Origin of the sequence: Thermoflavimicrobium dichotomicum (genome assembly GCF_900114055.1) — a bacterium.
Classification (GTDB): domain Bacteria; phylum Bacillota; class Bacilli; order Thermoactinomycetales; family Thermoactinomycetaceae; genus Thermoflavimicrobium; species Thermoflavimicrobium dichotomicum.
The window spans coordinates 115,344-230,686 of record NZ_FORR01000002.1; the positions used below are offsets into that span (position 1 = coordinate 115,344).

A 115,343-nucleotide genomic window follows, 5' to 3' on the forward strand; every position below is an offset into this window, starting at 1 on the left:
AAAAAATCTCACTAAAATGAAGCTCTAAAAATAAAACCGACTCCGTAACGTACAGAGAGTCGGTTCAATTCATCTAAAAGGTGCCTGAACGTACCCTTTTCCCGAAAGGATCCAGTACTCTTTAGGAGTTGTTATATTCCATCTGACTGCTTTTCTTTCTTCATTAGCTTCGTTCCTTTCATCTTCCAGAAGGCATAGACAAAACTGATGGTCCATACGAGTACAATTGCTCCATAAAAGATCGTGGACATTGTCATGTTTAATCCCCACGTTTTTTGCAACACGTTGGCATTGGTCAACAAAATGACTCCACCTACAGCTACGCCAAGAAGACTCGTTGGAAACACTTTTACAATCCATGCAGCCAATGGAGCAGCAAATAGTCCCCCCAGCATTAACGTAAAAACCCAGAGCCAATCGATCTGTGTCCAATCCAATGAGATAAAAAATCCCACGGAAGCAGATAGCGAAATGGCAAATTCACTGGTATCAACTGAGCCAATGACCTTACGAGGTTCCAAGCGATTTTGGCTAAGTAGAACGGGAGTACTGATTGGCCCCCATCCTCCTCCGCCTGTTGCATCCAAAAAACCGGCTACCAAACCTAACGGGACGAGAAATCTTCCTTTCTTTTTCGTATTATCTGATTTATAATAATTTTTGTTAAATAAAAAGCGCCATAACACATAAACGCCTAAGCAAAAGAGAATCATCGAAACAAAGGGTTTTACTTCGTTACCTGGTAAATGGCTTAAAAAACATGCTCCGATAAACGCACCGATCGAGCCAGGGATGATCAATCGCCAAACTGTTTCTTTATCTACATTGCCAAATCGAAGGTGGGAAATCCCGGAGGCCGCTGTAGTCACCACTTCTGCAAAATGAACCGAAGCAGAGGCAAGCGCTGGGGTAATCCCATACAGGAGCAAAAGTGAGGAAGAGGTCACGCCATATCCCATTCCCAGTGAACCATCCACAAGCTGAGCTACAAAGCCAATTAAAGATAAAATAATCAGCTTACGCACATCTTCACTTCTCCTCTCATGAGCCAAAGACTGTCGACATCCCATTGTATGCGGAAAATAAAAAAAGCTGTACTTGTTCTTGATTTTCGTACAGCGAACAATACAGCTTCCCATTAATTCAAATCCACATATTTACCTGTCTCTATATAGATCACACTCTCCGCAATATTGGTTACGTGATCACCAATCCTCTCTAAATAATGGGCAACAAAACAGAGAAGAAAATAGGATTCTGGATATTCCTGATTATGAATCGCTTTGGTGGTTTCCTTGATCATGTGATAGTTCATTTGGTCTACTTCATCGTCTTGCTTCGCTATTTTCTTCGCTAATTGAATATTCCCTGTAATGAAACTGTTAATGCCATCATGCACCATATTTTGCACTTTTTTCGCCATCTCCGGAATCCCGTGTGCCTCTTTGAACATCGTCAGTTTTTGCTCACGCATTTGAATCGTAACTTCAGCGATATCCACTGCCAAATCGCCCATTCGTTCCAAATCATTCACAATTTTCAGAGCGGCTACCAGTTTGCGCATGTTTTTCGCCACAGGCTGTTGGGTAGCGATCAGCTTGGCTACGTATTCATCGATTTCTTCTTCCAATAGATCGATCTCGGTATCTTTTTCGATGACTTCCTGAGCCAAAAATGTTTCTTGATTCATCAAGGATCGTACTGACTTATTGATCGCTACCTCTACTTTTTCTCCCATTAACAATAGTTTCTGTTTCAATTTCGCTAACGATTCCTCAAAAACACGAGACATCTTTGTCGCTCCCCTTTAACCAAAACGTCCGCTAATGTAATCTTCTGTACGCGAATCGCTCGGATTCGTAAATAGCCTGTTCGTCTCGCTATACTCGATAATTTCCCCATTCAGGAAGAAAGCGGTCATATCGGATACACGTGCTGCTTGCTGCATGTTGTGCGTAACAATCACAATGGTATATTCTTCTTTGAGCTGGATAATAAGTTCTTCCAAGCGTTCGGTTGAAATCGGATCCAGGGCTGACGCAGGTTCATCCATCAAAATCACATCGGGCTGTACAGCCAATACACGGGCAATGACCAAACGCTGTTGTTGTCCACCTGACAAGCCCAAGGCCGAGCTATGCAGACGATCCTTCACTTCATCCCACAAGTTGGCTTGTGTTAACGTGCGCTCAACAATTTCATCCAACTTTTTGCGATCCTTGATTCCATGAATGCGTGGACCGTAAGCGATATTGTCATAAATGGACAAAGGGAACGGGTTGGGCTGTTGGAAAACCATTCCTACATGTTTACGGAGCAAAACCAAATCCTGTTCTTCACTGTATACATTTTTTCCATCGATTTTGATCGATCCTGTTGTTCGTACACCTGGAATCAAGTCGTTCATGCGATTAATGCTCCGTAAAAAGGTGGACTTGCCACAGCCTGACGGACCGATTAAAGCCGTCACTTTTTTTTCTTCTATGTTCAGTTCAATATCTTTCAGTGCCTGATTCTCTCCATAATACAGGTTAAAGTCGTGAACCACGATTTTGTCCGCCACACACCAACAACTCCTCTCGGGTCAAATTAACCAAATCGTCCAGTTAAATAATCTTCCGTTTCCTTCCGTTTTGGTCTAGTAAATAATTGTTCGGTCGGGCTCCATTCAATCAGATCACCCATATAGAAATAGGCGGTATAATCTGAAATCCGTGCTGCTTGCTGCATATTGTGCGTAACGATGACAATGGTAAACTCCTCTTTTAGCTCCTGAACCAGCTCCTCAATCTTGGCCGTAGAAATGGGATCCAAGGCTGAGGTTGGTTCGTCCAGAAGCAGAATTTTCGGCTTCATTGCAATCGCCCGGGCAATGCAAAGACGTTGCTGTTGTCCACCGGAAAGAGCTAATGCCGACTGATGCAAACGATCCTTGACCTCATCCCATAATCCCACTTTTTTCAAACTCTCTTCGACCATCTGTTCCTGATCTTGCTTGGATGCACCATAGAGCCGGGGAGCCAATGTGATATTATCAAAAATTGATTTGGCAAACGGGTTGGGACGTTGAAACACCATCCCCACATGGCGTCTGAGGTTAATTGCATTAATGGCCGGATCATTGATATTGACGTCTTCAATTAAAATCTCACCGGTTACTCTGGCTCCCGGAACCGTATCATTCATACGATTGAAACAACGTAATACCGTTGATTTCCCACAACCTGACGGACCGATAAATGCGGTCACGGTATTTTTATAAAATGGTAAACTCACATCTTTGACCGCATGTTTATCTCCGTAATAAACATTTAACTTTTTGGTCTCCAATTGAACGAAAGAAGACTCAGAGTTTATCCGTACTTTGCTCTTTTGCGTTTGAACCTTGAATTTCGTTGGAACCATAAGAAATCTCTCCCTTTTTATGCTTTGGAGCTCGAGGTCAAACGGGCATGAATAAAACGTCCCAACCAACGCGCAAACAGGTTAAAGATCAGCACAGCAATCACAAGTAAAGCAGATGCGCCACTTGCTACCTCTTTCGCATCAGCTACAATGCTTTCTGCATTTACCTTCCAAATATGAACAGCCAATGTAGAAGCAGGACGGAACGGATTGAGTGGTGATGTAGGCGAAGCTGGATTCCAGTCCGTAAAGTCGATCATGGGCGAAGTCATCCCTGCTGTGAACATCAATGCCGCCGCTTCTCCAAATACACGACCTGCAGCCAAAATCGTACCTGTCACAATCCCTGGTAATGCTGCGGGCAGCAAAACCCGTAAAATCGTTTGCCAATGGGTAATTCCCAAAGCCAAAGCCGCTTCTTTTTGTTCACGTGGCACTGCGGTTAATGCCTGTTCTACAATCCGAACCATAAGCGGCAAGTTAAATACCGTTAAAGCCAACGCTCCGGCAATGAGTGAAAATCCCCATCCGGTATACTGAACAAAAACCAATAAACCAAACAAACCCACAACAATAGAGGGCAAAGAAGACAAGACTTCGATACTGGTCCGGATCATTTGTGTAATACGTCCTGGCTTTGCATACTCTGCCATATAGATCCCGCCGCCAAGTCCAAGCGGAATGGTAATCAGCATCGTTAAAACCAGCAGATAAAAGGAGTTAAACAGCTGCGGACCGACGCCACCGCCACCGGTTAACAACGATCCGGGTGCCTCCGTAATAAACTCCCAATCGATCACCTGAACACCACGATATAAAATAAAGCCAATGAGGCCAATTAATATTCCTACAATCAAAAAGGTAATCAGGTAAAAAACAACCGTCGCAATCCGATCTACTAATTTCGCATTCATTGCAGTTGGTCTCTCCTTTTCGTCATCCAACGAATCAGTACGATAAAGAGCAAGGTCATGATCAATAGGATAAGAGCCATTGACCAGAGGACGCTATTATAAGTAGAACCCTGTACGGTATTTCCCATATTGAGGGTAATGATACTGGTTAATGTACTGATTGGTGTGAACAGATCAAAAGGTAAATTTGTCGAGTTTCCAATCACCATTTGGACAGCCAATGCTTCTCCAAAAGCTCTGGCCATTCCCAAAACGACGCCTGTCATCAAGCCAGGTAGCGAAGTGCGAATTAACAAACGGGAAATGGTCTGCCATCGGGTTGCACCCAAAGCATAAGAACCCTCTCGAATATGACGGGGAATGGATTGAAAGGTATCGACACTAATACTGACAATGGTAGGTAAAATCATAATTGAAAGAACAATCACGCCAGCAAGCAGTCCAAATCCCAAACCGCCAAATTGTTCACGAATAAAAGGAACAATAACGGTTAATCCCACAAATCCATAAACAACGGACGGAATTCCAACTAGAATTTCTGTGGTTGGCTGGAGAATTTTTCGTCCCCAGTTCGGAGCAATTTCGGTCATAAAGATGGCCGCTCCAATACCAAGTGGTGCACTGACAAGCGCTGCACAAACACTGACGATCAGAGAACCTAAAATAAAAGATAAAGATCCATAAGCATTTGCGCTTGGATTCCAAGTCGTTGAGAAAAAGTTGGAAAAACTGACTTCTCCTTTGATAAATGGGGCAATTCCCTTGGAAGTGATAAAAATAAGCAGAGAAAAGAGAATCACAATCAATACCCAACTGCTAACAAATGTGAGAATCCTTCCTCTTCTTTCGGTTTGCAATATCTTGGGCAATGGTTTTCGAAGTTCCTCTGATAGAGATGGTTTTGATTCCACCGTTTCATTGGATAATGGCTGTGCCATTTTTTCACCCCTCAATTAAGAAGGGGACTTAGCGTCCCCATCCCTTATTTTTGAGTGATATTTCCTTTTGCATCACGTTCTACTTTCATATCCGTTACTGGGATATAACCCAATTTGGTAACCAATCCTTTTTGAACATCAGGTGACATGATAAAGTTAATGAAAGCATCTTCCAATTCTTTGTTTTTACCATTTTTGTTGGTATACATATGTTGATAAGCCCAAACTTTCCATTTATTCGTATAAACATTCTGGTTCGTTGGTTCGACACCATCCAATTTGAGTGGTTTAATGGATTTATCGAAGTAAGAGAAAGCAAGATAACCAATTGCTCCTGGTGTTTCTGCTACAATCTTGCGAACTGTACCCGATGATTCTTCTTCCAAACCGCCTTGACCACGGAATTCCTTATTTCCTTTTAAAGCCCATTTAGCAAATGTTGCACGGGTTCCGGAGCTTTCAGGACGGTTTACAAGTACGATTTTTTGATCTTTACCGCCGACTTCTTTCCAGTTTTTAATTTTTCCTGTGAAAATATCGATCAATTGTTGTTGGGTTAGGTTATCGACTCCTACTTCTGGATGAGCTACTGGAGCCATTCCCACAACGAATACTTTATGATCAACCACTTTTTGTGGATCAATTTTATCTTTCTCTTCCGCAAATACGTCAGAGTTACCGATATCAGCTGTGTCATTCATCGCAGCGGTCAAACCTTGCCCGCTACCGCCACCTTGAACGGTTACTTGAACACCAGGGTTTTTAGCCATAAATTCTTTCGCTGCCTCTTCGATCACAGGCTGCATTGCACTTGAACCTACAGCGGTTAGAGTCCCGGAAAGTTTTTTCTGTTCACTTCCGCTGCCATTGCTTTGTTTGGTTGCTGAACCGCATCCTGTCAATGCGGTGAATACTAGAGCTACTACCCCACTGAGCAGCATTCCCTTTTTAAACATAATGAACCCCCTAGTTTATAAAAATCAATGAATCCCTCAACACTTAGTACTATAAACTCTTTTTTTTGTATCTTAATGAATCTATTGTAAAGATTACGTTAAGCTTAAATGATTACAGAAAAACAAACCAAAATATATTATTCATCTTCGTTAATGAAATAAAAAAAGAGCTTGGTTTCAAACACCAAGCCCAGCTTGTTGGCGAAGTTTTCGTTATATGCCGATTTTCCTTTTCCGTTTAGCCCTCATTTTTCTTCCGTTTCTGGCTGTTTTCTCTCAAATGTAAGGGTAAATGTCGTTCCTTTGCCCACTTCACTCTCCACATGAATTTTTCCATCGTGAACTTCAACCAAATGTTTGACAATGGCCAGTCCCAATCCCGTGCCGCCTGATGCCCGTGCTCTGGCTTTATCCACCCGATAGAAGCGTTCAAAGATCCGCGGCAAATCCTCAGGTGGAATCCCGATTCCTGTATCTGCTACTTTTAAAACCCAATGATCCTGTTTATTCCATGCAGCTACCATCACCTTGCCACCAGGCGAAGTATACGTAATGGCATTGGAAAGTAAATTGATGAAAATCTGGCGGAAACGGTCGGGATCCACTTCGATCTGGAAATCCTCCGGAATATTGAGATCCAAAGTCATTTCCTTTTCCCGGATCTGATCTTCCATCGTTTTTATTACGGATTGAATGAGCGATTGAACCGAAACCCATTTTTTATTCAGATGCAGTTTCTTCGACTCAATTCGTGAAAGATCAAGCAAATCACTGATCAAACGCTGTAGGCGAATGCTCTCATCCAAAATAATTTCCAGAAACTCCCGACAAACAGCTGGATCCTGATGGGCTCCATCCAATAAGGTTTCAGCAAATCCACGAATTGATGTAATCGGTGTTTTTAGCTCATGGGAAACATTGGCTACAAAATCTTTTCGTAACTGCTCCAAACGGCGAATCGCCGTCAGATCATGGAAAACAGCAACAACACCACAGCCGCTCGTTTCCATCCACATCGGTGTAAAACTCGCTTCCAGAATCCGTTCTTCCGGATAATACAGATGCAATTGACGGCGCAGTTTGATTCCTTTTTCAGCTACTTCCGAAATGAATGAAGAAAGATCATAAGTGGACGACAGGTCTTTATAGGAAGATCCAATCAGATCCGCTGCTGGAAGGCCAAACATGATTTCAAATGCCCGGTTGGCCAAATTAATTTTTCCCTCTGCATCAATCATCAGCAAGCCGCTCTCCATCGACTCGATGACACTTAAGAGACGTCTTTTATTTTTCCGCACTTTTTCCATTTGCCGCTGTAAACTGTATGCCATCCGATTGATCGCTTGACCCAGGCGAACAACCTCCGCGCTTCCTTCTGGTCGTACACGATGATGCCAACCTTTTTTAGCAATATCTACGGCTACCTGGGTCATTTCTTCCAACGGGCGTGAAACGCTTTTGGCGATCCGGGAGCTGGCGAATCCCGCTAAAACAAGGGATATGGCCAGCCCACCAATTAACGAAATCCACACTTCTTTCATCGATTGATTCACATCATCCAAATCGATCGCCAAACGAACAACTCCCAGCACCTGTCCGTCCCGTATGATGGGTTGAGCTACATATATATCATCATCTCTTCGTTCAACCAATGTTTTCCCCTTTTTTTTCAATGCGTCACTTACTTCCGATACTTTTTGCAGGTTTCCTTTTTTCCCTTTCGGTACCTCATCATCTCCTGATTCCCCAACCACTCGCCCCTGCGCATCGATCAAGGTTACCCGCGCATCTAACGACTTTTTATAAAGCTCGGACTGTACCTGAAACTGGTTCAGATTTTTTTCATACTCTTCCCACGGGATCAGTTTGGCTATTAATTGTGCTTCTTTTACCAAACGATTGGTTAATGAATCGATATATGAGGACTTGAGTAAAATCGCCACATAGATTCCCGTTCCAACTACTGAACACCCAATGAGTAGCCAGCACATGGAAATAATTTTCGAACGTAACGACCTCATTTATCCTTCCGACCTTCAAATTTATACCCGATCCCTCTTACTGTTTTAATATATGCTGGGTTTCGGGAATCTTCTTCGATTTTATCCCGAAGGTGGCTAACATGAACATCGACAATCCTGGAATCACCAATATAATCATAATTCCACACAGCATTTAATAACTGATCCCGAGATAACACTTTTCCTCGATGATTGACCATATAAAGCAAAAGCTCAAATTCTTTCGGGGTCAAATCAATCACTTTTCCATGTTTCATCACTTCATATCCTTCTGGATCAATGATCAAATCTCCCACACGTAACTCTGTTTTTGTCTCCTCCGATTCTTCTCTTTCTTTAAGGGCTTCCATTCTCCGCAATATTGCTTTCACTCTGGCAGTCAATTCACGCGGACTAAATGGTTTTGTCAAATAATCATCTGCACCTAACTCCAGGCCAAGCACTTTATCAAATTCATCAGATTTAGCTGTTAACATTAAAATCGGGATATGTTTCTGTTTATTCCGGACTCGTCGACATACTTCCAATCCATCCACTTTCGGAAGCATCAGATCCAAAATGATCAAGTCAGGCACTTGATTTTCGATCATGTTTAAAGCCATTTCTCCATCAAAAGCACTTTCTACCGAAAAACCCTCTTTTTCCAAGTTAAATTGTACTAATTTCACAATCGTAAGTTCATCATCTACAACCAACACTTTTTTTGCCATGCAAGGTAACCTCACTTTTCATTATTCAATCTATGTTGAGGGAATGGTTTTCCCAGGGGGTTCATTTTTATACTTTCATCATAACATATCACAGCCATTTCAAAACCCGTTCCCGTCTATCGATCCTGTGCTGATTCATCCCCATCCTGATCATAAAAAAAAACCCAGCAACCATTTGATTGCTGGGATCCATTTCATTATTGTTTATCCAATACTTTCATGACTTTGCGAACCGACTCAGCCGAACGATCCAGTGCCGCTTTTTCTTCTTCTGTTAACTCGAGTTCGATGACTTTTTCCAAACCGTTACCACCTAAAATGGTTGGAACGCCTAAATACATATCATGATATCCGTATTCCCCTTCAAGATAAGCAATCGCTGGGAGGATACGTTTTTTGTCTTTTAAGATCGCTTCAGCCATTTGAACGAGCGAAGCTGCCGGAGCATAATAAGCACTTCCATTTCCTAGCAGGTTAACGATCTCACCGCCACCTTTGCGGGTGCGTTCGACGATCGCATCCAGACGATCTTTTGGAATCAGTTTTTCCAGTGGAATTCCACCTGCATAAGAATAACGTACTAGCGGAACCATATCGTCTCCATGTCCACCCAAGACAAAACCGGTTACATCTTCAACAGACACGTTTAGCTCTTGGGCTACGAAAGTACGGAAACGGGCGGTATCCAGTACACCGGATTGACCAATAACTCGATTTTTTGGGAAACCAGAAGTACGGAACACTTCATAGGTCATGGCATCAACCGGGTTGGTCAGTACAATAATGATACTGTTTGGTGAGTATTTCACCACTTGTTCCGTTACTGCACGCATGACTTTGGCATTGGTAGATACCAGGTCATCACGGCTCATACCTGGTTTACGGGCAATACCTGCTGTAATGATCACCAGATCAGAATCAGCTGTATCTTCATAGTTACTGGTTCCAATAATGTTCACATCGAAACCTTGCACTGGACTTGCTTCCAGCATGTCTAAAGCTTTACCTTTTGTTGGGTTTTCTGCTTGTGGGATATCAACCAACACGATATCTCCCAATTCTTTTTGCGCCAACATCAATGCAGTGGTTGCACCCGTAAAACCTGCACCAATTACAGAAATTTTACGACGGCGAATCGTCATTCCCTTTTCCTCCTGTCCAATTTCTTTGTTTGATCGATCACAAATTTTTAATGAGATGATCAGCGAACTCCGAACATTTCACTTCTGTTGCACCTTCCATGAGGCGTGCGAAGTCATAAGTTACTGTTTTTTGGGAGATGGTTTTGCCCATCGCTTCATAAATCAGATCAGCCGCTTCTTGCCAGCCCAGGTGCTCAAGCATCAAGACACCGGATAAAATCACTGATCCAGGGTTTACTTTATCTAAACCGGCATATTTTGGTGCTGTTCCATGGGTTGCTTCAAAAATGGCATGTCCGGTCTTATAGTTGATATTGGCGCCTGGGGCAATACCGATTCCACCCACTTGTGCCGCTAAAGCGTCGGAAATATAGTCACCATTGAGGTTCATGGTTGCAATCACATCATATTCTCTTGGGCGGGTAAGGATTTGTTGCAAGAAAGCATCAGCAATGACATCTTTGACAATCACTTTACCGGCAGCTTCCGCTTCAGCCTGTGCACGGTTTGCTGCTTCGGTTCCTTGCTCTGCCTTGATTCGATCATACTGGGCCCAAGTAAATACACGATCTCCATACTCACGTTCAGCCAGTTCATAACCCCAGTTTTTAAAAGCTCCTTCTGTAAACTTCATGATATTTCCTTTATGCACCAGGGTTACACTCTTACGGCCATGACGAAGCGCATACTCAATCGCTGCACGAACCAAACGTTCCGTACCTTCCTGGGATACAGGCTTAATGCCGATACCGGATGTTTCTGGGAAGCGAATCTTCTTGACACCCATTTCTTCTTGCAAGAAGCGAACCACTTTTTTTACTTCCTCAGAACCAGCTTCCCATTCGATCCCTGCATAGATATCTTCAGAGTTTTCCCTGAAGATGACCATATCCACATCTTGCGGGCGTTTCACAGGGCTTGGTACTCCTTCAAAATAACGAACAGGGCGCAAACATACATACAGATCCAATTCTTGACGCAAGGCAACATTTAAAGAACGAATACCGCCTCCAACCGGAGTGGTCAATGGTCCTTTGATGGCCACCAAATACTCACGAACTGCTTCGAGTGTATCTTCTGGCAACCATTCGCCCAATTTATTATAGGCTTTTTCTCCAGCATACACTTCAAACCAAACAATTTTCTTATTACCTTTATAAGCTTTTTCTACAGCAGCATCCAAAACACGTTGGGCAGCTGCCCAAATATCCGGACCGGTTCCATCTCCTTCGATAAAAGGAATAATCGGACGATCTGGTACACGTAATGTTCCGTTTTCAACGGTAATTTTTTCACCATCTGCTGGCGGTTGCAAATGTTGGAATTTGGACATAAACACACCCCATCTTTTTGTTTCTAGTTTGAACTTGTGAGCGGTTTTTTCTCTAAAAAATTTTTGTGTGAGCGGGCAAAAATTAATTATGTAGAACTCGATAATAATTATACATAACTTAACCATCAACCGCCATGACTAAATCGATCTCCCACATCAGCCATTTTTATGATTGGCTATGGCAAAGCCGTCTTGGCCACTGCAATCTTTGTAGACAAGACGGCTATAAACCAGCGCTTAGCGCTTATCAATTGGAACATATGACTGATTGGTCAATCCAGTGTATTCAGCACGTGGACGAATCAATCGATTATCTGCATACTGTTCCATCACATGTGCAGTCCAACCCGTAACCCGGCTCATGGCAAAAATAGGGGTAAACAAGTCCTTGTCAATGCCAAGATAGGTGTATACAGAAGCAGAGTAGAAATCCACATTGGGTTTCAGGCCTTTTTTCTCATAAACAAGACTTTCGATTTGTTTGGACATCTCGAACCATTTGGTATTTCCAACTTGTTCACCAAGCTGACGAGACATCTCTTTCAAGTGCTTCGCACGTGGATCACCATCTTTATACACACGATGACCAAATCCCATGATTTTTTCTTTGCGTTCCAGTTTTCCGTTAATATAGGATTCGATCCGTTCAGGGGTTTGAATTTCTTCCAACATTCTCATTACCGCTTCGTTAGCCCCACCATGTAATGGTCCTTTCAATGCGCCTATAGCTGCTGTAATAGCCGAATACATATCAGCAAGAGTACCAGCTGCTACACGTGCAGTGAACGTAGAAGCATTTAACTCATGATCTGCATGTAATGTCAACGCTTTGTCAAATGCTCTTTTTGCAACTTCCGTTGGCTCTTTTCCAGTAAGCATATAGAGGAAGTTTCCTGCAAAGCCTAGACCTGCTTTTGGTGCAACAGGTTCCAATCCTTTACGCAAACGATCAAAAGCGGTAATAATTGTTGGAATTTTAGCTGTTAGTTTAACCGCTTTCAAATAGTTGACTTCCGGGTCATTTTTATCGGCATCTGGATCAAACATCGCCAGAGCAGAAACAGTCGTACGCAATACAGCCATTGGATGCGCATCTTTGGGATACTGTCGCAATTGTTCCAATAATACATCAGGTATAGAAGCATGCTCATCCAATGTCCGTTTTAACTCATCCAGTTCTGCTTGCTTGGGAAGACGGCCTTTCCAAAGCAAAAAAATAACTTCTTCAAATTGCGCATGGTCTGCCAAATCATCAATATTAAATCCGCGATAAGTAAGAACTCCATCAACAATGGAACTGATTTTGGACTCTAGTGCTACTACTCCTTCTAAACCTTTTGCTACGGTCATACGATCACTCCTTCACAAAGTGTGGGATCTCTATTGGGCAGTTGCGCCATAGACGGACTCTAAATGATGATAAAGTCTCTGCCCTTGTCTAGTTGTTTTTAGTTTATCATAAAATAGTTTTATTATCATCTTATGTGTTTTATGAGAAAATGGTCAACGTTCTATCAGAAAGAAAAAAATGGTATAATAGAGTTTGGTTTGATTGATATCGGAGGTAGGTTCATGTCCCAAACATACTGGTTTCAAATTTGCATGAGAACTTTGCTCGTTTTATTGATTGCTACTGCCATTTTTTTCGCATTGTATTTTATTCTGCCTCTTGTCTATCCATTTATCATTGCATGGGTTATCGCTATGTTACTCGATCCCATGGTCAATTGGCTGGAAAAAAAAGCCAGATTTCCCCGTTGGTTAGCCGTCACCCTGGTATTGTTGGTTTTACTTAGTCTGATCAGTATCTTCCTGATTTTCTTGATCAGTGAACTTGTTGTTGCCTTGGCTCGATTAGCCGATGAACTACCTGACTTTTTCAAAAAGATGACACAATTGTTCATGGACACTTTCCAAGACAACCAGAATATCAGAAAAATTGTGGAAACCGTACAAAACTATTTGACGCATAACCCGCAACACCAGCAAAATATAGTCAATAGTATCTCCAACAACATCGAGCTCATGGCCAAAAAAGTGAGTGAGCTCATTACGGAGCTTTTAGCTGGCATTGGCACATTCTTAAGCAATTTACCTTATTTTATCACCGTGCTAATCTTTATCATTTTAGCCACCTTTTTTATAAGCTTGGACTGGCCAAGAATCAAACAAAAGTTGTATCATATCACTCCCAAACCTTTGAAGAAAACGGGTGGCATGGTTTTTTATGGCTTGAAAAAAGCGCTGTTTGGTTTCATTCGTGCCCAACTTGTCCTGATCACCATCACTGGCTTGATCATGTTAGTCGGGCTTGTCATCCTTCAAATCGAACATGCGGTAAGTATTGCCTTTTTTATCGCCATTATCGACTTGCTCCCTTATTTAGGAGTAGGTGCTGCCATCGTTCCCTGGAGTCTTTATCTATTTTTGACGGATCAGTTTAGCCTGGCGTTTGGACTGTTAATTATCTATGCGGTCATCATTGTTGTACGTCAATTTTTGGAACCCAAACTGGTAGCCAACAATGTGGGGCTAGATCCCCTGATCGTCTTGATCGCTTTATTTGTGGGACTTAATCTGTTTGGTGTATTGGGGCTTATTATCGGGCCTGTAATCACTGTCGTTTTATTGACCTTAAACCAGGCAAATGTTTTTAGAGATATTTGGACCTTTATTGTAGGCAAAACAAAACATTCATAAACAACAATGGGGCTCCTTTTCCGTTTCGTTCTCATTCAACATTCACCAAAGGAAAAGGAGCCCTGACATCCAAAAGGAGACTTTCTAAACAAGCCAAGTCTATGTCAAGATGCAAGCTTTACATCGCAGTCCAAATTATGGACGATATATACGATACTCCATTTTTTTCTGTAACCATTTTACGACCAAACGCTTGATCACCTTTCGCGTATACGGAAAAACTAAAAGAAAACCTGTAATATCGGTTAAAAAACCGGGAGTAAGCAGCATGACTCCACCAACTAATATACATGCTCCATCCAAAATCGCTTCACCAGGTGGCTCTCCTCGATAGATCTGCTCGCGAGCAGCCCGGATTGTTTTAAAGCCTTCACGCTTGGCCAAATAGACACCTAGCACACCTGTCAGGATCACTAATAAAATGGTAGGGATTGTACCAATCATTTGTCCAACAGAAATGAGACCCCACAGTTCAATAATTGGCACTAAAATAAAGATGAAAACCCCAATCCAAAACATCCCACTCAACTTCTTTCGACTAAGGTTTGTGTCAACTGTTCATATATATGCGGAAAGTCTATATCCAACCTGACCCGTTTCATTTCCCGATTGACCCATAAATGCTTGGTTGAACCTGTGGCTAATAATTTATGATCTGCTTTCCGCAATATTTCATACTGGAAAATGATTTTTGAACCATTCATCTCTTCCACCTGCGTTCGTACAATTACCTCATCATCATAACGAGCGGGAGAGCGATATACACAATTCACTTCCACCAATGGGAGAAGCAATCCCAGTTTTTCCAAATCCTTATATGAGATCCCCAGTTTACGAACCCAATCTGTTCTGCCCACTTCAAACCAAACGATATAATTTGTATGATAAACAACACCCATCTGATCTGTTTCCTGATAACGAACACGTATCGTTGATTCTGAAATCATTTTTCCCTTTTCCATTCCCAACAGTTGTACCTCCCCTATTTTGCCTTCAAATAGGTATTATATCAAAAGAAAGCAAATAAAAAAAAATCCATCATTGACATGATCAGATGGATACACATATTTCACGTATATATCTCACATAATGAGAATAGCCAAACTTACTTTATCCGGTTAGAATATAAGCAAAAAGCCAATAACAAACCTTTCGATATGAAAAGCCAGAGGGAAGGAGGTATTTTTATGAAACTTCGGAAGAGAAAGCAAAGAAGGAAAAAACTTCGTTGGTGGATCTATCCGCGGTTACGGTTGATATAAATATTCATAATTTACCATGAACAGGTCATATAAAAGCGCTGGATTTATAGCCAGCGCTTTTTCCATTTACAATACATTGGCTCGTCCCGAATAAATGTGTCCTCGCTCTGCATCTACTGTAATTTCCGTTTCATTTTTCAAGAGATTCATTGCATCCTGAACACCAACCACCACAGGAATTCCCAAACTGACTCCCACTACTGCCGCATGAGAAGTCAACCCACCTTCCTCTGTAATAACGGCTCCAGCTCGCACAAAAGAATCCATCATATCTTTATCGGTCGAGCGAGTCACTATAATGGCTCCATCTACCATCTGTTTGCGAATCTCTTCAGCGGTTTCTCCGATCACTACTTTCCCATAGACCACTTGCTTTCCAATACCCTGTCCCTGAGCCAATACTCCACCGATGACATGCACTTTCATCAAATTCGTCGTACCAGGTTGTCCTACGGGCACTCCTGCTGTAATGACAACCAAGTCGCCCTGGCTCACATACTTTGTTGTCAATGAAGCAGCAATTGCTGTCTTGAACATATCGTCTGTTGTTTCACAGCTAGGTCCGAGAACAGCATGAACTCCCCAAACCAATGACAATTTTCTCATCACCGCATCATTGGGTGTAACAGCAATAATCGGTGCTTTTGGACGATATTTCGATACCATCCGTGCCGTATAACCACTTTCTGTAGCGGTAATAATCGCCGCACAATCCAAATGGGTTGCAGTATGTACAACTGCCTGACTAATGGATTCGGTAATTCCCGGATGAAATTCTCTCGTTCCTGAATAAAACCGCTCTTTATACTCCAAGGCAGCTTCTGTTCGTTCAGCAATCCGAGCCATCATTTGCACCGATTCTACTGGATACTTACCTGCAGCTGTTTCTCCTGAAAGCATAATCGCATCGCTTCCATCAAATATGGCATTCGCCACATCGCTGGCTTCTGCCCTTGTAGGCCGTGGATTCTTTTGCATTGAATCCAGCATCTGTGTCGCGGTAATAACAGGCTTACCCAATCGATTACACTTGCGAATCGCTTCTTTTTGAACCAACGGAACCTCTTCGGCAGCAATTTCTACCCCTAAATCTCCCCGAGCAATCATCAGACCATCTGACACTTCCAAAATGGCATCCAGATTATGGACCCCTTCTTGATTTTCTATTTTTGCGATAATATGAATATCTGCTCCATTCTCTTCTAAAATGCGACGAATCTCCAACACATCTTCAGGTTTTCGGACAAAAGAAGCGGCAATAAAATCGACCTGGTGCTCAATGCCAAATAAAATGTCATCTGCATCTTTTTGTGTGATACTGGGCAGATTTACTTTTATCCCTGGAAGATTAACCCCTTTTCTACTTTTCAGAACTCCACCATTTTCGACGGTACAGTAAATTTCTGTCCCTTCGACTTTATCGACAGTTAAACCAATTAAACCATCATCAATTAAAATTTTTGATCCCGGCTTCACATCTTCCGCTAGGCCTTCATAGGAAACAGATACACGCTTTTCATCACCTAGAACCGGTTCCGTTGTCAAGATAAACTTGGATCCGGCCAGCAATTCGACTTGTGGAACACTCAAATCCCCTGTGCGGATCTCTGGACCTTTTGTATCCAATAAGATCGCCACGGTTTTCCCTTCTTCTTTTGCTGCTTGGCGAATATGTTGAATCCGTTTTGCATGTTCCTCATGCGTACCATGTGAAAAATTTAAACGGGCAACATTCATCCCGCTGGCGATTAATTTGCGTAGTACATCAATTTGTTCACTGGCTGGGCCGATAGTGCAAACGATTTTTGTTTTCCGTACCATGTTGTATCCGCCCCTTTAAATCGACAGTATTTTAGACAAATCATAGAGTGACATAATTGGCTCATGTTTTTGCTGCAATGCCTTTTCAAAGTCTACACTAATCACCTCATTATTGCGAATCGCAATCATTTGCCCCGACTTTCCTTGCATTAAACATTCAACAGCTTTTGCACCCATACGACTTGCAAGCACACGATCAAAAGCGGTAGGCTTTCCTCCGCGTTGAACATGCCCTAACACCGTCAGTCTGGTATCCAAACCTCTTTCTTTCAACTCCCTGGCAATATCAACGGCACTACCTACACCTTCAGCCACCAGGATAATACTATGTTTTTTCCCACGCGCTATACTTTGTTCCAACCTAGTAACCAATTCATCCAATTGCATAGGAGATTCAGGGATGATAATTGATTCTGCTCCACCGGCCAAACCTGCCCATAAAGCGATATCTCCTGCATCTCTACCCATTACTTCTACCACAAAGATCCGCTCATGAGAAGATGCAGAATCCCGAATTTTATCCAATGAGTCCAAAACTGTATTGATCGCTGTATCAAAACCGATCGTAAAATCGGTTCCGGCAATATCATTATCAATCGTTCCTGGTACTCCAATCGTTGGAACTCCTAACCTTGCCAATTGTCTTGCTCCACGAAATGTTCCATCCCCACCGATCGTAATCAAACCATCAATTTGATGCTTCTTCAACTGATCGACTGCCTTTTTTTGCCCTTCTTCAGTACGAAATTCATCACTGCGTGCACTATACAAAATCGTGCCACCTCGATGAATAATATCTCCTACCGCACGCAATGAAAGAGGTTTTATATCTCCCTGAATAAGCCCACTATAACCCCTGTATACACCATATACTTCCAAACCATAATAAATCCCACTACGTACGATGGCCCGAATCGCCGCATTCATGCCAGGTGCATCTCCACCACTTGTTAGTACACCAATCCGCTTCATTGTCAAATCAACTCCTTGATACTAAAATATCCTGTCCCACAGGGACAAAAAACGACCAACGAATAGTAAAAAAGAGAAACCGACTAGCGGCTTCCTTTCGATGCTGGCTCCAAATACCTTCCAATTCGAGCATATTTCTGATAGCGATCTTCTACTAACTCTTCAGGCGTCAACTTTAGCAACGAGTTCAGGTGTTTGACAATGGCCTTCTTGATATAGGCAGCTTGCTGATCTGGATTCCGATGTGCTCCTCCTTTAGGCTCAGGGACTATTTCGTCGATGACGCCCAAGGATTTCAAATCGGCGGAAGTAATTTTGAGGGCTTCTGCTGCTTGCTGCGCTTTACTTGCATCTCTCCATAAGATCGCAGCAGCACCTTCTGGAGAAATCACTGAGTAATAGGCATGTTCAAGCATCAGTAATCGATTGCCCACACCGATTCCGAGTGCACCTCCACTTCCACCTTCACCTGTCACAACACAAATGATCGGTACGGAAAATCCAGCCATCTCTCTCAAGTTTCGAGCAATTGCTTCACTTTGTCCACGTTCCTCTGCTTCAATTCCAGGATAAGCTCCTTGCGTGTCTATAAAGGTAATAATCGGACGTCCAAATTTATTTGCCTGTTGCATTAAACGCAACGCTTTCCGGTAACCTTCTGGATGTGGCAAGCCAAAGTTACGGGCAATCTTGTCTTTGGTATCAGTCCCCCGCTCATGGCCGATCACAGTAACCGGACGCCCATCTAACTTGGCAATTCCTCCAATAATCGCTGGATCATCCCCATACAAGCGATCCCCATGCATTTCCATAAAATCGGTAAAAATCGAGCGAATATAAAAAAGGGTAGTCGGTCGGCTCGTATGACGAGCGATTTGGACCTTTTGCCAGGTAGTGAGATTGCCATAAATTTCCTTCTCTAACTTCTCCGCTTTTTTTTCCAGGGTAGCAATCTCTTCACTTAAATCAATGGCTTTTTCTTCGGTAAATTTTTTTAGCTCCACAATTTTATCTCTTAACTCTATAAGCGGTTTCTCAAAAGGTAAATAACCATTTGTCATGAGTTCTCTTAAATCCTCCCTTATGCGTGGAACTCCAAAATTTTGATTAACGTATCACGCAATTCGAGACGTGAAACAACCATATCCAGCTGACCATGCTTTAACAAAAACTCTGCTGTTTGGAAATCATCAGGTAGTTTTTGCCTTACAGTCTGTTCAATTACACGCCTACCTGCAAACCCAATCAACGCACCTGGTTCAGCGATATTAATATCACCCAGTGAAGCAAAGCTCGCCGAAACTCCACCTGTAGTCGGATTCGTCAAAACGGATACAAACAAAACCTTTTCCCGGTTCATTTTCTCGAGGGCTGCACTGGTTTTCGCCATTTGCATCAGCGATAACACACCCTCTTGCATCCGTGCCCCTCCTGAAGCACAGAACAAGATAAATGGATAACGCTTCGTTGTCGCTCTTTCTGCAGCCCGAGCAATTTTCTCGCCTACAACGGAACCCATACTTCCCATACGGAACCGAGAGTCCATTACACCGATCACCGCAGGGTATCCACCAATCGTTCCTTCACCTGTAACAACAGCTTCATTGAGCTTTGTCTTTTCCTGATCCTGCTTCAGCTTTTTCGTATAGTCTGGAAAAGAAAGAGGATCTTCAGACAACAACTCTGCATCATACTCAAAAAAACGCCCCACATCTACAATCGAACCAATTCTTTCTGGAGCAGACATAGGAAAATGATAACCACATGACTTACATACTTTTAAGTTCTTCTCTAATTCCTTCGCAATCAAAATGGTTCCACAGCTCGGGCATTTCTGCATAATACCCTCTGGGATCTCTTTTTTTGCCTGTTCAGACGGAATGGTTGCATATTTACGCTGTTTGCGAAATAACTCCTTAAACAAGTGTAACACCTCATCTGAGTGAAACTTTCCTTATTAGTATTCTTGTCACCAACGAAAACAGGTTGCATCATTCTCTCGCCATCATAGTCCAGCTTTAGACGAAAAGAAAAGTGGTAGGTTTATCCTGTAAAAAAGCGTTTAACTTTCAAAATTAAGGGTACAAAAATAAGCACATAGTGTTTTGAAGAAAACTCCAAACTTCTTTTGGATAGAAACTCAATCAAACATTTTCTTCCACATTTTCATCAGCCAAAAACAAATTTTGCGGTTTCCCATCATCTGTAAAAGTGACAAATCTTGACCACATTCTCAAAAGAAAAGACAACAAATTTTATTGGAAAATAATTGCCTCATCCCTTAGTACCCGAGCTTCATGCATTCATGAAACAGGATGCCTCATCAAAACTTTTTACGATATAAAGAGGAGCTAGAATTAGTTTATACCATTTTCAATTGTCGGACAAGTGAACAGGTCTTTCCTGATCAACAGTTTTCTACTTTATTCCATTTTGCTTACAGTAATAAAGCGCATTATATCCAATGATCCGTCATTCATCAACCAGGAGCAACTTCTCACTGACAAGAAAGGAATGATCTCTCTTTAATTTTTTTAAATTTTACACTCACTTTTATGATCCATTCTTATTTTATCGTAAAAAAGGCATTATCTACAATTCATAGAATTATATTTTTAAAAAAGGTAAATTTAAGAAAAATGGTTAGGAGGCTTTTTCCCCTTTCATGTTTGGATAGCTTGTTGACAATGATTCTTTCTTTATGGATCTTTCTTTTCCGGCTTGTCCTTTTGTCTTTTATATTCAAAAGTCATGCAACTGGAAAAGAAATCCCTTCACTTGTCAACAGCTTTGCTGAAAGGATGGGGAAAAAGCCTCCTTCTTGATTACCCGACAGCCGTTCTTGTCAGACGCAATGTTTTTTCATAGATTTCATTCGGATCTACATGAATGCCTGCTTCTCCTGTCTCCATAGCCGTTGTTGCCACTGCTTTCGCCACAGTTGGCGCCACTCTCGGATCAAATGGAGCCGGAATGACATAATCAGGCCGAAGTTCTCTTTCGCTAATGAGGCTCGCAATCGCATAAGCTGCCGCCACTTTCATTTCCTCATTGATTTTATGTGCTTGAACATCCAAGGCTCCACGGAAAATTCCAGGGAAAGCCAATACATTGTTTACCTGGTTTGGAAAATCTGAGCGCCCTGTGCCCACAACTTTTGCTCCAGCTGCATATGCTTCTTCAGGCATAATTTCCGGAACGGGATTGGCCATCGCAAAGATAATCGGATCACGATTCATGGAGCGAACCATTTCTTTCGTTACTGCTCCTGCCACTGATACTCCAATAAATACATCGGCTCCCTTTATCGCCTTGGCCAAGTCCCCTTCAATACGATCACGGTTGGTAAATTTCGCAATCTCTTCTTTCACCGCATTCATGCCATAAGGACGTCCTTCATAAATGGTTCCCCGACTGTCACACATAATGATATCTTGTACACCTAAACGAAGTAACAGTTTTACAATCGCAATTCCAGCAGCACCAGCTCCATTCAACACCACACGGATTTGATCCATTTTTTTGTTTACTACTTTTAACGCATTGATCAGTCCCGCCAGTGTAACAATCGCCGTCCCATGCTGGTCATCATGGAAAACGGGGATATCCAATTCCTGTTTCAAGCGCTCTTCTATGATAAAACAGTTGGGAGCTGCAATATCCTCCAAATTGATTCCGCCAAACGTTGGCGATAACAATTTGATCGTTTCTACAATTTTGTCTACATCTGTCGTATCCAGGCAGAGCGGAAAGGCATCAACCCCAGCAAAAGCCTTGAACAAAACCGCTTTTCCTTCCATCACAGGCATAGCAGCGTGCGGACCAATATTCCCAAGTCCCAGTACAGCTGTTCCATCTGAAATAACAGCTACCAAATTCCCCTTGATGGTATATTCATAAACAGATTCTGGGCGATTATAGATTTCACGACACGGTTCGGCTACTCCTGGAGAATAAGCTAAACTCAAATCATGTGCATTATCTACAGGTACTTTGGATTGAACGGACAACTTTCCGCGATGCGCTCGATGTATATGCAAAGCTTGTTCACGCAAGTTCGCCAATTTCATCGCTCCTTTTTCTACTTCCAGCTATTGACCAACATTATAGCAGAACAGTCACTGGAATAAAATAAGCTCGTTGCCATTTTATACATATCTTTTTATATTATCTCATTTTGATAAATGTCGAATTTTTAGAAATATATGTGAATTGTAGATAGAGAGGGATCAGTATAGAATATACGGAATTATTGATTCTTTACTACTACATTTCATGATAATCACCTCCTTTTTAAATATAAAACTTAAATTAATCTGATTAAATTTTACTTAAAAAGCAAAGGAATACTGAGCAGTATTAGTCAAATATTTTTTAAAAGAGTGATAACTAGAGATGTATGATTATTCAATTTACCCATTTTCTATATGTAAGAATAAATATATCACATTTAAGCATCAAAATAAACATACTATTTGATAAATATTGCATAATAATTCATGTTGATTTCATAAAGGTGTTGTAATAAAATGAATATTAGAAAATATTAGACATATAAAGATCGACCAACATGTGTGAAAATGCCGTTTTGTTTCGATGCCCCAGCCACTCAATCAAAAGTAAAGTGAGAGAGATTCTCATGATCTTTTCGTTTCCCATGTTCCCAGAAGCTTGGGCCAAGCCTAAAGCCATCAAAATATTGCATGACGAGATTCGCCACCGCACGGTTTCGGACTTTAAAGGCAGTAACCAGAACATCCTGATCAAACAACAAGCAGAACAAGCAAAGCTAACCATTCGTGATCCAAAAGAAAAAGCGATTTACACATCTCCCATCCTTTCTTCCAGGATTTCTTTTACCGATGTGGGTGCTCACTGGCTAACAAAGTGGAACAAGTATAAATACAGCCATCCAAGTACAAATCCGCGCTTCCAAAGACCAACAAACCTGGACAAAATGGGAAACGGTTCAAGTCGACGAATTTCAAAAAAAAGAGAATGCCCCCAACAAGCGCATATTTGGCGAGCTCCTTCTCGGACTGCGTGGTAAATATATTCAGTATCAGATCTTGTTTCATGGCCAGTCACATGAGCAACCAGAGATTATGGATTTCACTCTTACCCTCATTAACTCAGAAGAGGGGAAACAGGTCGCCTATCAAGGGAATCAGAAGCGGATTTCCCTTGCAACTTTTCCCTCTACGAAATCAAACGGTGACTATAAAGCGCCTACCCATATGATTGTTCATCATACCGCTGGCCCCAATAACGACCCGGATCCTGCTGCTCGCATTCGCTCCATTTACTTTTTTCATACAGTTACACGTGGATGGGGTGATATTGGGTATAATGCCATCATTGGCAGTGATGGAAAGATTTACGAGGGACGCCATGGGAAAGATGGGGAAATTTTAACCAATGGAGTCGTTGGTGCACATGTTTATTCCTTTAATTATCACACTTTCGGCGTATCAATGATGGGAAACTACGACGAGGCCAAGCTGCCCAAACACATGAAAAAGCCGCTGGTCAATCTCCTTGCTTATGTAGCCAGCCTGAACCAGATTGATCCGCTAGCAACCAGAGATTATATTCGTCATCATTCCTATCAAGACGCCAATGTACCCAAAGTCGATCCCAATATTCCGACACTGACTGGCCACGGCCTGCTACCCCGTACTTCTACTAGCTGCCCCGGTCAGGATCTGAAAGCTCATCTTCCTGAGCTTCGCCGACAAACGGCAAAAAAATTAACCCCCAAGCAGATCATCGTCGATAACCGATCCACTAAAAACGTCCGCATCGGTCAGTGGAATACCCAGGCACAGAAGTCATCCAAATATAACGATGGTTATGAATATAGTTCGGAAGGAAAAGGAAGTCATCAATTTGTCTGGAATTTCCGCTTGCCTGTATCAGGAACATACCGTGTTTTCGTTTGGTATCCAGATGAAATCGGTCAGGCAACCAATGCACCTTATACCATTTACACAAAAAATGGGGCTGTAACCAAAGAGGTGAACCAACGGGAAAATGGGGGTACATGGGTGGAGATCGGCTCATATGAATTTGCATTTGGTTTAAACAAAATCATTCTATCCAACAACGCCAATGGTCCAGTCATAGCGGATGCCATAAAACTGGAACCAGTCTCTTCAGATGATGAAGAGGAAGTGTAATCATTTGCTAGTGTAATCTTCTGAAGATCGCCAGCTTTTTCCGACTGTAATGCACATCGATCATCAGTCGTTCTAAAAAGGTGATGGCACCCGTTACCAGCGTAAACCAAAGACCTTCCTCTGAAAAGAATCCATGAAAAGAACCCGCCAAATAGGTGTAAAACCCTTTACTCTTTATGATTGCGAGATTATTGTACTCCAGGGACAATCGGACTCCCCACCAAATGGCTGCCATATTCGCTATGATGAGCAAAATGCTTGCTAACTGAACAGAAAAAGAACGTCTGAATACAAAGATCGTAAAACGTACAAAGACCAGTCCCATCACGACGCTGAAGATAGTTTCGAGCCACAAACCACATACCAACAGAAGAAAAGCGGTCATCCCCACCCAACCCGTGATTTTTGCCCCAATAACTACCTTCCCCATAGATCCCTCCAGACTATTTCAAAACAACATACTTTTATCATACAATTATCCCAGCCTTTTAAAAATAGACGGCTGGGATAATTGTATGACAGATCTATTGCATTGTATTTCATCGCTGTTCAGTTCATGAAGGAACCCTGTTGATCTCGTGCACGATCCGTAAAATATCTTTCCACATCGGGGTAATCATGGGCAATACGAGCAGAGGCAGCAGCAGCCACACCTGCTACCAAATCATCGAGAAACACGTGGATTTGCTTGTCATGATTATTGAGTTTCCTCAAGATGCCTTGTTTATCTTTATCCAAATAGCCGAAGCTGGTTAATCCAATCGAGCCGTATACATGGATGATACTTAGCGTTAAAATTTCATCTACGCCATACAATGGTTCATCCACTTCCATAATGGTCTGCAATGGTTCAGGCAACAATCGTTGCTCAGCCAATTGATCCAATGAAATGCCTGTAATAATCGCATGCTGAACTTCTCGTTTCTTTAAGACCGATTGCACGCTCTCTATACACTCTTCCATCTCCAGCTCAGAAATGTAAGGAGCTTGGAGCTCATAGACCAACCGGGCAATCTCTTCAATTTTTACCCCACGATTTTCCAAACACTGCACCACATGCTGGTAAAACAAATGTGTCACCCTCTATTCTAAAGTCGATAATATCCCATCATATGCGATGTTTTTATACTTGTTGACAAATCTTTTTCAAGTGAACAGCTTGATATCCTAAGAGTTCCTCAATTTGACGAATACATTCCTGAGATGGTGAAATTCCATACTTTTGCATTGGAAGCTCCAATAACCTTTTCTTACTTTCATAGTACAAAAACACAGGAGCCTGACCTCGATGGGATAAGAGAATTTGTTTTAATTCTTCGAGGGTGTGAGTTTGCTCATGTTGTTTGGAGATACGAATGTAAACCTGCCATTTGTTTGCGACTGGAGCTTCTTTCGTGATGGTCTTTAAGTCCTGACACGTTTCTGCAATGATTTTGACTCCATTTTCGTGCAATTGAACTACCCCTGTAACCAACAATGGTTGATCCTCAGACAAAAACATTCGTGCCAACGTAAATACGCGTGGAAACACTACCACTTCCACGGTTCCAACCTCATCTTCCACTTCCAGGAAGGCCATAAGCTCTCCTTTTTTTGTCTGCACCTGCCGACAATGGGTAATGACACCTGCAATGGTAACGGTTTGTTGGTCACGTTCATGAGCCAGTTCACTGATCAGATGCGTTCTTCTGTTACGTATAACCGCCTGATAAGCGTCCAGTGGATGGCCAGATAGATAGAGTCCTAGCAATTCTTTTTCAAAAGCCAGTATTTCCTTGTGTGTATAGGGCTTGATATTGTCATAACGATGTTGCAAATTCGCGCTCTCTTCCATCTCTTCACGAAATAGGCTCAGTTGATCATCGGATTTTCTACGCTCAAACATCCAGCTTATTTCCATGATTTCATCCAACATCGCCAATTTTTGTGCCCGATGTCCGGGTAAACAGTCCATCGCCCCACATTGGATGAGCGATTCCAATACCCGGCGATTGCACACCCGCAAATTGACACGCCGGCAAAAGTCAATCAAATCACGAAAAGCCCCTTGTTTTCTCGCCTCTAGTATAGACTGAATCGCCAATGAGCCTACATTTTTGATCGCACCCAACCCAAAACGAATCGCCTGTTTTTCAATGGTAAATGTTTCATCGCTCGTGTGGATATCTGGCGGCAGAACCTGGATTCCCATTCGTTTGGCTTCGTGAATATACTCTGTCATCTTGTTTTGGTTACCTACCACCGTCGTTAACAGTGCTGCCATAAAAGCAAGAGGATAATTCGCTTTCAAATAGGCGGTTTGATATGCCAAAACGCCATATGCAGCTGAATGACTGCGGTTAAAGCCATAATTGGCAAAACGCAGAATTAACTCATACACTTTTTCCCCAGTTTCCTGATCATAGCCATTTTGGATACAGCCATGAATAAAGGCGTTTTTTTGTTCATCCAACAGCTCCCGCTTCTTTTTACTCACGGCTCGACGTAAAATATCGGCTTGCCCCAGGCTAAATCCAGCCATTTTGGCAGCAATTTGCATAATCTGCTCTTGATAGACAATAATGCCATAGGTATTTTTGAGAATTTCCTCCAGATCAGGATGAGGGTACTCTACTTTTTCCAAACCATGCTTGGCCCGGATAAAGCGCGGAATTTGCTCCATGGGACCTGGACGATACAACGCAAGTACGGCAATAATATCCTCAAAAGTGGATGGTTTCAGTTCCCGTAACACTTTGCGCATTCCCGCTGACTCCATTTGAAATACACCAGTGGTTTCACCGCTGGACAGGAGCTCATAAGTAGCAGGGTCATCATAATTGGAAGCCTTAAATGAAACAGTCTTTCCTGTCTGTTTTTTGATCAGCTGAATCGCCCGTTCAATCACAGTCAGATTGCGTAAACCAAGAAAATCCACTTTTAATAACCCGATATCTTCCAGTACTTCCATGGGATATTGCGTCAGTGGAATGCCATCGATTCCCTCCTGTAATGGCACATGATCCGTAAGCGGCGTCTGCGATATGACAACACCTGCCGCATGAGTAGATGCGTGACGTGGCATTCCCTCTACCTTGGCTACATGATCAAGCAATGTCGCCAGCTGTGGATGCTGGTGTAATTGCTTTAACCGCGGCTCTGCCTCATAAGCCCGTTCGAGAGTCATTCCCGGACTGGCTGGAATCATTTTGGCCACTTGATCCACTTGTTGATAAGGCAGCCCCATAACCCTCCCTACATCACGTACAGCAGCGCGCGGGGCCATGGTTCCAAAAGTGATAATCTGAGCAACTCGATCATCTCCATATTTCTCTTTTACATAACGAATGACTTCATCACGGCGTTCATAGTTAAAATCAATATCAATATCCGGCATGGTAACCCGTTCTGGATTCAAAAAACGCTCAAACAACAGGTTGTAACGAATGGGATCGACATCTGTAATCTTGAGTACGTATGAAACAAGACTGCCCGCAGCAGAACCACGTCCAGGTCCGACTGCAATTCCTCTTTCATGTGCAAATTTCACAAAATCCCATACGACCAGAAAATAATCGTTAAAGCCCATCGCATCAATGATGGCAAGTTCATAGTACAATCGTTCCTCGATTTCCTTGGTTAACGTTCCATACCGATCCTTTGCCCCTTCCAAACATTTGGCATGGAGATAGTCTTTGGCCGTCCAACCTTCTGGAACGGGATATTTCGGCAACAATCTTCCTCCCAGTGGAATGCTTACCTGACATCGCTTTGCGATCTCTACTGTATGATGCAAAGCTTCGGGTACATATGAAAAAAGCTGGGCCATCTCCTGAGGGGATTTCAGATAAAACTGATCCGATGGAAAACGAAGACGTTCTTCATCTGCCAATTTCGCTCCTGTCCCAATGCATAATAGACAGTCATGCACCTGATGATCATCCTGATCCAGGTAGTGAACATCATTGGTCGCAATCAGTGGAATGCCCATCTCCTTCGACCAAGCGATCAGTTGGCGATTGACTCTTTGTTGTTCTCTCATTTGGTGATCTTGCAGTTCAAAAAAGAAATGATCTCTCCCAAAAATATCGAGATACTCCCATACCAACTGTTTGGCAAGCTCCATTTTTCCGGCCAAAATCGCCTGTGGGATCTCTCCAGCCAGACAGGAGCTTGTCGCAATGATCCCCTTTGAATATTTGCGCAATAACGTTTTGTCAACACGTGGCTTATAATGAAAGCCATGCAGATGCGCTTCCGTTGTCAATTTGATCAAATTGCGGTATCCCTCATTCGTTTCAGCCAATAAGAGCAAATGGTAAATCTTTTGCTCACTCCGCTTTGGTTTCTCCCGATAATCACCGTTGGTCACATATACCTCACAGCCAATAATCGGATGAATACCTTCCTGTTTGCACGCCTTATAAAAAGGAACCACTCCATACATGGCTCCATGATCCGAAATCGCCAAAGCCTTCATTCCTTGCTCTTTTGCTTTTTTCACCAATTCTCCAATCCGCGCCGCACCATCTAACAAACTGTATTCGGTATGCACATGAAGATGAACAAAGTCCTTATTCATCTTGATCACCCAACCTATTCATTCACTCTTTTTACTATCTTATCATGAAATGAACAAGCATACGAACACATCTTCTCCACTATCTCATCCACATATTACCAGCAAGTCCCTCATAACTATGAACTAAATCGTACAAAAAGGTAGGTTTTGTGGAATGGAACAACAATTCTGGCAAACAACGATTCTGGACTTTTTTATCGCGTTAGGAGTGGTACTTGGTGGTGTAGCCCTGGGAGGACTTGGGGCCTTTTTGACCAATGACTATCCAACAGAACGCATGCTTCGCCTTGCTGAACAGCTGAAGATTTGGGCAATGGTAGCCGCATTGGGAGGGACCTTTGATACCATTCGAGCGATCGAAGTCAATGTGTTAGGTGGACAACTCGGCCAGGCTGGACAGCAGCTTGCTTTTATCGTGAGTTCATTTATCGGAGCTCATATCGGAGTGCTGTTCATTCGTTGGTTTTTCCAAGGTGAGATATAAAATGGTAAAAAAATCACTTTCAAATATAAAAAAACACGGTCGCTCAATCATTTTATTTCTAATTGGAAATATTGTCGGTTCGGCGAGTTTTCTTTTTTTGTATAGCCAAAAGCTGGACAGCTTATACTTGGAACGAGATGCGATATACTACGCAAACAACCAAAAATACAAACAGATTCGCAAACTGGAACAAGAGTTAGCCAAACTTTCACAGCACAGAATACCATCTCCCAATCGAGAGGAAACCATCAAAAAAATCATCGTGGAAGTAGACAGCACATATCGTTTTGGTGCTGAAATGATTAAAGCTCAAGTCGAAGCCATGCTGGAACCCTTTTTGGACAAGTCCATGCAACTCATTAGCAACAATCCTGAACTCGTTGAATCCGTTTTACAAAAAAAACCGATTCCCATTGATGCCGAACAGACCCAAAAAGTACAAGTGCACGTCAAATACTTATCCTTTTATAATGAAACATTAAAAATATGGGTAAAGGCAGAAGAAAATACTGGTGAAGATTTGACAAATTATCAAAAATAGATGAAAAAATATTCATTTTATGGTATATTTAATTTATCAATTCAAACATCGCTAATATGTTGGTTCTTCAAAAGGGCTTTTTCTTTGTAAAGGAAGTCGTGAATGTTTTCACTTTCACAAACCTATGCTTCGATCAACAGGGATGAACTGAATCTTGATTTTGTGGTATACTGTATTTTAACACTTCAGGTGTTTTAAGTCTTACACCCAAAAATAAACCAACGGAAGGGGGAACTAATGATGATCATTAGTCGTAAACAATTGGCAAGAGAAAAGCTGGAAGAACTTAAAAAAGGTTATTCAGTTTATGCTGAAACCGAAGAAGTCGCTGGCTACATTGAAAAAGAGCTTTCTTCTTTGGACATGACGGTTCACATTGACCGTACCCCGCTTGGATGTTGGTTTATCCCTGAAGCGTCAAACTGTGAGGAACACACTTACTAATGATCATGCTATTTCAGCGCCTCATCTTCAAGATGAAGGCGCTATCTATCATTTATTCCTATACATATTTAGCCTGTTGATCGTAATTGCATAGGAGGCTTTATTATGAATCTGGTTCTCATCATCATTATCACTCTGTTTATTCTAAGCACTTTTGGTACCATCTATCATAGCATCATGAAACGCAAATCCGTCAGCATCAAGCGCCAGCTCAATCAAGCCTGGATGAATATTTATATGGGAATTCTCTTTATCTCTATTGCCATCCTGCTCCTACTCGCTCCTGATTACCGAGCATGGCGCCTTGTTCTCATTTCGCTGATCTTCCTCTTGGGGATGATCAATCTGTACTATGGCATCAAAAACAAACGATTGTTAAGTCAAGAAAACAACCAGGAAACAAGTTAAAGGATGAACCTGTAGCCGTAGCCTTTTCTTTCATCGAAGCCGATGCAGACTCTTACTGACTGCTTCGATGATTCCCTCTATCCATCGGCCGCAGGTTTTCTTTTTTCTTCACTTGTCTATTACTTGATTCAAATAGAAAGGGCGAATCGGATGCGAATCAATCATATTACCTTCTCCGTTTCCGATCTCGACAAGTCCATCCGCTTTTATGAACAGGTACTGGGAGCCAAGTTGCTAGTCAAAGGCGAAAAAACCGCCTACTTTGATCTGGATGGACTTTGGTTGGCATTAAATGTGCAAAAAGAGATCCCCCGTAATGAAATCCATCACTCTTATACTCACATTGCTTTTACGGTTACCGATGAAGAAATCCCACTCTGGGAAGAAAAACTTCAAAAATATGGTGTCCCCATCCTGGAAGGCCGCAAACGGGATGATCGTGAAAAACAGTCGATTTACTTTACTGACCCAGATGGGCACAAGTTTGAAGTGCATACAGGAACACGTGAAGACCGGATTCAGTATTACAAAGATACGAAAAAGGACATGGAGTTTTATACTTAAGGCATATTACGGAAGCTTTTTCAGCAAGCTGATATTTAGATCTACTCTACACAAAAAAGACCACTGACTTTTCCCAGTCAATGGTCTTTTCTATTAACGCTCGATGGTATGGGCAGTCATCAACGCTTTGGCCACGACCTGGCCTTCATGCATGACCTCGATATCCAGCTTGGCCTGCTTGCGGCCAAGATCAAGGATTTTGGGAGCGATTTCAATTGTACTTTCCAGCTGTACCGGTTTCAGTGTATACAAGCTAAAGTTTTGCACAGACATATCGCCACGGCGGAGGCGACGCAAAACACGAAGGGAAGTTTCTGTGATGATCGAAGTTAATACACCGGTACTCAGCGTTCCAAGTGAATCCGTCATTTGTGGAGTGACCTGGCCGCGAAACATGATATTCCCTTGCCGGTCACTGATTTCCTCAAAGCCACGAAAGCTGAGATCCTGAATCGTTTCGCCCACTTGTGGTTGTTTTTGCATATATTGCAGGGACTTAATGACATCCTGGCGGCTAATGACACCAATCAAACGTTTTTGTTCATTCACTACTGGCAGCATTTCAATTCCTTCCCAAACCATTTCGTGAGCGGCAGATGCCAGTGATGTTTTGGGTGTTACCACGATGGGATTTTTCGTCATCGCTTTTTCGATGAGGTCATCAGCCGTATACCCCATCACGTCTTTGGCCGTGACAATACCAACCACCCGTTTGGAGTCATCAACCACCGGATAACGGCTGTGCCCTGTTTCTTTTACCTTTTCATGGAAACGGGCAACGCGATCATGCTCATGCAAATAGATGAGCTCTTGCTTGGTATAAAGCATATCTTCCACAAGCAAAATCTCTTTCTTGATTAATCGGTCATAGATGGCACGGTTAATCATGGACGCCACAGTAAAGGTATCATAACTGCTGGAAATCACAGGTAGTTCCAATTGATCTGCCAGTTGCTTTACCTTTTCGGTTGCATCGAAGCCGCCCGTGATGAGAACAGCCGCGCCACGTTCCAAAGAGATGCGATGGACATTATCCCGATTTCCCACAATCAACAGATTGCCGGGCTCGACATAGCGCATCATCGCTTCCAGTTTCATTGCACCGATGACAAAGCGATTCAACGTTTTATGCAGCCCGGCTTTTCCTCCCAACACATTGCCATCGACAATATTGACTACTTCAGCAAAGGTGAGGCGCTCGATATCTGAACGCTGTTTTTTTTCAATCCGTACCGTTCCTACGCGTTCAATCGTATTGACCAAGCCTTGTGCTTCAGCATCTTTAATCGCGCGATAAGCGGTTCCATCACTCACATTTAATTCCTTTGCAATTTGACGGACAGAAATTTTATGTCCCACTTCCAAGTTTTCAATATATTTAATAATCTGTTCATGTTTGGTAGTCAAACCGGTCACCTTCTCCCTTATCGGCTCTTAAGCTGTATTATATCAAGAAAGAAGGACATAAAAAAAGAGACGGTTTCCGGGGCCGTCTCTACCAAAGGGGGTTTTCATCCTGATCTTATTTTAGATTATTTACATTACAGTATAATTACAAACGCTTTACATTTTTATATCTTCTGCCTGGCAAGTATTCATGTACGATCAGAGCAAAGGAATCTTATATCTTTCCCCTATGCTATTGCTTTACCAAAAGTCGGATATAGTTCAAAGGAGAATTCGGCAGGAATTTCCTTGTCCAATTACAGAGTGATGCTATTTCCCGCTTCCATCACAATTCCTTTGATCCCCTTTTTCTCCAGCTCCTGGACAAATTGATGGGCATCCTGTTGAATCAATGGGAACGTGTTGTAATGGATGGGAACCACTTGTTTCGCATTTACCCATTCAGCTGCGAGTAATGCATCCTCTGGTCCCATGGTAAAGTTGTCTCCGATGGGTAAAAAGGCTAAATCAACGGGTTTTCTCATGCCAATTAACTTCATATCCGAGAAAAGTGCGGTATCTCCTGCATGATAAATGGTTTTGTCTCCCAGGGTGAGTAGAATTCCTGTTGGCATCCCCAAATAGATGATTTCTTTTTTGTCCCCTTCCTCAATGGTAAGACCAGTACCATGGAATGCAGGAGTTAATTTTACACGCCCAAAATCGAAGGCATAGCTACCACCAATGTGCATGGCATGAGCCTGGACACCTTGCCATCCTAACCATGTTGCCAGTTCGAAGTTGGCAATGACCGTAGCCTGATTGTTTTTGGCAATCGTGACCGTATCTCCCAGATGGTCTCCATGACCATGGGTGACCAGAACATAATCGACTTTTACTTCTTCGGGCGAAAGTTTCGCTGCAGGATTTCCACTAAGGAACGGATCAATGATCAAACGGTGGGATTCGTGTTCAATCAGTACACAAGCATGTCCCAAAAAGGTAATTTTCATCGTAGGTAGCCTCCTTATTTTTCAGCCTTGGTCTCCCATTTTTTAAAGAGATCGTTTGCAGGCTCCAAAATAATTTTTTGAATATCATTCATAAAAATACCAAAACGCTCTTCAGCCTGTAAATATTTCATAATTGCCGGAACACCCTGTACTGCCATCGTCAGTTTTTCCATATGTTCTTTTTTCTCCGGGGTTGGCTCTTTTCCTTGCATAATCAGCGATTGTACTTCCATTTGCAATTTACGGAAATTGATGAGCATCTCTTTAAACTTTGGATTATTTTCCACTTCCTGTTGAGCTTCTTGCAACTCTTTGTATACGTCGGATCGGCGAATGCTACGTGCCAAGCTATGTGCAAAATCATAAGGATTTTGCATAGAACTTCTCAACTCCTCCTCCGTATATTGCTCAATTATTTTATATCACACTTTTTCAGATTTTGACGATGTCCTGCCTGCCATTTGATCAAGGTGATGGATTTCATCAGGCAAATACCGTAGTTTGGGCAAGCCTGTTTTTTATCACCCAAATATACATGCCTACATACTATACATTAGTTATTTTTGGCGGAAGGGGATTGTCATGGGGCAATCACGAGTTCAAATTCAAATTATGCCTGAACGCCATTTTCCAGTTCACAGTAATATTACCATCAGCCGTTTTTTAGCCAGAAAATTGGGGATCAAAAGTCATATGATACCCATTGTGTTTGGATCTACTTCCGAAATGGGTTCTTTCGACTTTCACCAACGGAAAAACGCTATCATCTGTATCAGCCAACAGCTGGCATCTCAACTCAAAATAACCAATCAACCAGCTATCTATGCCCACTTTGATCCCAAAGTTCCTCGTTTAAAACTGGGTCCATTGCTTGGGATCTTGATTAACCCTCCACCTGCAGAAAATAAGGATTCTGTTTTTGGAAGCATGACTCGTTTCCTCGAAGAATGTGCTCACTATGGTTTGGCACAAGGTATTCGAGTTGCTATCTTTTTTCCCGAAAATATTTGGGTGGATAAGAATTCCATGATTGGATGGATACATGAAAAAGGGAAATGGAAACAAACGGTCTTGCCGTTACCGGATGTCATCTATAACCGAATTACCTCTCGGAAAGTAGAACAGCAAGAGAACTTACAGCAAAAATTAAAGAATTTGCGTTATATCTACCAAATCCCCATTTTTAACGAAATGTTTCTAAACAAATGGCAAGTGCATCAGATTTTGAATAAAGATGAAAAAATGCAGCAAATGTTACCGGAAACAGCTCCTTTTACTTTCTCCAAACTAAAAGAAATGTTCAGTCGTTATTCCACGCTCTATCTAAAACCTACCAATGGAAGCCTGGGTGTAGGTATTATCCGTCTGATTCGCAGTCAGGGGAAAATTATTTATCAATCAGCAACACCCAATGGTACCATCACACGGGTAACTCGTACGATCCACGGGATCATCCGTCATCTGCAGAGGAAAGTCAAGAACAGTTCCTATCTGATCCAACAAGGATTACATCTAGCTACTTATGAAGGTCGTCCCGTTGATTTTCGTGTACTCGTACAGAAAAATAGGCATGGACGTTGGACGATGACTTCTGCTGTTGGGCGGATTGCCAATAGCCAGCACATTGTCTCCAATCTTGCCAAAGGAGGTACGCTTAGAAAAGCATCTGATTTATTGAAGGAACTAAAACATATATCCAACAAACCCAGCTTATTCCACTTAAAATCCACCTCCCTGGAAGTAGCTCAAATCTTTGAAACTCTTGCAGAAGGTCATTTTGCCGAGTTAGGAATCGATCTGGCCATTGACCAAAAAGGGAAAATCTGGTTATTGGAGATTAATTCCAAGCCTTCGAAAACAGATGATTCGATCATGTCTCCCTCAACATCTACTCGACCATCCGTATATCGCTTGATCGAGTATACACATTATTTGACTGGACTGAGAGGGAACTCTTTATCCAAAGCAAGAACCAAATCAGCGACGCTCACACTTCAGAGGAGGACATCCATATGACGATCGTAGCCAGTCACAAATATACTCTCGGTGTAATCAGTTGCTTTGACTCTCCAGCTAAATCTCCTCCTTTTCAAGAAGCACTCTATTTCAAACAACTCGCTCAAGCCGGAAAACAGTTGCAAATGCATACCTTTATTTTTAACCCCAAGGAGGTCGACTGGTCCACTCGAACTGTAAAAGGATGGCATATCCTGCCTTCTGGAAAGTGGACTTCATCGGTTCAGCCTCTCCCACATCTCATCTATGATCGCTGCTTCTATGCCAATCAAAAGCAATATTTATCTTATAAGCCTTATATCCTTCGCATCACCCAAGATCCACACATTCGCTTACTTGGCCGTCCTTTGAGCGGAAAATGGCAAACATATCTCCTGCTCAAACAAAATCCGAAATTGCTTCCTTTCCTCCCACCAACATTCCCCTATCGATCCGGGTCGTCCATTTTCTCTTACCTACAGACTTGGCCCGCGATCCTACTGAAGCCGAATGGTGGTAGCCTGGGATGTGGAGTCATTGCCATCCTCAAAATTTCAAACGGATTTCTTGTCCGTGGCCGCAGTAAAACAAACCAGGTGATTCAACATATTTTTTCCAGTAAAAAACAATTGCAGACTTGGCTCCAACACTCAGTCCAAGGGACACGCTATATTATTCAGCCTTTTCTAAAATTAACAACCAGCGATCACCGCCCATTTGATGTCCGTATTCTCGTACAGAAAAACGAGAAACAACAATGGGAAACCACTGGAATGGCCGTACGCATAGGCCAACCACTTACAATTACGTCCAATCTGCATGGAGGGGGAGAAGCACTTGCTTTACAACCATTTCTCGATCAACGGTACTCCCCGAAAACGGTTCGTCACATTATAAGTCAAATGGAACAGCTTACCAAGCTGGTTCCTGCCTTTATCGAGGAAAATCACGGCTCTCTATTGGAACTTGGTCTGGATATCGGAATTGATCCTCAAGGCAAAGTATGGCTACTCGAAGTCAATTCCAAACCGGGTCGTGCGATCTTTTTGAAAACCGGAAACGTTGAGCTCAGACAACGAGCAGTTGAACTTCCTATTCGTTATGCACATTCCCTACTTACTGGAGGGAAAGCTGGATGAATTCGATGATTTGCCAAATACGTATTACCGACCAATTTGCAGCCAAAGCGGTCATTCTATCCCCTCGTCTCTTAAAAAACTGGAACTGTGAACACGGTCAATGGATCCAGATCGAACTTGGCAATAAATCAGTCCATGCTCGGGTCGTTCAAGGTAAACAACAAGGTCATATCATTACACTACCTGCTATATTAGCCCGACAGCTTTCTTTTCCTTACGCCAGTCAAACCCGGGCATACTTCCATAACCAAAAACTGCGTCTAGGTCCGGTGATTGGCATTCTAACAACAGGCTATACAGGAAATCCAGCCACACCTTTTGGAGCCAGGACTGTATTCTTTCAAAATTTTTTAACAGCAGGTGCATCTGAAAAACCCTTTATCTATGTATTTACTCCAGAGATGATCCATTGGCCAACCAAAACCGTAACCGGATTGTATTACAAGAAAGATGCAGCTGGAGTAGAACAATGGGTGCGACATGTTTCACCATTGCCTGATGTTGTTTACGAACGGGTACCTAACCGCAAAGCAGAGTCGCTGACTCGTGTTCGCTCATGCTTGCTTCGTTTAAAGGAAGAAGAAAACTGTCGTATATTTAATCAAGGCTTTTTTGACAAATGGACCATCTATGAACTCCTCAAAGATGAACAACGAACAAAAGGGTTTACGCCAGAAACACATCTCGCCCCTTCCATTGAAACCATCAAATATATGCTCGACAAATATCACATGGTTTATCTAAAACCCAGCGGCGGCAGTCTGGGGATGGGAATTCTCCGTATCACTTACCATCCGAAGCATGGCTATTTCTGCCGCTTTCATCAAGGGGAAAGAAATGTTCTCCATCGCTTTCAATCGGTAGAGAAACTGCTTCAGTATTATTTCCGCCATCAGCCTCATCGTTTTAAAAATTATCTGGTACAGCAAGGCATTCGCCTGCTAAAAGTGAATGGACGTCCGGTTGACTTTCGCGTGCATATGCATAAAGACAGTACAGGAAACTGGAAAGTGGTAGGTATCGCAGCAAAAGTGGCAGGCTCAGGCTGTATCACTACTCATGTTCGAACAGGTGGAACCGTATATACGGATGATATTCTGAATCATCTTTTTCCTGAAAAAGCAAAAAATGTAAAATCATCCTTAGTCGAAGCTGCCATAGAGATTGCCGAAGCTTTGGAAGAAAAGCTAAGTGGACCTTTAGGCGAACTGGGGATGGATATGGGCATTGATCAACAGAATCAGATCTGGCTATTTGAAGTTAATTCCAAGCCAGGACGTCATATCTTTCATCATCCAAGTTTGCGTGAAGCCGGACGCCAATCTGCCAAATATATTACTGAATATAGTCTAAAACTGGCTGAATTCGTTTAAAAGGAGGGTGTCAGTGAAAACAAACCCTAGAATCGCGATTTTTACAGCAGATGGTGGTTCCCTTTTTCGTGGTAATCGCCAAAATTTTATCGATATCATCTTGACGGGTAAAAAGATGGGATGCCAAGTATTTGTTCTGACTCCTCAAGGACTGCATGATGATCGATCATTTGTCACTGGATACATCCCAATCCAGACACAAGGAAAAAGAAAATGGAAAAAAGCACACTTCCCCATGCCTGATGTCGTATATAATCGTGTTCCCAATCGTGAACTGGAGAAAACACCAGAGGTACAACATGCATTGGAAACCTTAAAATCCATCCCACACATCCATTTATTCAACCCTCACTTTTTTGACAAATGGACATTGTACCAGCAATTGTCTTCCATCAATACACTTCACCCATTTCTACCCGAAACCGTTCTTCTTCATTTTCCAACTTCGTTAAAATCCATGTTATTTAAATACGCTCTTCTATATCTCAAACCAATTCATAGTCTAGCTGGCGTTGGTATGATCCGAATTATGATGAAAGACAAAAAATATGAAATGATTTATCAAACCAAAAAACAAAAGAAAAAATTTTATCTCTCTTCCTTTCAAGATACATGGGGGCAAGTAAAACAATTATGCGAGGACACTCCCTATCTGATCCAGCAAGGTATACCACTCGCTACCTATCAGGGAAGGCCGTTTGATATTCGCATCTTGGTGCAAAAGGATGGAACAGGAAATTGGGGTGTGACAGGGATCGGGGTTCGGGTTGCAGGTAAAGAGGCGATTTCGACTCATGTGCCAATGGGCGGAAAAATAGAGAACATTCATGTTGTTTTAAAATCTGTCTTCGGCACACTTCACAGAGCCATCTACGAAAAGTTGGAAAAACACGCTCTTTCTTTTGCCAAAGGCATTGAAAACAAGCAAAATACCATGCTTGGCGAAATATCAATGGACATTGGGATTGATCAAAAAGCAAAGCTATGGTTTTTTGAAGCGAATGCAAAACCGATGAAATTTGATGAGCCCGAAATCCGACAACGTTCTTTGAAAAGGATTATCGAATACAGCCAATTCCTGTACCAAACACAAGCGAAAACAGAGGAGGTACAAGGGTGAATCTCCATATGCTCAAGAAACAGGATCTAGAGCGCCTTCGTCCTGCCCTTCTTCGCTTGATTCGTTTCGCAGGAGATGGTCGAATTACACACCGGGCCATCCGCTGGCTCAATCGCCTTCAACTAACGGACGATAAGCCAGGGACTGTAATAGCCATCAGTTTTGATCAAAAAAAATGTACTGGATTGATCGCCTTTGGCCACTATGGACTGGAAGAATCTTTTATCGTTGTCCATCCGCAGTATCGAAAACGGGGAGTTGGCGAAGCTTTGGTCAAATTCGTTCTTTCCCATTTGGATAAGGTATACACACGTGTAGCCTGTGACAACATTCCCAGTCTGAAATTATGTTTCGCCTGTGGACTTACTGCATTCCAATTAACGAAGGGCCCTACTGGCAAACCCACTTTATGGCTTGGTGGAGGAAATTGGAAGCGTCAAGATCTCGATCTTGCAATGAAAAATCTTTCATCTATAAATAACAACCCCTCTTCTCTTTAACAAAGAGGGGTTGTCTATCTGATCTGCATAAACCACAATATTACCGTATTTTCATATTATACCAAATATTACTAAAAAAATTGCGACAGATATCGCAAACGTTTAATTCATTCATTAGTTAATGACACGCTTGGCTGTCACATACCCTTGATCAAGCCAACGAGTACTTAAGGAATCGTAACGTACACCGCCAGGTCCCCAAGTATGCAGAATCCGATTATTCCCAGCATAAATCCCTACATGCGCAATTCGCCCGCCTGATGACTTGGTACTGAAAAAGACTAAATCACCTTTTTTAAGCTCTGAACGAGAAACTGTTTTTCCTACTTTAGCTTGTTGACGGGAAGTGCGCGGAAGGGAAATGCCGTTCTCCTTAAAGACTTGTTTTACAAATAGTGAACAATCAAATAATTTCGTCTGACCAGATGGGGCTCCAAATTTATAAGGAGTTCCTAAATATTTTTCCCCTGTTTTAATAATTCTGTCAGCGAGAGTATTTGATTGTTCGCTCGTTTGTGCAGGCTGTTTTGGTTTGGATGTTGTTGGCGATTCACTGGCTGGAATTGTTGGTTTTGATATTTCATAATTTTGAGAATTATCTGGTTGCGTAATAACATTTCCGTTGGTATATTCCCATCCAAATTTTGCAAAGATACTCTCGAATGGATCGTTCTTACCTGCTGCATGACTCGTGCTAAGCGGAATACCTGCAACTACTACAAAAGAAGCTATCGAAGATATGACCAATTTTTTTACTTGTTTACGTGTAAGCATCAAATCCCCCTTACCGTTTATCTTAATTTTGGCTTATTGCCTGACTCGTTTACAATAGTAACATAAAAAAACCCGTTTGGATTATGTAAATATCGCCATTAGAAGTAATATGAGGCAATCAAGCTCATTAAATGGTTATTTTTTTCAAATCACTTTTGATGGGTTATTTTTTGTTTTATGGGTTTCCATGTCTAATATTAATGAATATACCTATATAAAGAGGCACGATGGTTTAGAAAGGGGAATGAAGATTGAAGAATAAAAGACAAACGTCATCACGCAGAAAAACAATTCGCCACGATTTTCACGATGAGCTTTTTTTAGATGAGCTAATGCATCTGGAACAACTGGAGTTTGAACAAAAACAGCAAGAGCCCTTTTTCCCACAGGTAAAAAAGGAGATACCAGTCCAAGAGGTAAAAAAGGAAATAGCAGTCCAAGAGGAAAAAAAGGACATAGCAATCCAAGAGGAAAAAGAGGAAATGGCAGTCCAAGAGGAAAAAATAAAATCTGTCATCGAGCCACCTTCTAGGCTATCCACTCTAAAAAAAGTACGAAATCCTGATGAAAAAAGAAAACCATTTATTTATACCGACGATTTACCAGATGATGTGATCACCACTGAAAAACTAGCCAATCAGTCAGTTGACACAAAAAAAATCAAAAAGGGAGCCATTCAATCCGATCATTTACAAGATGGAAGCATCCACACCAGCAAATTGGCCCCAGAAGCAGTGACCTCTTCCAAAATTGCTGAAAAAGCGATAAAAGAACATCACATAGATATAGATTCCATATCAGGTGATAAAATCAAACGCGCGGCTATCTCAGCCATACACATTAAAGAAAATGGAATTCCCGGCAATCGTCTTTTAGATCGCAGTATCGATGCCAGCAAATTGAAAGATCGGTCTGTTCAAGCCCATCATATTGGGATTGGGCATATTCAAAATGAACATCTAGCAGATCAGTCGATTAGTGGTCAAAAAATTAAAAGTGGCTCCATTAGTGGAATTCATTTGGCCAATGATATTATCGATAACGCAAAATTGTCTGATTTTTCCGTTTCCACCAGTAAAATTCAGGATCATGCCATTACCCAAGAAAAATTAGACAATGAAATCATCACCACAGAAAAGATTGCTTCTTCTGCGATCAAGTCCCATCATTTAAAAGAACAAATTATTCAATCAAAACATATCGAAGATGGAGCGATTACTCAACATAAACTGGCTCCACTATCGGTAGGCAAAGATCAACTCCAAGAACAAAGCATTGATACCAGGCATCTCAATCATGCACTGATTAAAACCCAACACCTTGCTGACGAGTGTGTTACACAAACGAAAATTGCTCCACGTTCTATTCAATCTGCCATGATTCAAGATCAATCCATTGAAACGAAACATCTGCAAAGTCACATTATTAAAGAACATCATTTACAAGAAAGATCGATTAATCATCGTCATCTACAAGATGGTATAATCTACGAGCAACACATCGCTAATCATTCGATTTCAGGCGCAAAACTCAAGGATCACTCGATTACCACTGCCAAATTGGCTCCGGAGTCTGTATCCACAGATAAGCTGATCGATTTTTCCATCACCGAAAACAAACTAACCGATGGAGTAGTCACATCAAACAAAATTGCTCTTCAAGCAATCCATCCAGAACACATTCATCCCAGAGTCATTAAGTCTCAGCACATTCAACTAGAGCAAATTCAAACAGAGCATTTGGCTCCTGAAAGTGTTACTGCTGAAAAACTGGCTCCTCAAATGATTCAGTCACACCACTTGTCTGATCAATCCATCCTGGCACACCATATCCAAAATGAACAGATTGAAACGGAACATCTTGCTGATCAGGCCATTACTACGGAAAAGTTGGCAACCAGAGCCATTACCGGTGAACACCTCAAAGAACAATCGATATCGGCTGATCACATCCAGCCTGATCAAATTACCACGGAACATTTGAGAGACGGGTCCGTCACCGAAAACAAATTGGAAAGTGCCGCCATTCAATCCAGGCACATTCAAGAAAAAGCAATCCAGTCATACCACATCCAAAATGAACAAATCGAAAACCATCACTTAAAAAATCAAGCCATCACCTCAGATAAGCTGGCACCTCAATCCATCCAAAGTGAGCATGTCGATCACCAAACCATTCACGCTTACCATATCCAAAATGAGCAAATCAAGAACCGGCACTTGTCAGATGAAGTAGTAACATCGAGCAAGCTGGCTAAAGATTCCGTACAGAATAAGCATATTTGTGATCAATCCATTCACTCTCACCATATCGAAAATCAACAGATCGAAAACCATCACCTAGCAGAAGAGTCTGTCACTGCCAGCAAACTGGCCAAAGACGCAGTACAGTCCAAACATATCGCTGAGCAAGCGATTCTGGCCTCCCATATTAAACCGGCGCAAATCGGAACCGAACATTTAGGGGAGCAAATCATTACCTCAGATAAATTGGCTCATCAATCCGTTCAGGAAGAACATCTTTCCGATCGATTGATCAGTGCCAGACATATCAAAGAGGAGCAAATTACCACAGACAAATTGGCTCCAGAGTCTGTATCCACAGATAAGCTGATCGATCTTTCCATCACCGAAAACAAGCTGGCCGATGGAGCAGTCACATCTAACAAAATTGCTCTTCAGGCAATCCAGCAAGAACACATCCAGCCAAGTGTCATTCAGTCTCAACACATCCAGCTTGAGCAAATTCAAACAGAGCATTTGGCTCCTGAAAGTATCACCGCTGAAAAATTGGCTCATCAAATGATTCAGTCACACCACTTGTCTGATCAATCAATCCAGTCACACCACATCCAAAATGAACAGATTGAAACAGAACATCTTGCTGATCAAGTCATTACTACAGAGAAGTTGGCAACCAGAGCCATTACCGGTGAACACCTCAAAGAACAATCAATATCGGCTGAGCACATCCAGCCTGATCAAATTACCACGGAACATTTGCGAGATGAGTCCGTCACCGAAAACAAATTGGAAAGTGCCGCCATTCATTCCAGACACATTCAAGAAAAAGCAATCCAGTCACACCACATCCAAAATGAACAAATCGAAAGTCATCACCTAGCAGAAGAGTCTGTCACTGCCAGCAAACTGGCCAAAGACGCAGTACAGTCCAAACATATCGCTGAGCAAGCGATTCTGGCCTCCCATATTAAACCGGCGCAAATCGGAACCGAACATTTAGGGGAGCAAATCATTACCTCAGATAAACTGGCTCATCAATCCGTTCAGGAAGAACATCTTTCCGATCAATTGATCAGTGCCAGACATATCAAAGAGGAGCAAATTACCACAGACAAATTGGCTCCAGAGTCTGTATCCACAGATAAACTGATCGATTTTTCCATCACCGAAAACAAGCTGGCCGATGGAGCAGTCACATCTAACAAAATTTCTCTTCAGGCAATCCAGCAAGAGCACATCCATCCAGGTGCCATTCAGTCCCAACACATCCAGCTTGAGCAAATTCAAACAGAGCATTTGGCTCCTGAAAGTATTACCGCTGACAAATTGGCTCATCAAATGATTCAGCCACACCACTTGTCTGATCAATCCATCCTGTCCCACCACATTCAAAATGAACAGATTGAAACGGAACATCTTGCTGATCAGGCCATTACTACGGAGAAGTTGGCAACAAGGGCCATTACCGGTGAACACATCAAAGAACAATCGATATCGGCTGATCACATCCAGCCTGATCAAATTGCCACAGAGCATTTGCGAGATGGGGCCGTTACCGAAAACAAATTGGAAAGTGCCGCCATTCATTCCAGACACATTCAGGAAAAAGCAATCAAGTCACACCACATCGAAAATGAACACATCGAAAACCATCACTTGGCAGAAGAGTCTGTCACTGCCAACAAACTGGCCAAAGACGCAGTACAGTCCAAACATATTGCTGAGCAAGCGATTCTCGCCTACCATATTAAACCGGCGCAAATCGGAACCGAACATTTGGAGGATAAAGCTATTACCACAGATAAACTGGCCCACGAAATCATTCTGGAACAGCACTTGAACCCAGAAATCATTTCTTCGAAGCACATTCAAAACGAACAAATTAGCAATCATCATCTCGCCGATGAAGCGGTTACCGCAAATAAACTTGCGCAAAACTCTGTTGAGTCACAGCACCTGATCGATGAGTCCATTCTTTCGCGTCACATTCAAGAAGGGCAGATTGAAAACAAACATTTGGCGAATCAAGTCATTACCTCAGATAAACTGGCTCATCAATCCGTTCAGGAAGAACATCTTTCCGATCAATTGATCAGTGCCAGACATATCAAAGAGGAGCAAATTACCAATCGTCACTTAGTTGAAGGAGCCATTACTTCCTATAAAATCAGTATTGATGCGATCCAAACCCATCATTTACAAAACAAATCCATTACTACAGACAAGCTCGATGATGAAGCAGTTCAGTCTAAAAAAATCGCACCAGATGCCATCGGTTCCCATCACATTCAAGAAGGGGCCATTGAAGAAAAACACATTTCAGACGGTTCCATCGGTCCCGAAAAACTCAAATTTGTACCTGTTCATTTGGCTGGGACACACCCGTTTACGCTATCAGAAACAGACACTGAACAATTGATTCACATCCCACTCAACCGAACGATTGCCCCTCCTTATATTGTCGTCGCCATGACTGATCAACCCGGCTGCATTGCCAGCCTATCCAGTCAAAATGATGAAAGCTTTACTCTTCATATTCAAAGAACAAACCATGCTCCACTTCATGTAGAAGGAAATATATTCTGGATTGCCACACAGCCTACTCCCTTCTCTGTTCCAGAAATTCCCCCCAACCACAATGAGATGAGAGAAGTCATTCAAATCTCATCCCTCCAGCACCCCAATAACATGTAAGCACATTAAAAAGCTACGGATCTTTTTCCGTAGCTTTTTTCATCTCCAACTCTTTTTACAAATAACGACGAGAACACTTTTTCCCATTATAACTAAACAACACTTTACGTGAATCGATCACTGTCTCCAGGTGAACATTTCGTCCCCATAAAGCATAAACATGTGGCAAAGTTTTCTCCAAATATTTGATGTCCAACTCGACTCCTTCAAACTGATGAATCAGATAAAGCTCACCATTTTGCAGATAATCCCCATCTTTGACAAAGATCACGGGATGTCCACCATTAATTCGACTGGTCACCAGTTGATCACGAACATTTTCCCAACTTTTATCCGTAACGCTCCAGTCATTACCACGACGTTCGAATACATACAAATCAAGCTCTTCGACCAAATCCTTGGTCAGATAGTTACGCAGAAAAGAGATATCTGAATCGATTTCTCTGACTTCAAATATTTTTTTCCTTCCCTGATTTGGAACTCTTCCCCACTCTCTCTGTTCTTCCTCAGTCGGTGAATTCCAGCGCCGCTCAATGTCTTCAAAAATCTTGAGTCCCAAATAATACGGGTTGATCGAAGTCGCAGAGGGTTGTATGACGGAAGCATTCAACCTGGCATATTCAATGGTTTCTTCTTCCGTCAAGTCCAGTTCGCGCATAATCCGGATGTGCCAGTAAGTAGCCCACCCTTCATTCATGATTTTTGTTTCAATTTGCGGCCAGAAATAAAGCATTTCATCGCGCACGATGGTCAGGATATCCTGGTGCCAATCTTCCAGTACCCGACTGTGGTTCATAATAAACAGGAGCAGATCTTTCTCTGGTTCTTCCGGAAACGTCTTCTTCTTATTCTTCTTCTTTTCTTTTTTCTCTCGCTGATCGAGTCTCCAAAGATCTTCATAGGGGTTGGAACTTTTTTTGATGTTTTTTTCTGTCTCCTCCTGTTTTCGAAATTCCAGCTTTTGATCAAAAAGACTCGGATTAATATGTTCTTGAATCGCCAGTACATGGTCCAAAAACTGTTCAACCACGTCTTTTCCATATTGCATTTCATAGCTACGAATGCGCTCTGCACTTGCCGCCATACTTTCAACCATATTACGGGATGTATTGGAAAAATGGATATTGTTCTTAAAAAAGTCACAGTGTGCGAGGACATGAGCAACAATCAATTTATTTTGAATCAAGCTGTTTCCTTTCAGCAAAAAAGCATAACACGGATTGGAGTTAATGACCAATTCATAGATTCGGCTTAGATTGAAATCATATTGAAGTTTCATTTTGTGAAAAGCTTTACCAAAGCTCCAGTGCGAAAAGCGAGTCGGCATCCCATAAGCACCAAAGGTATAGATAATATCTGCTGGACAAATTTCATACCGCATCGGATAAAAATCAAGGCCAAATCCGACTGCAATCTCCGTGATCTCATCAATCGCACGTTCTAACGCTTTGAGATCATTTGACATATGGGGCCCCCTTCCTTTTTACAAGGAAATGAAAATATAACACCCACCTAAAAACGATGCATCCTATACACCTGTGGGGAAATGATGGAGGGGAATCTGCAAAGATTAAGTTGGAAAATTTTTTGTATACAAATCATTCAGATATACTTGAACAGAACTATTTTTTTCATGATTTATATTTATATTATAACATAGATTCATGCGATTTGGGGGTTGTTGAACAATTTATAGAATGCGAGCGAAAAACCCTTGGCTTCAGCCATGGAGATGAGAGCAAGCGTTGTTAAACTTCTCGCAAGTTCGGCAATATTTTGGTATCATTAAAGCAAGTTGCAATTTCACTAGGACGAAAAACGAAAACCAAGTCTATCTTGAAAAAACTTTTTACCGCTGGTCTGGCGGGTTGAGCTTGATCAATATCCTGTCAGTAGATGGGAGTTCCCAAGAATCCCCTTCGTTTACGCATGGGGAGTGGTCAAAAGAAAAAAACTTATAAAATCTAGTTGACGGCCGAATAATCACGAGGCTATACTTTGGTTGATGCAACAATTGCATATTTGATGTCTCTGTTAGGTGAGGTTCCTGTTCGGAGATACGCTACTGCCCAAAAATGTCGAGAGACGCCAATGGGTCAGCAGGAAAGATCGGAAGGAAGGTCTTTTCTAATGTAGCTGGTCTTTTGACCTATGCCGTTCAGTGCCAAAGCTCGATGAGGGGGACATCCAAAGTCAAGCCCAAGGCTTGTATTGGGCTTATTTTGCGATGAAACCCTCTCTTCAGTAGAGAGGTTTTTTTATTGGGCATAATGTAAAAAGGAGGGGAAAGCATGGATTACACACTCGTTCAAAAGGAAATACAATTTGCACTACACAACTCAAAAGATCCACAACAGCTGTTTGATTTGGTTTATTCATTACGGCCATATGATATTTCTGAGGTAATGAAGGGTCTTAGTCCAGAGGATCAGATTGACTTGATATCCAAATTGCCTATTCCAACTGCCGCTGAAACGTTGGAATATCTGGAACCGGAAATGCAGTATCATATCTTGCGTCACCTGAAAGATTCCGTTGCTTCCCCTCTTTTGAAGCAAATATCAAGCGATGCGGTAGTTGATATGCTACTGGCCATTCATCCTCTGCAAGCACAACGTTTACTCGATCTTCTTCCAGAAGATTATCGCGATAAAATCAATCAATTGATGACTTATCCTGAATATACTGCGGGCAGCTTGATGACCGTTGACTATATATCTGCGCGAGCACATTGGAACGGGGAACAAGCCCTGCAACATATTCGTAAAGTGGGACATGAAGCTGAGATCATCTCCTATATTTATGTGACCGACATTCGCGGGGAGCTTGTAGGAATTTGCTCTCTGAAGGAAATTATCCTGGCCAGTCCCGATACCCGATTGGGCGACATCGCTACCAAAGACATTATCTCCGTTCCCGCTGACATGGAGCAAGAAGAAGTGGCCAATATTTTGTCCCGTTACGACTTCTATGCCTTGCCGGTCGTTGATCACCAAAACAGGTTGATCGGGATTATTACTGTCGATGATGTCGTTGATGTTATTCAAGAAGAAGCAACGGAAGATTTCCAAAAAATGGGTGGTAGCTCCCCGCTATCGGAACCCTACTTTAAAACTTCTATCTGGGAGCTGTTTCGCAAACGGATCCTTTGGCTACTGGTCCTATTTATCGGTGGAGCTTACACCGCTAATGTACTTGAAAAGTTTAGCGACACATTAAGCAAGATTGTGGAACTTTCCTTTTTCATTCCCCTGTTGACTGGAACAGGAGGAAACACTGCTTCCCAGATTGTAACCACTCTCGTTCGGGCACTTGGTATGGGCGAAGTCAAGTTTCAAGACCTCTTCCGTGTCATTCGCAAAGAATTGTTAACCGGTATTTTACTTGGTCTCTCACTTGGAATGATCATGTACTTACGAGCCATGATGATGGGGGTCAACACAAACATTGGCTGGGTAGTATCGATCTCCATTCTCGTCATTGTCCTGTGGTCTTCACTTGTTTCTGCTGTATTACCCCTATTACTTCACCGTCTCAGAGTCGATCCTGCCGTTGTTTCCAATCCATTGATTACCACTTTGGTTGATGGAACTGGCCTTATTATTTACTTTACCACAGCAAAACTGCTTTTGCATTTGTGAAAAGTGAGGCCTTCATGTTGGCCTCACTTTGACTCACAAGCGATTCCATCTTTATCCCGATCCAATTTGGTTACGCCATACGCTTTCATATATGCTGTTGCTTCTGCGCTTGAAGAAAAGGAAGCACACGTTACATTTGTTCCTCTATAGGGGGGGGCTTACTGCTTGATTTCTTTCCGGAGGAACTTTTGCGCGATGAAGAGACCGTTCGATGATCTGTTGATTTGTCATCCCCTTTTGCAGATGATTTCTTATCTTTTGATGGCGAATCTGTTTTCTTCTTGGTATCTTGATCTTTCACTGCACTCAACTGCTCCTGAAGCTTCTTGCTATTGGCTTCACATTGTTGTCCTTTTGCTTCCAGATTCTTTTTTTCCTGTTCCAGTTTTTTCACGTTCTCTTGTAATGTTTTGACTTTCTGCTCCAATGCATATGCTTGTCCCGCCTGCACCTGATTTTGAAACAACGCTCCCAGAAACAGGCCGATCACAATGGGGATAATGTTCCATCCACGTTTACCCAAGTCGACTGCTCCCATCACCATGACGCGATGAGCAGGTGTTGGATGAACAAAATTAAATCAATTTATTTCATTACAATATTTTTAATCGAATAAAAAAATGGGCTTGCAAATAATCACAAGCCCACAGATTGTTGACAAAATCTTCTTTTTGACACCAGGGTTCCTTTTCCGTTTCACTCCCGTTCAATAAAACGGGCAAAAGTCTCTCAACTGGAAAAGAAACCGCTTTGTTTGTTAATATATTCCGAACTTTTAAATAAACGAGCCCGTTTTTTCCGTTCGTTATTTTCTCAAAACAGCCCGAACCGGGCTCCCATCTGCCCCATCAAGAGGCAAAGGCAAAGCGATTAATTCATAATCCCCTTCTTCCACATGATTTAAAACGGCTCCTTCCAAAATATGCACTCCATGCTGATGTAAAGCATGATGAGCAGGAAGTTCCTTGCTGTCGGGCAGGTCTACGGAAGGGACATCCAGGCCTAACAATTGAATTCCTCTCTCTTGCAAAAAAGGGGCCAGATCCGGCCTGATATAGGTGAACGAAGTTGGAAACTGCAACCGATCTTTCCATGAATCCGTACGAATGATGAGCCGTTTTACACCGCCTAGGTCGAAATGGGCCAGTTCAGCTGCTCCTATACTCGGTAAATCAAGTAAATGAATGACTCGGCAAGGGCCAACATAAAGTGAAAGATCCAGCTCATGCACTTTTTTTCCCTCGTTATCAAAGTGATAAGGGGCATCAATATGTGTACCTGTATGGATACTCATCTCCATTTTTCCTACATTGACAGAACCCGTCTCTTCTTTGGTCCAGTTCAGTTGAAAGCGATAGGGTGTATCTCCTGGCCACGTAGCAACTCCTTCGCGCAAAGGTTCACTAATATCGATGATGATCATCAGGCAACAACCCCACGTTCATTTTTAAACTTTTTATAGGTTTGCTCTGTCATAATCATTTTCAAGCGTTGCACCATTTCCCACACTTCCTGGTAAGACGTATATAATGCAACTGGGGCCAGACGAATGACATTGGGTGCACGAAAATCCGGAATGACCCGTTGTTCTTTCAATGCCTTGCAAATTCTCGCTGCCTCTTCATGTTCCAAACAAACATGGCCTCCTCGCCGATGATCCTCCATGGGATTGCCGATGGCAAATCCAAACCCCCTTAACTCGCTTTCGATCAATTGCATGAGATAGCGAGTAATCGCCAATGATTTTTCACGAATCCGGTCCATTCCTGCTTCTCTAAAGATTTCCAACGAACCGATGAGTGGTGCCACGCTTAGCACATGAGGAGTTCCCATTTGGTAAGCTCCTGCCGTATCCGCATGCTCCATTTCATGATCCATATCAAATTGCTTATCCTTGCGAGAGCCAAACCATCCAGCCAGTCCTGGTGTAGTTCCAAAATGTTTTTCGTTGACATAGAGTCCTGCTACACTTCCAGGGCCGCTATTTAAATATTTATACGTACACCAAACGGCAAAATCGACACCCCATTCACTAAAACGATGTGGAACAGAACCAATGGAGTGACAAGCATCAAAACCGATGATGATTCCCCGTTGATGCGCCTCTTTGGTCAAACGCTCGATATCCAATAGCTGCCCACTTCGATACAATACGGTTGGTAAAAGAATCAGAGCCACATCCTCATCCATCGCCTGAATGATGTCGCTTTCATCGATGGTGCGGCCATCCCGGCTCTTAATGCGAATCAGGTGGGTATCTGGATCATATCCGTGTAAACGCAGCTGACTTTTTAAAGCATAAATATCTGTCGGAAAATTCAATTCATCTGCCATAATTTTCGTTTTTCTTCCTTCTGGGCGATAAAACGTGCTAACCAATTGATGAATATTCACAGTCGTTGAACCGGTAGCGATCACTTCTTCCGGCTTTGCCCCAATCAGCGGTGCCATCTTTGCTCCCAATTCTTCTGAGAGATAAAACCAGGGATACTTGCCTTCTGTCCAACCATCAATACCATAGCGCTTCCAGGATTCCAGCAACTCCAACACGGCAGCCTCAGCCCGTTTTGAACACAATCCCAGCGAATTCCCATCCATGTAAATGGTGCCAGGCTGAATATAAAATTCTTCTCTGAATGAGGCTAAAGGATCCCGTTGGTCCAATTCTTTGGCATATGCCTCAGTCGCCTGAAACGTCATAGATGATCCTCCCATCTCCTGAATTACAGTTGCGTACGTATTTTCCACAGTTCAGGGAACGAATAACGATCAATCACTTTCTTCAGATAAGTCACGCCGGATGAGCCACCGGTTCCCTGTTTATGGCCAATAATCCGTTCCACTGTTTTCATATGGCGGAAACGCCATTGTTGGAGCCAGTCTTCCAGGTCTACCAATTTTTCTGCCAACTGATATAGATTCCAATACTTGTCCACATTACGGTAAACCTCCAACCATGCTGATTCTACTGTTGAATCTTCCTGATAAGGCTCGCTCCAATCGCGATCCAAACGTGCCGGATTGATCTCAAAGCCTGCCTTTGCCAATGCTTGGATGGCTACATCATATAAACTGGGTTGGTGTAACAATTGATATAAAGTATCATGCAATTCTTTGTCATGCTTATAAATTTCTAAAATGTGTTTGCTTTTATTACCAAAAGCAAACTCGATCATCCGATATTGAAATGATTGAAATCCAGAAGCTTGTCCCAGTTTATCACGGAACTGCATATACTCGGCAGGGGTTAAGGTAGATAAAATATCCCAGGATTGAATAATTTGTGACTGGATTCTTGATACGCGTGCCAACATTTTGAATGCAGGCTGGTAATGATCCTGCGCTATCAATCGGGTAGCTGCATGAAGTTCATGCAAAATCAATTTCATCCACAATTCACTGGTTTGATGGATGATAATAAACAGCATTTCATCATGATGATTTGAAAGCGGTTTCTGCGCAGTCAAAATTTTATCCAATGCTAAATAATCCCCATACGTCATCTGATTTGAAAAATTTGTATGAATCCCTTTTTCAGGAACAAGATTATCTTTATTCATTCTTACACCCCTATTCCAACACTTATTTTTTTATAATATAACACAATTCAATTCTTGGAAGTTTATGACAAAATTTTCTTTTTATTTATGGCTGAATGAAAAAAGCGACCCGAAGGTCGCCCGGCAAAAAGTGATCCGTATTTACTTCACTTCCTGACCCGTAGTAGACTGGACAAATTGATTCCATGATTCATTGAATTGTTTAATTTCATCTTGCAATTGAGTGTGCAGTTTGTTTAGTTCGTCTAACTGAGACTGATTATCTTTGGTTTCTTTTCCATTTTTTAAATCTTTCATATACTCTTCATCAGAAGCTAACACTTTTTCAAATACTTCTATATACTTCAACTCTGTTTCTGTTGTTTTCATAAAATCATTAATAAAAGTCTCTGCCATTTTTTTTATATTTTCATCTTCCAGTCTGGCAGATTTGGATTTGAGGTCTGAGAAATGACTTTGTATTTTTTTCACTTCTTCTTTATATTGCGGAAGCAATTTTTTCGCTTCCTCTATTTTTCCAGACAGATCACTGATCTTCGATTGATCTGGCTCTTTCATTGCATTTAAGTCGTTAATCACCTGGTTACGCAAATCCGTTGCTTTGTTAATAATCGAGTCATTTTTGTTTTCTTGAGTAACCAGTTTTTCCATTTCAGCAACCAATTGATCAGCATTGTAATAATCCTTAAACAAGGAGCAACCTGATAGCAAAAACACACTGAGTAATAAGGTCAATACTTTTTTCATCAGAACACCTCTTATTTTAGTTAATAAATTAAATTCGCAAAGCAACAATATTCTACCTTAATTTAAAAATATTTCAAGCAAAAAAGGGGGACATTCTTTAAAACTTGTTAAAATAAAAAAGAGAGCGATATCGCCCTCACTTTTCCAATCTGATCATGGAAAGGAGTATTCTTTTGTTTGGAATTCGCTATCTAAAAGCAAAACCTACTCAATATGTTCTGCAATATAAAAAAGGAAAGTTAATACGCAGTGGAAAAGGCTTGTCTTTTTTCTATTTCCAACGGTCTTCCACCATCTGTATTGTTCCGATTGGGAGTGCCGATACCCCTTTTATTTTCAACGAAATGACAGCGGATTTCCAACCCCTTACCATACAAGGACAATGTATTTACCGAATTATCGATCCTGAATGTGTCGCTTCCATGCTTGACTATACCATCGGCAAAGGAAATCGCTATACCTCGGACGATCCTGAAAAACTGCCAAAACGCTTGATTAACTTGATTCAAGTGTTCATTCGCACCGAAGTACAAAAACGTCCACTCAAAGAAGCCATTCACGCTTCTAATGAAATAAGCCGGGAAGTTATGAAACAATGTGAGCAAAACATCGCCCTTTCCTCTTTGGGAGTTGAAATTCAGTCCATCACCATCACTGCGATCAAACCGACACCTGAAATGGCGCGAGCTTTGGAAGCAGAGGCGAGAGAAGAATTACTAAAAAAACAGACGAATCGATTTACGAACGACGAAATGCTGATGTCAAACAAGAACGGAAAATCAAGGAAAATGAGTTATTGATTGAGATTAAATTCGAGGAAAAGTAACGACAAATTCGTGAGGCGAAAACAGAAGCAGACCTGGGATAGACTGACCTATGTTTTTATTTGCAAGTATGAATGAAGGAGTGCAAAAGATGGACTGGTCCAGATATGGACATTTGTCAGAACAATGGATCAATGAAAGCAGAAATCATGTACAGGCGATTAATGATTATAGAGAGCGAGGAAAAAAAGAAGGTTGGGATCAGGTCGGAAACCCACCTCAAACACACATCAAGCAACTGAAAAACTTGGCGCCTTCTGTGTTGGAGATTGTACGTGAAGCGAACAATAAGAAGGAGACAGAAGCGTTAAGAAAGTGGTTTCCACCTGCATGTGAACCAGTATTTGATGAATATAGCGGGAAAGGGTTGGGAGTTGAACCTTTATTTATAGATGAAAATAGATTTCTTGTTCATATTAATGGTTTTGTACATTTGGTGGAGCAAGGAAAATGGCGTGTGCTAGAGGATGTTTTGTACGTGGGGCGGTCGCCTGATCGACGTTATTATGCTTTGGCTTATGATAATCGATGTGATTTGCTTGATGGATGGAATGGCCCAAAAGTTCGGGAATTTTATTGGCCAAAAAATCTGGAGGTTGTATTGGAATGGACAGAGTGTTCACCTTATGCATCCATTCCTTTTATCACTTCGTTGATTCCTTTTCCTGATGGTAAAAGAATTCTTCTAAACAATAGGTATGGCGTATTTGTTATCGATGAAAAGGGTACAAAACGGATTCATCCGTCAGTGGAGTGGATCCATGAAGAATGGAAATGGCATCAAGAATATAAACTGAATGATCCATTTGTTATTGATTTAAGCATGGAGCATGCGGCACTTTCACCAGATGGAAAGTTGATCGCTGTTGGGGACCAGTGCAGTCACCATCGTATTTTGGATGAGCATTACCAAGAGGTCGCAAGAATCGAACCTTATTCCGAATATCCTCATTTTGCCCTGTTTGGATCAGATGGCAGACAAATTGCTTTAAATGCCTGCCACTTTTATCATGGAGTAACGTTGGTCATTTCACTCGATAACCTTCCTCTTGGTGATTTTGATCTTTTTACACCTGATGGTCAAATGAAAGATGGTGTAGGGATCCTGGACGAAGACAGCCGCGTATATGCCGGAGTTGCTTGGGAAGATGCCTATATCTTCGGGAATGCTTATGGTTATTTGCTTTGCTATAATCAGAGAGGTGAAAACCTGTGGGAACATTTCATCGGTGGCACGATCTCTGGAATGGATATTTCTGAGAATGGAAAGCAATTGATCATTGGAACATATAACGGTACCCTGCATCTGTTAGAGCTGAATACAGGAGAGAATGATCCTTTTACCATCGGTACATCCACACATAAAGAGTTATGCAGATGGTTATTCTGGGGGGAAGATTTGGCCAGACCTTGGGTATGGTAATGAATGGTTCATGTTCAGTTAGGGCTCTGCACGTTATTCATACATGTTTTTGGTGAATTGGGGTTCCTTTTCCCTCTCGGCTATTTGGTAAAACGGAAAAGGAACCTGCCCGTTTGTACGATCTAGGCTTTTCAATCTATCTGTTACCCATCCAACCCCCATAATGGACTGGGAGTTCCATACGAAGTGACATATAGCTTGTCCCTTGCTCGTGTACTGGCAACATATAAAAGAGAGCGCTCTTTTTTTTCCAGCGCCTGTTTTTTCTCTTCATCTTTTTCCAAAAGAGTATATTTGGGCGGAATTACATCCTTATTGACCCCGACAATAAAGACAATCCGAAACTCCAGTCCTTTACTGCAATGCATCGTTCCACAATTGACTCCATTTTCTTTTTGAACAAAACGGGACGTTAAGGTCACAACTGGAATCTGGTATTTCTTTAATACATTTTTCAATTTCTCCACCATCTTGTTGGTTCTTGCCAGAACGGCAATTTCATAACTCTTGATTCCTTGTTGCAACAACTCTTGGATCTTGGTCACCACAAACTGATGCTCTTCCTGTTCTGTAGCAAAATGCAAACGTTCTGGAGGTTCCCCATAAATTAACGAAGTATCCTTTCCCCTCAATCTTCCTCCATCCAAATCATCAAACTCAAAACCCTGTAAACGTTTCATCGCTTGCTCACGAATTTGCTCGGTGGTTCGATAATTGATCCTCAATCGCTTTGAGCGCTGGCCTCGAATATTAATTCCGCATTGATGCAAAATAACTTGCCGTGAATAAATCCGTTGATGCGGATCTCCAACAATAAACAAATCATTTGCCTGGGCAGGTACTAAAGCCCGCAAAAGCTTGAACGCCTCCATATGAAAATCCTGTGCCTCATCTACTACTGCTGAACGATACACAAACTGGCCTGGATTTTGCTCCAGCCATTTACGGGCAATATGTAACAAATCAATGATGTCATACCATCCCAGCTTGTCCATCTGTTCCCGATAGAGTGTAACGACTTTCCAGATTCTCTCCCGCTCCCGATTGGAAATACGTATTCCCCGTCCTGTGCGTGAGACTTGAGCATATTCTTCCCATGTCTCAATTCCATAATTTTGAATGATTTGCTCATACTCTTGAACAACAAAAGCCAATTGTTCCTCTGGATAATGAGATAACTGACATGCTTTTAACCACAATTCTTTTGCTTCCATGGGTTCTTTCATCACTTTTTTGATCGGGATTTTTACATAGTGATCAATGATCTTGCGCACCAATTGATCAATTGCGATCACATCCATTTGCTTTAGTTCACTGTCTGAGCACATCGTTCGCAAACATTCCTGTAAATAATCGGCCAAATTGGAATTGTACGTAGTAACCAATATCTTTTCGTGAGGCTCCAAGACTTTTCGTACCAACCGCCGCGCACGATGCAATGCAACCACTGTTTTACCCGTTCCTGCTCCTCCCAATACACGAACAGGCCCATTATAATCTTTTTCTACCAATACTTTTTGGCTGGGATGAAGGAAAATCCGCCATTTTTCCAGCGGCTTGGTCAAGATTTCGTTTAGCTGCTCGTCATCCGAAATAACCACGATATGTCGGCTGGAGTGTATACTTTTGATGGCTTTTTCAAATGCGCTTGCTTCATTCGCCTGATTGGCCAACTGTTGGGCTTCCATCCGCAATTCTTCGATAAACCGTACAACCTCATCATATTCTTCACCATGGGCCAAATATTGAAGTGCCTCCCATGCATCAGAGGGCAATAAATCCTTTTTTTGCTCCAGTTCCTGAATGGATTGGATCTTGCGAACTTCAGCGACCAATGCTTCTGGCACACCCAATGCCTGAATCTGTTTATCGGTTAAATGGCTGAACAGACCATAAATAAAAAAAGATTCCTCGAAGCGCGATGATTCGGGATCTGCTTCTTCAAGTGACCACATCTGGATCACACCTGTATCAGGATTGATGGTAAACCGTTTGCGCTTCGCCCAACGGTAAGCTTCATCATGATGATCCACCCATACTAGTAGCATCACATCGCTTTTTTCTGGACGTACAACAATGGCTCGATATGTATCGTTCACGCGAATGGAATATACCCGCGGATCAGCCGCTTCTTTAAACCGTTCCAAATTCAGGCTGGAATAAAAAGAATCTTCACGCAATTTTTTGATCATTTCTTGCGTCCTTTTTTGCTCTGATTTAGGCAGTTGCGAAAAAGATTCCAAAAAGGTATCTTGAATGGCAATCGTTGGCATCTCTTTTTCCCCCTTTCTATTTCATCTATTGTAAATTATAAATCATTTTCTCCGGAAAAGGTTTCATTTCTACTTTTCTGTCAACTTTCATAACCAATGGTCGTAGCATGAGCCATTGCCACTGGACTCATCTGAGCCCACTCATTGTAAAAATGAACCTGGTGTTTGGCAAGCTCCTGGAAAAAGGGGTGATCCAGTTCGCCAGAGATCCACTCTTTCTTAACCGCTTCATAAGAAAGCAGCCATTCTTCACCAAAACTGCCGTTTTGCTTCACCATTTGTTCCCAATATGTTTTCTCTACACCACTGAGAAGGCCTGAATGAAATAAATCGAGCGAAAGTAAAGCTACCATTGAATTTTTAATCGATGAGAGAGATTGACCAATCGGTGATGGTAACTGAATCCCTAAACATTTAGCCAACCACAAAGCCCAGGCTACTTCATAATCATGGTTATAACGCAAATGTCCCGTGATCGATTGAATTAAAGTTTGACAGATACGATCCAGGTCGAGCGGCATCTTTCGCCGACGAAAGTAGGAAAATAGATGGGTCACGACTGGATATACACCCGGTTCATCCAACAATGTTCGAAGCAACCAGCTTTCATAGATTTCCCAATTAGCTGGATGCATGTGGGTTGGCACTGACTTCTTCAGTGCATACTTCATAATGGCTGGTTTTTTCACTTTTTGATACCAAGCGATGGCTTTATGAAACAAATTAAATAAATCCATTCTTTGGCTCTGAACTGAATCTGAACGAACCTGATATAAATCGAGTTCCAATTTCCATGGTTCAAAAATCATTTCAGGTAAATAAACGATTTGGGTTTTATGTGGATTGATTTCCAACTCATACTCCGCTAACAGTTCCTGAATCATCGTTAATGCTTTTTCCGCCTGCCCCATACTGTCAAAATATAAATAAAAATCATCGACATAACGCAATCCGCAAAGTTCAGGCATTTTCTCCTGTAATCGTTCATCGATCGCACACGCAATGACTTCTGCAATCACCAGTGAAGTGTCTGGGCCAATCGGAATGCCCAACGTTTGTCCCTCTTGGGTATTGCGAACACAAAAATCCAACCGGTTTCCCAGTAACTGTCGGTCCCTCCTTTTCTTTTTGCCAATCTCTTTGGTATGTAATGCCCAGGGAATAACGTGTGTATAAATCGTTGAGTAAAAACGGGAAATATCCGTAAACAGCACCACACGGGATGCTGTTGAACGAATGAATCGTTTTTCTTGCACAGACTGAAAATTCTCAGCCCGTTCAACGGCTCGCTGATCACTGGAGTCAATCACAGGATAGCTCAGTGAAAGATTTGAGCGCTGAAAAAAAGCGGATAAGGTAGACCAATGGTTAGAAATTTCCTTGGCCAATAAAAGTTGGTGCAGTGGATGTGGAATACTGACAGTTCGCCGATAATGCTTTTGCTTCGGAACAGAAAAAGTTATACTTTTACTTGGTTTTACTGTAAATTTAAGAGAGATTTTACTTAAACAGCCAGCCAATGTCTCTGTTGAAAAGACAGGCGGCAGTTCTCTCGGAAAATAACCCCAACGCATCAAACGTTCAAATAAATCCATGTCTCCATCATCCTTTTTATCGATCTGTAAAAAATAAGACAATTTACTGGAAAAACAGCAAAATCCATGGTTTTTTCCTCTGTTTTTTGATAAACTCTTTTCATGTACATGGTATTGAAATGATGTAATCCAAACTCAGACAAATTGTCTAGAATAATCAATATCTTCGATCGTTAATACATTTGAAGTAATGGATGTAGACTTAAACCAATCATTACATTTTCTTACTATTGCCCATAACTATTTATACAATATAATAAAAAGGAGTATTATTTAACATTCATTCTCGGTACAAGGTAATCAGAAGAAAGGTGATTTCAGTGAAGGGAAAAAAATTGGGTGGGAGGTACGAAATCATCCAGTTGGTCGGCGGCGGCGGAATGGCTGAAGTATACAAGGCACGCGATCTGAAAAAGAATCAATTTGTTGCGATCAAGATTTTGAGTGAATCACTCAGCCATGATAATGAATTTATCCGTCGTTTTATTTGGGAAGCCAAAGCAACTGCCAAATTATCCCACCCAAATGTCGTCAAGGTTTTCAACATTGGTCAAGAAAATAAAACGCATTATATGGTTATGGAATATATAGAGGGGCGATCACTCAAATCCCTGATCAAGCAACGTGGTTTCCTGTCTCCTCATGAATGCATCAATATTGCCATTCAAGTTTGTGACGGTTTATCCCATGCTCATCAAAATGGCATTATCCACCGGGATATTAAACCTCACAATATTTTGTGTACGCATGATGGGCAATATAAAATTACGGATTTTGGCATTTCACGTCTCGTCAAACCACAATCCACTTTTACCAAAACAGGAATGGTGATGGGATCTGTCCATTACATTTCCCCCGAGCAAGCTCGTGGTTTAAGAGTGAGTTATCCTTCTGACATTTATTCATTGGGCGTGGTTCTATACGAAATGTCTACAGGCAGACTCCCTTTTGATGGTCGTGAGAATATCGCCATCGCTTTACAACATATCCAGGAGCCCATCCCTGATCCGAAAAAGATCAATCCAATGATTCCCAATGAGTTATGTCAGATTATTTACAAGGCCTTGGAAAAAGATCCGAACCGTCGTTTTCAATCTGCATTTGAAATGAAACAGGCCCTGTTACAAGCACGATCCACCATTCCAAAAGATCCTGTACCACCTTACTCTGTCAATAAACAGACAAACAGCGTGAGACATCCCAAACCTTTATCGTCTCATTATTCCAGGTCACAAGAGAGCCTGAATCGTCAGCAGGCAAGCAAACCATTTCATCGACCACATGCAACGAAACCAGTAACCAAATCACAGGAAGTCCTTGCACAAAGATATATTCCCCAAACTTCTCCTTTAAGTCGCGCTCGATCTCAAAAACAGTCATCAGGAATATGGGAAGACTACAAAAACGCGATTGTTGCGCTTGTGATTGCATCCATTGCAGGTCTCATTCTTTCCTATTTTCTTCTTGTTGATTAAAAGGGGAGCATTATTTACAGCCACTGGGGATTAAAGGCAGCTCTGCTATTCCCATAAGGAGATTGTTAGGACAAACAAGAAGTGATAGAATATTTGCGCAAGATGTGCTTGCCTCGCTTGTAGCAGGAACAGTTCCCATGTATGTCATGGTATGGGGTTCTAGGTGGCGAACAAATCTCTTCCACTAGGTAAAACCATGCGGATGGCACACCCCTGAACTTGGGCGCTCACTATAACGGAAACGGACTGCGGACGCTAACGATCCAAGAATCCCACTGATTCAGCTGTGGGTGTGTCAACAAAGAAAGCTTTTTCATTGATTAACCGCATTTTCGTCAGTACGAAACCTTCCACTCGACAATCCTTTCTTCTGGGTATCGCTACGGGGCTGCCCCTTAACCTTTTGAGTAAGCCCCGTATTCATTCTACCTACATACCCTATATTGCATCAAATTCCCAGAGTCTTACCTCTATTTATTCCCCATTTTTTGTCAAGTCTTTGAGAAAGAAAATATGATGTACAATGAATGTTGATTCATACTAGCAGCAGGAAATTGAAAAAATGTTGAGCCTCCTGGATAAACGGCATGTAGTGGGTTACCTACATAGACAAGAGTCCAATTTCGCTCTTTTTGCATAATATAACCCATGCTTCACAATACAGCATCTGATAAATCATAGTGGGACAGAGAAGAGACTACTTATCCAGGAGGCGTACAGATGGGTTACTACATTACGGTTGAACGGAATGTAAAAATTTTCGTTGAGGATACAGATCCTGGGCATGGCAAACCCATCTTGTTCATACATGGATGGCCGCTCAATCATAAGATGTTTGAATATCAATTCGACCAACTTCCAAAAATGGGCTACCGTTGCATTGGGGTTGATTTACGCGGATTCGGGAAGTCGGATCGCCCTTGGAAAGGCTATTCGTACAACCGGTTGGCAGATGACATCCGTATCGTGATTGATACTCTAAGATTGGAGGATATCACCCTTGCTGGACACTCGATGGGTGGAGCCATTGCTATTCGGTATTTGGCTCGGCATGCAGGACATAAAGTATCCAAGCTGGCCCTTATTGGTGCTGCGGGCTTCACCAGATATCCAGAATATTCGTATGGACTGGCAAAAGAGGAAGTGAAGCGGTGGGAACGGTCATGGAATAAGTTAATTGAAGCTACCTATACGGATCGCCCGAAAATGCTGGATGGCGTTGGAGACATATTTTTCGCACGTTATGTAACGGGGAGTTTCAAAGAATGGTTCCACGGATTGGGAATAGAAGCGTCTGGCCATGCAACAGCCAAGTGTGCAGTTTCCCTTCGGGATGAAGATTTAGGATCAGATATGTCCAAAATCCATGTTCCTACTGGAATTTTCCATGGCAAACAGGACAGAGTCTGTCCATTCGTGTTTGCCGAATTGATGCACGCCAGAATCAGGGGATCAAAACTTATCCCCTTTAAGTATAGTGGTCATGGATTGTTCTACGAAGAGTTGGAAAAATTTAGTCGTGAGCTTGTACGCTTCATCGGATAATATGGAATGAAATCACATGCTGCCCCTCCAATACAGATATCACCTTTTTTCCTCAGGTAAGAACTTTTATTACTTAAATCGGCCTTGAACCCGGAAGGATTCATAACTATGTCAAAATGGCAGCATGAAATAGCGTAATAAAAAATACCTCCAGTTCTTAAAACCAGAGGTATTTTTTATATATCATTATTGGTCTTTTGCCGCCCAGTTTTTAACCGCATCGTATGCTTTTGGTGCCAGTTTTGTACCTGCATTGTATTCATCAGGGATTCCATGTGAGATGACACCCAAAGCGTAATAGCCATACTTTTTGCTATATTGGAAAACCGGACCGCCGCTTTGTCCAGCGGTTGTGTCAATATAGTATTTCATGATCCGGGAAGTTTCACTGATAACTTTGCCACTGCCTTTCCACATGGTGAAAGGTTTTTTCACGGCAGGATATCCTACAGCCGTCACGGTTTGTCCTTTTAATGTATTGGCTGGACGAAGCCCGAAATGGCCTGATTTCTTCCCTAGAGACTTATCCGTTGTAATGACACCGTAATCATAGTTGAGGTTTGCTTTTTTCCAACCTTTTGCAAAGGAAAAATCAATTCCTTTGGCAATTCCATAGGGGGCAACGAGATTTCCTCTAGAGTCTGCTGTAGCTGCCGGGATGAAGCGGATGTTTTTGGCATATTGATTGGTCTCTGGATGGTATAGGCAGTGAGCAGCAGTTAATACAGTATTCTTATCAATGTACGCACCACTGCATGTGAATGTATCTCTTCCAAATTGGGCGATAATCATTCCTGTTGCACTATAGGGGAATGTTTTGGTGTTAGTAACACGAGTACGATCGTCTTTTCCGATCACTCCAGGAACCTGACTGGCTGTAAATAGCGTTTTTGTCGTATATGATTTTGATGTTTTGCTAATCGGATCATATACTTTTACTTGATCAGGAAGACTTACCTTTTCATTGGTTAAGCCCTGCTGGGTACCTGATTCACTTTTTTCTACTTCCTGTTTTGCCTGGGCATTCACTTTGCTTGCCTGTTGCTGGAGTTGCTCTACAGACAGAACTTTTCCACTTTGGGTAACCATGGCTTCATCCTGTACATCCACACCAGCTTTGTTGGTATTGGCGAAAGCAAGCGTAGGTGTGCACAAAACTAGCAAGCTGGATACTGTGGTAATCAGTTTCTTTTTCATCAAATTCCCCCTTATTTTTATACACAGGAATATTAAAATATTAATTATATAAAATGTAAATAGAAAATCTTTTTTATCATAAAAAGGACAAGATTTTTTATATAAATCTTGAACATTTGATATCACGGCTATCTTGAAAATTTCAATACGTTTCTCCCGGCTTCGGGTATAAATTAATTTTTATTTTTAATAAACAATTATATTTCAAATAAATATAAAAACCGTCTGAAATATGGTTATGGTAGTATCAATTGAAATATATTCTATATATTGTGAATAACACACGTTTGTTTTGAGCCAGCAGCCGTGATTTGATCCATTGATTTTGGATTCACCATTAAAAGGACCCCATTAAATATAAAAAAAACCGAATGATCTTCCAGAATCGGATCACTCGGTCAAAGATTAACGGTGAATAGGAAGCATTGGTTCAAATGAAGGTTTTCTGGCACCTCACCTCCTCTTGTTATTAATAGATCGGTACCCATCCTTCCTTTGTTTTAAAGATACGGATCGCAACAACCTGGCGGTCTTCCATCAAGGTGAAATAGTGACGATAATTGGCTGGAACCGAAATCAAGTCCCCCGGTTCCAATTCGGCATCAAAGTAACGCCCATTTGGGCCTTGAATGGCAAAAATACCATGACCACTCACAATAAAGCGAACCTCGTCTTCCGTGTGATGATGCTCTTGCAGAAAGTTTTTTAGCAGTTGCTCCAGATGGGGCGTTGCTGGTGAGAGTGAAATGACATCTTCAGTAATATAACCATAACGAGCAGACAGATCATCAATTTCTTGGCGGTAGGTCTGAATAATCTCAGCTTTCTCTTCATCGGTCAGGTTATAGTTCTCACGTAAATGAGCTGGCAATTTCTCAACATCCCAACGTTCATAGATGACGCCCTGGCTTTTCAGGTAAGCGACCACTTCTTCGGGTTTTTCCAGTCTCTCATTGGTGTCATGAAAACGTAATGTTGCCATAGTTACCATCCTCCTGCTGTCATTTTTCTTTGCTGTGTGTAAATCGCTTGGGAAACCAATTTTAATTTCAAGTGATAAGAGAACAGGAATTCAAATGCTTCCAAATGTTTCTTCGCCTCAAAGCCGTTTCGTCCCCAAACGGTAATGCCATGATTCCGAATGAGAACCGCTTTCGTATCTGGGCGAATCACTTTGGCTACCTCTTGCGCCAAGCGTCGCAAATCTGCATAATTTTCTACTATAGGGACGGTGATCTCTCCATCTTCGGCCCAAATCCCAAATGCTTTAATGATCTCCTGTCCCCTAAAGGTAACGAACCCCTGATCCGCATACAGCTCGGAAATGACATTGTTATCCACTGTATGTACATGGAGGCAGCAACCTGCATCGGTCAAGCGGTAAATCTCACAATGAATCCCTGTTTCGGCTGAAGCTTTCAAATGCGTATCCTGTAGAGGGCGGCCTTTCCCATCTACAAGGAGAAAGTCTTCAGCTGTGCGTTTCCGCTTATCTTTTCCGCTGGCTGTCACCAGGAAGGAAAGGGGGTTTTCGCTTACCTTGATGGACAAATTGCCGCTGGTTCCTGGGAACCAGTCTCTGGCGGCCAATTCATCCTTGATCTCGGCGAGCTCATTCCACCGTTCTTCCAATACACTCATACCCGTTCTTCCTTTCTTTCAAGTGCATGAATGATATCGTAAAACGAATGAAATGGAGTGTAGGAAATCCCATTCTCTTCACATTTCTCGATCAAGAAATCCCGTGCAAAAACACGATCTGCCAATTTCGCCGCTTGCAGGTCCGTGATCGAATCGCCAATCACAATCCGTTCATAACGCCCAGGGTCAAATTTTCGCAATATCGTTGGTTTGCAACAGCCACAATCATTGGTACAAGGTGCTTGACAGGCATACGGCCAGACAATCTGAATATGTTCCCCTGAAAAGTCACTGCCATTACAGAAAATATGCTCAGACTCAATCAATCCATCGAGAACGGGATAGACAAAGAAGTCGATGCCTCCACTAACCACATACAGGCGAATCTGCTTGTCTTGTGTAAAACGGACAAAGTCAGTAAATCCCTCCCGAATCTTCGTATTCTCTAACACAAACTGCACGATTTCTTCTCTGAGTGATGATGGCAGTAAAGAGAAGAGCTTTCCTACCCCTTGGCGAATGGAAATCTGTTGGGCGAGAATCTGGTCCTTGATTTCCTCCCAACCAGGTGGAGCGAAACGTTTCATGATCGAAACGATATTATCTTTCTCGGTAATGGTTCCATCAAAATCACAAAATATCACCGGTATTTTACCCATCGTTTATTTTCCTCCCCACAACGCCAAAGCCCGATCCAGTTCTTTGTGTTTTGCTGCAGTTTCTTCGATGCTTTCCCGATTCAATACACTGTCGATGACCTGACGGAACGCTTTGCCACCTGCTATGGTTCCATCCGGATGACCATGAATTCCTCCACCTGCATTAATGACAGAATCGACACCAAAATCCTCGATCAGCTTTGGAACCAATCCTGGATGGATTCCGGCAGAAGGAACAGGAAATGCCCGTTTTATCCCATCTTGAGGGCGAGTCAATTCTTTACCAATCGCCAATGCTGTCTCTTTTTCCAACGCTACACTGCCATAGGGAGAAGGAAAGAGTACCAGGTCCGCACCTGCCAGGCGTAAAAATTTACCCAAGAGCAGTGCATGATGGATGCCATAAAGCCTGGACGATGTCAGTGCGCCAGAAACGGCAGGATGAGCAAGAATGGGCACTGAGATTTCTGGATCTTCTGCCAGTGCTTGCAACACGTCCAAACCATAAGCAAACACATTGAAGAGAATGGCATCTGCCCCCAGCTCTACGGCTTGTTTGGCTTTTTCCAACAGTTCAAAAGTGGGACCTGTCAAATTAACGGCATATAATGTTTTTTCCCCGGTTTCTTCTTCTGTTTTTTGCAACACTTCTTTGGCTACCAAAATACGGGAAGTAAAAGGAGTCATCGGGTTATCGAACAAAATCTCATCATCTTTGACTAAATCGACACCACCCAAAGCCTGTGCCCGGAGTTGTTCGGCAAAGTAAGAAAGATCCCGGCCCAAAACACTTTTGAAAATACTCATCAGCAAAGGTCGATCATATACCCCCAGCTTTTTCCGGATTCCTTCAATACCAAATTTAGGTCCTGGAAAGTACTCCAGCAAATCAGGTGAAAACTCCAAATCCAATAATTTGATTTCCCCATCCAAGGAAAGTTTGCCGAATACCGTAGTTAAAATCGCTGGAAAATCGACAGAAAAATTGGCTGAAGGATACGCGATTTTAATCTCTGCCTTTTTTCTTCTTTCCCCGAAAAATTGATTTACTTGCTCATCTTCTGGCAATTCCCTGATTTCGATGACACGCCCTTTATGTTTTTTCAATTGCTCTTTTTCCAAATCAGGCAGGTCTGTCCAGGTCCCCACCGTCAATCCCAACGCAATCCCTTCCGCTTTTTTGGTAAACTGACCCGCTCTATCATAAACTTGATAAGTTGCAATCACTTGTCCCATCAAACTCACTCCTTTTGACCATAAAAAAACCTCTTCCAAGAGGAAGAGGTTTTGTTTGACGCTCAGACTCCACCACTTCCTCTTATCTCTCAGCCTAAACGCTGCGAGAATTAGCACCGTGCCTTATGTGGCTGGATGCCACGGCCCCTGATTGTCTCAGGTGCCCCATCTCACGATGGCATTACGGTCGGTTGCTGGGCTTCATCGGGCTCGTCCCTCCGCCTACTCTTGATAAGAGAAGTTTGACCATTTATCCGTATTTGAATTTACTTGTGATTATGACAGGGAATGAATATATTGTCAACCACTATTTTCAGATTCATTTTATTCAAAGGCTCGGATGAATATCACTTGCTTTTAAATAAATCTGTTTTCTTGCTCCTAAACTTTCTCCATGCTTACACTTCCACTTTTTTTAACACATAAGCCATGCGCTCAGCGGCTTCAACCAGCCGGCTCTCATCTGTTAACAGTCCTACACGTACATATCCTTCTCCGTGAGAACCAAAGCCGATCCCGGGTGCTACCGCTACATGCGCTTGCTCCAGGAGTAAATCAGCGAATGTTTCTGATGTATATCCTTTCGGCACAGGTAACCAGCAAAAAAATGAACCTTTCGGTGCTTGCACTTGCCAGCCCAATGCCTGCAATCGCCCAATAAACGCATTTCTCCGCCGTTCATAGATCTCAACCAGTTCTCTGACGCAATCCTGCGGGCCAAGCAGTGCCTCTCTGGCCGCTGCCTGTACCGCCCCAAACAAACTGACATACATATGATCCTGGTACAGGTTGATACTTTCAATGACCTGCTCGTTCCCCACCATAAAAGCGATCCGCCAGCCTGCCATGTTATAGGTCTTGCTTAAAGTGTAAATTTCCACACCCACTTCCTTGGCCCCAGGTGTCTCCAGAAAGCTAATCGGTTTTTGCCCATCATATCCAATCGCTCCATAAGCAAAGTCATGAACAACCAATAAACGATGTTTGGCTGCAAGCTCCACCGTTTCAGCAAAAAATTCAGGGGTAGCAGTAGCTGCCGTCGGATTATTGGGGTAATTCAAAAACATGAGCTTTGCTTTTCTCAATACTTCTGCGGGAATCTGTTCATAATCAGGCAGAAAATGATTTTCAGCCAGAAGCGGCATCATATGCATCTGAGCTCGAGCGAGTGCAATCCCAGACCAATAATCCGGATAGCCTGGATCTGGAACCAGGGCGATATCTCCAGGGTTCAAAATGCAGGGTGAAATTTCTACCAATCCTGCTTTACCACCAAACAGAACGGCTACTTCTTTTTCTGGATCCAGCTTTACTCCATATTCTCGTTCATAAAACGCTGCAACCGCTTCTTTCAAAAATGAATAACCGCGAAAGGGGGAATATTTATGAAAATCAGGATTGTCTGCTGCTTTTTGTAGAGCTTTTACTATATGAGAGGGTGTGGGCAGATCCGGATTCCCCTGTCCCAAATTAATGATATCCACACCTTGCTTAACAAAAGCATTCACTTTTTTTACCAATTTGGCAAAAAACTGTTCCGGTAATCGATTTAATATTTCAGCTTGCTCAAATCTTTTCAATTCCTTCACATCCCAAAACAATCATCTTGAATTCTAGTGTCATATGTTATATGTTGGAGAATAGTTTGTCAAAGATTTTTTGCCAATGGAGGGTTCCCCTTGAAGCTGAATATCGCAGTTCTCCAAATCGACTTGGCTTTCGGCGATCCCGTACAAAATCTGGCCAAAGTCAAACAAAAAATCCAGAGATTAGTGGAAAAAAACACCAAATTGGATGTCGTTGTTTTACCAGAGCTGTGGAACACGGCCTATGATTTGACACGTCTTGACGAAATCGCTGATCCAGAAGGACAAATCGTCCAGCAAGAAATCGGTACACTGGCGAAAGAACAGAACATCCACATTGTGGCAGGATCCATTGCCAAAAAAACAGACCAAGGGATCTACAATACATTAACCGTTTTCGACCGAAATGGCGAAAAAGTCGGAGAATACAGCAAGCTCCATTTGATCCGGCTGATGGATGAAGAGAAATATCTCACTCCGGGACAATCGATGGGACTATTTGAACTCGATGGAGTCCCTTGTGCAGGACTCATTTGTTACGATATCCGCTTCCCCGAATGGGTTCGAAAACATATCCTGGCTGGAGCCCAGGTTTTGTTTGTTCCAGCACAGTGGCCTTTATCCCGTGTCAAGCATTGGCGGAGTCTGTTAATTGCCCGTGCCATTGAAAATCAGTGTTATGTAGTGGCTTGTAACCGAATCGGACACGATCCCAATAACGCATTTGCCGGCCATTCCATGATCATTGATCCCTGGGGTGAGATTTTGGCTGAGGCAGAACGGGAAGAAACCTCGCTCGTGGTTGAAATCGACACAGAGCAAGTGATCGAAGTCAGAAAAAAAATTCCGATCTTTGAGGATCGCCGTCCTGAACTGTATTAAAAAATTTGTATTGACAGATAACAAACATTCATTTATGATTTCGAATAACAACTGAATCGTTTTGCATACTCTCTTATCCAGAGCAGGTGGAGGGAACTGGCCCAATGAAGCCCAGCAACCGGCCGTAATACCATCGTGAGATGGGGCACCTGAGACAATCAGGGGCCGTGGCATCAAGCCACATAAGGCACGGTGCTAATTCCAGCAGAACTCAGGTTCTGCAAGATAAGAGGAACAGGAAAAAATTCTGAGCCTCTTTCTTGCAGAAAGAGGCTCTTTTTATGTTGACCAAAAAGGGGGAGAAAAGGTGAAACACCTAAAAGCACTCATTGGACTACTTCTTATTGTATCATTATTCGTTGCGGGTTGCACAAACGAACAAGACCGTGTGGCTCAAAAGGGACAAACAGGAACGAACAAACCATCTTCACAAGAAAATCAAGCACAGGCATCCACATCTGATGAAATTCCTGCCAAGTTGAAAAAACCGATCAAAGTAGCAGCGGTCACCCAGTTTTCGATTGGTACTTTCTCCTCTCAGTATATCTCCGGAGTCAAAGAACAAGTTGAAAAATTTGGTGGACAAGTGCAAATTTATAACGCCGACAATGATTTGGCCAAGATGGCTTCCTATGTCGAAACGGCAATCAACCAAAAAGTAGATGGGATTCTTATTGACCATGGAAAAGCAGATGCACTCGCTCCGAGTGTCAGAAAAGCGGTAGCTGCCGGTATTCCAGTTGTGGCTTTTGACAGCGATTTGGATATTCCAGGTGTGACTGTCATCGACCAGGATGATTACACACTGGCTTGGAATTCCCTCCGCAGTTTGGCACAGGATATCAACGGTAAAGGAAATATAGTCTATATCTGGGTAGCCGGATTTACTCCAATGGAACGGCGAAATGTAATATATGAGGCCTTTAAGAAACGTTATCCAAATATTAAAGAGATTGCCCGTTTTGGAAACGCCAGCTCCAATACCGCTCTTGACACTCAGTCGCAAATGGAAGCATTGCTGAAAAAATATCCCAAAAAAGGAGATATAGCGGCAGTTTTTGCTCCATGGGATGAGTTCGCCAAAGGGGCAACACGTGCCATTCAACAGGCAGGACGTACTGAAATCAAAGTATACGGAATTGACTTAAGTGATGAAGATTTACAACTGATGCAAGCCCAAAACAGCCCCTGGACAGTGACAACGGCAACAGATCCAGCCGATGTCGGGCGACTCCAGGTACGTTTTCTCTATCAAAAAATCGCGGGAGAACCAACTCCGCAAGTGTACAGTATCCAACCTCATCTGGTTGACAAACGAACATTACCCAAACAAACCATCTCCATGAAAGATTTGGGAAAATATGTACCGGGCTGGGGGCAATCCCAAGCAGGAACTTCTCCATGGATGAAAAAACTGATCGAGGCGAATAAAAAATGAATACGCTAACAGTCAAACATCTATCCAAATCATTTGGACTTCATCCCGTACTCCGTGATATTACCATTTCCTTTCACCCTGGTGAGGTTCATGCGCTACTGGGTGTAAACGGGGCTGGTAAAAGTACGTTGGTCAAAATTTTATCGGGTGATATTCAACCAGATCATGGCGAGATTCAAATCGGGGAGCGCTCCTTGCGCTTCTCTTCTCCCATCGATGCCAAACACGAAGGAATCGATATCGTGGTGCAAGAAGTGGATACCGCTTTGGTTCCTGAACTGTCTGTTGCAGAAAACCTCACCATTCACGAATTGCTTCGTGGATCACAATGGATCCGTTGGAAAGAGAGAAAAAAGTTAGCCAGACAGCTCTTACAAGAAGTTGGAGCTGATATCGATATTGATAAACAGGTTCGGGACTGTACATTGGCCGAAAAACAGATGATCCTGATTGCCAGAGCCATTAACAGTCAAGTCAAATATCTCATCCTGGATGAACCCACAGCACCACTGAGCGAAGTGGAAACATCGAAATTATTTGCAGTCATTCGCAAGCTTCAAGAAAACGGGATTGGCATCATTTTCATTTCACATCGTCTGCCAGAAATTCAAACGATCGCTGATCGGGTTACGATCTTACGGAATGGTGAAGCGGTTTGCACCAAAAAGATCCATGAAATCACACCTGACGAAATGATTCGTCACATGCTGGGAAAACAACTTGCTTCCAATTTGCCAAGAAAATCGAAAGAAATGGGACCTCCCTTGCTAGAGGTAAATCAGTTTTATGTGGCCAAAACCGGAAAAACCCTGTCTCTTTCGGTTCACGAAGGAGAAATTGTCGGCATTGCCGGGCTGGTAGGTGCAGGTAAAACGGAAACCGCTCGCGCTCTTTTTGCAGCCGATGAACATCACGGAACCATTTCACTGAAAGGAAAAAAACATTCCTTCAAAAATCCCCATCAGGCGATTCAGGCCGGGCTCGCCCTCGTTCCCGAAGAAAGAAGAAAAGAGGGAATACTGGTTGATTTTCCTTTAGCTGAAAACCTCTCTTTACCCATTCTTGAGAAACTGAGCTCATGGGGTTGGATCAAGAGACAAAAAGAAAAAACATTGGCTGAACGCTTGGTCAAACAATTGGGGATCAAGATTCCTTCCCTTTCTCATCCTCTTCGCTATTTAAGCGGAGGAAACCAGCAAAAAGCTTCCATTGGCAAATGGCTGGAAACCCAGGCGGATGTATTTATTTTTGACGAACCTACCAAAGGAATCGATATTGGTGCCAAAGAAGATGTGTTCCAACTCATTCGCTCCTTGGCTGAACAAGGAAAAGGAATTTTGTATTTGACAAGTGAAGTGTCCGAACTTCTATCATTAGCTGATCGGATCCTTGTGATGTACAATGGCGAAATCATTTCTACCTATCACTATCCGGAGTTTTCATTGGAAAAAATCATGTCAGATGCAACAGGGGGACATCATGCAACAGGTACTGAATGAGACAAAATCAACGCCAACTACCCGAAGGGGTAAACAGGCCATTCTCTCCTTTTTATTCAAACATGGAACATTACTCGTAATTGCACTTACCATCATTGTATTTAGTTTATTAAACGAAAAGTTTTTAACCTACGCCAATTTCACCGATATTTTACGTTCGATTTCCATTATTACCCTGCTCGCTATCGGTGTAACGATCTCTCTGATCGTGGGCGGTTTTGATCTTTCAGTCGGATCGATTGCCAGTGTCGCTACCATTGCCAGCGCTGCCGCACTCGTATGGTATCGCCAGGAAACCATTGTCGCTATAATTATTCCTTTACTCATCGGTCTTCTTATCGGATTGTTCAATTCCTTGTTAGTTGTAAAAATCCGCATTCCAGATCTATTGGGAACACTGGCTGTCATGTATATTGTGAATGGAATCCATTTAACCTTTACCAAAGGTTATTCCATTTACAACAATATGCCGATGGAGAATGGACAGATTGCACCCGGGCAATTTCTCCCTTCCTTTTTATTTATCGGGCAAGGTGAAATCTTTTCCGTTCCTTTTCCCGTCATCCTCATGCTAACCTTTGTCATCCTTACTCATATTCTTCTGAACTATACCCGTTTTGGCCGCTTGCTCTATATCACGGGTGGCAATGAAGAGGCTGCCCGCCTGTCGGGTGTACCCGTGCAACGTTATAAAACCTACGCTTACATCTTAAGTGCTCTTTTTGCAACATTGGCCGGGATCGTCCTTGCTGCCCGGATTGGAACGGGACAGGTTTCTGCTGGTGCTCCCCTTTTAATGGATGGGGTTGCCGCTTCCTTTATTGGTTATTCTGTATTTGGAGCAGGAAAACCCAATGTGATTGGTACCTTTTTTGGTGCTGTATTGATCGGCATTTTGCTAAATGGATTGACCATGCTCAATGTTCCTTACTATGCACAGGATATTATCAAAGGATCTATTCTAATCTGCGCTCTTGCCTTTATGTATGTACAAAAGCGTAATCGTTAAGGAGGATATTTATGGCTCAATATCAACCTCTAACAGAAGAAACTGCTGTACAGTTAGTCATAAAGCTGCAATACTTCAGAGAAGATGCCACCCTGAAGGTCAAAGAAATTGGTGATGGCAATCTGAATCTGGTTTTTCATATTGTGGATGAAGAAAACGGTAAATCGATCATTGTCAAACAGGCATTGCCTTATGCCAAAGTTGTTGGAGAAAGCTGGCCCTTGACTTTGGAACGGGCTCGTTTTGAAAGTTCTTTCTTGCAAAAAGCAGCTGAATATGTGCCTGATCTGGTACCCAAAGTATTTCACTTCGATGAGACACTCGCCATTATTGTGATGGAAGACCTTTCTTCTCATACCATCCTGCGCAAAGGAACCATCGAAGGGATCATCTATCCAAAACTGGCCGAGCACATCGGGACGTTCGTCGCACAGGTCACTTTCCATACCAGCGACTTTTACCTCCATCCGTTTGAGAAAAAACAGCTCGTCAAGGAATTTATCAATCCGGAACTTTGCAAAATTACGGAAGACCTTGTCTTTACGGATCCATTCTTTGATCATGAGACCAATGATTTCCCAGATGGGATTCGGGATACAGTTGAACAACTTTGGCAAGATCAGGAGCTGAAACGCGAAGCTGCGAAACTGAAATTCCAATTCCTGACCCAAGCCGAAGCGTTGCTACACGGAGATCTCCATACAGGAAGTATTTTTGTGACCAAAGAATCTACCAAAGTGATTGATTCGGAGTTTGCCTACTTTGGACCGGCAGGATTCGATCTGGGGCAATTCTTTGCAAACCTGGTGCTCAACTACATCTCCCAGGAAGCTCATATAGAAGAGTTAGAGAAACGGAAGCAATACCAGGCTTATCTTGTCGATACGATTCGGGAAACATGGTCTCATTTCACCAAGCAATTTACTGAACTCTGGCATAGCAAGGGGAATGAAGTATACACCAAGGTGCCAGGTACACTGGAAAGCTTCTTGAACAAAGTCTGGACTGACGCAGTTGGCTTTGCTGGTTGTGAAGCGATTCGCCGTACAATTGGACTTGCCCACGTAGCTGATCTTGACTCCATTCAGGACCTGGACAAACAGTATGCAGCCAAGAAAAAAGCGCTCGCCATTGGAGCAGAGTTCATCAAAAAACGGAAACAGATTCAATCGGTTGAGCAGTTCATTGAACTTTTCCATGTAAAATAGGTAAAGGAAAACAAATATTTGATATAAAAGAAACCGCTTCTCTTTATTCTGGAGTAAGCGGTTTCTTTCATTTTTCTTGAATATGTTCATGAGGACATCCCAATCGGGGTATGCTGAATGACAAGAGGTGATCTGCATGAAAGGATGGATCGTCAAACTGTTCGTTTGTCCTGCTGTTGTTTGGATTTCCACTTTTCTATTCCAGGATGTGTATTATCCTGCCCCTTACCAATCCCTTGTGACAGGATTGATCTTGGCTATTGTGGCACATCTGATGGAATTGATGGTACTTCGGCCTGGGACATTTTGGTTAAGTACGGGAGCCGATTTTCTTGCTGCAACGGTTATTGTCTATATCAGTCAATGGTTCTTTGCCGGCTCACGGATCACTTGGGCAGGTGCTCTTCTTACGGCCTTCTTTCTCGCAGTTACTGAGTACTTCCAACATATCTGGCTACGGAGTATCTTATCACCCATGGTACTCCTTTCCCATTTCTCATCAGCTTCTTAACCCAACCAAAAAAGTCCCGCTGGAAATAGTGCCCTCTTGGTTTGGTTAACTACGCTATTCCTTGTACTTTTTCCAATAGTGAGCCAAAGTAAGAAGAGGCCAGATATAGTTATAACTGTGATAATGAATATAAAACTGGCCGGCGAGCCCTGCTCCAGTGGGATAAGCATGCACCCAGCTCTCTTTTTCCAATAATCGGAGTAAACACATCATCCCTTTTCTCATTTGCGGTGTTGGTTGATCATGACAGGCAATCAGTGCATCCAATGCCCAAGCCGTTTGCGATAACGTAGATGCCTGGAGTGGAATGTAGTGACATTCCACTTGGCTCCGGCATGATTCTCCCCACCCACCATCGGGATTCTGGATGGAATACAACCACTTTATCGCTTTTTGAACCGCTGGATGGTAGTTGGGAAACTGTACAGCAGCCATCCCTGTCAACGCTGCCCAGGTCCCATAAATATAAGAGATTCCCCAGCGTCCAAACCAGGAACCATCGGTTTGCTGGTTACGAAGAAGCCAGTAAATTCCACGTATCACAACCGGATCATGAATCGTCCATCCTAATTGGCTACCGAAAAATTCCAATGTCCGCCCCGTCATATCAGCCGTAGACGGATCCCCGACCACGGTTTTGGCATCAGAATAAGGCAACAGATAAAGCCATATCTTATTGGTGTTCTTCTCAAATGCAGGCCAACCCCCATCCCGATTTTGCATCGAAACCAGCCAATTCACCCCTTTTAACCATTCAACCGAATGCTTTCCTTTTCGAACAGTGGGTGCAATGGCCCGAAGACAAGCAGAAGTATCATCCACATCCGGATTGATCGTATTACTATGCGAAAAACCCCACCCACCTGGAAGTACACCTGGATTTTGCAATACCCAGTCCCCCAAATTTTTGTGCTGATGCTTCAGCAAATAATGAAGACCGCGGCAAATCGCTGGATGTCGGCTGCTGACTCCCGCTTCCTGTAAAGCATGTAAAATTAGCGAAGTGTCCCAAATCGTGGAAGTTGTCTCCTGCAAATGTATTCCCTCTGACACTGGATAAGCCAGACATTCCAATCCTTTCATCGCCTGCTTGATGACAGAATGATCTGATAGTCCCAATGAGGCAAGGGCAAATACCATCAAAAAAGTACTGGTTAAATAGCTGTATAATGTGCCATCTGGCTCGATTCGATCCAGCATAAACTGCCTGGCATAACAAAATGCCCGCTCTGACAAAGATTCTCTAGCAAATGGAAAATGGAGACTGGCAGTCCATTTCAATGCTCGCCGCCAAAAACGGCTCTTGTTATGTATCAAATCAGTACCACACGAACCCAGCCATTCCGAAACGAGCTCTTTTCGAGGCAAATCTACAGAAAACTGGCGATTCGCCAGTATTAAAATGGGCGCCAGGTGCACTCGGGTGTATCCAACAAAATCAAAGAAATGAACGGGCGATCGCGGTGGCAAAAGTAAAAACTCGATGGGGATCGTAGGTTGCTTCGTCCATGACAGGTGACCAAAAAGACTTAATATCACTTTGCTCAGCGATCCACTTTGTGTCATGCCACCCTGTGACAAAACAAATTCCCGCGCTTTTTTCATCTCAGGATCACTGGGCTTTTTGGCTCCTGAATAAAGCAAGGCCAAACAACTGAAAAGTGTTTCACTCACATTTCCATCTTCATCTTCATACAGCTTCCATGGTCCTTCCACGGTTTGCTTACATAATATCCGCTCAAGGAGCAGATTTCGGAGTGGCCGATTCTCCCACTTCAACCACTCCATCAATAAAATCATGAGTGAGTCTGTCAACGTCCCGCCTTCAAAGCAAAAAATCCAAGAACCGTTAGAAGACTGCTTTTGAAGCAATTCATCCATCAGGCAGTTCATGGCCTTTTGAATGTGGTCCATCATCTGATCTCGCCCCCTTGCTTACTATAAGGTTTATTCAGCAAATGGGGCCGGGAGACTTCGGATGTATCCATTCACCGCCTGAACCTGTTTCCACGCCATAGAAAAAAAAGAACCAGGCTTACTCCTGCCAAAACAAGAAAAACCATAAACTGAAGCTTCATCAGCTTGGTCAGTAACATCAGAAGAAAAATAACCATCAATAACAACACAAATGAAAATCGATTCATTTTCATTAAATCTCTTCCTTACTGCTTACGATAGATTGACCACCCATACATAAACGCTGCGGATTCCTGGGAGCCAGAGATTTTCCGCTCACTGCTTATCATCTTGTATCCCTTTCCTTTGATCCCTTTTTTGAAAAGTGATCGAAAAACATGTTCGCACGACCGGAAGAAACATTCCTTTTCCATCAACAGCTTGAGCTGACTCAGGTTCACGGTACTGCACTCATTCTCATTTTCAAACAGAAACAGCCGTTTCCAATGCTACTTCAAACATATCATGAAGCATTTTTTCTTTTTGCTCGGAACTAATCATTTCTTTGGTAAAAACATGATCCGAAACCGTTAACATCGATAAAGCTTTGACCCCGTGTTTGGCGGCAATGGTATATAAAGCTGCTGTTTCCATTTCAACGGCCAACATTTGATATTTTGCCAATAATTTATAGTCCGCTGAAGAAAGTTCATAGAAAAAATCCGAAGTAAAGACAGAACCAACCTGAATGGATTGTTTCTTTTCCAAGGCGATCTTGTAAGCTTTCTGCAACAGATCAAAATCAGCGGTTGGTGCAAAGTCAATTCCAGGCAGACGTTTATGGTTCATTCCCGAGTTGGTTGAAGCACTCATGGCTAAAATCAAATCCATCACTTTTACATGGGGATGAATCGATCCACATGTGCCAATACGAATCAGATGTTTCACTCCATACTCTTCGATTAACTCGGTAATATAAATCGAGATCGAAGGCATTCCCATACCGGTTCCCTGCACAGAAATCTGCTTTCCCTTGTAGACTCCTGTATATCCAAACATGCCTCGAACCTGGTTATAGCAAACGGGATTTTCCAGGTAAGTCTCCGCAATATATTTCGCTCTTAGTGGATCTCCCGGTAACAGGACTGTTTCTGCGACTTCCCCCTGCTTTGCTGCCAGATGAAAGCTCATAATCCCAACTCCTTATCCACTTCTATCATCAATCTGGTTTGGAAATGAAAATCTGACATCGGTCTCATGATTTTAGGTATACACCATCATGACCGTTGATATCCATCCCCTTCATCATTTAATATCACTTTTCATTCCTTCAAAAACATACATAGAAATTTTTATTTTAAAAAATAAATTTTCTGATTTAGATAAATAGACTTTATTTTTTATATCAGATATAATAAATATATAAAAATTCATACAATTAGGAGGTAAATCTTATAATGAAGAAGCGCCATGTACTGCTTTCGTTCACACTCGCTCTTGGCTTGGCATTAGCGCCTTTTCTTTCCAATTCATCTACCTCTGCTGCAGCAAGCAAGCTTCCGTCCAATGCCCTGATCTCTAACAAAGGTACTGTTATTACACCAGAAAAAGTGAAACGCTTTGCAGCAACGAGCAAAAAGAAAAATGCAGCAACTGCCTACCGCGGAAATGGAAAATTGAAAAATGCCAAGGAAACGGTTGTGAAAAAAGTACAACCAGTCCGATTTGGATCCTATGATATCGGTATCCGATCCGTCATCGGTACAGATGACCGAACACGCGTAACGAACACGACAACCTATCCTTATTCTGCGATTGCTCATATTGAGAGCAGCATTGGTGGCTGTACAGGTTGGATGATCGGACCACGCACACTGGTTACAGCAGGACACTGTGTATACGATCCTGATACCAAACAATGGGCTACAGATGTAACGGTTACTCCTGGCCGAAACGGCACAAGTAAACCATATGGTTCTGCAAAGGATATTGAAATTTTTGTTTCTGCCGGTTGGGGGCAAAATGGAGATATTGGACATGATTATGCTGTGATTATCTTGGATCAGGAAATTGGCTATGCAACCGGTTGGTTTGGTTATCGTTGGACCTCTTCCAGCTTAACAGGTGTTGCAGAAAATATTAGCGGATATCCTGGGGATAAAACATATGGCACACAATGGCAGCATGCAGACAAGATTCGCAAAACTGAAACATATCGATTATATTACGCAAATGATACTTATGGTGGACAAAGCGGTTCGCCTGTATATCAAAAATATGAAGCCTCCTGTGACGGACCATGCGCAATTGCAATTCATACTTATGGAGCAGGTGGAACCTCTTATAATAGCGGTACACGAATCACGGAAGAAGTATTTGATACCTTGAACTATCTAAAAGATTATTAATACACAAAAGCGAGGGAGGTTATCTCCCTTGCTCAGCTTGTTGACAAAGTATCCTTTATACGCCAGTTTTCCTTTTCCATTTCACTCCCGCTTTATAAATACGAGCAAGAAGTCGTTCAACTGGAAAAGAAAAGCCGGGTTTGTCAACGGTCTCAGCGAGGGGATTATCTTTCTGAAGTCATCCATTCATCACCAAAACATTATTTGTCTGATACTTGCTCAATCACATAGCCGCTCGAAAATTCCTCCCAGTCCCATTCATGATCCATTACACTTTGCGTAACCATTTCAAACATTTCCTTTTTAGAACATGGACGTATTTGATATTTCCCAGGCACTACACGAATGGCCAATATGTTTTTTTCTTTTTTATCATACTGGCTGTAAGACAGAAGGACATGTATGTTCCCCTCTCAATGGCGGAATCATTTTATCTAACTTTTCAGTAAATCAGGAAAACTTTCATTCGAGTATTTAATTAAACAAAAATATAAGAATATATCTATATGATACCATGAAATCATTACGATATGGGAAGATCCAGTTTTATTGTCACATATCGGATTATAAAATATCTTTCCACCTCTCAAACACGAAAACGAAGGGAATCACATCTTTCATCCACTTCCGTCTGACAAGAATCGAAAGTAGTCAAGAAAAAATGCGATTCCCTCTTTATCCAAATCCATCTAATATAGGTTCCCTTACTCAAACTGTATGCTTTTTACTACTTTTGGCAGATCATCATTAACCATTTTCGTTAACTTTTGAAACTTGTCTTTGACCTCTGCTTTAACATTACCGCTTTTATCGAAATAATCGGCAGGCGGTTCATTAGATGGCTGATAGGCGATGGTCTGTCCATTTTTGGATGCAATATAGTTCCAAATTTCGCCAAATCCTTTTTTATCCCATTCCTCTTTTGATGGAATTTGGAAAATACTGATCTTGAAAATAGATGCCTTCCCATTATCAAATTCAAAAGAAATCGTCTCTTTCAATTCTGGAATGGATTGATCTTTGCTGACTGGATCCGATTTCACTATAAACAAACCATCCCACTCACTTGGCAACTTCGCAGTGAAATGATGTTTGGTATTTTGATACAAAATGTGGTCTTCCTTTTTCGTGATCACATGCTCTGCTTTTGGTACACTTTCCTCTGAGCATGCTACGATCCCTATACTCATCAGACAAATGAAAAGAAGAAGACATAATTTCTTCAACATCCATCTCCCCGCTTTTATTCGTTTCTGTGTCAGATTCCTACTTGCACTGCAACATTCATTTCCAATCCAAAGTCCCCTAAAAACAGAACCTGTTTATTCCATTTCTTAAATAACATGCTATAAAACACACAAAGAAATTATATCATCATTTTCTTTTCATAGGATAAAAGCGATTCATTTATCATTTTTTTGTTTCATTTATTCCTTTTATTTGAAAATAAATCAAATAAAAAACACCTTCCTAATCAAACGATTGGGTGAAGGTGTTTCTTCTATGGAGACTAAATACCCTCAAATAAATTTATGTTGATGTTTTCATCTTTTATTGTTTTTGATAATAACATCGATCTTCATCGGGGGAACGTTCAAACTCTTGCATAATTAATGTATCCCCATCGATCTGGTAGGAAAGCGTACCTTGACCACCACCCAGACCTGTCATGATTCTCCAGAACAATCTGTTATCATCCAAAATTTGATACTCTGCTTTATATGATTTACCTTTTCTAGTCGTCACAATCATCGTTGAATCATCAAGCACTTCCAATGAATTCAAACAACCACCTTGACCATATTTATATGTTGTTTTCTGATAAACCCATTTTCCTTCAAGGTCATTCGATCCACATCCTGCCATGAACAATAAAACAGCCAAAGTTAACAGAGAAACCAATGATCTCATATTCCCACTCCTTTTCTTGATCAACAAAGGATTTGTAGTGATAATCCATTCAATCGAAACGAGAAATCAGATCGTCCCACTTAGGCTTTTGAATACTATCCATTATCTTGGAGAACGAATTTGTAACAGTTCTACAAATACTTTGATCGTCTCCATTAGATCAATCCGATCATCGATGTAATGTTGCATATTATAGCCGTTAAATAAAGCCATTCCCGCAGTCGCCAACGTTCTGGCATCAAGCGGACTGCCTATCAGACCTGCTTTTTTCATTGATTCAAAGTAACGAATAAGGTCCTGTCGCCATGCTTCCATTTGTTCAGCCAACTCTTGTTGAACTTTGGGCAAGTATTGGCAGGTCATGGCAGAATGTATCAATACAGCAGAAAAACCTTGAGCATAAGCCTTGACAACCATGTCAGCGGAAAATTTGATGAAGTCATCGACCAAGTTTCCATCCTCTTTATCCAGTGCGCTTTTTAAATCTTCAAAATAAAAACGAAACCCATCCTGAAGAACCTTCATCAAGAAATCCTCTTTTGTCGCAAAATGAGCGTAAAAAGCCCCTTTGGACAGGCCCGCTTTTTTTACAATCTGGTCGACACTCGTGTTGCTGTAGCCATATTTTGCGAACAGCTCAATTCCCGAATCCACCAGCTTTTGAATGGTACGTTCTGACATTTCGTGTTGTTTCATAGATGCGCTCCTCATATCCATTATTTTCTGAATAGATATATTAATAATAAAATAACAAACTGTTATAATAATTATATACCGACCAGTTGGTTTTTGTAAAGACTTTTGTCATAATGATTTAGAAAATTAGAGAAAAATGTAAGATACACCCATAAGAAAGAAGCCAACAAATACACGATTAAAGTGTAAATGCTTCAAGGAGGGATTTTCATGTCCAAAAAAAAAGGGTTACGATGAAAAAGGCTTACAATCGCAAAAATTTCCGGAGGTTATGAATGCTTCAAACAACCAAAGATCTGATCCAACTCTTTCATTCGCAAGATGCAAACACGCCTGATTATCAAGTCGTAAGAGCTTACGTGCGGTTCATTGAACGCTACGGAAGTGTAGCTGATGTAGAACCCCTGTTTGATCTCTACCTGGAAGACCCCACTGATTTGCGTAGACAATATCTTTTAGAGCCCATTCGTATCCATGGTGACGACACAATGGCGGAAAAAATGTTTCAAGCCTGTTTCGAGGATGGCCAACTCAAAGAAGAAATGTATGGCGGGATCTTCCACTGTCTTGGTTATTTGGGTTATGAACCTGTAAAACCGATTTTATACCAATTGCTGGAACAAGGTGGGCACGCTTTGGGCTTGGATGAATGTTTGGGATTACTTCATTTCTCCTGTGAAGGATATGAAGAAAAGATTGCACAGGAGATCAGAAATTGCTTGGGAAAAAATCTCTTTCCTGAATTTGTCCCTTCACTTCTTTGTAAAGTCCCAGATCCAGCGTTGATCGATGAAGTTTATGAGTCGGGAGGGTATTGGGCATCTACCGACTGCAATGGTGGCATGGTGTTGGGGATTGCCCTCTGTGGCGAAAAAGAACGGAATCGATTTAAATCCATTCTTTGGGACGAGAGGTGGGAAGCAGAGAGCTCCTCTACTGGAACACGCACGTGGGCTTTCGTCGGAATGCAACATCAACAAATTACATTCCGCGAGCTCTTTGAAGACATCAAAGAAGCACAGAAACAGGGTTGCAGTCAAAGAGAACTGAAACATCGTTTATACGTTTTGCTTTCGATGCTAGAAATGAAAATTTTCTATGATTACCGGCCACTCAAGTTTGGAAAATCCCCTGACGAAAGTTACCAGGATATTTACTTGTCCCTGTTTGATTGGTCGACTCCTCACAAGGATGATTCCATCATTGGATGGATTTCAGACTACATCGAGGATCGAGACTATATTCAGAGGGAATTCTATCAACTCAGGGACCATCTGGAGTTAAAACTGGAACAGGAAGTCATGTGGAAATATTTAAGGACATGATTCCTACGTTTGCCCGCCTCTTATTCCAAAATAGCCAGGCACACTAAAAAGCTCCGCTTTCCGGATAGGGAAAGCGGAGCTAGTCTTTATCTCACTTCCTGTTTCGTAAAGAAATGCTTCAGCGCTTCATATACTTGACCTTTCTCACGAATCACATAATACATGAATTTGGGATCTTTGATATGCCGATAAGCTGTCATCAGCGTACTGTGACGATTATACTGGTTGACTTCTCCATAACCAAACAAATTGCTTCGCTTCATCAATTCTTTGACCAAACCGACACAACGTTCGTTGTCAGATGTGAGGTTGTCCCCATCGGAAAAGTGAAAAGGATAAATATTGTATCGATCCGGCGGGTAACGTGAGTCGATGATTTCCAATGCTTTGCGATAGGCGGAAGAACAAATGGTTCCCCCGCTCTCGCCTTTGGTAAAGAACAGCTCTTCTGTCACTTCTTTCGCCTCAGTATGATGGGCGATAAACACGATTTCCACTTTTTCGTATTTGGTTCGCAGGAAGCGTACCATCCAGAAGAAAAAACTGCGGGCAATGTATTTTTCAAAGATGCCCATCGAACCACTGGTATCCATCATGGCGATCACAACAGCATTGGAGTGGGGTATCTGCTTTTCTTCCCACGTTTTAAAGCGCAAGTCATCGATGGAAATTTTCACTTTTCCTTTTTTTCCTTTCAGAGCGTTTCGTTTAATAGCTTCGAGCAAGGTACGTTTTTTGTCGATATTCCCCATAAGGCCTTTTTTCCGCACATCATTAAACTGAATATCATCAACCACAAAATTTTCCTGTTCTTTTTGCACCAAATTTGGCAGTTCCAATTCGGAAAAAAGGATATTTTCCAATTCCTCCATGGAAACCTCTGCTTCATAGTAGTCGAGACCGGCCTGATCACCTGCACCCGGGCCTTTTCCCGGGCCTTTCTGCTCTGCTCCTTCGCGTGCGATCACATCTCCAACTTGACTTTTCCCATTTCCTTGTCCTACATGTTTCCCTTTGTTGAAGTTATAGCGGAACCGATACTCTTCCATCGAACGAATCGGAATTTTGACAATCTGCTTACCGTCCGACATGATAATGCTCTCTTCCGAGACTAAATCCGGCAGATTCTTGCGAATCGCTTCTTTTACCTTCTCTTGATGCCGCATTTGGTCTTCAAAGCCCTTACGGTGCAGAGACCAATCTTCCTGGGAAACGATATGGAGGGGGTGTTTCATACCCAGTTCACCTCCCGTTCTCGTCCGCCAGCCGCCTACCGGTTAAGCAGGCTGCCTACGTAGCGCAGAAGTCCATTGGCACTGGCTGGGGTATAGCCATAATCCTCCACCAAACGTGCAATCACTTCATTGATCTTTTTCAGCTGATTCTCATCAGGCGTTTTGGTTGATGTGGTAATTTTTACAACATCCTTCAGATCTGCAAACAACTTTTTCTGAATGGCCTCTCTGAGCCGTTCATGGCTGTTATAGTCAAAACGTTTTCCTTTTCGCGCATACGCAGAAATTCGAATCAAGATCTCTTCCCGGAATGCTTTTTTCGCATTTTCGGAAATGCCAATTTGCTCTTCGATGGAGCGCATCAATTTTTCATCGGGTTCCATTTCTTCCCCAGTAATCGGATCACGCAATTTGTTCCGGTTACAATAGGCTTCAACATTGTCCAGATAGTTGTCCATCAGCGTCTTGGCGGACTCTTCATAAGAATAAACAAACGCTTTCTGTACCTCTTTTTTGGCGATTTCGTCGTATTCCTTGCGGGCGAGGGAAATAAAGTGGAGGTATCTTTCACGTTGTTCTGGTGTAATCGAAGGATGCTGATCCAAACCATCCTTGAGAGCACGTAAAATGTCCAAGGCATTGATATAATCGACTTCAGTGCGGATGAGTGCACTCGAGATCCGGTTAATCACATATCGTGGGTCGATACCAGACATTCCTTCATCCAAATGTTCTTTCTTCAACTCTTCCACATCAATGTCAGTGATACCCTCGATAAATTCGCCATCATAGAGGCGCATTTTCTTGAGCAGATCGACCCCTTGTTTCTTCGACTCTTTCAAACGGGTAAGGATGGAGAAAATAGCTGCAGTGCGGAGTGAATGAGGTGCAATGTGGATATGGGCGAGGTCACTTTGTTGAATCAGTTTTTTGTAAATTTTCTCTTCTTCTGATACTTTCAGGTTATAAGGGATCGGCATGACAATGATCCGTGATTGCAATGCTTCATTTTTCTTGTTGCCAATGAACGCTTTGTATTCGGCTTCATTGGTATGAGCGATAATCAGCTCATCAGCAGAGATCAAGGCAAATCGACCAGCCTTAAAGTTTCCTTCTTGTGTGAGTGAAAGCAGGTTCCACAAGAATTTCTCATCAAGTTTGAGCATTTCCTGGAATTCCATCAGACCCCGGTTTGCTTTATTCAGCTCTCCATCAAAACGATACGCACGTGGATCTGACTCTGATCCATATTCAGTAATCGTGGCAAAATCCACACTTCCTGTCAAATCTGCAATATCTTGTGATTTGGGGTCAGACGGACTAAAGGTTCCAATTCCAACACGATCATCTTCAGAAAACAGAATCCGCTCAACAGGTACATCTTCAATGCGACCATCATACTCTTCTTTCAAGCGGAAGCGACAAGCCGGACACAGATTTCCTTCGATCCGTACTCCCAGCTCTTTTTCTGCCTCAGGCCGCAGTTCATGAGGTATCAGGTTTAACGGCTCTTCATGCATCGGACATCCTTTAATCGCATATACTGCGCCTTCGTCCGTCCGTGAATACTCTTCCAATCCTTTTTTCAGCAGAGTCACAATTGTTGATTTTCCTCCACTGACCGGTCCCATCAACAACAGAACCCGTTTTCGAACATCGAGACGACGAGCCGCTGAATGGAAGTATTCTTCCACCAGGCGCTCAATGGCCTGATCCAGGCCAAACAGTTCTTTACTAAAGAACAGATACTTTTTATTTCCTTGAGAATCAACTTCTATTCCAGCTCGAGCAATCATATTATATATTCTAGAATGAGCTGTCTGCGCAATTTGGGGATTTTTTTTCACCAGCTCAAGATAGTCTGCGAACGTCCCTTCCCATTTCAATCTTTCTTCGCTTTCACGATATTCGGCCAAACGTTTTAAGATGCTCATGGAAGCCTCCTCTCCCTTAGTCCAACCTCTCAAATAGCAAACCATAAACATCCTTCTGTTAAATAGATTCCCCATATGAACCAGTTAAAAGCATCAAAAATGATAAAAAAGCAAATTTTCAATTGGATTTGGATTCATTGGGAGGATTGCTGCGGGAGTATCCAGAGATGGGAGAATAGAATGGAAGGTAGAGAGGGAACTAAGGCTTATCCAATAATCGCACACGTCGACAACCGAAGACAGTCACTTTTACACATTCTACTATTAGCAAGTTAAAGAATGGAGATAAATAGATACAGGGACTGCCTTTAGTTGCTTCAAAGGAGTTCCTGCAAACATCGATAGGCCCTTATACGTGTCATATCTTCATTTCAAGTCAAACCAAAGTGATTTTCATTCCAAATTCAAATCCATAACAGGTTTCGCAAATCCATTTTCAGGAAACGACATGTTTGATCAAAAAATACTTATTAATTTATGTATTAATATTATACAATAACCAGAATACTAATACAATAAAAATCAATAAAAAAGATAAAATATTCCATCGTACAATATCTAGCTTAAGACCCAAAATCCAGAATCCATTCACAAGTCTAAAGAACTATTAATTGGTATTGACATCCTCTAAGTGTAAAATATTTAAACGTCAGCAAACTTCTCATCGACCACACTGCGTTCACCATCAGAGGGATGAAAAAGGTGTTCTGTTTTCCATAAAGCGAAGGGATGGGTTCCTTGACTGTGATGGTTCAGAGTCGTCACAGAAGAAGGAACCCATCCGAAGCGCGGGAGAAACGTATCCATATTTTCAGGTCTCGCCTTTTCCCTCTTGGAAATAGGCTTGTCTTTCTATTTACACAGAACAAAAAATGCCCGTTTGCTCTCTGATCGCTGCCAACAGATCAGCCAAGCTTCCTTCTTGATCCACACGATACACAGGCTTTCCGCGGTCAATTCGGTTTGTTGTAACCCAGAATGTCTTCATTCCCAATGTTGAAGCAACCATATCTTCTTGCATATCATTTCCGATCATCACACATTCATTTGGCTTTACACCAATCCGTTCAACTATCTCCAGGTAATATTCTGGATGCGGTTTGCAAAAATGTGTTTCTTCGTATACAGTTACCCAGGCAAAAGGAAAATCATGGATACCAGCCCAGCGTAAACGCTCCAATATAGCCGCTTTTGGAAAAACGGGATTTGTCGCTACCACGACTTTATATCCCTGATCCATAGCGGCTTGTACAACTTGGCGCGCCAAAGGTTCAAAACCCGCATGTTCTTTTAATGTTGGAAAGGTATCCCGATAGAAACGATCAACGTCATCGGCGATCCTTTCCCATGCAACGCCAGATTCTTTGCTAAATGCCTGTTCAAATACTTCTTTGTTCGTTTTTTCTTTCTCTTTATTTTCAATCATGGCTGCCGTTGCTTTAAACAGCATTTTGACAAACTTCTCTGGTGGAATGACATGAGCCATTTCCGGGGCCAAAGCTTTCGTATATTGATCGACAAATTGTTCTGTATCCATCGGCAGGAGTGTCCCGTCTAAATCAAATAGTAATGCTTTGATCATAAGCTTTCCTCTTTTCCACCCAATTCTCTATCTTTCTCTTACAATTGATTCGGTTTCTTTCTCCATCTTTTCATTCCATCAATGAAATCGGTCCATTTACTCTTCAAAGTAATTTTTCAGCAATGTTTCTTTTCTCAGTGACAAACATGAACATTGGTCTTGACTGGCATCAATGCGATATAAGCTGTCAAGTAAAATATGACCAATCGTTTTTGACTCATTGTAGAAAATGTCTTTCAAATCTTTATGCTCCCAATCGCGAATAATTCCTTCCGCATAATTCACAACCATATAGATTCCCGCATAACAAGCCCCGATCTCCCGCGCCAAATAGACTTCAGGAGTAATACTTTGTCCAACAATATCGGCAAACCAGGTGCGAAACATTTGCACTTCAGCTCGACTCTCAAAATGTCTGCCATCCGTATTCACATAAATTCCTCTTTTATATACATGTCTACCTTCTGGAAACACCCGTTCACGCGCTGTTTGGTATAATGCCTCAGCTTGAGTTGGACAGATGGGATCACGCATAACCAGAAGATAGGGACTGTCAAAACCAACATCTTGGCGCATAGAGTGGTCGATATAATCATTGGGAATGACCAAATCACGCAACTCTAATAGATGGTTGATCGCTCCCACGCCACCTTCGACAAAAATTTTCTTGACACCCGCTTGTTGGAACACCCAAAACACCTGCCTGGAAGCATCGCCACGGCTTACCACTCCTGGTCGCCAACCATGCATCCGACAAGTAAGAACTTCCTTTTCTCCCACCCGAATCAGCTTAAAGCTGGGGCTTTCACCATAAGGTGTTTGGAAGACCAGACCTTTTTGCAACACTTCTGTATCTTCACGTTCCAAATCCTCTGGAAAGCGAATGGAAAACGTACTCGATCCTCCAATGATGGCATAGTCCACTTTTGGTATCATGTTTGCTGCCACATTAAACCCTCCTTTGATCCTACAAGCTATTCCAAAACTTCATACGCAACTAACGTATAAAAAAAGCGGAGTTTTTCCAAGCGAGTGACTTACAAGCCCTTCCCAGCGAAGAGGCGGAAAGCGAGAGATTTAAATTGCGGGCAATATCCACTGAAGCGTTAGCGTATTTTGCCCGCTTCTCTCGCTTCCGCCTCGAAGCGGCCCTGAGATACTTCCATGCAGGGCGCTGTCGGAACGAGTCGGAAAAACGGAGCGGGTGCCTAAACAGATTTGTAGCTCCAGAGACTTTTAAAATGACTGCTAGACTAAATGGGGAAACTGGAGTTGCCTGAGTGCTTCATATACGACAATCGCTACGGAATTTGACAAGTTTAGAGATCGTTTGACCGGGAGCATCGGAATCCGAATCAATGTATCCTGATGCGCCTCCAAAATTTCAGGAGCCAATCCTTGTGTTTCCTTGCCAAAAACAAAGAAATCTCCTTCTTGATATGTAAAATCGGTATAGAACTTGTCAGCTTTCGTTGTAGCACAAAAAAAGCGCCCATTCGGATATGCTTGCTTTAAGTGGGCAAAAGAATCGTGAAACTGGATATTCAGCTCATGCCAATAATCGAGCCCTGCCCGTTTCAATTTCGCATCATCAATCTCAAAGCCCAGCGGACGAACGAGATGCAAAGTGGCACCGATCACCGAACAAGTTCTGGCAATATTCCCTGTATTTGGCGGGATTTCTGGCTCTACCAAAACAATATGAAATGACACGTCTTCATCACTTCCACAAAAGCATTCTTTGTTTATTGTACCTGAAATGAATTCCTTGTCTCAACTCTTAAGAAGTAATATGGAAAAATGCGTACTTGATCTTTGGAGTCCATGCACTCGAATCCCGATATTCCCAGTAACGCTGATAACTATTGACCGTATGGGCATTCACCAACGGATCGCCGTTATAATCAAAAGCAGTGACAATGGTATTGTGATTCCAGACACCATCTCCCTGCCAATCGTAGCAAATCACGTCTCCCAACTTCAGCTCTTTTGGGCTTTTGACCAATACCGCCTGTGGACCGGTTGAATGTTTCCCACGCAAGTACCAATACAAGCTGTTAGCCACAGCCCAGCTATAGCTCCAACGATGGCTTCTTCCTGAATGATACCACCAACCGACAGCAGGATTTCGGGATCGAGTCATTGGAATCCCACCAGCCCACAAGCACTGAGAAATAAAGCTGGTACAGTCATCTTGAAAACGTCGGAAGGTTGGATTGTGTTTGTTCCAATAATGGTTTGCATAATTCACAGCAGCCTGTCGATCATAAATGGCCATGAAACCATCTCCTGTGCTTTTCTAACAACATATGTTCACCTGACCAAAAAGGAAACAAAAAAAGGCTAAGCTCCAAGCCTAGCCCTGTTCTAGCCAACCTTCCAATGTCAGCAAATATTCTTTAATATACAAACCTCCACCATATCCCACCAAAGAACCATTAGAGCCAATAACCCGGTGACAAGGAATGATAATGGGAACGGGATTTTTATTATTGGCTCCACCTACAGCCCGAACCGCTTTCGGAATTCCAATCGCTTGCGCAACCTCTTTGTATGAGCGAACTTCTCCATAGGGAATGGCTTGCAATTGCTTCCATACCCGCTTCTGAAATGAGGTTCCATACAGATCCACTGGCAAATCAAAGTTTTTCCGGGTTTGATTAAAATATTCTTCCAGCTGTTCAACGTAAGGCAGCAATGCTTCATCATGTTTCTCCAATTGAAAAGCACGAAACGTTTTACTCAACCACACTTTCAAACCAATCAGCGATTCTCCAGGTTTGTCAAACAAGATATGACAAAGCCCTTTTTGCGTAGCCGCCAAGGTTAATAAACCGATTGGACTATCAATCTGGCTCCAAACTACTTTTTGTATACTCGGAGGCATGAATCAAGCCCCTCCCTGATCACGATTCCTCTATATTTTACTATTTCTACGCTTATAATACGATATGGCACCTGGAATTTTCGAACACAAATAATTTTCAACTACGACAAGAATATGTGCAGATTCAGCTTGTTAACAAAGTTTTCGTTACATGCCTGTTTTCCTCTTCGGTTTCACTCCCACTCTATAAATACTCATGATACGAAAACAGATAAAAAACCGCCATCGTCAAAAATGACTAAGACGGTTTTTACTTTACTGCTTTTTCAATCGATCCAATGCTCTCATTATCTCCGTCTGAACTTCTGGATCTTTCTCCTTGATTTCTGCTTGTTTCAAGGCTTTTTCTGCTTCAATTCCACCAATCTTTCCTAAAGCCCACGCAGCGGTTCCACGAATGACCGGTCGAGGATCCTGTTCAAGCAAATGAGACAGATCAGCAATAGCCGATTCATCACGAAAATGCGCAAGGGCGATAATTGCATTGCGCTGGATGGGCTTTTTACCACGCCAAGAGCCAGCCATTTGGCCAAATGTCTCTTTAAACTCCCGGTTACTCATGGTAAGGATCGGCTTTAAGAGAGGTTTTACCTTTTCTGGATCAGGTTGAAATTCCTGATGATGGTCAAAGTGTATCCCTCTATTTTTGGGACAAACCGTTTGACAGGTATCACACCCATACAAACGATTCCCCATCTTATCACGGTACTTTTCTTCCAGAAATCCCTTTGTCTGTGTCAAATAAGCAATACAAGCCCGGGCATTTAGCTGCCCAGGTTGAACCAATGCCCCTGTCGGACATGCTTCTATACAAAGATTACAATCCCCACAGCCATCTTCAGCAGGTTGATCTGGTGGAAGATAGATATCCGTTATCATCTCTCCCAAATAAACCCACGAACCGAACTCTTCGGTAATAATGGATGTATTCTTTCCACTCCAACCAATGCCTGCACGTTCCGCTACCGCCCGATCAGACAGCGCACCTGTATCAACCATGGACATGGTTTTGGCTGTAGGCACTAGCTCCAACAGATAAGCTTCCAATTGATCCAATTTATTTCGCAACACCCGGTGATAATCTTCTCCCCAAGAAGCACGGCAGAATATGCCTCGATAAGCACCTGGCGCTGATTTTGGCGGATTTTTCAACTTGGAGGGATAAGCCAGTGCGATCGCGATGATGGTTTTGGCTTCAGGTAAATTCAGGTCAGGGCGAACCCGCTTTTCGATATCTGGTTCTTCAAAGCCGGAAGCATAACCTTTTTCCTGTTGTTCCCGCAAACGTTCGCGCAGTTCGACAAAAGGGTCTGCAGATGCAAAGCCGATTTTATCGATTCCGATTTGTTTCGCTTTGTCGATAAGTTTCTGCTTGAGTTCACCTGGCTTCATCGCGATCACCTCCTTCAACATTTAAGACTGTATTATAGCACAATATGTGGTTCGATTGTAAACAAAATTTACGGTTGGAGCGCTTTTTCAAGTTTGTTTGATCGTAGACGTAGCCGCTCTAATCCTAAATATACAAGTGGAACGATCACGAGTGTAAGTAAGGTGGAAGAAATGAGCCCAAAAATGACCACAATAGCCATCGAACGTGAAATCAAGCCACTTTCCGTTGAAAAAGCAAGTGGTACTAATGCCCCTACTGTAGCAATCGCCGTCATCAAAACGGGACGTAGACGAGTCATTCCAGCTTCAATCAAAGATTGCTTCACTTCCATTCCTTCCGCCCGGTTTTGTTTAACTCGGTCAAGTAACACGATCGCATTGGTAACCACAATTCCAATCAACATCAAGAATCCAACTAACGCCGGGATTCCTAGAGCTTCTCCGGTTATATACAAACCGAGAAATCCTCCTACAACGATAAAGGGCAAGGAAAAGAGAATCGCCAATGGCGCCTGGGCTTCACGAAAGGAAAAAAACATCACGAGGTAAACAAAGACAATGGAAGCTCCCATGGCGATCAACATATGGCTAAACCCTTCATCAATTTTTTTCGCTTCGCCATCAAAATAATAAGTGATATCTTCTGGTAAACGAAGTTGTGCCAGCCGTTCTTCTACTTCTTTTTGTACTGCCATCGTATTATCTGTTGTAAATCGTCCGGTAATCGATAAATATTTTTTTTGATTTAAACGGTAAATCGCAGCAGGCGCCGATTTTTCCTTAATCGTCGCAACCTTGAATAAGGGAACAGGATGTCCGTAAATATTGGGAATGGTTTGTTGTTTAAGTGCAGCCACACTTTTTAGGGATTGCAATTTCATACCAATCCTGACTTCATTTCGCCCTACTTTCGTCATTGTCTGTCCATATAAAGAGCCTTGCAAGAGTGGTTCTCCTTCCAACATTCTTCTTACGGCTACGACAACCATCTCTGCCGATAATCCACGCTTATTCGCTTCTTTTACATTTACGTCGATCTCCAGTTGAGGCTTTACTTCAGCCCAATTGGTCTGTATATTGGTCAAACCGGCAATCCGGTTCATTTCTCTGACCATCCGTTCACCAGCCTGTTGCAAACTTTCATCATTGGAACCATTCACAATCACAAACAACTCACCACCACTTGTAGCCATGCTTAACGGACTGACAGCGGTTCGAAAACCAGGCCCCAATTGGTCAGCGAAACGTTTCAGGTTAGCAGCAAAGCGCTCGGTTTCTCCTTTGCTTCTTTTGTCTTTTAGCTCGATCTGCATGCGGATCTCTTCATCACGCAAATAAGATTGAAAACGTTTGACATCGGGCTGTTGTAATAAATACTGATCCAGTCGATTCATTACCTTTTCCGCTTTTTCTTTCGTCATTCCACTTGGAAGGGTGATATGAAGTTGATAGGATCCCGTCTTTTCATTCGGAAGAAAATGAACAGGAATAAAAGGTATGAATAAGCAAGATCCCACTACCAATAAAATAGCAATCACCTTTAACTGCCACTGCCGCTGAAAAGACCAATTCAACCAGCGCCGATAGATGTCCTGTAGATCAATCGTTTTTCGTTTCGAACAAGCCGGAATATTTCGCAGGAAAACATAGGCGAAGAAAGGAATAAACGTAATGGCTACGACCAAGGAGAAAAACAAGGAAACAATGACAGCGACAGCAAAAGGCTCAAATAATCGCCCAATCACACCTGGCACAAACAGTAAGGCCACAAAAGCCACGATCGTAGTTAAAGTGGAAGAGGTAATGGCATGCCCCACTTCTTTCGTTGCCTGGAGAATAAAAGTAACATTTCGTTGCTGATTGGATGTCATTCTACGATAAATATTTTCAATGACCACGATCGAGTCATCTACAACTCGTCCCGTTGCGACCGCAATCCCTGCTATCGTCATCATATTTAAACTATAGTTCAACCATTTCAGGACGATCATTGTAGCTAAAATCGAAAGTGGCATCGATAATACAGCGACGATCGTCAAACGCCAATGACGCAAAAAAATAAATGTCACGAGTACAGTAAAAGCTGCACCTAATAATGCTTCCCGCCACATTTGATGGACAGATTTTTCAATCGCAACTGAACTATCATGGATCGTTAAAAACTTGTAACCGGTCGGAAGAGAAAACTGAGCCAATTTGTCTCTCACTTGTCGGATGATCTCCACCGCATTAGAACCAGGTTCAGCATAAATCTCACCGATTACTGCTGGATTTCCATTTACTCGTGCTCTTTCTGTATATGCCTCTTCATAATCGATCTCAGCAATTTCTTTTAGTCTAACTGCAGGACCTGCAGGGTTTTTCATGAGTCGAAAGTTTCTTAATTGATCCGCACTCTTCCATCGACTGTCTACGATTACATGAAAATTTTTTTCCTTACTTTCCATCTGTCCAGCAGGGATTTTTACCTGATTGGCCTGTAACAACTGTTTCGTTTCATCATATGATAAATTTTTCTGCTTCGCTTTTACCGGATCAATTCGTATCAATAAATTCTTTTCCGCCCCACCTTTCAATACAATCTGAGATATTCCCTGTATCGATGCAAAAAGAGGCTTCACCCGTTGCTCCATAATATAGCGCAAAGCTTCCTGATCGGCCTGATCAGATACCAAGCCAAATGAAAAAATTTCCCCTTGTGTTGGATCCATTCGCTGTACTTGCGGCTGTTTCGCTTCAACGGGTAAGGAAATCGAGCTCAGAACCTGTTTCACTTCTTTTTCTTTTTCATCCATCGCTTGGTTATCATAAAATTCGAGAATCGTTTCCACCTGATCATGTTTTGCTGTCAAGTAGATATTTTTTAATCCGGTCATACCCGCTAACGCTTGTTCGAGTGGTTTCCCGACACTTTCCAGTCCCTGTTCCGGGTTAACCCCGGGATATGGGACACTTACCAGCAAATAAGGCACATTGGCATAAGGAAACATTTCTACCTTCATGGTAGATACCGAAAATATCCCACCTGTAACAATCAAAATCATGCTACATAGGATCCACGCCCCATTTTTTAATGAAAAACGTGTCAATATGCTCATTGGATTGGTCTTCCCCTTCATCCAATCATATTATTTTTCATTCTAAATAGTATGTAATTATACAAATGAAAAGAACCAAATAAAAAATCGCTCGATCCCTTTATGGATTGAGCGATCAGCAAATACACTTTTTCTGACTATAACCTGGTAATCGCTGCTCTCGCCAGTTCGTCGCATCGATTGTTCAGTTCTACATCACTATGACCTTTGACCTTGATAAATTCGACATCATGTTGCCGTACCAATCTCAATAATTCACGCCATAGATCCTCATTTTTTTTGAAACCGGTTCGCTCCCACTTTTCATACCATTTTTGGTGAAAACAATTAACGATGTATGCACTATCTGAATACACTTTGACGCGACAGGGCTCTTTCAGTGCTTTTAGCGCTTCGATCACAGCAGTCAATTCCATGCGATTATTGGTTGTTTCCTTTTCTCCGCCCGAAATTTCCTTTTGATGCGCTCCATAAATCAAAATAGCTGCCCATCCACCAGGACCAGGATTCCCCGAGCAAGCCCCATCCGTGTAGATCATTACCTCTTTCATTTCCCCGCTCCTTATTTTACCAATAGTGAACGATAACGATTAATCGCTCCTGCCAATTCAAACTTTCTTGGCAAGGCCAGGTAACCTGGATGTTTCCCATAAAACGGTGAAATCACATCCAGTCCATGTTTTTCAATCTCCTGAAATACCTTATCGATCAACTGTTTCAGTGTTTGACGTCCATCCGCCCATTCTCCCACTTTATAAATCATCCATGCGATCGCCTGGGTTTGACTGGGATCAACCAGTTGTTCCAAGGCAGACAGATCGATTTGATTCACACCATAAATAATCGTATGTAATCCTTTCGCGTCCACTTTTTCTTTTTTACCCTTCGATGCGTCAAATCCTTTCGTCAATGGTATACGGTGTGTCACTTCTCCAAATCCTTCACCGCCTTCAAACTGGCGGTCTTCTTTATGCTTTTCTGCTACCTGCTTCGCTTTTTCTGTTACATTATAAGGGATATACTGATCCATCATAATTACATAATCAGCGACATCAAAATAATCTCCGGAACCCCCCAGTACCAAAATACTGGAAACTCCTTTCTCCTCATACAACTGTTTAATTTTATCAATCAGGGGAGTAATGGGCTCTTTTTCTTTTGTAACCAAACTCTGCATCCGAGCATCACGAATCATAAAATTAGTGGCACTTGTATCTTCGTCAATCAATAAACAAGTGCAATCCATCTCCAAACTCTCCATGATGGAGGCAGCCTGAGAAGTGCTTCCACTCGCATCTTCTGTCGAAAAACGACTGGTATCCTGGCCGAATGGCAGATGGTTAATAAAAGGGGAGATATTTACCTTTTCGATCCGTCTTCCATCTTCCGCTCTTACTTTGACCGCTCCCGGATCTGTTAACACATACTCTCTGCCATCTTGCTCGATATGATCATAAACCCCTCTTTCAATCGCATGTAATAACGTGCTTTTACCATGATAGCCTCCCCCCACAATCAACGTAATGCCCTCCGGAATCGCCATGCCTGTAATCGGTTCACCATGCGGAACCGGAATTGTCACCCGTAAGGAAGAAGGAGATTGAAAAGGAATGACTTTCCCTCGCTGTAAAGGTCGATCACTCACACCACTTTCACGGGGTAAAATCGAGCCATCTGCAATAAAAGCAACCCAACTCCGTTCACGCATAACCTGGCGAATCGCTTGTTGATTATCTACCAAACACATACGCTGTTCAATAGCCTGGATATCCTCGTCATTTAAAATGAAAGATTGCTCCACCAACGCGGATAACTCAACAATCAACATCTCTTTGGCCTGGCGTCCGAGCACGGTTCTGCCTTGCGCAGGCAATCCCACTACCAGACGGGCTTCTGCAAATTCCTTGTTAACGACAATGGCTGTTCGCTTCAAGATTTCTTGTCCCGGACGGTCAATCGCAATCAATCCGCTTTTTCCACTGCCCCTTTTCCTGGATAATCGCTCTATCTGTTTGACCCATTTCCGATTAAGGTAATCTTCCAGTGCCACCTGCCGATGTGGAATCGTAAACCATTCAGGTTTATACGCACATTTGGCCTGTGGTACCCGAACACGGAGACAAGATGGCGAAGCAAAAGGATCGCCTTGTACATAATCAATCATTAATGTAAAAAACGGAAACTGATAGGTTCCTTGAATTTCCTTATATGCTTTATATCCCTTGCGATCAATTCGATCCAAAATTTTTTCCAGCCGTTTCATCTTATCCTTTGCCACCTCTTTACAATGTTTCTTTACGCTTAAAGAAAGTCATATGCCGTTTGTTTGGATCTGGATGTTAAGGAATACAAATCTGATCCGATACAGAACATGATTCCACTACATAACAATACAATAGCCCCAGCAAAATTCAAAATGCCCGCTTTTCATCCATCTTCATGGAATAGAAAAACACCCGTAACCCGAATCGCTCCGAACCTACGAGTGCTTTCTATTTGCATTCTATACATGAACGGTTCAACGCCTTCAAACTTTCAATTTCCTTAGCCAACGACCAAGAAATGTGCCCCTCCCTCTTTTGTCGAAGTAGTTCAAAATATCCTCACCGTACTCTACGCCTCGCATATCTTCAACAGTTAGACCGTATGCAGACACAAACTCTTTGATTTCCCTTGGACTCCGCACCTTTCTCACATGATTTGTTTTCAGGTGTAAAATATACAATGTCTTGTTAGCCTCATCGATCCAAAATTTTATTTGACCCATTAACGAACTACCTCCAAAAAATTTTCGGGACTGGGAGATTACATTCTTGCATCGACTGGCTCTAGATCTTGGCTGCTTTATGTACAAAATTTTTGTGTGATATCAAGTAAGCTATGTATGGCTTGTCCCATATTATATACAATTAACGAACCATTGGCAAATCTCGGAAATTTTCGCACCCCATACACCTGAAAATACACGATCCGACTGTTCTCTACCTGAACCCAGTTTATCAAATAAAAAAACCCAAGGGTAATCATCCTTGGGTTTCGTGGTCGGGATGACAGGATTCGAACCTGCGACCCCCTGGTCCCAAACCAGGTGCTCTACCAAGCTGAGCCACATCCCGGCATTTTCTTGATGATCATCCTTGGGTTTTCTGTGGTCGGGATGACAGGATTCGAACCTGCGACCCCCTGGTCCCAAACCAGGTGCTCTACCAAGCTGAGCCACATCCCGACGTTTTTCTTTATCATTTCCGGCGACAATGTATAATCTACCACGGTTCCTCTTACTAGTCAACACCCTATTTGATGTTTTTCTTTTCTGAACAAATACAAGAGATCATGATAGAATCGAAATGATGTCAAAGAGTATTTACAAAAAATGTCGGACTTGCTAGAGGCTCGTCCGACGTTTGCGCTCATCATCCCTGCTAGCCAGGGTTTTCTTAATTACATGATCCTGGCTTACTGCTTTTTAGGAGGGATATATCCTTGCTTTTTGACGACAAATACACCATCAAATCCTTTCTTTTTCAGTTTTTTCACATATTTATTCGTATTTTTCGGTGAGTAGAAAACCCCAACCTGTACACGGTAGAACTTTTTGCCGTTGACATATGCTACCTTCACAAATGCATCATATCCCTGTTTCTTCAATGCAGCTGCCCGATTATATGCATTTTGCTTATACAAGAAGGAACCGGCATATACATAGTGCAGTTTTGGTTTATAACCAGGAGTCGAACCGCCAGCAGCCGATGCATGCGGAACACCTACTGCCAACATCAAAGCAAACGCAACAAGGAATCCCCAAAGGCGTTTCAATTTCACCTTGCTCCCCCCTAACAATGATTGCTATCGATTTCATACATTTCGATTATAACATGAATAGATTGAAAAATGAATATTTTTATTTTATAGTTTTAGCTCCATCATTTTGAAATATTAAACATTGATTCTATTAAATAGAAAATAATCTATAGCGTTATTCTTGCTTATAAAGATATTGACACAGATCTAGAGAAACTTTGTTTTGATATAGCAACAGAGAAATGCCTACACTAACATGGAATTCGTTCACTGCTGGTTAACAAACGATCTTTGCTCATAGATGATATAATTACAGCAAAAATAAAAAAGGAGACTGAAACGATGGCCTATTATGCAGCAATTTTACAAAAATGCCGTCTTTCATCCCACGGTTTGAATCGTGGGATGAAAGACGGCGTTGCTCGGTAATCCCTTCATGGGATTGCTTAGAGCAACAATTTTCTATATAATCAAACACATGAGCGGTGCTCATCCTACTGGTAGTAGGTCGAATATTCCTGTGGACGTCATGGTATGGGGTTCTGGTAGCGAAAAGACTCCTACCAGGTAAAATCATGAGAGTAAATAAAAGGAACTAGCATACTGGTAACAGGTATGCCGCCCATGTGGGTACATGCGGCTTAGTGCCGTAGAACTGCATGGGACGGGGTGATGACACACCCCTGAACTTGGGCGTTGTCCAAAACGGAAACGGACTGCGGACGCTAACGACCCGAGAATCCCATGGCTTCAGCCGTGTGGAGTGTTCAAATATGCAGGATCCAGAAAAAAATCAAACCTTTCGTCCCCATCACCTTGCCTATCTCGACCAACTGCAACAGCAAGGAAAAATTTTCGCCAAAGGCCCCTTTGCAGATGGCTCTGGCGGTATGATCATCTCGTATGAAGAAGCCAGGCAACTGGCTGAAAATGATCCCTATGTTGTAGAAGGAGTTCGCCGCAGGAGTGGAAGATTTAAAAAAGCCAAGGGGGCGATCCTTGGCTTTTGTTTTTTTATAAGTATCAATTATTTCTATCTAATACAGAAATGATATTTACCCTTCTTCGCGATCATTCCTCGTCCTCTTGATTTAAATCACAATATTTTAACCCTCCGCCAAAAAGCAAACCTCTTTCCTCGACGAAATTAATAATTAAATCCATTAATTCATCTGCTACTTTATCATATTCCTCTCTGGTCATACTTTTATCATCATTTCTACAGATCGTTCCCATTATACTCAATCCGTAAAATGGCTTCTTATCATCCATTAATAACTGCCTCCAACTTTTTGACCTTAAATAAGATTTCTTCTAGATGCTGACCCCATTTAATCTGTAACAAAAGAAAAACCCCTTAATTGGGGCCAGGGTTAGATTTTAGAATTAAACTCTTCTTGTGTGATCCTCAGTTGTTTCTTTAATATTTGTCTCCACAAATTTTTTCTAATCTCTCCAGAGCCCATAGACACCTTCGTCATCAAAACTTCACCATTATCCAGCACTTTTTGAAAATAATAGTGATCCGTCACCTTGATTAGCTCCCAACCGTCTCGCTCACAATATCTTTTAAGTTCTTTCCCAGTCGGCATCAATCAGCTCAACAACTTCTTGAATATTATCTTTCATAAGAACATGCATGACGTAGGGAAAATGATCTCTACGGTTTGGAGCATTATGGTATAGTGCAAAATTGTCCATATAGGTTTTTGCATACTCAACAAGGTCTTTAGCAATCGTTTGTTTTAATTCTTCTAAACTAGGTTCAGACCAACAAATATCAATCTCTTTTAATCCACCGCTATAATAGCCGTCTTCTTCAATTTCATATTCGAGCGTGAAGCGATATTGGCTCAAAATCTCCTCCATATGGGTTTTCGATAAAAACAATGCAGTATCACGATTTCTTCGTACTGCTTGCGGTTTATCATGAACAACCTGATCAAAAAAGCTCGACCAGTTTTTTCTCACCTCTGTCGCTTGTGCAACCTGCATGTACACTCCTCCCACCTCCTATTGTACATTATGCACATTCCGTACACAATATACTCAGGCAGGAATATTCAAAAAACACCTCTTATTCAGGGTTTTCTTGACCGCCGATTGATTTTGGGATTTTTGATTCTCCCTGACAAAAAGCCCCAAAGCCATATCAAAGTCCTCTATTTTCTCCTTATCTTCCTCCAAAAAAACGTTTTCAAAAACCAGCTTATATACTTCTATCGTGCCAACCAAATCAACACCTGCTTCGTATAATTGGTTCGCACGGCCTTTGGAGCCTAAAAATACAAAAACACTGGGTTCATTATTAAAAACCCAGTGTTTCCATTTCGTTTGGTGCCGAAGGTGGGAGTCGAACCCACACTCCACAAGGGAACACGATTTTGAGTCGTGCGCGTCTGCCAATTCCGCCACTTCGGCATGTTTGCTTGAATTCTTTTTTGTTTTCAGCACCTCGCGCTGACAATGTATACTTTACCATGGTCTGATATGGTTGTCAACACCTTTAATAAAAAAATTTTTTTGCTCAGTAAAAATAATTTTTCCACGCTTGAATCCAAGCTTATTGCCGCTGATGTCATTCGTATGCTTGCTTACCGTTTTACCAAAACAAGAAATATTATTTCAGTTTGTTGACAAAGTATTCGAGCGGCCTCAAATATAGAAGTTAGCAAAGATTGGATTCCGGGTATTTTCTGATATATGAGAAAATTAAAGGGATAGCACGCGAAGGTTTAAAATTTGTACCAGACGTGAAAAACATGATAGACCACTAAAAAGGTGGAGGTTACTATGGAGCAAAAGTTAGTCCGCCTCAAAGATCGTTTAAGTGATATTAGCCACCATAATCGTTCCATTCGACTGATTAAACTGTTTAACAAATGGGCTTTTGACCTGACTGAGCTGGCTGTGGTACAAGGTGAAGGGATTATCCCCTATATTTTGGACGAAATAAAAAAGCGGAATGCGCTCATTCCCATACTTACCCAATTTCATTCGGATCTGCAAGTTGAGGAGCTGGATAAAAAGCTTCTCTCCATTTATCGCAATATCAAACAAATCGAGGAAGAAACAGGCAGATATGATCTTTCCATTGGCTATCCTTTCTTAAGTGGAACGCTGGAGGATGGTACATTTATTCAAGCGCCTCTCCTTCTTTATCCGGTTCGCCTGATTCGCTGTGAAACCCATCCTTATCACTGGAAATTGTGCCGCCTCGATACAGAACCACAGTTGAATCGAGCCTTGTTTCTCGCTCTGAAACAGCGGCATCAATGTAGTATCGATGAAATGGTTTTTGAAGATGTGGATCGCTTAACCCGCCTGGAAGGACAATCCATCGCCAAATGGGCTGAATGGTTAAAACAATACCATGTAGATGTCAGTTACAGGGATGAATCCGTCCAATCTTTTACCAGTTATACCCAAACCACTCTACCCAAACATGCCCCCCTTGAGATTAAACCTTATTTGATTTTGGCCAGCTTTCCACAAGGAAATACAGCGATTTTACATGATTACCAAAGGCTCATCCAATCAGTCGAAAGTCAGACACATCCTTTGGTTTCTGCTTTATTAACGAACAAACCGGTTACAAAAAAATCCTTCAATGATGAAATGGCAGACATGGAGCCATTTTATCTGTTGCCAACGGATCACTCTCAGGAAGAGATTTTACAACAAGCACGAACAGAATCCGCACTCGTTGTTAGCGGTCCTCCAGGTACTGGCAAATCGCAACTGATCGTCAATTTGATTACGGATGCACTCGCCCAGAATAAAAAAGTCTTGATGGTTAGCAATAAACGGGCGGCATTGGATGTAGTATATGAACGGTTAGAAAAATTAGGCCTTTCTCCTTATATCGCCCTGATCCATGATGAAAAAACGGATCGCCGGCATGTATACGATAAAATTCATCAATTAACAACCAAATTCCATTCCAATATACCTAATCATGATCCTTTCTTGCGCAAAATCACGCAAAAAATCGAAGAGCATGAGCAAAAATTAAATGAAATATATAAAGCTTTGCATGAAATACAAGTATTTGGCCTTAGTGCCTATCAGTTGTACAGCCGCGCCAAAAAGGTGAATCAAACGATTCCCGTTGCCGATATCGCTTATTCGATTCATGTGAGTCAATTCAATAAGATCACCCAAACCATTTCACGTTATGCCAACTTCTATGAGAAGTTTAGTAAAGATACCTATATTCTGAAAGAGCGCCGACCTTTTTCCGACATAAGTAATGAAGAGATCCAAAAGTTAGAAGAACATTTAGATATGATGATTTCCAAAGCGAAACATATATTGAATAGAATGGAAGAAATGAACCTTCCCCAATTCACGCCCAAATATCTATGGTCGATTGCCAAACAGTTACAACAGCTTCCAATCAAATTGAAACCCCAGGATCTGAATCTGTGGGAAAAAACAAAGTTAGTATGGTGGACGAACTTCCAAGGAAAAAAAATTATCCATGAACTGGCTCAAAATCAGGAACAACAGACTTGGGAACAGATAAGTCGACGTTTATTATCCATGAACAAAATAGCCCAAATAAGCAAAGAATTACACAAGGATTTACAGAAGTTGGATCAAATCTTGCCGCCAGAAAGAATTCGTGAATTGCAGGAACAGCTGGCAGAAGGTTTGATCCCTCATGATTCACTGAAAAAAATCAGAAAAGCTCTTGCTGATGACTTCCACCAATTAAAAGAAATGGATCGAATTTATGAAACGACCACTCCGATTATAAAAACCTTTATTGAACGTCTGAAAGAAATGGAGCCGACCCAAGAGTTTCCATTATCCAAAGTTTGGACAGAGCGAGTCTATCAATCACTTTATCACCATTGGATCGAGGAAATAGAGAAAAAATATCCGATTCTCTCCTTGATCTCAACCGGAGAAATCGAACAGATACGGGAAAGTTACCGTCAGTTGCTGGCTGAAAAAAGAAAACTGGCTCGGCAAGTATTGCTATCGGATCTGCAATATGGAACCAATCAGTTACTGAATCGCTATCCACGCGAATTTGAAGAATTACGGCGGGAAACAAAAAAGCGTAAAAAAGTTTGGCCCATTAGAAAGTTGATTCATCGGTTCTTTTACAGGGGATTGCTTGAAATTTTACCTGTATGGCTTGTTTCACCCGAAATCGCTTCATCCATTTTCCCATTACAAAAAGAATGTTTTGACCTGCTGATTATCGATGAAGCGACGCAATGTCCAATCGAACAATGCATACCGGTCATCTTTCGAAGCAAACAAATGATTGTCATTGGTGACGAAAAGCAAGTACTCCCTTCGCATGCATCCATGACATTGGATGACTCACCAGATACAAGGTTGGATCAATCGGATCATCTGTTTTTGCGGTCCAGTGAAGTATTCAATAAACAGCGTCTTCGCTATCACTATCGATCAGATGCTGAGGAATTGATCCATTTTTCAAATCACGGATTTTATCAGGGGCAGATGCTTGTCGCTCCAAATGTATACAAATCTTCATCCCAACCAGCTATTTATTGGAAAAAAACAGATCATGACCTGGATGAAGCGAGAACGGCTGTTTCTTTGCTTGACCAACTGTTACAGGAACATCCAGACAAAACGATCGGGATTATTACTTTTCATGCTGAACAAAAAGAAATGATAATGGAAATAATCGAAGAAACTCTCAAGTCTGATCCATTTTTCCATAAGCGTTATATGCAAGCCATGGAGCGAAGTCCGGATCAACGCCTCTTTATCAAGAGAATCGAGGAAGCTCAAGGAGATGTCCGTGATTTTATCATTCTCTCACTGGGCTATGCCAAAAACGAACAAGGGAAAGTTCCCTTCTTTTTTGACGTATTGGGATTGGAGAAAGGTGAAAACTATCTGAATATCGCCATCACCCGATCACGCAAACGCCTTTTTGTTCTCTCCAGTATCGATCCAGAAGTTATTGAACTGCTATCCAACGATTTTCCAGGCCCCGAGTATTTCAAACATTTTTTGGAATATGCTCAGGCTGTACATGAACAAGACCATGAACAGATTCATCATGTGCTTTGGAAAATCAATGGAGGACCCCAGATACAGAAGCATGTGGACACCCCTTTTGAAAATCAGGTTCTGAAAGCATTGCTACAAAGGGGTTATTCTGTTGATGCAAAAGTAGGCTTTTCTCATTATCAAATCGATTTAGCTATTATTCATCCACAAGATCCTACTCGCTATATTCTGGGCATCGAATGCGATGGTGCCATGTATCGCAGCGCAGCAGATGTCAAAGAAAGAGAAGTACATCGACACGAAATTTTGAAACAAAAAGGCTGGACGATCAAACGAATCTGGAGCCGCAATTGGTGGCAAGACCCAGGGTCGGTCTTGCAAGAAATAGAGGAAACAATCCAAGACTTAATGAATCAAGGTCAGCCCATCCAGAAAATCATGCAGAAAGAAAACCAAGATGAACCGAAAGTGGCTTCAGCCATCGTGCAAACACAAACGATACCAGAAGAACAGATGATACAGGATCAAGAGAATGATTTATCCTTTCCCCTTCGTGAAGCGTCAGAGGACGATCCAATCATCCAACATATCCTTGCTTTTTACCATCATCGAAGATAAAAGCCGCTGATCAGGAAGCGGCTTTTTTATTTCCATCCACTCAATATCCCATCTGCTGTACATGTTGTTGAGGAAATACAGGTCAAGTACAGCCGATATTCCCCAGGCGGTACAGAACGTCGTTCGTTCACTTTGGCTCCCAAACTGCTCAGGATGCCACTTGAAACATAACCATTATTTCGCCCCTCCAGTTTCCACTCTACAGCGCCATTGCCTTTATTTTTAGCATAGATTCCTGCCTTACCATTTTCGATAACACGAATAATACGAGTACTGACGACTTTTTGACCAGATTTTAAGAGAATGGAAGATTTGTCTTCCATGATATCCAAATATTTTCGTTGGCTCGATGATGGGTTGGAAGAAGTTTTTTCTTCGTTTTTTTCGGTTTTCTTTTTATCTTCATCGGTTTTATCTTCTTTTGCCTCTTGCTCGCCTGAGCTTTCATTGTGATTCTCCTGTTTATCTTTTGGATCCGTTTGTGCATTCTTTTTTTGATCCACTACTATTTCAATCTCATTTTTGCTTTCGTTGATACTGGGACTGGTATTGGTTTTTCCATTTGAGCAAGCTGTTCCTAAAATTAGAATAAAAAGGATATACAGGGCAAACCGAATCTTCTTCAATGCTCATACCTCCAATTGCAAGAATATACAAGAATATAAAGGTTTACCTTACAAGACATGCAATTGCAGAAAGCGAAGACACATGAAATCCGGCTATTCAAAAATAATAAAAATTATTTACATTTTAATAATAAACGATTAAAATATAAAATGATTAAGAATATATCTATATTTCGTTGCATGGAGGAGATGCGATGCGTCATTTACGTTTATTCTTGTCCATCTTGGGGATGATCTCTTTATTGTTTGTGAGTATGCCCGGCGTCTTTGCTGAACAGGGAGCTGCATCCACCCCGGTCATAAAAGCTTCCATACCGCTTCCTCAACCAATGAATAACCAAGACGATCCCAAAAGACCGGGCACGTGGTTTTTAGGAGCCACTCCTCCCAATGCGGATCCCCAGAAACCGCCTATCGTTTTTGTCCAGGGGCTTCATGGTGAAGCTCAATCCTATTGGTGGGGCGAAACCGAATACCACGGTCCCAATGATATGTATGCTCTCGCTTATCAAAATGGGTATCGAACCGCCTTTGTCCAGCTATACGATGCCAGCGGACCAGCAAGAAATCCCTGGAATAATGGTCAACTCCTGGCTCAGACATTGCAAAAGATCTATAACCATTTTGGCCAAAAAGTAAATATAGTAGCCCACAGCAAAGGTGGAATTGATACACAAGCGGCCTTAGTTCATTATGGAGCATATCCCTATGTAAGTAAAGTCTTTACTTTGGCTTCTCCACATCATGGTTCCCATTTGGCAGACCTGGCATATAGCTGGTACGCAGGTTGGTTGGCAGATCTACTCGGGCGACAAGATGAGGGAACGGAATCGTTGCAGACAGGAAATATGGCTCAGTTCCGGGAACAAACCGATTCACATGCCAATGTCAGCAAAAACATCTATTATACTTCGGCAGGAACCAGTTGGGGACCAACTTTCAGCGCCTTGTGGTTTGGAGGTTCCTACCTTTCCCAATATGGAGATAACGATGGTTTGGTCAATGTGTGGAGTACCCAACTTCCTTATGCAACGCATCGGTTTACAGCTAACCTGGATCACGATCAAATGCGAAAGGGTTCAGACGTTTTTTCCAAAATTTCTGCAGATATCAGTCGGATGACAAGTGCAAATATTCCTTTAACCGAATCTTATTCTACACCCTCAAAAGACCAAATGAACAAAACAGCTGCTGAGGAAATTTTAGCAGGTGGCCCTTTATCAGAGAAAAAATGGGTAGAAGAAAATATTTCCATCGAAAATCCAGCTAAGGAAGCGATCATCAGCGTATGGACCAAATACAAAGATACCCAAATTCTCTTGATTTCCCCATCAGGAAAAACGTATTCCCGTTCGAGCAAAGAATATCGGCAACATCAGGAAAAAACATTCTTTAAAGGAGCCTATCAACAGCTATTTGTCATCCCGAATCCTGAATCTGGTACGTGGAAAGTAAAAATCCAAAGCCAGAAAAAGGATGCCTATTTCTTGACTACTCATTTTACCGGAACTTCAACGATGTCTGTTCAATTTGACCCAACCGTTAAAACGAACCAATCCATCCCGCTGAAAATCGAACTGAAAAATCCAGAAAAATATGATCTGTCTACCATTGAACTACAAATGCGAATCGTCTCCACAGACAAAAAACGATCAACCCTTGTCCCATCAAGATTTAACGGAAAAGGAACCCTGACTCCACAACTAAAGGCACCTGCTCAATCTGGTACGATGAACGTTACGATTGAAGTGCGCGGAAAGACAAAAGAAGGTAAGCCTTTCGAAAGAAATGAAACCGTTTCCATTCATGTTGCCAAATAAATAAACGAGCCGTTCCTACGAAATGGAACGGCTCGTTTATTTATTTCATTTTCTCAATATTTTCATGAATTTTCTTTTTGGACAAAATGGCTTGGACAAATTTTCCTTCTCCAACTATGGCTCGATCATGTTCAGCCATCACTGTACATACAACATTATATGGCGTCACTTTTGTGACTGTGGCTACAAACGTCACCTGCTTCCCTACAGGAGCAGGAGCACGATGTTTCACCTGTATCTCCACACCGACTCCTTCTTCTCCTTCTGCAAGAAACGGAAGAAGGACTTTTCTCCCAACCCATTCCATGTAATAGATCATATGGAAGGTCGATAGCGTTGGATGTACCATTTCTCCACCAAAAGAAGCGACCATTTCCTCGGTGACAGTCATCGTCATGGTCTCCTGGTATCCTGGAACCAAGCCTGGTTTCATCCAGACCCACTCCTATATACCGAACGGATTGAGAGGTTTGGGTCCCACATAGGAGAGAACACTCTTGGTTTCCATATACAGTTCAAGCGACTCGATCGCCAGCTCCCGACCAAATCCGGATTGCTTGTATCCACCAAAAGGCAAGCCTGGGAAAGTGGAAAATGGATTGTTTATCATCACCACACCTGCTTTTAATTGTCCAGCTACCCGATGAGCCCGGCTAAAATCTTTTGTCCATAGAGCAGCTGCCAGCCCGTAGATGCTGTCATTGGCTAACTGAATCACTTCTTTTTCATCTTTAAATTTTATCACCACAACAACGGGGCCAAAAATTTCTTCTTGCGCCACTCGCATATCATTGGTGACATCCACAAGGATCGTCGGCTCATACCAATGTCCTTTGGCAAAAGCCTCTCCTTCAGGTCTTTTGCCTCCATAAAGAACACGTGCTCCTTCTTCTTTCGCCAATTGCACATAGGAATGAACCGTATCCCACTGCCCTTGGGAAATCAGTGCACCTACCTGTGTACTTTCATCCAATGGATTTCCTAACTTCAGCTTTTTCGTCTTTTCTACAAATCTTTCCAAAAACGCATCATATACCGATTCATGAACAAAGAGGCGCGAACGCGCTTCACAGGACTGACCCGTATTGTAGAAGATTCCAAAGACAGAACCATTGGCTGCTGCTTCCAGATCAGCATCCTCAAAAACAATATTGGGGGATTTGCCACCCAGCTCCAATGTCACGCGTTTGAGTGTTTCTGACGCCCGAGCCATAATATCTTTTCCAGTCGTTGTTTCACCCGTAAATGCCACTTTATCTACCCCAGGGTGTTCAGTCAAGTAAGCTCCGACATCCGCTCCACTTCCTGTGATCACATTGATCACTCCGGCAGGAACACCTGCTTCATGACAAATATCTGCCAGCACCAATGCAGTAAGTGGTGTAAGAGAGGCCGGTTTTAAAATAATGGTGCAGCCAGCCGCCAATGCAGGGGCTACTTTCCAGGCAGCCATCATCAATGGATAGTTCCAGGGAACGATTTGTGCACAAACACCAATGGGTTCCTTAACGGTATAATGGAAAAATCCAGATGGAACTGGCTTGGTTGCCCCGGCAATGGTCGTGACAGCACCCGCATACAGCTCGAAGTCCTCAATGGCTTGCATCACTTGTCCTTTCGCCGCAGAGAGTGCTTTTCCACTGTTTAATACTTCCAGTTCCACCAGCTCATCAAATCGTTCTCGCATAATCAGAGCGATCCGATTTAATATTTGACCACGGCGAGAGGCCGGCCATCGGGCCCATTTACTGTTTTCAAGTGCATTCCGGGCAGCGGAAACAGCTCGATCTACATCTTCACGGGTCGCTTTGGCTACTCGAGCAATGGCTTCTTCGGTCGCCGGATTATAGGTATCAAAATATTCTCCCGATGAGCTTGGAACATGCTCGCCGTTGATTAAAAGTTCATACTGTTCCTTTAATAATGAACCCTTCTTTTCCATGCTTCACTCACCCTTTTTCCAGTGAATCCAGATTTAAAGGTATAAGGACTCACTTGCTTTCACCATCTACACATCCTCACCAATGATCATGGTGATGAGATTACCGGCAAATTTCATGACATCTTTCGCCGCAGCTTTTCCTTCCGGACTCATCATTGCCTGATTTAACGTCTCTTTGTCTTTAAAATACATGACTGCCTGTAAATAGTAAGGGGATTCATCCCCCATGGGCGTTTTGGAAAAACGGGTGACTTCGAATTTTTCCAAACCGGGCATTTTCTTCGCCAACGGTACATGAACCTGAAAATAATGCTCATCAAAAGCATGCCGATCTTCTGGCTGTTTATACAAAGCAACCAATTTGACCATCGAACATCCCTCACTCTGTCTTTTTATCAAATGAAACAGATCACCAGACCTATCTTTTTCTCCGATCCACGATTCGTACCGCTTTCCCTTGACTACGTGGCAGCGTTTGCGGTGGAAGCAATTGCAGTTCGCACTTCAGGTTTAAAGTCGATTGCAGTTTTTCCAACAATTCTCCTCGCAACGTTTCCCTCTTCTCATCACCTCCCTGCAAGTCTCCTTCTACGGCACTTGCAAACTCTTGTGCCATTTCTACTTCAACGATCAATCTGTCAAGCGCTCCTTCTTTTTCTACAACCAACTGATAATGAGGAGCGAGCTCTGGCTGACTCAGCAAACAGGCTTCTACTTCAGACGGAAACATATTGACCCCTCGGATAATCAGCATATCGTCCATTCTTCCTTTCACTCGTGACATCCGTGCATGTGTCCGTCCACATCTGCAAGGATCACGATGGATCGAGGCCAGATCACCTGTCCGATAGCGGATGACGGGCATCGCTTCTTTCGTCAGGGTCGTAAAGACCAGCTCACCCAAGACTCCTTCAGGTACTGGCTCGAGCGTATCTGGGTCAATCACTTCCACCAGGAAATGATCTTCTGCGATATGCAGACCTTCTTTTGCTTGCCAGCATTCCACGGCTACTCCTGGGCCAATCACTTCAGACAAACCATAAATGTCTACCGCATGAATATCCCACATTTCTTCCAGCTCTCGTCTCAGTTCCTCCGTCCATGGCTCTGCCCCGAAAATCCCATATTCCAGTGAGCTGGTCCGCGGGTCTTTACCAGCCTGGATCATGGCTTCACCGAGACTCAGGATAAAAGAAGGAGTTCCCGCAATACCTCGGGGTTGAAGATCTTCGACAAGCATCGCCTGCCGCAAGCGATTCCCACCAGAAGCCGGGATGATTGTCAGTCCCAGGCGTTCGGCTCCATAATGCATGCCCAGTCCACCCGTAAACAGTCCATACCCATAAGCATTATGAAATCGATCACCGATGCGCCCACCTGCGGTGATAATGGCCCGGGCACATACCTCTGACCAATACTCCAGGTCGCGCTGTGTATAACCTACCAATGTGGGTTTTCCTTTCGTTCCCGATGATGCATGCAAACGAACCACTTCTTCCATCTCCGCCGCAAACAGACCAAAGGGGTAATGTTCACGCAGATCCGACTTTGTCGTAAAAGGAAGACGATCCAATTCCCCGATTCCTTTGAAACGATCGGGGTGAATCTTCAGCTGGTCAAACTTTTCCCGATAGAAAGGAACCGCATGATATACCCGCTCAATGACGTTTTTCAGGCGTTTATTCTGTAGTTGAATGAGTTCGTCTCTCCGCATCTTCTCAATCTCTGGCTGAAACAAAGTCTGTTCCCTCCTTGTAAGCTCCCATTTATCCATCTCGGTCAGATTCGCTTCATTCCTTCAAACGGCTGTTGACAGCGCTTACAATAGTAAATGGCCCGACATGCCGTTGGCCCAAACAAATTCTCTATTACTCCATCTTCTGCCTGGCAATAGGGACAAGCTGGAATCGGAAATATTCGTTCATCGTGTGACAAAGGAGGGGGAGCAATTCCAAAAGCCTTTAATTTTTCACGACCGGTTGGAGTGATTCGATCACTGGTCCAGGAAGGATCGGTAATAAAACGAACATGAACCTCCTTGACTCCCTCTTCCTCCAATAGTCGCTCTTCCACCTGTTTTCGGATGATTTCCAAGGCCGGACATCCCATAAATGTCGGCATCACTTCCACTTCCAAACACTGGCCGGTTTGCTTAATCTGGTATACCATCCCCATTTCAACAATGCTGACTGTTGGAATTTCCGGATCTTTCACATCAAGAAGGGCATCCCACCAACGCTGTTCCATCCTCTTCCCCCTTTCAACCATCACCATCGAGCAGTTGGATCGATCCGGTACACTTCCGACATCGTTTGCAGCAGTTGCTCCAATTCTGGACTATGCTCTCCTCTCCGCCCATCATACTGGACAGGTTCCCAGGAATCTGGCCAGGTTAATTGGGCTTCAGCAAAAGCTTGTTGCATCCGTTTGACCCAGCGCTGTTTCAATTCTTCAGCAGGTTTTGTGATAATGTTAAACTCAACCAGCTTTTGTTCGTATACCCCAAAGCCAAAAATCCCCCCAATATCTTTCCAAATCGCCTTTACAGCCAGTTCCAATCGTTTTTTTGCCTCTTTACCGGCTTGTCCCAGTCGTACAAAATAACTATGCATATGCAATAGATGATAATATTCTTCCCGGCGAATTTTAATGGCTCCTTTCGCCAGAGGTACATAACTGGATTCCGTTAACGCCTCCAATCGTAAATCATCCCACACATCATACATAAAATGCCGGGCAATGGAGTAAGCCCAATCTCCATTCTCCCTTTCCAGCAACACGGCATTTTTACGTTCAGACAAGTCCCGGGCAAAAGCCAGCCGGTCTGGATCTTTCTCCCCCAGTTCATGCAACAGCTCAAAATAGAACACGGCATGTCCCACTTCATCTTGTGCCACTGAACTGAAAGCTACATCCCCTTCGATATCCGGACTGAGTCCCAACCATTCTGAATCCCGATGTCCCAAAGTCAGTTCATCATCAGCCAGTTGATAAAGCAAATCACGCAAAGCCAATAAATAGGCTTCATTCTTCTGCGCTTGTTCCGCACTTTCCATCCTCATGACCTTCACACCTTTTTCTTTTCGCCCGAGCCGTTTTGGGCTTGTGTTTTTGTCTATGTTTCTTCAATATGAGACACAATTTCTTCCATTGTAAGCGTTTTCTCTTTGAACAAACGCCAGAGACGACCGTTTTCGGTATAACCCCCTACTTCACGATATTTCCGATCCATCTCTCGTGCAAAAAAATCGGATGAATAAGGGGTTGTATAAATATACTCACGCGGAACGATCCACAAATTGACAGCCGAATCACGTCGCAAGAAATTTTCGCGAGCCAATTGCATAGCCAAATCCGGGGATGGAGCCATTAGACTGCCGACATGTACATGATGATCGGCATGGCTTTTTTGTACGAACACTTCGTAGACACCATATTCCACTTTGCCATCCGCTGACATCATTCTCTCTCCTTAAACAGCTGTTTTCGTCAACATGGCTTCACGTACCCAACGACCGCCTTCATGCGCTTGACGTCTCAATTCAATACGCTCACGGGACTTGGGGCCGTTATTTTTCTTCACGATTTCGCCAAATTTTTCCCAATCCGGCATCGTATAGATCCATCGTTTTAGCTCTTTATCATAGTGTAATTGGGGATCTGGTATTGTAAGACCAATTGAAAGGATCCTGGGAACATATTTATCCAGGAATTTTTGCCGCAATTCTTCATTCGTGAGGGTGCGAATCCGGTAGTATAACATCCGTTCTGCGGCAGGGGTAACTTCTGGGGGTCCGAAAAAGAAGAGGAGGGATTCCCACCAATAATCGAGTGATTCTTGCAACATCCGTTTTTGTTCAGGGGTTCCCATCGCCAATGCCAAAATAATGTTTTCACCATGTTGCATATGGAAACTTTCTTCTGCACAAATCCTTTTCAATACACGAGCATATGGGCCATAAGAAGTGGATAACAGAGACGCCTGGTTGATAATGGCTGCACCATCTACCAACCACCCAATCACCCCGGCATCTGCCCACGTTCTTGCTTCCATATGAAAGACATTATGAAATTTCACTCGATGATGATAAATATCTTCTATCAAATCTTCCCGATTTTTCCCGAGCGGCTTCGCCAAATCTTCGACGACCCGAAGCAACAACTGACCATGCCCCATCTCATCCTGTACCTTCGCCATAATCGCCAATTTGCGGCGTAAGCTTGGTGCTTTTGGCACCCACTCTTTTTCAGGATAAGCACCCATAATTTCACTCACCGCATGCATATGAATCAGCTTGATCAGCAGTTGGCGATATTCATCAGGCATCCAGTCTGTCGCCTCTATTTTTTCGCCACGTCGAATCCGCTCCATAAACAACTCGAGGCGCTCTTGTTCAGTCATCCGCTACCGAACCCTCCTTTTTTCCCATCAGTCCGGTCAATATCAAATTCATAAAACGATCAGCAATTTCATCAGATGCCAATGGCCCATCGGGTTTATACCAATGATAGAGCCAGTTTCCAGTGGATAAAATCAGCAATCGTGCAAACTTCTCGTCGAGTGCAGGAAATTCACCAGATCGAATTCCCTCGTGCAAAATTTCCTCCCACATCTGTTCATACTC

Annotated in this window: 98 protein-coding genes, 3 tRNA genes, 2 pseudogenes and 3 riboswitches (1 of these 106 only partly in view); of the genes and pseudogenes, 30 read left to right on the top strand and 73 right to left on the bottom strand. The window is 42.4% G+C overall.

Features of this window, described 5'->3' with window-relative positions; translation table 11 throughout:
- Positions 1-131 precede the first annotated feature (131 nt).
- The 12 genes from BMZ78_RS03000 to citZ form a co-directional block, all read right to left on the bottom strand.
- The gene (locus BMZ78_RS03000; RefSeq protein WP_139203254.1) at positions 132-1,025 is read right to left on the bottom strand and encodes a sulfite exporter TauE/SafE family protein; all 894 of its coding nucleotides are present in this window, start codon (positions 1,023-1,025) and stop codon (positions 132-134) included.
- 113 nt (positions 1,026-1,138) lie between these two features.
- Positions 1,139-1,792, bottom strand: a complete 654-nt coding sequence (gene phoU / locus BMZ78_RS03005; RefSeq protein ID WP_093227889.1) for a phosphate signaling complex protein PhoU — start codon at positions 1,790-1,792, stop codon at positions 1,139-1,141.
- Between the two features lie 15 nt (positions 1,793-1,807).
- Entirely contained in the window at positions 1,808-2,563 is a 756-nt protein-coding gene (gene pstB, locus BMZ78_RS03010) for a phosphate ABC transporter ATP-binding protein PstB (protein WP_093227891.1), read from the bottom strand.
- Between the two features lie 26 nt (positions 2,564-2,589).
- Positions 2,590-3,405 (bottom strand): phosphate ABC transporter ATP-binding protein PstB, encoded by an 816-nt coding sequence (gene pstB / locus BMZ78_RS03015; RefSeq protein WP_093227892.1) that lies wholly within the window; start codon positions 3,403-3,405, stop codon positions 2,590-2,592.
- Between the two features lie 17 nt (positions 3,406-3,422).
- Entirely contained in the window at positions 3,423-4,319 is an 897-nt protein-coding gene (gene pstA / locus BMZ78_RS03020) for a phosphate ABC transporter permease PstA (protein WP_093227894.1), read from the bottom strand.
- Complete coding sequence (gene pstC / locus BMZ78_RS03025) at positions 4,316-5,257, bottom strand: phosphate ABC transporter permease subunit PstC (protein ID WP_093227896.1); 942 nt, start codon at positions 5,255-5,257, stop codon at positions 4,316-4,318. Before pstC ends, pstA begins: the two co-directional genes overlap by 4 nt.
- Positions 5,258-5,301: 44 nt before the next feature.
- Positions 5,302-6,213 carry a phosphate ABC transporter substrate-binding protein PstS family protein gene (locus tag BMZ78_RS03030; RefSeq protein ID WP_093227897.1) on the bottom strand — a complete coding sequence of 304 codons (912 nt, stop codon included), beginning with the start codon at positions 6,211-6,213 and terminating at the stop codon, positions 5,302-5,304.
- Between the two features lie 245 nt (positions 6,214-6,458).
- Positions 6,459-8,234, bottom strand: a complete 1,776-nt coding sequence (gene pnpS / locus BMZ78_RS03035; RefSeq protein WP_093227899.1) for a two-component system histidine kinase PnpS — start codon at positions 8,232-8,234, stop codon at positions 6,459-6,461.
- A complete protein-coding gene (locus BMZ78_RS03040) occupies positions 8,231-8,944 on the bottom strand; it encodes a response regulator transcription factor (RefSeq protein WP_093227901.1) in 714 nt (237 codons plus the stop codon). The genes pnpS and BMZ78_RS03040 overlap by 4 nt, the downstream gene beginning before the upstream one ends.
- 197 nt (positions 8,945-9,141) lie before the next feature.
- Positions 9,142-10,086 carry a malate dehydrogenase gene (gene mdh, locus BMZ78_RS03045; protein ID WP_093227903.1) on the bottom strand — a complete coding sequence of 315 codons (945 nt, stop codon included), beginning with the start codon at positions 10,084-10,086 and terminating at the stop codon, positions 9,142-9,144.
- A gap of 37 nt (positions 10,087-10,123) precedes the next feature.
- Positions 10,124-11,419, bottom strand: a complete 1,296-nt coding sequence (gene icd, locus BMZ78_RS03050; protein WP_093227905.1) for an NADP-dependent isocitrate dehydrogenase — start codon at positions 11,417-11,419, stop codon at positions 10,124-10,126.
- A gap of 237 nt (positions 11,420-11,656) precedes the next feature.
- Positions 11,657-12,769, bottom strand: a complete 1,113-nt coding sequence (gene citZ / locus BMZ78_RS03055) for a citrate synthase (protein WP_093227907.1) — start codon at positions 12,767-12,769, stop codon at positions 11,657-11,659.
- Positions 12,770-12,991: 222 nt separating this feature from the next.
- Between citZ and ytvI the strand changes: the two genes are divergently transcribed.
- Positions 12,992-14,119, top strand: a complete 1,128-nt coding sequence (ytvI, locus tag BMZ78_RS03060; protein WP_175482260.1) for a sporulation integral membrane protein YtvI — start codon at positions 12,992-12,994, stop codon at positions 14,117-14,119.
- 135 nt (positions 14,120-14,254) lie between these two features.
- Here the strand turns inward: ytvI and BMZ78_RS03065 are convergent, their stop codons facing one another.
- From BMZ78_RS03065 to ystJ, 7 genes are all read right to left on the bottom strand, one after another.
- The gene (locus BMZ78_RS03065) at positions 14,255-14,638 is read right to left on the bottom strand and encodes an FxsA family protein (RefSeq protein ID WP_093227910.1); all 384 of its coding nucleotides are present in this window, start codon (positions 14,636-14,638) and stop codon (positions 14,255-14,257) included.
- Between the two features lie 5 nt (positions 14,639-14,643).
- Positions 14,644-15,081 carry an acyl-CoA thioesterase gene (locus tag BMZ78_RS03070; protein ID WP_245739731.1) on the bottom strand — a complete coding sequence of 146 codons (438 nt, stop codon included), beginning with the start codon at positions 15,079-15,081 and terminating at the stop codon, positions 14,644-14,646.
- A 366-nt stretch (positions 15,082-15,447) separates the two neighbouring features.
- Positions 15,448-17,202, bottom strand: coding sequence for a pyruvate kinase (pyk, locus tag BMZ78_RS03075; protein WP_093227912.1), 1,755 nt, complete (start codon positions 17,200-17,202; stop codon positions 15,448-15,450).
- 15 nt (positions 17,203-17,217) lie between these two features.
- Positions 17,218-18,174: a 6-phosphofructokinase gene (gene pfkA, locus BMZ78_RS03080; protein ID WP_093227913.1), complete on the bottom strand. Its 957-nt coding sequence runs from the start codon at positions 18,172-18,174 to the stop codon at positions 17,218-17,220.
- Between the two features lie 83 nt (positions 18,175-18,257).
- Positions 18,258-19,235 carry an acetyl-CoA carboxylase carboxyltransferase subunit alpha gene (locus tag BMZ78_RS03085; RefSeq protein ID WP_093227915.1) on the bottom strand — a complete coding sequence of 326 codons (978 nt, stop codon included), beginning with the start codon at positions 19,233-19,235 and terminating at the stop codon, positions 18,258-18,260.
- A gap of 20 nt (positions 19,236-19,255) precedes the next feature.
- Entirely contained in the window at positions 19,256-20,098 is an 843-nt protein-coding gene (gene accD, locus BMZ78_RS03090) for an acetyl-CoA carboxylase, carboxyltransferase subunit beta (protein ID WP_093227916.1), read from the bottom strand.
- A gap of 901 nt (positions 20,099-20,999) precedes the next feature.
- Positions 21,000-22,238 carry an NADP-dependent malic enzyme gene (ystJ, locus tag BMZ78_RS03095; RefSeq protein WP_425263906.1) on the bottom strand — a complete coding sequence of 413 codons (1,239 nt, stop codon included), beginning with the start codon at positions 22,236-22,238 and terminating at the stop codon, positions 21,000-21,002.
- A gap of 575 nt (positions 22,239-22,813) precedes the next feature.
- Here ystJ and BMZ78_RS03100 point away from each other — a divergent pair.
- Together BMZ78_RS03100 and BMZ78_RS03105 are read left to right on the top strand one after the other, a co-directional pair.
- Positions 22,814-23,224, top strand: coding sequence for a hypothetical protein (locus BMZ78_RS03100; RefSeq protein WP_093227919.1), 411 nt, complete (start codon positions 22,814-22,816; stop codon positions 23,222-23,224).
- A gap of 55 nt (positions 23,225-23,279) precedes the next feature.
- A complete protein-coding gene (locus BMZ78_RS03105) occupies positions 23,280-24,353 on the top strand; it encodes a golvesin C-terminal-like domain-containing protein (RefSeq protein ID WP_093227921.1) in 1,074 nt (357 codons plus the stop codon).
- Between the two features lie 7 nt (positions 24,354-24,360).
- Here BMZ78_RS03105 and BMZ78_RS03110 read toward each other — a convergent pair whose 3' ends face one another.
- From BMZ78_RS03110 to BMZ78_RS03120, 3 genes are all read right to left on the bottom strand, one after another.
- Positions 24,361-24,783, bottom strand: coding sequence for a hypothetical protein (locus tag BMZ78_RS03110; protein WP_093227922.1), 423 nt, complete (start codon positions 24,781-24,783; stop codon positions 24,361-24,363).
- Positions 24,784-24,902: 119 nt separating this feature from the next.
- Positions 24,903-25,424, bottom strand: coding sequence for a phosphatidylglycerophosphatase A family protein (locus BMZ78_RS03115; protein ID WP_093227924.1), 522 nt, complete (start codon positions 25,422-25,424; stop codon positions 24,903-24,905).
- Positions 25,425-25,476: 52 nt separating this feature from the next.
- Positions 25,477-28,914: a DNA polymerase III subunit alpha gene (locus tag BMZ78_RS03120; RefSeq protein WP_093227925.1), complete on the bottom strand. Its 3,438-nt coding sequence runs from the start codon at positions 28,912-28,914 to the stop codon at positions 25,477-25,479.
- A gap of 154 nt (positions 28,915-29,068) precedes the next feature.
- On the opposite strand from BMZ78_RS03120, the gene BMZ78_RS03125 reads away from it, so the two are divergent.
- From BMZ78_RS03125 to fosB, 5 genes are all read left to right on the top strand, one after another.
- Positions 29,069-29,398, top strand: a complete 330-nt coding sequence (locus tag BMZ78_RS03125) for a YtrH family sporulation protein (protein WP_093227927.1) — start codon at positions 29,069-29,071, stop codon at positions 29,396-29,398.
- 1 nt (position 29,399) lies between these two features.
- Positions 29,400-29,939, top strand: coding sequence for a sporulation membrane protein YtrI (locus BMZ78_RS03130; protein ID WP_093227928.1), 540 nt, complete (start codon positions 29,400-29,402; stop codon positions 29,937-29,939).
- A gap of 237 nt (positions 29,940-30,176) precedes the next feature.
- Positions 30,177-30,383: a YtzJ family protein gene (locus BMZ78_RS03135; RefSeq protein WP_093227930.1), complete on the top strand. Its 207-nt coding sequence runs from the start codon at positions 30,177-30,179 to the stop codon at positions 30,381-30,383.
- 105 nt (positions 30,384-30,488) lie between these two features.
- Positions 30,489-30,791 carry a YtpI family protein gene (locus BMZ78_RS03140; RefSeq protein WP_093227931.1) on the top strand — a complete coding sequence of 101 codons (303 nt, stop codon included), beginning with the start codon at positions 30,489-30,491 and terminating at the stop codon, positions 30,789-30,791.
- Positions 30,792-30,941: 150 nt separating this feature from the next.
- A complete protein-coding gene (fosB, locus tag BMZ78_RS03145; protein WP_093227933.1) occupies positions 30,942-31,355 on the top strand; it encodes a metallothiol transferase FosB in 414 nt (137 codons plus the stop codon).
- A 93-nt stretch (positions 31,356-31,448) separates the two neighbouring features.
- On the opposite strand, the gene BMZ78_RS03150 is transcribed toward fosB, so the two are convergent.
- The 3 genes from BMZ78_RS03150 to BMZ78_RS03160 all read right to left on the bottom strand — a co-directional run bounded on the left by BMZ78_RS03150 (position 31,449) and on the right by BMZ78_RS03160 (position 34,131).
- Positions 31,449-32,762 carry a DRTGG domain-containing protein gene (locus BMZ78_RS03150; protein WP_093227934.1) on the bottom strand — a complete coding sequence of 438 codons (1,314 nt, stop codon included), beginning with the start codon at positions 32,760-32,762 and terminating at the stop codon, positions 31,449-31,451.
- Between the two features lie 296 nt (positions 32,763-33,058).
- The gene (locus BMZ78_RS03155; RefSeq protein ID WP_093227936.1) at positions 33,059-33,754 is read right to left on the bottom strand and encodes a metal-dependent hydrolase; all 696 of its coding nucleotides are present in this window, start codon (positions 33,752-33,754) and stop codon (positions 33,059-33,061) included.
- A gap of 14 nt (positions 33,755-33,768) precedes the next feature.
- Positions 33,769-34,131, bottom strand: a complete 363-nt coding sequence (locus tag BMZ78_RS03160) for a YlbF family regulator (protein ID WP_093227937.1) — start codon at positions 34,129-34,131, stop codon at positions 33,769-33,771.
- 205 nt (positions 34,132-34,336) lie between these two features.
- On the opposite strand from BMZ78_RS03160, the gene BMZ78_RS03165 reads away from it, so the two are divergent.
- From BMZ78_RS03165 to BMZ78_RS03185, 5 genes are read left to right on the top strand one after another with little or no spacing between them, the layout of a single operon-like run.
- On the top strand, positions 34,337-35,770 hold the full coding sequence (locus tag BMZ78_RS03165; protein ID WP_093227939.1) for a YheC/YheD family endospore coat-associated protein: 1,434 nt from the start codon (positions 34,337-34,339) through the stop codon (positions 35,768-35,770).
- A complete protein-coding gene (locus BMZ78_RS03170) occupies positions 35,767-36,888 on the top strand; it encodes a YheC/YheD family endospore coat-associated protein (protein ID WP_093227942.1) in 1,122 nt (373 codons plus the stop codon). The genes BMZ78_RS03165 and BMZ78_RS03170 overlap by 4 nt, the downstream gene beginning before the upstream one ends.
- A complete protein-coding gene (locus BMZ78_RS03175) occupies positions 36,885-38,261 on the top strand; it encodes a YheC/YheD family endospore coat-associated protein (protein WP_093227943.1) in 1,377 nt (458 codons plus the stop codon). Before BMZ78_RS03170 ends, BMZ78_RS03175 begins: the two co-directional genes overlap by 4 nt.
- Before the next feature lie 13 nt (positions 38,262-38,274).
- Complete coding sequence (locus BMZ78_RS03180) at positions 38,275-39,381, top strand: YheC/YheD family endospore coat-associated protein (protein WP_093227945.1); 1,107 nt, start codon at positions 38,275-38,277, stop codon at positions 39,379-39,381.
- Positions 39,378-39,881 carry a GNAT family N-acetyltransferase gene (locus BMZ78_RS03185; RefSeq protein WP_093227947.1) on the top strand — a complete coding sequence of 168 codons (504 nt, stop codon included), beginning with the start codon at positions 39,378-39,380 and terminating at the stop codon, positions 39,879-39,881. Before BMZ78_RS03180 ends, BMZ78_RS03185 begins: the two co-directional genes overlap by 4 nt.
- A gap of 114 nt (positions 39,882-39,995) precedes the next feature.
- On the opposite strand, the gene BMZ78_RS03190 is transcribed toward BMZ78_RS03185, so the two are convergent.
- Entirely contained in the window at positions 39,996-40,655 is a 660-nt protein-coding gene (locus BMZ78_RS03190) for a C40 family peptidase (RefSeq protein WP_093227948.1), read from the bottom strand.
- A gap of 251 nt (positions 40,656-40,906) precedes the next feature.
- Here BMZ78_RS03190 and BMZ78_RS03195 point away from each other — a divergent pair, with 251 nt between their 5' ends.
- Complete coding sequence (locus BMZ78_RS03195) at positions 40,907-45,592, top strand: WIAG-tail domain (protein WP_093227950.1); 4,686 nt, start codon at positions 40,907-40,909, stop codon at positions 45,590-45,592.
- A 55-nt stretch (positions 45,593-45,647) separates the two neighbouring features.
- Here BMZ78_RS03195 and BMZ78_RS03200 read toward each other — a convergent pair whose 3' ends face one another.
- Entirely contained in the window at positions 45,648-47,057 is a 1,410-nt protein-coding gene (locus BMZ78_RS03200; protein ID WP_093227951.1) for a SpoVR family protein, read from the bottom strand.
- Between the two features lie 558 nt (positions 47,058-47,615).
- A riboswitch (M-box (ykoK) riboswitch) is annotated at positions 47,616-47,781 on the top strand.
- 102 nt (positions 47,782-47,883) lie between these two features.
- Here BMZ78_RS03200 and mgtE point away from each other — a divergent pair.
- Complete coding sequence (gene mgtE / locus BMZ78_RS03210) at positions 47,884-49,233, top strand: magnesium transporter (protein ID WP_093227954.1); 1,350 nt, start codon at positions 47,884-47,886, stop codon at positions 49,231-49,233.
- A 23-nt stretch (positions 49,234-49,256) separates the two neighbouring features.
- Here mgtE and BMZ78_RS19530 read toward each other — a convergent pair.
- From BMZ78_RS19530 to BMZ78_RS03240, 6 genes and pseudogenes are all read right to left on the bottom strand, one after another.
- A pseudogene (locus BMZ78_RS19530) lies at positions 49,257-49,352 on the bottom strand (excalibur calcium-binding domain-containing protein); the annotation flags it as partial.
- An 11-nt stretch (positions 49,353-49,363) separates the two neighbouring features.
- Positions 49,364-49,756 (bottom strand): hypothetical protein, encoded by a 393-nt coding sequence (locus tag BMZ78_RS03220; protein WP_093227955.1) that lies wholly within the window; start codon positions 49,754-49,756, stop codon positions 49,364-49,366.
- Between the two features lie 282 nt (positions 49,757-50,038).
- The gene (gene kynB / locus BMZ78_RS03225; protein WP_093227957.1) at positions 50,039-50,656 is read right to left on the bottom strand and encodes an arylformamidase; all 618 of its coding nucleotides are present in this window, start codon (positions 50,654-50,656) and stop codon (positions 50,039-50,041) included.
- Complete coding sequence (kynU, locus tag BMZ78_RS03230) at positions 50,656-51,933, bottom strand: kynureninase (protein ID WP_093227958.1); 1,278 nt, start codon at positions 51,931-51,933, stop codon at positions 50,656-50,658. Before kynU ends, kynB begins: the two co-directional genes overlap by 1 nt.
- 23 nt (positions 51,934-51,956) lie before the next feature.
- Entirely contained in the window at positions 51,957-52,793 is an 837-nt protein-coding gene (kynA, locus tag BMZ78_RS03235) for a tryptophan 2,3-dioxygenase (RefSeq protein WP_093227960.1), read from the bottom strand.
- 141 nt (positions 52,794-52,934) lie between these two features.
- Entirely contained in the window at positions 52,935-53,540 is a 606-nt protein-coding gene (locus BMZ78_RS03240; protein WP_093227961.1) for a YkyA family protein, read from the bottom strand.
- Between the two features lie 173 nt (positions 53,541-53,713).
- Between BMZ78_RS03240 and BMZ78_RS03245 the strand changes: the two genes are divergently transcribed.
- Positions 53,714-54,340 carry an SPFH domain-containing protein gene (locus tag BMZ78_RS03245; protein ID WP_175482261.1) on the top strand — a complete coding sequence of 209 codons (627 nt, stop codon included), beginning with the start codon at positions 53,714-53,716 and terminating at the stop codon, positions 54,338-54,340.
- 115 nt (positions 54,341-54,455) lie between these two features.
- Positions 54,456-55,787: a YncE family protein gene (locus BMZ78_RS03250; protein ID WP_093227964.1), complete on the top strand. Its 1,332-nt coding sequence runs from the start codon at positions 54,456-54,458 to the stop codon at positions 55,785-55,787.
- Between the two features lie 143 nt (positions 55,788-55,930).
- Here the strand turns inward: BMZ78_RS03250 and BMZ78_RS03255 are convergent, their stop codons facing one another.
- Together BMZ78_RS03255 and BMZ78_RS03260 are read right to left on the bottom strand one after the other, a co-directional pair.
- Positions 55,931-58,060 carry a UvrD-helicase domain-containing protein gene (locus BMZ78_RS03255; protein ID WP_093227966.1) on the bottom strand — a complete coding sequence of 710 codons (2,130 nt, stop codon included), beginning with the start codon at positions 58,058-58,060 and terminating at the stop codon, positions 55,931-55,933.
- An 80-nt stretch (positions 58,061-58,140) separates the two neighbouring features.
- Complete coding sequence (locus BMZ78_RS03260) at positions 58,141-59,655, bottom strand: RNA-directed DNA polymerase (RefSeq protein ID WP_093227967.1); 1,515 nt, start codon at positions 59,653-59,655, stop codon at positions 58,141-58,143.
- A 320-nt stretch (positions 59,656-59,975) separates the two neighbouring features.
- On the opposite strand from BMZ78_RS03260, the gene BMZ78_RS03265 reads away from it, so the two are divergent.
- Positions 59,976-61,130 (top strand): protein kinase domain-containing protein, encoded by a 1,155-nt coding sequence (locus BMZ78_RS03265; protein WP_093227968.1) that lies wholly within the window; start codon positions 59,976-59,978, stop codon positions 61,128-61,130.
- 720 nt (positions 61,131-61,850) lie between these two features.
- Positions 61,851-62,675 (top strand): alpha/beta fold hydrolase, encoded by an 825-nt coding sequence (locus BMZ78_RS03270; protein WP_093227970.1) that lies wholly within the window; start codon positions 61,851-61,853, stop codon positions 62,673-62,675.
- Between the two features lie 186 nt (positions 62,676-62,861).
- On the opposite strand, the gene BMZ78_RS03275 is transcribed toward BMZ78_RS03270, so the two are convergent.
- From BMZ78_RS03275 to BMZ78_RS03300, 6 genes are all read right to left on the bottom strand, one after another.
- Positions 62,862-63,872: a trypsin-like serine peptidase gene (locus tag BMZ78_RS03275; RefSeq protein WP_093227971.1), complete on the bottom strand. Its 1,011-nt coding sequence runs from the start codon at positions 63,870-63,872 to the stop codon at positions 62,862-62,864.
- A gap of 469 nt (positions 63,873-64,341) precedes the next feature.
- Entirely contained in the window at positions 64,342-64,854 is a 513-nt protein-coding gene (locus tag BMZ78_RS03280) for a 1,2-dihydroxy-3-keto-5-methylthiopentene dioxygenase (protein WP_093227973.1), read from the bottom strand.
- A gap of 2 nt (positions 64,855-64,856) precedes the next feature.
- Positions 64,857-65,513 (bottom strand): methylthioribulose 1-phosphate dehydratase, encoded by a 657-nt coding sequence (locus BMZ78_RS03285; RefSeq protein ID WP_093227974.1) that lies wholly within the window; start codon positions 65,511-65,513, stop codon positions 64,857-64,859.
- Positions 65,510-66,172 carry a 2-hydroxy-3-keto-5-methylthiopentenyl-1-phosphate phosphatase gene (locus BMZ78_RS03290; RefSeq protein WP_093227976.1) on the bottom strand — a complete coding sequence of 221 codons (663 nt, stop codon included), beginning with the start codon at positions 66,170-66,172 and terminating at the stop codon, positions 65,510-65,512. Before BMZ78_RS03290 ends, BMZ78_RS03285 begins: the two co-directional genes overlap by 4 nt.
- A gap of 3 nt (positions 66,173-66,175) precedes the next feature.
- A complete protein-coding gene (locus BMZ78_RS03295) occupies positions 66,176-67,408 on the bottom strand; it encodes a 2,3-diketo-5-methylthiopentyl-1-phosphate enolase (RefSeq protein ID WP_093227978.1) in 1,233 nt (410 codons plus the stop codon).
- A 79-nt stretch (positions 67,409-67,487) separates the two neighbouring features.
- Positions 67,488-67,646, bottom strand: a riboswitch (SAM riboswitch).
- A gap of 160 nt (positions 67,647-67,806) precedes the next feature.
- The gene (locus BMZ78_RS03300) at positions 67,807-68,988 is read right to left on the bottom strand and encodes a pyridoxal phosphate-dependent aminotransferase (RefSeq protein ID WP_093227979.1); all 1,182 of its coding nucleotides are present in this window, start codon (positions 68,986-68,988) and stop codon (positions 67,807-67,809) included.
- Between the two features lie 48 nt (positions 68,989-69,036).
- On the opposite strand from BMZ78_RS03300, the gene BMZ78_RS03305 reads away from it, so the two are divergent.
- The 6 genes from BMZ78_RS03305 to BMZ78_RS03330 all read left to right on the top strand — a co-directional run bounded on the left by BMZ78_RS03305 (position 69,037) and on the right by BMZ78_RS03330 (position 75,541).
- Entirely contained in the window at positions 69,037-69,876 is an 840-nt protein-coding gene (locus BMZ78_RS03305; protein WP_425263910.1) for a carbon-nitrogen family hydrolase, read from the top strand.
- 70 nt (positions 69,877-69,946) lie between these two features.
- A riboswitch (SAM riboswitch) is annotated at positions 69,947-70,108 on the top strand.
- Positions 70,109-70,183: 75 nt separating this feature from the next.
- On the top strand, positions 70,184-71,314 hold the full coding sequence (locus BMZ78_RS03310; RefSeq protein ID WP_093227983.1) for a sugar ABC transporter substrate-binding protein: 1,131 nt from the start codon (positions 70,184-70,186) through the stop codon (positions 71,312-71,314).
- The gene (locus BMZ78_RS03315) at positions 71,311-72,813 is read left to right on the top strand and encodes a sugar ABC transporter ATP-binding protein (RefSeq protein ID WP_093227985.1); all 1,503 of its coding nucleotides are present in this window, start codon (positions 71,311-71,313) and stop codon (positions 72,811-72,813) included. The genes BMZ78_RS03310 and BMZ78_RS03315 overlap by 4 nt, the downstream gene beginning before the upstream one ends.
- On the top strand, positions 72,794-73,822 hold the full coding sequence (locus tag BMZ78_RS03320) for an ABC transporter permease (RefSeq protein ID WP_093227986.1): 1,029 nt from the start codon (positions 72,794-72,796) through the stop codon (positions 73,820-73,822). Before BMZ78_RS03315 ends, BMZ78_RS03320 begins: the two co-directional genes overlap by 20 nt.
- A gap of 11 nt (positions 73,823-73,833) precedes the next feature.
- Complete coding sequence (gene mtnK, locus BMZ78_RS03325) at positions 73,834-75,030, top strand: S-methyl-5-thioribose kinase (protein WP_093227988.1); 1,197 nt, start codon at positions 73,834-73,836, stop codon at positions 75,028-75,030.
- 136 nt (positions 75,031-75,166) lie between these two features.
- The gene (locus tag BMZ78_RS03330; protein ID WP_093227990.1) at positions 75,167-75,541 is read left to right on the top strand and encodes a DUF2512 family protein; all 375 of its coding nucleotides are present in this window, start codon (positions 75,167-75,169) and stop codon (positions 75,539-75,541) included.
- A gap of 54 nt (positions 75,542-75,595) precedes the next feature.
- On the opposite strand, the gene shc is transcribed toward BMZ78_RS03330, so the two are convergent.
- Both shc and deoD read right to left on the bottom strand, forming a co-directional pair.
- Complete coding sequence (gene shc, locus BMZ78_RS03335; protein WP_093227991.1) at positions 75,596-77,458, bottom strand: squalene--hopene cyclase; 1,863 nt, start codon at positions 77,456-77,458, stop codon at positions 75,596-75,598.
- Between the two features lie 462 nt (positions 77,459-77,920).
- Positions 77,921-78,628 carry a purine-nucleoside phosphorylase gene (gene deoD / locus BMZ78_RS03340; RefSeq protein WP_093227993.1) on the bottom strand — a complete coding sequence of 236 codons (708 nt, stop codon included), beginning with the start codon at positions 78,626-78,628 and terminating at the stop codon, positions 77,921-77,923.
- A gap of 266 nt (positions 78,629-78,894) precedes the next feature.
- On the opposite strand from deoD, the gene BMZ78_RS03345 reads away from it, so the two are divergent.
- Complete coding sequence (locus BMZ78_RS03345; protein WP_093227994.1) at positions 78,895-79,845, top strand: trypsin-like serine peptidase; 951 nt, start codon at positions 78,895-78,897, stop codon at positions 79,843-79,845.
- 704 nt (positions 79,846-80,549) lie between these two features.
- On the opposite strand, the gene BMZ78_RS03350 is transcribed toward BMZ78_RS03345, so the two are convergent.
- The 3 genes from BMZ78_RS03350 to BMZ78_RS03360 form a co-directional block, all read right to left on the bottom strand.
- Positions 80,550-81,074, bottom strand: a complete 525-nt coding sequence (locus BMZ78_RS03350) for a hypothetical protein (protein ID WP_093227996.1) — start codon at positions 81,072-81,074, stop codon at positions 80,550-80,552.
- Between the two features lie 322 nt (positions 81,075-81,396).
- Positions 81,397-81,756 carry a hypothetical protein gene (locus tag BMZ78_RS03355; RefSeq protein ID WP_093227997.1) on the bottom strand — a complete coding sequence of 120 codons (360 nt, stop codon included), beginning with the start codon at positions 81,754-81,756 and terminating at the stop codon, positions 81,397-81,399.
- Positions 81,757-81,858: 102 nt separating this feature from the next.
- A complete protein-coding gene (locus BMZ78_RS03360) occupies positions 81,859-82,452 on the bottom strand; it encodes a TetR/AcrR family transcriptional regulator (RefSeq protein ID WP_093227999.1) in 594 nt (197 codons plus the stop codon).
- Between the two features lie 275 nt (positions 82,453-82,727).
- Here BMZ78_RS03360 and BMZ78_RS03365 point away from each other — a divergent pair, with 275 nt between their 5' ends.
- Positions 82,728-83,777, top strand: a complete 1,050-nt coding sequence (locus BMZ78_RS03365) for a hypothetical protein (RefSeq protein WP_093228000.1) — start codon at positions 82,728-82,730, stop codon at positions 83,775-83,777.
- Between the two features lie 86 nt (positions 83,778-83,863).
- Here BMZ78_RS03365 and yhbH read toward each other — a convergent pair whose 3' ends face one another.
- From yhbH to BMZ78_RS03440, 14 genes and pseudogenes are all read right to left on the bottom strand, one after another.
- Entirely contained in the window at positions 83,864-85,012 is a 1,149-nt protein-coding gene (yhbH, locus tag BMZ78_RS03370) for a sporulation protein YhbH (RefSeq protein ID WP_093228002.1), read from the bottom strand.
- 35 nt (positions 85,013-85,047) lie between these two features.
- Positions 85,048-86,946: a PrkA family serine protein kinase gene (locus tag BMZ78_RS03375; RefSeq protein WP_093228003.1), complete on the bottom strand. Its 1,899-nt coding sequence runs from the start codon at positions 86,944-86,946 to the stop codon at positions 85,048-85,050.
- 856 nt (positions 86,947-87,802) lie between these two features.
- Positions 87,803-88,528 (bottom strand): HAD family hydrolase, encoded by a 726-nt coding sequence (locus BMZ78_RS03380; RefSeq protein WP_093228005.1) that lies wholly within the window; start codon positions 88,526-88,528, stop codon positions 87,803-87,805.
- Positions 88,529-88,624: 96 nt separating this feature from the next.
- A complete protein-coding gene (locus BMZ78_RS03385; RefSeq protein ID WP_093228006.1) occupies positions 88,625-89,476 on the bottom strand; it encodes an MTAP family purine nucleoside phosphorylase in 852 nt (283 codons plus the stop codon).
- Between the two features lie 300 nt (positions 89,477-89,776).
- Positions 89,777-90,241 carry a tRNA (uridine(34)/cytosine(34)/5-carboxymethylaminomethyluridine(34)-2'-O)-methyltransferase TrmL gene (gene trmL, locus BMZ78_RS03390; protein WP_093228008.1) on the bottom strand — a complete coding sequence of 155 codons (465 nt, stop codon included), beginning with the start codon at positions 90,239-90,241 and terminating at the stop codon, positions 89,777-89,779.
- 67 nt (positions 90,242-90,308) lie between these two features.
- Positions 90,309-90,821, bottom strand: a pseudogene (locus tag BMZ78_RS03395) (amidase domain-containing protein); the annotation flags it as partial.
- A 63-nt stretch (positions 90,822-90,884) separates the two neighbouring features.
- A complete protein-coding gene (locus BMZ78_RS03400; RefSeq protein ID WP_093228011.1) occupies positions 90,885-91,415 on the bottom strand; it encodes a methylated-DNA--[protein]-cysteine S-methyltransferase in 531 nt (176 codons plus the stop codon).
- A gap of 255 nt (positions 91,416-91,670) precedes the next feature.
- Complete coding sequence (queG, locus tag BMZ78_RS03405; RefSeq protein WP_093228012.1) at positions 91,671-92,807, bottom strand: tRNA epoxyqueuosine(34) reductase QueG; 1,137 nt, start codon at positions 92,805-92,807, stop codon at positions 91,671-91,673.
- Between the two features lie 68 nt (positions 92,808-92,875).
- Positions 92,876-95,905, bottom strand: a complete 3,030-nt coding sequence (locus BMZ78_RS03410; RefSeq protein WP_175482262.1) for an efflux RND transporter permease subunit — start codon at positions 95,903-95,905, stop codon at positions 92,876-92,878.
- Between the two features lie 137 nt (positions 95,906-96,042).
- On the bottom strand, positions 96,043-96,456 hold the full coding sequence (rnhA, locus tag BMZ78_RS03415) for a ribonuclease HI (RefSeq protein ID WP_093228014.1): 414 nt from the start codon (positions 96,454-96,456) through the stop codon (positions 96,043-96,045).
- A gap of 11 nt (positions 96,457-96,467) precedes the next feature.
- Entirely contained in the window at positions 96,468-98,168 is a 1,701-nt protein-coding gene (locus tag BMZ78_RS03420) for an ABC-ATPase domain-containing protein (protein ID WP_175482263.1), read from the bottom strand.
- A gap of 776 nt (positions 98,169-98,944) precedes the next feature.
- Positions 98,945-99,021 (bottom strand) — tRNA-Pro (locus BMZ78_RS03430).
- 33 nt (positions 99,022-99,054) lie between these two features.
- Positions 99,055-99,131 (bottom strand) — tRNA-Pro (locus tag BMZ78_RS03435).
- Positions 99,132-99,361: 230 nt separating this feature from the next.
- Complete coding sequence (locus BMZ78_RS03440; protein ID WP_093228018.1) at positions 99,362-99,727, bottom strand: SPOR domain-containing protein; 366 nt, start codon at positions 99,725-99,727, stop codon at positions 99,362-99,364.
- Positions 99,728-100,479: 752 nt separating this feature from the next.
- Between BMZ78_RS03440 and BMZ78_RS03445 the strand changes: the two genes are divergently transcribed.
- Positions 100,480-100,758, top strand: a complete 279-nt coding sequence (locus tag BMZ78_RS03445) for a YciI family protein (protein WP_093228020.1) — start codon at positions 100,480-100,482, stop codon at positions 100,756-100,758.
- A 19-nt stretch (positions 100,759-100,777) separates the two neighbouring features.
- Here BMZ78_RS03445 and BMZ78_RS03450 read toward each other — a convergent pair whose 3' ends face one another.
- The 3 genes from BMZ78_RS03450 to BMZ78_RS03470 form a co-directional block, all read right to left on the bottom strand.
- Entirely contained in the window at positions 100,778-100,978 is a 201-nt protein-coding gene (locus BMZ78_RS03450; protein ID WP_093228021.1) for a hypothetical protein, read from the bottom strand.
- A gap of 297 nt (positions 100,979-101,275) precedes the next feature.
- Positions 101,276-101,701, bottom strand: coding sequence for a hypothetical protein (locus tag BMZ78_RS03460; protein WP_093228024.1), 426 nt, complete (start codon positions 101,699-101,701; stop codon positions 101,276-101,278).
- 340 nt (positions 101,702-102,041) lie between these two features.
- Positions 102,042-102,127, bottom strand: a tRNA-Leu gene (locus BMZ78_RS03470).
- A 372-nt stretch (positions 102,128-102,499) separates the two neighbouring features.
- Here BMZ78_RS03470 and BMZ78_RS03475 point away from each other — a divergent pair.
- A complete protein-coding gene (locus tag BMZ78_RS03475) occupies positions 102,500-106,330 on the top strand; it encodes an AAA domain-containing protein (RefSeq protein ID WP_093228027.1) in 3,831 nt (1,276 codons plus the stop codon).
- A gap of 26 nt (positions 106,331-106,356) precedes the next feature.
- On the opposite strand, the gene BMZ78_RS03480 is transcribed toward BMZ78_RS03475, so the two are convergent.
- A complete protein-coding gene (locus tag BMZ78_RS03480; protein ID WP_093228028.1) occupies positions 106,357-106,956 on the bottom strand; it encodes a hypothetical protein in 600 nt (199 codons plus the stop codon).
- A 194-nt stretch (positions 106,957-107,150) separates the two neighbouring features.
- Between BMZ78_RS03480 and BMZ78_RS03485 the strand changes: the two genes are divergently transcribed.
- A complete protein-coding gene (locus BMZ78_RS03485; protein WP_093228030.1) occupies positions 107,151-108,776 on the top strand; it encodes an esterase/lipase family protein in 1,626 nt (541 codons plus the stop codon).
- A gap of 40 nt (positions 108,777-108,816) precedes the next feature.
- On the opposite strand, the gene BMZ78_RS03490 is transcribed toward BMZ78_RS03485, so the two are convergent.
- The 9 genes from BMZ78_RS03490 to BMZ78_RS03530 all read right to left on the bottom strand — a co-directional run.
- Positions 108,817-109,209, bottom strand: a complete 393-nt coding sequence (locus BMZ78_RS03490; RefSeq protein WP_093228031.1) for a thioesterase family protein — start codon at positions 109,207-109,209, stop codon at positions 108,817-108,819.
- Between the two features lie 12 nt (positions 109,210-109,221).
- Entirely contained in the window at positions 109,222-110,718 is a 1,497-nt protein-coding gene (locus tag BMZ78_RS03495; protein WP_093228033.1) for an aldehyde dehydrogenase family protein, read from the bottom strand.
- Positions 110,719-110,784: 66 nt separating this feature from the next.
- Complete coding sequence (locus BMZ78_RS03500; protein WP_093228034.1) at positions 110,785-111,087, bottom strand: EthD family reductase; 303 nt, start codon at positions 111,085-111,087, stop codon at positions 110,785-110,787.
- Between the two features lie 49 nt (positions 111,088-111,136).
- The gene (locus BMZ78_RS03505; protein WP_245739717.1) at positions 111,137-112,456 is read right to left on the bottom strand and encodes a phenylacetate--CoA ligase family protein; all 1,320 of its coding nucleotides are present in this window, start codon (positions 112,454-112,456) and stop codon (positions 111,137-111,139) included.
- Positions 112,457-112,497: 41 nt separating this feature from the next.
- A complete protein-coding gene (gene paaD, locus BMZ78_RS03510) occupies positions 112,498-112,965 on the bottom strand; it encodes a 1,2-phenylacetyl-CoA epoxidase subunit PaaD (protein ID WP_245739718.1) in 468 nt (155 codons plus the stop codon).
- A gap of 20 nt (positions 112,966-112,985) precedes the next feature.
- The gene (gene paaC / locus BMZ78_RS03515) at positions 112,986-113,780 is read right to left on the bottom strand and encodes a 1,2-phenylacetyl-CoA epoxidase subunit PaaC (RefSeq protein WP_093228037.1); all 795 of its coding nucleotides are present in this window, start codon (positions 113,778-113,780) and stop codon (positions 112,986-112,988) included.
- Positions 113,781-113,833: 53 nt separating this feature from the next.
- Complete coding sequence (locus tag BMZ78_RS03520; protein ID WP_245739719.1) at positions 113,834-114,178, bottom strand: phenylacetic acid degradation protein; 345 nt, start codon at positions 114,176-114,178, stop codon at positions 113,834-113,836.
- Between the two features lie 12 nt (positions 114,179-114,190).
- Positions 114,191-115,120: a 1,2-phenylacetyl-CoA epoxidase subunit PaaA gene (gene paaA / locus BMZ78_RS03525; RefSeq protein WP_093228040.1), complete on the bottom strand. Its 930-nt coding sequence runs from the start codon at positions 115,118-115,120 to the stop codon at positions 114,191-114,193.
- On the bottom strand, positions 115,113-115,343 hold the 3' end of the coding sequence (locus BMZ78_RS03530; RefSeq protein WP_093228042.1) for a TetR/AcrR family transcriptional regulator. Its footprint extends 369 nt past the window's final position; only the last 231 of its 600 coding nucleotides appear in the window; the start codon falls outside the window, past its right edge; it ends in the stop codon at positions 115,113-115,115. Before BMZ78_RS03530 ends, paaA begins: the two co-directional genes overlap by 8 nt.

Coding starts and splice junctions, on each gene's coding strand:
- phoU (WP_093227889.1), bottom strand. CDS start 1,792: ATGTCTCGTGTTTTTGAGGAATCGTTAGCGAAATTGAAACAGAAACTA.
- pstB (WP_093227892.1), bottom strand. CDS start 3,405: ATGGTTCCAACGAAATTCAAGGTTCAAACGCAAAAGAGCAAAGTACGG.
- pstA (WP_093227894.1), bottom strand. CDS start 4,319: ATGAATGCGAAATTAGTAGATCGGATTGCGACGGTTGTTTTTTACCTG.
- pstC (WP_093227896.1), bottom strand. CDS start 5,257: ATGGCACAGCCATTATCCAATGAAACGGTGGAATCAAAACCATCTCTA.
- BMZ78_RS03030 (WP_093227897.1), bottom strand. CDS start 6,213: ATGTTTAAAAAGGGAATGCTGCTCAGTGGGGTAGTAGCTCTAGTATTC.
- pnpS (WP_093227899.1), bottom strand. CDS start 8,234: ATGAGGTCGTTACGTTCGAAAATTATTTCCATGTGCTGGCTACTCATT.
- BMZ78_RS03040 (WP_093227901.1), bottom strand. CDS start 8,944: ATGGCAAAAAAAGTGTTGGTTGTAGATGATGAACTTACGATTGTGAAA.
- mdh (WP_093227903.1), bottom strand. CDS start 10,086: ATGACGATTCGCCGTCGTAAAATTTCTGTAATTGGTGCAGGTTTTACG.
- icd (WP_093227905.1), bottom strand. CDS start 11,419: ATGTCCAAATTCCAACATTTGCAACCGCCAGCAGATGGTGAAAAAATT.
- citZ (WP_093227907.1), bottom strand. CDS start 12,769: ATGACCGTAGCAAAAGGTTTAGAAGGAGTAGTAGCACTAGAGTCCAAA.
- ytvI (WP_175482260.1), top strand. CDS start 12,992: ATGTCCCAAACATACTGGTTTCAAATTTGCATGAGAACTTTGCTCGTT.
- BMZ78_RS03065 (WP_093227910.1), bottom strand. CDS start 14,638: ATGTTTTGGATTGGGGTTTTCATCTTTATTTTAGTGCCAATTATTGAA.
- BMZ78_RS03070 (WP_245739731.1), bottom strand. CDS start 15,081: ATGGAAAAGGGAAAAATGATTTCAGAATCAACGATACGTGTTCGTTAT.
- pyk (WP_093227912.1), bottom strand. CDS start 17,202: ATGGTACGGAAAACAAAAATCGTTTGCACTATCGGCCCAGCCAGTGAA.
- pfkA (WP_093227913.1), bottom strand. CDS start 18,174: ATGAAGCGGATTGGTGTACTAACAAGTGGTGGAGATGCACCTGGCATG.
- BMZ78_RS03085 (WP_093227915.1), bottom strand. CDS start 19,235: ATGACAAATGGTTATTTACCTTTTGAGAAACCGCTTATAGAGTTAAGA.
- BMZ78_RS03100 (WP_093227919.1), top strand. CDS start 22,814: ATGATCTTTTCGTTTCCCATGTTCCCAGAAGCTTGGGCCAAGCCTAAA.
- BMZ78_RS03105 (WP_093227921.1), top strand. CDS start 23,280: ATGGATTTCACTCTTACCCTCATTAACTCAGAAGAGGGGAAACAGGTC.
- BMZ78_RS03110 (WP_093227922.1), bottom strand. CDS start 24,783: ATGGGGAAGGTAGTTATTGGGGCAAAAATCACGGGTTGGGTGGGGATG.
- BMZ78_RS03120 (WP_093227925.1), bottom strand. CDS start 28,914: ATGAATAAGGACTTTGTTCATCTTCATGTGCATACCGAATACAGTTTG.
- BMZ78_RS03125 (WP_093227927.1), top strand. CDS start 29,069: ATGGAACAACAATTCTGGCAAACAACGATTCTGGACTTTTTTATCGCG.
- BMZ78_RS03130 (WP_093227928.1), top strand. CDS start 29,400: ATGGTAAAAAAATCACTTTCAAATATAAAAAAACACGGTCGCTCAATC.
- BMZ78_RS03135 (WP_093227930.1), top strand. CDS start 30,177: ATGATGATCATTAGTCGTAAACAATTGGCAAGAGAAAAGCTGGAAGAA.
- BMZ78_RS03140 (WP_093227931.1), top strand. CDS start 30,489: ATGAATCTGGTTCTCATCATCATTATCACTCTGTTTATTCTAAGCACT.
- fosB (WP_093227933.1), top strand. CDS start 30,942: ATGCGAATCAATCATATTACCTTCTCCGTTTCCGATCTCGACAAGTCC.
- BMZ78_RS03155 (WP_093227936.1), bottom strand. CDS start 33,754: ATGAAAATTACCTTTTTGGGACATGCTTGTGTACTGATTGAACACGAA.
- BMZ78_RS03160 (WP_093227937.1), bottom strand. CDS start 34,131: ATGCAAAATCCTTATGATTTTGCACATAGCTTGGCACGTAGCATTCGC.
- BMZ78_RS03165 (WP_093227939.1), top strand. CDS start 34,337: ATGGGGCAATCACGAGTTCAAATTCAAATTATGCCTGAACGCCATTTT.
- BMZ78_RS03170 (WP_093227942.1), top strand. CDS start 35,767: ATGACGATCGTAGCCAGTCACAAATATACTCTCGGTGTAATCAGTTGC.
- BMZ78_RS03175 (WP_093227943.1), top strand. CDS start 36,885: ATGAATTCGATGATTTGCCAAATACGTATTACCGACCAATTTGCAGCC.
- BMZ78_RS03190 (WP_093227948.1), bottom strand. CDS start 40,655: ATGCTTACACGTAAACAAGTAAAAAAATTGGTCATATCTTCGATAGCT.
- BMZ78_RS03200 (WP_093227951.1), bottom strand. CDS start 47,057: ATGTCAAATGATCTCAAAGCGTTAGAACGTGCGATTGATGAGATCACG.
- mgtE (WP_093227954.1), top strand. CDS start 47,884: ATGGATTACACACTCGTTCAAAAGGAAATACAATTTGCACTACACAAC.
- kynB (WP_093227957.1), bottom strand. CDS start 50,656: ATGATCATCATCGATATTAGTGAACCTTTGCGCGAAGGAGTTGCTACG.
- kynU (WP_093227958.1), bottom strand. CDS start 51,933: ATGACGTTTCAGGCGACTGAGGCATATGCCAAAGAATTGGACCAACGG.
- kynA (WP_093227960.1), bottom strand. CDS start 52,793: ATGAATAAAGATAATCTTGTTCCTGAAAAAGGGATTCATACAAATTTT.
- BMZ78_RS03240 (WP_093227961.1), bottom strand. CDS start 53,540: ATGAAAAAAGTATTGACCTTATTACTCAGTGTGTTTTTGCTATCAGGT.
- BMZ78_RS03250 (WP_093227964.1), top strand. CDS start 54,456: ATGGACTGGTCCAGATATGGACATTTGTCAGAACAATGGATCAATGAA.
- BMZ78_RS03255 (WP_093227966.1), bottom strand. CDS start 58,060: ATGCCAACGATTGCCATTCAAGATACCTTTTTGGAATCTTTTTCGCAA.
- BMZ78_RS03260 (WP_093227967.1), bottom strand. CDS start 59,655: ATGGATTTATTTGAACGTTTGATGCGTTGGGGTTATTTTCCGAGAGAA.
- BMZ78_RS03270 (WP_093227970.1), top strand. CDS start 61,851: ATGGGTTACTACATTACGGTTGAACGGAATGTAAAAATTTTCGTTGAG.
- BMZ78_RS03275 (WP_093227971.1), bottom strand. CDS start 63,872: ATGAAAAAGAAACTGATTACCACAGTATCCAGCTTGCTAGTTTTGTGC.
- BMZ78_RS03280 (WP_093227973.1), bottom strand. CDS start 64,854: ATGGCAACATTACGTTTTCATGACACCAATGAGAGACTGGAAAAACCC.
- BMZ78_RS03285 (WP_093227974.1), bottom strand. CDS start 65,513: ATGAGTGTATTGGAAGAACGGTGGAATGAGCTCGCCGAGATCAAGGAT.
- BMZ78_RS03290 (WP_093227976.1), bottom strand. CDS start 66,172: ATGGGTAAAATACCGGTGATATTTTGTGATTTTGATGGAACCATTACC.
- BMZ78_RS03295 (WP_093227978.1), bottom strand. CDS start 67,408: ATGGGACAAGTGATTGCAACTTATCAAGTTTATGATAGAGCGGGTCAG.
- BMZ78_RS03315 (WP_093227985.1), top strand. CDS start 71,311: ATGAATACGCTAACAGTCAAACATCTATCCAAATCATTTGGACTTCAT.
- BMZ78_RS03320 (WP_093227986.1), top strand. CDS start 72,794: ATGCAACAGGTACTGAATGAGACAAAATCAACGCCAACTACCCGAAGG.
- mtnK (WP_093227988.1), top strand. CDS start 73,834: ATGGCTCAATATCAACCTCTAACAGAAGAAACTGCTGTACAGTTAGTC.
- BMZ78_RS03330 (WP_093227990.1), top strand. CDS start 75,167: ATGAAAGGATGGATCGTCAAACTGTTCGTTTGTCCTGCTGTTGTTTGG.
- shc (WP_093227991.1), bottom strand. CDS start 77,458: ATGATGGACCACATTCAAAAGGCCATGAACTGCCTGATGGATGAATTG.
- deoD (WP_093227993.1), bottom strand. CDS start 78,628: ATGAGCTTTCATCTGGCAGCAAAGCAGGGGGAAGTCGCAGAAACAGTC.
- BMZ78_RS03345 (WP_093227994.1), top strand. CDS start 78,895: ATGAAGAAGCGCCATGTACTGCTTTCGTTCACACTCGCTCTTGGCTTG.
- BMZ78_RS03350 (WP_093227996.1), bottom strand. CDS start 81,074: ATGTTGAAGAAATTATGTCTTCTTCTTTTCATTTGTCTGATGAGTATA.
- BMZ78_RS03355 (WP_093227997.1), bottom strand. CDS start 81,756: ATGAGATCATTGGTTTCTCTGTTAACTTTGGCTGTTTTATTGTTCATG.
- BMZ78_RS03360 (WP_093227999.1), bottom strand. CDS start 82,452: ATGAAACAACACGAAATGTCAGAACGTACCATTCAAAAGCTGGTGGAT.
- BMZ78_RS03365 (WP_093228000.1), top strand. CDS start 82,728: ATGCTTCAAACAACCAAAGATCTGATCCAACTCTTTCATTCGCAAGAT.
- yhbH (WP_093228002.1), bottom strand. CDS start 85,012: ATGAAACACCCCCTCCATATCGTTTCCCAGGAAGATTGGTCTCTGCAC.
- BMZ78_RS03375 (WP_093228003.1), bottom strand. CDS start 86,946: ATGAGCATCTTAAAACGTTTGGCCGAATATCGTGAAAGCGAAGAAAGA.
- BMZ78_RS03380 (WP_093228005.1), bottom strand. CDS start 88,528: ATGATCAAAGCATTACTATTTGATTTAGACGGGACACTCCTGCCGATG.
- BMZ78_RS03400 (WP_093228011.1), bottom strand. CDS start 91,415: ATGCCTCCGAGTATACAAAAAGTAGTTTGGAGCCAGATTGATAGTCCA.
- queG (WP_093228012.1), bottom strand. CDS start 92,807: ATGAAGCCAGGTGAACTCAAGCAGAAACTTATCGACAAAGCGAAACAA.
- BMZ78_RS03410 (WP_175482262.1), bottom strand. CDS start 95,905: ATGAGCATATTGACACGTTTTTCATTAAAAAATGGGGCGTGGATCCTA.
- rnhA (WP_093228014.1), bottom strand. CDS start 96,456: ATGAAAGAGGTAATGATCTACACGGATGGGGCTTGCTCGGGGAATCCT.
- BMZ78_RS03420 (WP_175482263.1), bottom strand. CDS start 98,168: ATGAAACGGCTGGAAAAAATTTTGGATCGAATTGATCGCAAGGGATAT.
- BMZ78_RS03445 (WP_093228020.1), top strand. CDS start 100,480: ATGCAGGATCCAGAAAAAAATCAAACCTTTCGTCCCCATCACCTTGCC.
- BMZ78_RS03450 (WP_093228021.1), bottom strand. CDS start 100,978: ATGGATGATAAGAAGCCATTTTACGGATTGAGTATAATGGGAACGATC.
- BMZ78_RS03460 (WP_093228024.1), bottom strand. CDS start 101,701: ATGCAGGTTGCACAAGCGACAGAGGTGAGAAAAAACTGGTCGAGCTTT.
- BMZ78_RS03475 (WP_093228027.1), top strand. CDS start 102,500: ATGGAGCAAAAGTTAGTCCGCCTCAAAGATCGTTTAAGTGATATTAGC.
- BMZ78_RS03485 (WP_093228030.1), top strand. CDS start 107,151: ATGCGTCATTTACGTTTATTCTTGTCCATCTTGGGGATGATCTCTTTA.
- BMZ78_RS03490 (WP_093228031.1), bottom strand. CDS start 109,209: ATGAAACCAGGCTTGGTTCCAGGATACCAGGAGACCATGACGATGACT.
- BMZ78_RS03495 (WP_093228033.1), bottom strand. CDS start 110,718: ATGGAAAAGAAGGGTTCATTATTAAAGGAACAGTATGAACTTTTAATC.
- BMZ78_RS03500 (WP_093228034.1), bottom strand. CDS start 111,087: ATGGTCAAATTGGTTGCTTTGTATAAACAGCCAGAAGATCGGCATGCT.
- paaD (WP_245739718.1), bottom strand. CDS start 112,965: ATGGAACAGCGTTGGTGGGATGCCCTTCTTGATGTGAAAGATCCGGAA.
- paaC (WP_093228037.1), bottom strand. CDS start 113,780: ATGAGGATGGAAAGTGCGGAACAAGCGCAGAAGAATGAAGCCTATTTA.
- BMZ78_RS03520 (WP_245739719.1), bottom strand. CDS start 114,178: ATGTCAGCGGATGGCAAAGTGGAATATGGTGTCTACGAAGTGTTCGTA.
- paaA (WP_093228040.1), bottom strand. CDS start 115,120: ATGACTGAACAAGAGCGCCTCGAGTTGTTTATGGAGCGGATTCGACGT.